This is a genomic window from Paenibacillus sp. FSL H8-0282 (assembly GCF_037963825.1).
Taxonomy (GTDB): Bacteria; Bacillota; Bacilli; order Paenibacillales; family Paenibacillaceae; genus Paenibacillus_AQ; species Paenibacillus_AQ odorifer.
This window is the reverse complement of sequence record NZ_CP150146.1, coordinates 1,787,816-1,903,158: the sequence shown is the minus strand read 5'-3', so window position 1 is coordinate 1,903,158 and position 115,343 is coordinate 1,787,816. Positions and strand designations below refer to the sequence as shown.

The following is a 115,343-nucleotide window of genomic DNA, read 5'->3' as shown; positions in this document are numbered from 1 at the left end:
TATTTCTCGGTACGGAACGTTCCTTTACCCATATCCCAGCAGCATACGACATGAGAAGGCTCAAACGTACTTACTGCATCAAAAAAATACTGCAAAAATCCATATACCGCATTCGTCGGTAAACCTTCTTTTGTCTTGCGAATATATCCTCCATAAGAGGTCGCATAAAAGGCCCGGAACAGCAGAGCCATTCCATCTACAAGCATTACCCGGCCCGTTGTATCTGTTCTCACTTATAAACCTCTCCCTTGATCGTTGTATTGATATTAAACATTAGCCCAAGTATCGGCATATTGGTCTTCTTTGAATCCCACCGTAACTTTAACTCCATCGGTGACAATCGGACGTTTGATCAACATCCCGTGGCTTGAGAGCAGTTCTAACTTCTCCTGTTCCGTAAGCTGGGGCAGCTTGTCCTTCAGACCTAATGATTTATATACTTCACCGCTTGTATTAAAAAACTTCTTCAGCTCAAGGCCGCTGTTCGCGAGCAGCTCACGCAGCTCGTCCACCGTAGGTGGCTGCTCTGCGATGTGCTGAAGCTCCAGCTCATGACCTTGTCCCTGCAACCATTTCACTGCGCTGCGGCAGGTGCTGCATTTGGGATATTGATATACTTTTAATTTGCTCATGCTGTGCTCCTTTAATAATCGGCTAATAATATCGTAACTACGGGGAATGTTTGGATTTCTGGCCGCTGTTGTCTACAGATTTCTTCAATTTCACCGTTAAACGAGGTTGAAATCCGCAGACAAGGGCGGTCGCTATCGCTCCTACAGTTCCAAGCTTCCCCTTCGCCACTCCATCGCCTGAATTATAATTTTATCACAAATCCGCTGTCGGACCTTGCTCCAATATTTTCTCCAAGTCTGCCATATCAGGTGGCAACGGGGCCTCGAAAATCATTTCTTGCAGAAGCACCGGGTGCTTGAACGTCAGACGGACTGCGTGCAGTGCCTGACGCGGTATGGAAGCATCGAGTGCTGCAACGGTCTCCAATTGCTCGCTTTGAGTTGAAGTCAATTCTGGTAGATTGTACAGCTCATGACGGTACATGCTGTCCCCAATCAGCGGACAGCCGATTGAGGTCATATGGACCCGAATTTGATGCGTACGCCCACTCTCCAGCTTTAGTTCAACTCTAGAGCCAGCTGAATACACCTGCTTAACCTCATATCGGGTTAGGGAAGGATATCCATCCGGTGTCACGATACGCCGATGTGGCTCCTCAGGATCACGATCGATAGGGCCGTCGATATCGCCGGATAACTCCGCAGGAACCCCGTGAACAAATGCAGCGTAACGCTTATCCACAGTACCGGCGATCATCTGCTCGGAAATATGCTGATGGCTGTAAGGATTTTTGGCGATCACTAACACACCGGAGGTCTCCTGATCCAGACGATGAACAGGCCGGAAACGGAAGCGTTCATTCTTCTGTGCCCAATAATAAACCACACCATTGGCAAGCGTGTCGGTGTAATGTCCATGGGTGGGATGAACTATAATTCCCGCTGCCTTGTTAACCACTAGCAGATGTTCATCTTCAAATAAAATCTCAAATGGAATCGGCTGCGGCAAAATATCATCCGAAGTCTCCGTTTCCATGCGAATCTGCACGGTATCTCCTGCCTTTACATGCACACTAATGTATACACGTTCACCGTTTAATGTAATGCCTTGCTCCGTCTGCTTCAGGCGAGAGAGCAGCTTGCGTGAGACATCCATCCGTTTGTGCAGGATGGTCTTCAGCAGGAAGTCATCCTCTTCAGGCGGTATGATATAAGTAATGGGTGAATAATAGCTTGTCATATTAGTCTCGGAACACCTTTTTACTGCGGATGTATTCTACATCAGTAATCCCTGACCGTGTATTAGCCGTTCTAGCCAAAGCAAAAAAATAATCCGACAACCGATTGAGATAAATCACCGCTTCTGGGTTAATGTCCGCAGTTCGCCCTAAGGTAACCGCCCGGCGTTCTGCACGACGGCAAACCGTGCGGCATACATGTAGAACCGAAGCCAGCTGACTACCTCCTGGCAGGATAAATTTCTCAAGTGGCGGATTCTCCTCTTGTAGAGTATCTATCCAGCCTTCCAGCCGCTGAGCCATCTCACTTGTCACCATATATTGACCACCATCAGCAAGTCTAACAAATGCTAAATCCGTGCCGCAATCAAACAGCTCATGCTGTATTTCGAGCAATTGCTCGCGGACATCGTCGAAATTATCACTTTCCATCAGGCTTCGTGCTTGCCCTACAAAACAATTCAGCTCATCGATCGTTCCGTAGGCCTCGACGCGGACATCATCCTTGCCGACCCGGCCGCCAATCACTGAGGTCTGACCTGCATCACCCGTACGTGTATAAATCGCCATGGTTTAAGCCTCCTATCCATTCTTAAAAAACATATACTGATAGTTTAAGCTTTCTGCTATAAGGAAGGCAATAAAGATAGCAAATTAAGAGTATACACAAAAACACCATCATTAGTAAGAGTGCACAACAAAAAGAGGACCCTAGGGTCCTCTCAAGAGCATTCAGCAGCACTATTTTCCAGCTGGACGCCCCTTCATATACTCATTTATTTTGAGGTCCAATAAACTGCTAATTTCAATCACATTATCCGAAGTGAATGATTTTTCCTGCAGGAAAAGCTGCTCCATCTTGCTGCGGAGTATTCTAATTTCATCTTCCAGAGAGAGTATGCGAGCAGAAGCATCACCCTTGGGGGGTATTTTCCCATTTCCAGAGAAACATTTCCCACCATAGGAAGGTAAGTAATAATCGGCGCTAAGCACAATCATCCCTCCCAAAAGTATTATTGAGCGCGTGCTGCAAAAGAGCATAAAAGTTAAATAAAGCAACTTCAAAGCAACGCCTTAGTTCCAGAGTAAATGAATCCTTTTAAGTTCTATTATAGGGGCTAATTACTCTCAAAGTAAAATAATACCATAGGATTGTATGATCGGCTATAGTTCAATTTTCACTAATCCGTTCTCTCACGTGTAAGCTTTGTGACAAAAGCACCAATGCGTTCTACTGCTTCGTTCAGTTGGGATACTGATGTGGCGTAGGAACAGCGTAAGTAACCTTCTCCACCTAATCCAAAGACACTTCCAGGCACAGCTGCAACCTTGTATTCAAGCAAAAGCCGCTGAGCAAATTGATCAGAAGTCAGCCCTGTCTTGCGCACGCTTGGAAAAGCGTAGAAGGCGCCCTGCGGCTCATGGCACTCCAGCCCCGCATCGCGTAGGCCCTTGACGATCAACCTCCGCCGTTGGTTATAGGAATCCACCATCCGGTCCTTCTCTTCCATCCCATTGGTCAGCGCTTCAAGTGCAGCCACCTGTCCCATAGAAGGAGCACACATCACAGTATACTGATGAATCTTAAGCATTGCAGCGATAAGATCCGGGTGACCACAAGCATACCCCATCCGCCATCCGGTCATTGCAAAAGCTTTGGAGAAGCCGCTAACCAGAATCGTACGGTCTATCATGCCTGGTAAAGAGGCAAAGCTGACGTGATTAATGCCATAAGACAATTCTGCATAAATCTCATCTGAAATCACTATAAGATCATGTTTCTCTACTACCTTAGCAATCGGCTCCCAATCTTCTCGGGTCATTACACTTCCCGTAGGGTTACTAGGGTAACACAAAATCAGAACCTTGGAGCGCGGAGTGATTTTGGCTTCCAAGCTTTCCGCAGTAAGTTTAAAGTTATTCTCACCAACCGTTTCAATACCTACAGGTATTCCTCCACCAATCGCGGTGATCGGCGAATAAGAGATATAACAAGGCTCAGGAATCAGAATTTCATCCCCCGGTGAAATCAGCGCACGTAGTGCCAAATCGATGGCCTCGCTTCCGCCAACGGTTGCTATAATTTGATTGGCAGGATCATATTCCACAGCAAAACGGCTGTGCAAGTAATTCGCGATCCCTTCCCGCAGTTCAGGCATCCCTGCATTGGATGTATACCCTGTAAATCCTCTTTCCAGCGAATAGACACAAGCCTCTCTGACATGCCAGGGGGTCTTGAAGTCAGGCTCTCCAACTCCCAAAGAGATGATATCCTTACTGCCTGCAGCCAGATCAAAAAACTTGCGGATACCCGAAGGTTGAATTTGCTGTACCAACGGGGCCAAATAAGAATCCATTGATTTGCTGTCTTCTCCAGTTAGCTGCGATTTATTCGTGATCATATGATTACTTCCTTTATGGAGAGATCATCAGACGGTTGTCTTCCTCATGCTCTTCGAAGATGATCCCGTCCTGTTTGTATTTTTTAAGGGTAAAATTCGTTTTGGTTGAAAGTACTGAATCAATTGGAGACAGCTTCTCAGATACAAAATTGGCCACTTCACGTAAATTCCGGCCTTCCACTTCCACCAGAAGATCATAAGCACCAGACATCAGATAAACTGATTTGACCTGTGGATACAGGTAGATTCGCTCGGCAATCCCTTCAAAACCACGCCCTCGTTCAGGCGTAATCTGCACCTCAATCAGTGCGGTTACCTTCTCATCGTCCACTTTATCCCAGTTTACAACGGCGGCATATTTTACAATGACATGATCTTTCTCCAACTGCTCAATCGCAGTCTTCACATCTTCTTCTTCCGCGCCAAGCAGCGTTGCTAAGAGTGCAGTAGATCTTCTCGCGTCTTCCTTAAGCAGTTCCAGCACTTTCCTCTTAAGCTCGTTCATTTCCTTCATGCCTTCCCTCCGGATAGTTCGCCAATGACGGTACGCTATTAATGCGTCGCCCCGCGAAAAGAGTTTAATACTAATATGACATGAAATGTGCATCTCTGCAAACAAAATAACCCCATAGGAGCTTCCATGAAAGGCAGAGTTTACATAGAACATACACAAAAAAATAGAAAAAACGCCCGTTCTACCGGATTTAACCAGTAAAAACGGGCGTTATCTCCACACACATGAAGCGATTTGCTTCATTCGCCAACCATCATGGTTACATTAAATGAGAAGGCTGATGTTGTCCGTTAGCCGGGATATGAGCATTCTGAGCGTATGCGCCAAATTGCCCGGTTTTTTGTTGAACAAATTGCCCGGTTTGCTGTTGCATTTGCTGTGCGGTTTGAAGCTGCTTGTCCACATCTTGGCGCAATGCTTTTGCAGGTGCAGGATACATATTCAGTTGAGACATATGCGTGTATAAATCACCTTGGAGTTGCAAAGTGTCCATGGTCATAGTGTTAAAAACCCTACGAACGGCTGGACATGCTGATTCTGTAGCAGCTGTAGCATATTCGCGTACGGTCCGCTTCAAATCACACAAAATGGTGTTTAGTAAATCCTCATCCGGCATAAATGCCCCAGTATTTTGCGCGTTCATTAAATAACCTCCTTAGAATTAATATTGCAATTATTGTGGGCTTGTTGGCGCGTATTGTTGATGTTGTTGGATTAACTGAGTGAGCTCTGTCATGTGTTTGGTGTGATTTTGCATATGCTGCATACAAATTTGACGAACTTGTTGATTCTGTGTTGTCGCAGCTGTTGCTGCACATTGCTTAAGAAGCAAGTCCTCATTAGAGATGGAGTCAGCGATATATTCCAATTCCTTACCACTTAGCGCTTGCATTTGCGTTGATTGCATTTGTTGTAGTCCCTCCTTGTAGTTGATTCATACAGGCTTTAGTATGCCGCCTATGCCCGCGATTTATTTGCCGAAAGGCACTAGAGAGTTATGACAGAAATAAGAACATACCGCGAATGAGACGATAAAATGCCGCCAATACTAAATCACGGCACGAATGAAGGAGCGAACAATTCATGAATTTAAATAGTGGAAATACACCTTGGTCAAGCACTTTACAGAACCCTCCAACTTACCCCTCTCTAGAAGGTACTATTCATTGTGATTGCCTGGTTGTAGGCGCCGGAATGGGTGGGGCAATGGCCGCCTATCGCTTGTCCTTAAGTGGAGCGGATGCTATTCTGATCGAAAAAAGACGGGTCGGGAGTGGCAGCTCACATGCTAACACTGGACTTTTGCAGATTTCCAACGATAAATCATTAACCTCATGTATGAACACCTTTGGGCAAAAGAACGGTTTGCTCTTTTATCAGTTATGCCAGGCTGGGGTAAGGAACATTCTGGACCTGCCGGACAAGCTCGATATCGATCCGCAGATCATTCCTCGCAGCAGTCTTTTATATGCCAGCACTCCAGAGGATGTACCTGCATTGCGGGAAGAATATGAGAATCTCGTGGCTAACGGCTTCGATTCTGAATTCTGGGAAGAGGATAAGATTGCATCTCTGTACTCTTTTTCAAAACCAGCAGGACTTTATTCACGTGGGGATGCCGAAGCGAATCCTTATCGAACGGTGCACAGCCTAATCGCCAAGGCAGCGTCGAATGGCGTCCGCGTCTTTGAACAGAGCGAAGCGAAACATTATGAGTTTACTGAGAATGGCGTGATTTGCCATACAGAAAGTGGCCGGATTATTGCCAAGGATGTTATTTTTGCAATGGGTTATGAAACACAGGAATTCAAAAAAGACCGGGGCGCTGAGCTGATCAACACGTATGCAGTGATGACCAAACCTCTAAAGGATTTTCCAAAGTGGCATGAGCGTAGCCTGCTGTGGGAGACAGCCCGCCCTTATTTATATTTTCGGACAACCCCTGAAGGCAGGATTATTGCAGGAGGTAAGGATGAGCAGCTGACAGACCCCGAACGTCGTGAGGTCCGGGTGATTTCTCAAGGTCAAAAATTGCTCGAAGAGCTTGAAGCCTTATTTCCAGAAATTAAAGGCATTGAGCTGGAGTACTCCTGGGGTGCTGTGTTCGGTTCTACTCGTGATGGACTTCCATATATCGGCCCACATCCAAAGTTCCCTCACTGTTACTTCATCGAGGGCTACGGAGGCAATGGGACGGTGTACAGTATGATCGCTGCGGAGTTGTTAACGGATACGATTGCCGGCAAACATCGGCCTGAGTTAGATTTATTCTCACTCACCCGATCAGCCAAACCCTCTCCTTCTAAGAGTTTGGACGTGATGAAACAGAACTGATTTTTGTAGAAAATAAAAACGGGGCTGTCCCTCGCAGCCGCTTCACTGCTTTTTGGACAACCCCGCTTTTTATTTTCCCTGCTTCAATCATAAATCCATCAGCCCATGGAGCTTACGGACTCAGTTGACGTTATTTACATGTTTTTAGCCTTTAAAGCAAGGTTTCGGACTCCAGTGATGCTATCCTTGGAAAGAGGCCCATATATAGGCGTTTTTCAGGCCAATAGCTGCACTAGAGTCCGATAGCATTCCAAATATCGGATAATGGTGCGATTAAGGCCGGTTGTGTCCGTTAGCGGGTTACTATGCGCATCCACAGTGATTTCATATACACACGCTTTCGACAACGGACAACGGTCAAGTAAGGTCCAAAAAAAAGAAGGGGCGCCCCCAGCAGCTATTAGCTTACGGGACCGCCCCTTTTTTTATATACTTATTCTTACGCCTGAGCGTTGCTCAAATTGCGTACGAGCTGAATCCGATCTTCCTGCGCCAGACTGTGCTGAACATGGAAGCAGGAAGGACATACGTAAACATTGAGTGAGAATGGAGCGGTTAATACCGACTTACCTAATGTAGCTGGAGCAGACGGCTCAAAGCTGCTCACAGGCTGCTTACCCGCAAGGATAGTGAGCTCATGGCATTGAGTACATTCCGGAGCTTCCTCCTGAATGGCCAGAATAGCTGAGACACTCTCTTCGTACTTGTTCAAGTCATAATCATCGCCGAATTGATTAAGCGTATTATAGATTGGAACTACGCTGTCTTTATCAGGCTCTCCCCAAAGATCATCGTCATTAACAACCTCTTGTTTGGGTTCCTCTACGACTTCCTCTACTACTTCTTCTTCGATGCCGTCAATCCCAACAGTGACCGTACGGTATCCGCTAAGCTCATTGTTACAGTGAGGACAATTCTCCTCAGGTCCAAATTCCTCGTCCCATACAATTTCAGTATGACACCAAGGGCATACAGTTGTTTCCATCTTTTTAATCTCCTTCACACTTTCACTTTTAAATTTAATTCATCATTAAATAAATAATACCGGCTGCTATAAAAGCAATCGCTGACAGAAACAGAACTCGGGTGAGAATCTTCATGATTTCCTCCTAAGATACCCCACAAAGAGTGGGACTGCTCAATTCAAAGCTTGTCCAGATCCATAATCCTTTGCAGGGTGTCCTTATAAGGACGGATTTAAAAAATAGCCGCACCTATTACATAAGACAACGATACCGAGATCAGCATGGCAATAAGTCCAACAGCACGGTTATCCGCAGCGATCTCCTCGTCAATAGAGAATACAGGGGTCAGAAATTCAAATAAAAAATAGGCAAGCAGCAGCAGCAAAAAACCGACGACGGACCACTTCATTGTCTCGTAAATTGAAACACCAGCTTCAATACTGAAACGCAGTACGTTGCAAATTCCGAAGATTTTGCCGCCTGTGGCCATTGCCACTGCCAGGTTTCCCTTACGTATTTCTTCCCAGCAATTATATTTCGTTACCATTTCAAAAAAAGACAGAAATACAACCAGCCCAAGAATCGCCACTGCAAAGTAGCCAAGCAAGGCACCTAGCGGATGACCCAGCAAAAGATCAATATCTTCTTGCACGCTTTCCCCTTCTTTCTGCCGGGAAATCCCGCTATTGCAGCTCAGCCACAGTTACGCCCGCGCCGCCTTCGTTATAATTCCCGAGCCGATAACTCTTCACATGCTTGTGCTTACGCAAATATTCCTGAATTCCTGTGCGCAGCACACCCGTTCCTTTACCGTGAATGATGGCGATTTGGCCCAGATTACCTAAAAAGGCTTCATCGATAAACCGATCTGTCTCCATGATAGCTTCCTCCAGGTTAGTCCCGCGCAAATCCAGTTCACTGCGAATGTTCTCATCACGGGAACGTTTGACGGTTGTCGCATGGCGAAGGGCCGTTGGCGCAGCTGTTGCCTTCGAGGAGAGCAATTCCAAATCATCCAGCCTTACCTTCATCTTCATAATGCCAAACTGCACCAGCGCCTCTTTAGTACCGCTTAGCTCCACCACAAAGCCCTTTTGGTTCAAGCTGTCGACTTTCACTTCATCTCCAGGACCAATTGTACGTGGAGCTTTGGTAGTCTTGCGGGTAACAGCCTTCTTGCGCGGTGATGGCTCAGCTTCATCCAGACGTCGCCGTGCTTCAATCAGCTTATGCTCTTTAACTGAAGCTCCTTCTTCCATAGCCAAGCGGCGCAAATCACTGATAATTTCCTCAGCTTCCTTACGCGCTTTGTCCAGGATCGCGCTGGCGTCCTTCTCAGCCTTCTCGAGGCGTTTCTCACGCTGGCTTTCCAGCTTCTCAAGCTCTTGCTGTTGTCTGCTGCGCAGCTCCTCCACTTCGCGGCGGATGCCCTCTGCACGTTCATGCTCCTGTTCCGCTCCCAGCCGATTCTCTTCGAGAGAAGCAATCATATGCTCCACGCGCAGATCTTCTTCCTTCACTTCGCCGCGGGCATGCTCCAGAATCGCATGAGGCAGGCCTAGACGCTCGGCAATCGCAAAGGCGTTGCTTCGTCCGGGTACGCCGATCAATAAGCGATAGGTTGGGCTAAGGGTCTGGACATCAAATTCCATACTGGCATTGATGACTCCCTTACGCTCATAAGCGTATGCTTTCAGTTCGCTATAATGTGTTGTTGCGACCATCCGGCATTCGATCCGGTGAATATGCTCCAGAATGGCAATTGCCAGCGCAGAGCCTTCTGCCGGGTCGGTTCCAGCCCCCACCTCATCAAGCAGAATAAGGCTCTTAGGAGTCATTCTACGCAGAATGGAGATAATATTAGTCATATGACTAGAGAAGGTACTCAGACTTTGCTCGATGCTCTGTTCATCGCCAATATCAGCATAAATGGCATCAAACACACACATCTGGCTGCCTTCCTCTGCTGGAATAAACAAGCCGGACATCGACATTAAGCTTAACAAGCCGATGGTTTTGAGGGTAACGGTCTTACCACCGGTATTCGGTCCGGTTACGATAATTGAGCTGTATTGATTGCCCAGCTCCACGTCCAAAGGAACCACATGCTCCGCTGGAATAAGCGGATGCCGCCCTTTGCGCAGCTTAAGATAACCGCGGTCATTCATACGCGGCTGAGTAGCCTTCATATCACGAGCAAGACGCGCTTTGGAGAAGATGAAGTCCAGTTCTCCCAGAATATCAATATCGTAGGTCATTTCTTCCGCAATGTCGGCTACAAGTGCCGTCAGCCTGTGTAAAATGATCTCGATTTCCCGTTCCTCACGCAGCCGTGTTTCACGAAGTTTATTATTCATCGCCACAATAGACTCTGGCTCGATAAATAAAGTCGCTCCTGATCCAGACTGATCATGTACGATACCACCGAAATGGGCACGGTACTCCGCTTTTACAGGAATAACAAACCGATCACCACGAATGGTTACCAGCTGATCCTGCAGCATTTTTGCTACAGAAGACGAACGAATCATCGAATCCAGCTTCTCACGAATTCTGGTCTCTCCTCCGCGCAATTCACGGCGAATGTTAGCCAGCTCAGAACTAGCTGTATCAAGTACATCAGCATTCTCGTCTATACATAAACGGATGGCATCTTCCACATGTTTTTGCTCCGATAAAACGTCACTCAGTGAGAACAGGAGCTCAATCTTTTCTTCCTCATGCATAGCTGCCAGGAAACGTTTGACTCTGCGTGCGCCGCCAATGGTATTTCCAACGGCCAGCAGCTCAGTTGTTCCCAGCATTCCGCCTATAGACGCACGTTTGAGTGCTGCTCGAATATCGCTTACCCCGCCGAACGAAGGAATGCCCTTCAGGCGATCCACATTAGCCGCTTCATCCGTGGCTTGAAGCAGCTTCTTCACACCTTCGAAATCGCCGGAGGGCCTTAGCTGCTCCGCAGCCAATCTTCCCATGGGGGTTTGCGTATATTGCATTAATTTATTTAAAATCTTGCGATATTCAAGCGTATGCAAAATTTTGTCGTCCAATTACAGTCACAGCTCCCTTCATAGATGTTTCCATTATACAGAATTCAGGTCAATTTCGCTATTTGGGTCTTATTTTTAAGCATAGAATCACGTAATAAGGTCACAATAAGAACTGCACATATCCTTAGCATGGGCCAAAGGAGGTTAGTACAGTGAATTTCTTAAGTCATGTTGGTCGTTTTGTGGTCGCAGCGCTTGTTCTGATGGTTGTGGGCTGGATTGTTCCACAGTTCACGGTTGGTGGGTTCTGGAGCGCTCTAATCCTTGCACTGGTGATTGCGCTACTCGGCTGGGTAGTCGAAGGAATCTTCGGCAAAAAAGCAACGCCTTTCGGTCGTGGTATCGTCGGCTTTATTGTCAGTGCGGTAGTAATCTGGGTCGCTCAATTCGTAGTCAGCGGAGTCAGCGTATCCATTCTGGGTGCCATCTTAGCAGCTCTTGTCATTGGGATTATCGACCTGTTTCTGCCGGTATCCACTCCATTTGAGGCCGCTAAGTAACAAAAGCTCTTCACAACACAGAACCCCCTATTCCGGTTCTTCTCCGGCAATAAGGGGTTCTGTGTTGTTTTTATGCAAAAGACACAATCTCCTCTTTATGACTCTCCGCACAGTTGACCACTCTGTTCTTGCCTTGCTTTTTAGCGGTATAGAGCGCTTTGTCTGTTTTACGAAAGAGAAGCTCTTTCCCATCCCCAAGCTGATAATCACAAATTCCAATGCTCACGGTGATCGGCTTGTTACCAGCCTGCAAATGTTCAATTTGAGCAATATTTTTCCGTAATTTCTCTACTGCTTCATAGGACTCCGAGAAACTTTTATCTGTAAAAATCACAGCGAACTCTTCCCCGCCATACCTAGCCGCAAAATCATTTAACTCAATCATGCCGCCTACCTTGTCCGCTATCACCTTAAGTACAAGGTCTCCAACCCTGTGTCCGTAGGTATCATTCACTTGCTTGAAGTTATCAATATCGAAAAGAGCCAGCTGTAGCTGAAGGTTGTTGCTTTCACATTGCTCCAATAATGAATCCAAATATTCATGAAAGGTTTTATGATTATAGAGTCCAGTGAGTGCGTCTATCTTCAGCAGCTTATCCGAAATAGCCCTCTCCACCATTAGATCTTGGCCCGCCTTGGTTAATCTTTCTAAATTAATACGCGCTTCACGAGCACGAATAATTACTGCAATAGCCATCAGCACAAATACCAAAAATACACACTCTACCATCAAGAATTCAAGCAGCGGTTTATGTAGGAATGGCCGTTCCAACCCAAAATATACCCCGGCATAAAACACAATACTAAATAACCCCATTATGTACAGGAGCTTACGATCAAAATAAATAAGAGCAACCATAATCGGCATCATAAGTGTCATCTGAGCACCGTCAACAAAAGGCTCTAATACAAAATACATAAGGTAGGACACTAAAAACCCGCAGCTAACCACCCCATATTTAGGGGACTGTTTACTATAACGCAGCCACAGCTCCGCAGTAATCATAAGGAACACAATTAGTAAATTACAGGCTATAAATAAATGCCATAGATTCGTATCCATGGTTGTTTTTATTTGGAGTCGGTCAATATTCGACAAAAACAGCAACTGTGAGATTAATAAAAGAATGACTACCATCCAATAGCCTTGTAAGATTCTACGGTGCCAAACCTCCGTACTTAGCGCATCATTAATACTTGTAATATGTATCCCCTACTTTTATACGTTAATGTAATAGCTTTCATTATAATAAATTTTAGTTATATTTTCATCATTTTTTTGCAATTTACGACAAAGTTTGAACAGTCTGCCTGTTCACATATTTTTCACATTTAATCAAAGCGCTTACTTAAATTTTAAGTTATGATGTCTACATAATTGTCACATTTTCACTATGCTTGGACTTCTTGGGAGGGGATTTAGATTATTAAAAAATTTGCAATTCTACTTTCAATGGTGTTCGTTATAGCACTTACAGCCTGTGGGAACAACAATGATAGTGCTGCTGGCAATGCTAACACATCGGAGCCGGAAATCGAGGCAGAAACAGAACTCATAATTACAGCTACAAATTACAGCTTTGATCAGGAAGAATACCATCTAAAAAAGGGTGTTCCCGTCAAAATCATTTTTAAAAATGATGACGGCAATCACGGTATCCTTATTCCAGAGTTCGAGCTGCAGCTTAATGAAAAAAAATCCTCAAAGGTGATCGTACCCGAGGAAGCTGGAACTTTCGAAATGACCTGCTCCATTATGTGTGGCTCCGGACATAGCGGAATGAGAGCTACAATCATCGTGGAATAGATTACACATAAACAGCCGATTATTAGGGATTCCCCCTGAGATCGGCTGTTTTTTTAATTTGAGCTCATTAATAAAGAGAGCTGACCCGAAATAGATCTCTCTACTCATCAGGTCAGCTCTCTTACTTGCATCCGGCACTCAACTGTCTTGCTCGATCAGTTGAATCCATTCATTATATTCATTTTGTAGCTTGGCATATTCCTCTTTAAGGTTACGATGCTCATCTGTCAGCTTGTCAAACTCTTCCTGACGCATTTCAAACTGGAGCTGCAACAAACGAAGTTGTCCTTGAACCATTTCATAGCTTTCACCAACTTCACCTAGCTGCTGAAGCACTTCGCTACGTTCACGATCAATAGCTTCCTGCTTCATTTCAGCCTCACCGGCTTCCTGCTGCCAAATGTCGATCTCCTCACGCAGCTTTGCTTCGAGATCCGTCCACTGCAGCTGCTGATCGGATAGTTCCTCGTACTTATGCTTCCAGGAAGCTCCGTACGCCTCTGCTTCCTTCAGCACTTCCTGTTGCTCAGCAACAGTAGCAGCAGCTTCACGACTAGCTTCAGATAACTCTTCTAAGCGTCGTGTTGCCTCTTCGCCTTCTTCCTGCAACAGTTGATATCTTTCCTGCAGGCGTTCTCCTTCTTGCAGTACATCGTCGTATTGAGCAATCAATTCCTCATAACGAACACGAAGCGCAGACAATTCCTTCTGAGCCTGCACACCTTGCTCCCGAAGTACCGCTGTTTCGCGTTCTGCATCTGTACGAAGCTGAACCTCCTGATCCAGCTGCTGTACTAATCCATCGGCTTGCCCACGTAGCGTGTCGATCTCTTTCTGGAGCAACACGGATTTCTCCTCAGACTCCAGCAGATTCATTTCCAGTTCACCAATATCTTCCATGCGTTTATCCGAAAGCTCCTGCCAGTTAGCCGCCTCTGCTGCTGATCCCGCAAGCTCTTCCTGAACACGGTGCAGATTTTCACTCGTCTCCTGTAGTGACGCTCTTAGCTCTGTAGCTTCATTCTGTGACTGTTGATAACGCTGGCGTAACTCTTCCAGCTCCTCATTCAACAGTGTGCCCAGCTCAGTAGCCGTGCGCAGCTCTTCACTGAGCTGTTCTTCACGTTTAACAATCGCTTCATATTGTCCAAGAAGCGTCTGTCTTGCATCTCGTTCACTCTTAAGACTGGCTTCAGCCGCACGTAATCTGGACTGAAGTTGCCCTGTCCCACCACGAAGCTCAGCCAGCTGTTTTTCCAGCTCTTGAATATTTTGCTTATGTCTATGCTCTTGAGTGCCTTGTGACTGCCGCAGTTCCTTATTCTTGGTTTGTTCCCGCTGCAGTGCTTCACGTTCTTCCGCCAGCTCTTTGCCCAACTTCGCTTTGGTACTCTCAAGCTCTTTACCTAAGGTCAACTTGGTATCTTCAAGCTCCTTACCTAACGTCAACTTGGTATCCTCAAGCTCCTTACCCAGCGTCAATCTGGTATCTTCGAGTTCTTTACCTAATGTAGACTTGGTATCCTCAAGCTCTTCCTCCAGTGTTGACTTGGTCTCGGTCAGCTCAAGCTGCAGAGCAGACAGCGTGTCTGTCTTCTCCTTGGTCAGCGTCTCCCGGATGTTCTCCAGCTCTTGCAGATGAGCAGCCTTCTGCTCCTCCAGCTGCTGCAAGCGGATGGCTTCCGCCTTCGCCAGTTCCTGCCGCTGGTGTTCACGACTAGCTGCCTGCTCTTCTTCGTAGCTTGTCCGCAGTGCTTGCAGCTCTATCTCGCGCTCAAGCAATTCTTCTTCCAGCTTCTTGCGTGCAGCTTCCACAGCTTGCACTGCCTCCTGAAGCTGTTCCGCATGTACCTTGCGTTCATTCTCCTGAATCTCCAAATGCCGCTTACGTTCTTCCTCCGCAGCAGCAATCAGTCGCCCAGCCTCTTCTTTGGCCGCAGCTTCAAGTCGCTCGAATTCTTCTTGCCGCTCCCGCTGTACCTCCAGCAGGCGAGATACTTCCAATCGCAGTTCACTGCGTTCACCTGTCATCATGTTTAGTTCATTTTTGAAGTCCTGAACCTGAATAGCCTGCTCCGCCATATGTACAGCTGCAAGCACCGCTATACGCGGTGTGTCCAGTCTGGTGTGAGATTTAGAAATCGTGCGCATATGTTCATCAACATAACGGGCCACTTGTTTCATATATTCAGTACTGCTTCCGACGAGTTTATAGGAAGTTCCGTATATCTCCACGGCGACACGTGTCCGGTCCATAGCCACAGTTGTGCCCTCCTTTGTATGTGTGCGGATTCTAAGCTAGTTTCACTTCTTCTATTGTAGCTTTTTTGGTAAGCATTTGGCAAAATCCCTAATATTCAATAGATTATGGCTGATATTCTCCGCTTTGCACTCTACCTAGAAAAAGCCGCAGCGAATCTCAGTTTCTAAATGGATTCGCTGCGGCTTTACACAATTCCTGCTACTTTCTTAATTCTGCACCAAAAGTTTGTTGAAGAGATGCTAATACCTTCTCATGCACCTCTCCTACTTCCTCATCAGTCAGTGTATGTTCACTATGACGATACAGCAGTGAGATCGCGATGCTCTTCTTTCCATTCTCCAGCTTACCACCAGTATAAACGTCAAATACCTGGACGGACTGGAGCAAAGTACCTCCGTTATCGCGGATGGAAGCTAGCAGATCGCCCGCTGGTACAGCGGAATCCACGACCACAGCAATATCCCGCTCCATTCCTGGGAAACGCGGAAGCTCATTATATTGCAAACGGCTTTGCGCACTTTCATATAACGGCTGCAATAAAATTTCTGCCGCATAAGTATCCACCAGATCCAGCTGTCTTTGCAGATCCGGATGAATCTGTCCCATCGTTCCGATCTTCACAAGACCCTCGTTTCCGAGTAAATATACCGACGCGGAACGCCCAGGATGATATCCTTCTGGACTATCTCCTACATAGACGATTTTATCGGTCAGCCCTAAATGAGCAAATACCGTTTCCAGCGCACCCTTCAAATCAAAGAAGTCCACAGGCTGTGCCGAAACATTCCATTGCTTCACTGTTAAGCTTCCGCTAAGCAGCAGCCCCAGCACCGGCAGTTCGCGTGGCTGACGAGTCAACTGTTCTTCATCCGTGAAGAAGACGTTGCCGATTTCAAACAATGCCAAGTCGCTTTGACGACGATTGGTATTGTAGCTGGCAATATCCAAGAGTTGTGGTAGAAGGCTGGTACGCAGTACGCTGCGTTCTTCACTCATCGGCATAGCCAGCTTCACCGCTACTGCTCCTTCTGATAACTCAGGGAACATTGTGCTTTGTTGCGGCTGGATGAAGGAGTAACCCATCACCTCTTGGTAACCGCCATGTGACAATAGGCGACGCAGTTCACGACGGAGCGCTTGCTTGTGAGTTAGTGCTCCTGGCGTTGTAATTCCTTCAATTAGAGTCGTTGGAATATTGTCATACCCGTACAGGCGGGCAATTTCTTCAATAAGATCAACATCATAGCTGATATCGCCACGTCTGGTTGGGACTTGAACTTCAATCAGCCCTTGTGCGGTATCTCCACATTTGAAATGTAGACGGCCAAACAATGTCTTCACTTCCAACAAGGACAAATCCGTTCCCAGATAACGATTCAGTTTCTCTAAGGACAAGGTGAGAACCTTCTCTTGAACAGCGTCAGTTCCTGCTTGCACGATGCCTTCATGGACCGATCCGCCAGCATAACGTGCAATCAGTACGGCTGCACGGTTCAATGCAGGAATAACTGCACTTGGATCCACTTCCTTCTCGAAACGAAGGGAGGCTTCCGAGCGAAGTCCCAATTGACGCGAGGTTTTACGAATCGTTCCTCCATCAAACTTAGCAGATTCCAGAACAAGGTTTACCGTCTCAGCAGTAACCTCTGTATCCCGTCCACCCATTACTCCGGCCAGACCTACAGCTTTTACTCCATCAGCGATAACGAGCATTTGCGGCTCTAGCTTACGCTCTTGACCGTCAAGTGTAACCAAAACTTCACCTTCATGGGCAAGACGAACGCCGAGTTCTCCACCTTGTACTTTATCTGCATCAAAAGCATGCAGCGGCTGTCCATATTCCAGCATCACATAATTGGTAATGTCCACAATATTATTAATTGGACGAACCCCAGCAGCCATCAGACGATTCTGAATCCACAGCGGTGATGGTGCAGGTTTAACACCTGCAATATAACGAACTGCATAATGGCTGCAGTATTCTTCATCTTCAATCTTGACGGAAATGGAATCCGCAGCAGGACCACTGATCTCAATCATTTCGCTTTTTGGATCAGGTAATTTAACTTCACGCCCAAGAATTGCACTTACTTCATAAGCAGCACCAATCATGCTGAGGCAATCTGAACGGTTCGGAGTCAGATCGAATTCCAGAATCTCGTCATCTAAGCCGAGGACCTTGGAAATATCCTGACCAATCTCTGTCCCTTCAGGCAGCACAAGAATACCTTCTTGTTGCTCTTTTGGAAGCAATTTATCATTCAGTCCCAATTCTTTGGCCGAGCAGATCATTCCTTGCGACAGGACACCGCGCAGCTTGGCTTTTTTGATATCCAGTCCTGGCAGCTTAGCGCCAACCATTGCTACAGGTACAGTTTGACCTGCAGCTACATTTTTTGCGCCGCAAACGATTTGTAGCTCCTCATCTTGGCCCACATCCACGATACATACGTTCAGCTTGTCTGCATCAGGATGTTTTTCCTTTGATTTCACATAGCCGGTTACGATGCCGGAAATGCCTTTATTGCGGCGCTCTACGCCGTCAATCTCAATGCCGGCAGCGGTAATCTTCTCCGCTAGCTGTTCGGCGGTTACTCCTTCAATCGATGTATAATCAGCCAACCATCCGGTTGATACTTTCATATCCGCTCACTTCCTTTATGTTTCAGATGTATTTATTTCACTGTCGTTCGCGCTGCTTCCTGTGGGAGAACACTCCAAAGCCATTCTCCGCCACTATCAGCCAGCGCGCCCACAAAAACTAAACGCCCTTGAATTGCTTCACAAAACTCATGTCATTACTATAGAAATGTCGGATGTCATCGATGCCGTATTTAAGCATTGCAATCCGCTCTACACCCATTCCGAAAGCGAAGCCGCTGTACTCAGCAGGATCATAGCCACCCATTTTCAGTACATTTGGATGCACCATACCTGCGCCAAGGATTTCTAACCATCCGCTTTGCTTGCATAGTCTGCAGCCATCGCCGCCACATTTGAAGCAGCTTACATCTACTTCAACACTTGGCTCAGTGAATGGGAAAAAGCTCGGACGAAGACGAATGCCTGTATTCGGTCCAAACATCTCCTGCACAAATTGTTGCAGGGTGCCCTTCAGATCACTCATTCGAATGTTACTTCCAATGACCAAACCTTCGATTTGGTGGAACTGGAAGGAATGCGTTGCATCATCATCATCACGGCGGAATACTTTACCCGGGCAGATGATTTTTACCGGAGCTTCACCGTTCATAGCCTGCATAGTACGAATCTGTACCGGCGAGGTTTGTGTGCGCATTAACAGGTCATCCGTTAAATAGAAAGAATCCTGCATATCACGTGCCGGGTGATTCTTAGGCAGATTTAGAGCTTCAAAGTTATAATAATCGGTCTCTACTTCCGGACCTTCAGCTACACGGTAGCCCATGCCGATAAAAATATCCTCAATCTCCTGTACGACTCTGCTAAGCGGGTGAATGCCCCCTTGCTGCATACGGCGACCCGGTAAGGTTACGTCTACTTTTTCAGCCTGCAGACGTTGCTGGGTTTCCTGCTCTTGAAAAGCCTCCTGCTTCGCGCCGATAATCTCCTCAATAGCACTGCGAACCTGATTCGCTACTTGCCCGATTACCGGACGTTCCTCAGCACTAAGTCCTCCCATACCGCGCAGAACCTCTGTAAGCTCACCTTTTTTACCGAGATACTTCACTCTTAGATCATTTAGTACCTGCGGATCCATAACCTCCTGCAGCTTAGCCAGCGCTTCAACCTTCAATGCTTCCAACTTCTCTTTCATGGCCGTGTACAGCCCCCTTCAATCATTGTCTAGTTCAACAAAAAAAGGCCTTTTCTCCCGGTAAGGGACGAAAAGACCGTGGTACCACCCTTGTTAGACAAGCTGATCTGTTCCCCTTAAGAGCTTCATTCCCTCTTTTGGCTGGACAGATACCTATCTCACTTTATACAGAAATAACGGTCTGTGACCGGTATCCCCTACCCTTCCCTATTAGACAGCTTAAGGAATTCAGGGAACTGCTCCGGAGTGAACTTCGACAGCTCTGCTTCTTAGAAACGCTCTCAATCCGCGGCGTCTCCTCCCTGTAAGTCAGGCACTGTGTACTCTTCTCCATCACTGCATTTCACAATTCATGCTAATTGTCAGGTATCTCTTTACTACAAGAGATATGTCTCTTTATTATATGCAAAATCTGTCGTTTTGACAAGCTGGACAAAATTAGGCTAATTTTTATCTTCTTTTAAGCTGGCTTTAAGCTTCAGAGCCATTTTTCCAACTTTTTTTCAGCTAACATTCAGCGGAGCTTGATAATTTCCATTACTAGGAAGGCTTGCTTATCCACTCGGGTGCACCTTCGCAGACTATTAACTATCCTATTGGGAGGAAATCAAATGCATGTACGGAGAATAAAAGTAGCCGCGGTGCTGCTAAGCACAGCTGTACTTAGCCAATCTGCAGCGTATGGTGCTCATACCGCTTGGGCCGGGACTACATCCACCAAAATAGCAACAACAGCTTCCGTATCCGCTCTGGATAAACTAGGCTCCATAGCCTTGAAGACTAACATCAGCGCAAAGCTGACGGATGTCAGCTTATTAACTCAGGATGGCGGAAATATTCTTACATACACACTCAGCTACTCTAATGGAAGCAACGCTAGCCTCAATCTGGTGGACTTTTTCTCCAAAGTAACTACTAGCGGCGGTACAGTTATTCAAGGAAGCCCTATTACCAGCAGTGCAACCATCAAATCCATTGCCGCGAAAAGCAGTCAATCTATCACCTACTATGTAAACATCGGCAAATCCACCTCTTTAAACGGGGTCAAAATTTCATTGTACGGATGGGACTTCAACACCACCGATTATCAAAAAAAGCTAGGGAACTTCACCGTACCAACAGGATATTCACAAGCTGTCGCCAGAGGGCAGAGTAAAAAGATCACCCTAAACAATCTCCCTGTAACCACCAAGGCAGAGAGCCTGCAAATTTATAAATATAACGGTAAGGTCTATGCCAAGGTTGGCGTTAGCTTCACTAATCAAGGAACCAAGGTACTCAGTGATACTGGACTTAAAGGATACCTCGCTTCCGCTGGAGGATCTGTATTTGAACTCGCACTTGATGACACCAGCACCAGCTATAAAGTACAGCCTCAGGAAAAGAAGACGATCTACTATTTGACGGAAATCCCTTCTTATATGAAGACAGACAACATGGCGCTGCAATTTGCCGGAGAAGATGCCTCATTAAAAATAGCTTTGCCGGTTGTCGCCTACAATCTCCCCGCTGCAACAACACCGGATCTTGTCGTAGCCAGCAATGTCACGAAGAAGCTTACAATCAGCAATAATACAGTCGAAACACAGCTGAAAACGGCTAACGTCTATGCTGACAATGGCAACGCAAAGTGGACACTACAGTTCCGCATCAAAAATAGCGGCAACAAAGCGGTGAATGTGCCTGCCTATGAACTTGCTATTAAAGCCGCTGAAGGGTATAGCTTTCCGGTGGATACGAAGGATTTTGCCAGCCTAACATTGAAACCGCTTGAAGAAAAGATTATTGAACTCAGCGCAGATGTACCACTCACACTCAATCAAGGAACATTGCAGCTGCAAATGACTGAGCCGGCTGCTGAAGGCAAGATCATTTTTCCTACCGCCTATTATCAGATCCCTTACACGCTGCAAACTAACAATTGGCAGGACACGGAATACCCCATTGAGAACAGTCACGGTACATTTGTTGTCAAAATTGCAAACATTCAAAGACTCCCTTGGTCCGACAAAGACCAGATCGTAGCTAAAATCAACATCCGCAACACTAAATCAACCTCTGTTCAGCTTCCTGCGCTTACAAGTGTCGTCAAAGCTGGAGAAAGTGACATCAGCAGCACTTCCCAGGTTGTCTCAGAAAGTACGCAAACCATCCTCGGTCCAAATGAATCGGCTGCTGTGTATGTCGTAGCCAATGTTCCTTATAGCTATACTTTCAATCAATTAAAAATCACCCTGCAAGAAACTTCAGGTGAAAGTAAGCTTAACTTCCTTTCTCTAAGTACTACCCAACTGGACAGCCGAGTACAGAGTGTTGCAGCTGAAAATTCTTTCCATCTTGAGCTTGAAGGTAAAAAAGCGGAATTACTTGTACGCCGGACCCTCGTGTACCCAGGTACAGATTCAAATCTCTTGTACACAGAACTAGAAATGAACAGTGAGGAATCGCGTAAATCCGAACAGGCTCAACTCGTAGCCTATTACAAAACACAAGACAATCAATATTATGAAGCCGAAGTCACCCAGTCCAAAACCTCCACCAGTCCTAACGGAAAAAGTCTGGTCACCCTCTGGAGTAAGCTCCCTCTCGGTATAGATCCAGCGAACCTTGTCCTATACATCGGGGAGGGTGTTTCTGAAGGCAAGCTTACCGCTCCTGGCGGTCAATCGACGGGTTATATCAATACGGTATCACTTGGACTGAACCAGCTGGGAGTGGAGCCCAAAGGCAATCTTTTGAACGTGGAAATGTTTCCTTATATCCTATCCGTTACAAATGCAGTCGCCACCGTCACCGCTGGTAAAGATACGCTCAGCACTGCACTAACCTACAACATGTCAGCCAGCACGCTTTATGAATCAGGCACCTACGAGCACAAACTGGTGTTGGAGCTGATTGACCCCTTAGGACAAAGCATGGAAAAAACATTAACACTTGGCACAGATCTACAATTAGGTAACTTCAAGTCGTACACCACAACCTTCACAAGCAGCCTGTACAAAACACTGGGTGGCGGCGCAATCCGGTTGAATATATACGACGAATTCCAAGGCCATCGAAATCTGCTGGGAACACAAATCTATGTCGTCACTTATCAGGCGGCATCAACGACTTCGAACAGCAACTCTACTTCTGGCACAGATCCAGACACCAGCAATACATCCGGCAATTAATATGATGAGCTATGGAGGATAGAAATGAAGAAGAAAAAAATAGTGTTCTGGACTCTTGGAGTAGTAGTAGTTGTAGCAACAGCAGGAATGCTGGTTTATACATTGTTACCTGATAAGAACAGTCAAGCCGCTGAAGTGCCTGTTAATACAGCTACCGTTACAAAGGGCGATATCGTAGTTAGTGTATCCGGAGCCGGCTCAGTGATTGCTACAGAAACTGGTAAAGTAAAAACGAAGGACAGCGGGACCGTAGCTGAGGTTCTTGTCAAAGAGGGCGATCTCGTGAAAAAAGGCCAGACTTTGATTACCTTTGAAGGCAATGATCTGAGTGACAATCTCAAGCAGGAACAAACTTCACTTGCCTCACTTGAGACCGATCTTGAGTACAAGCAGGAGCAATATAAGAAGCTGGCCGTATCAGGTGCAGCAGAAGATGAGCTGGCAAATGCCAAACGTTCGATTGAAAAGGCCAAAACCGACATTTCGGCGCAACAGGAAAAAATAGCTTCTGTCCAAGAAGATATGCTTCCTCCTGATCCGTTAACGGCTCCTATTGATGGAACTGTAACGACAGTTAATATTGCAAGCGGCGAAAAAGCCATGGACGGCTCTGAACTCATCGACATTACCGATTATGCTAATTTAAGTGTAGTTGTGCAGGTGGATGAGCTTGATATTCCTACTGTAAAGCTAGGGATGCCTGCCACTATTTCATTGGATGCTCTGCCTGATACGGAATTCAAGGGAACGGTTACGAAAATAGCTAATGAGGGCACCGCCTCAAACGGTGTTTCCCTCTTCGATGTTACCATAGGTCTAACAAGCTCCGAAGGTGCTCTTGTTGGAATGTCTGCGGAAGTTTCAGTAACCACTGCTGAGAAAAAGGATGTATTAACAGTACCTATTGAAGCTGTACAAGAAAGAAACGGAAAATACACAGTTTCTATTCCTCTAGCAGCGGGTTCAGCCGCAACTTCCAAAACTGCTGGCGAGGGCCAAGTACCAATGCCTAGCGGTGCCCCTGACGCTCGCGGCGGCGCTATGCCCAGCGGGGCTCCTGACGCTCGCGGCGGCGCTGCCGGTGGAAGAAATCGCGGCAATAGCTCAGGACAGATGGTCACTGTCGAAGTGGGTCTCCATGATGAGAGCAGCATTGAAATTGTCAGCGGACTCCATGAAGGGGACCAGGTGATCATCCCTACCGTAATCTCTACGAAAACCGGAACAACCAGCACGGAAACGGAAACTAGAGGTGGTATGGGCGGTATGGGTGGCGCTGGCTTCGGCGGCAGTGGCTTTAGTGGGGGTGGCGGCTTCACCGGAGGTGGCGCTGGTGGTATGGGCAGCGCACCAGGTGGTGGCGGAGGTGGCGGCAGATGAGTGCTTCAGCACCTCTGATCGAAGTTCACGACATGTCCCACGGCTACACAATGGCCGGAGAAACCATGACGGTCTTAAATAGCCTTTCCTTTACAATTGATCTGGGGGAGTTCGTAGCTATTATTGGTCCCTCCGGTTCTGGTAAATCAACACTCATGAATATGCTTGGTTGCCTCGATATCTCCGATGAAGGAAGTTATCTTCTAGATGGACAAGAGGTTCGCAAGTTATCCGACAATAAGCTCGCAACGATCCGCAATGAGAAGATCGGCTTTATCTTTCAAAATTTCAACCTGCTCCCCAAGCTGTCAGCCATTGAAAATGTGGAGCTGCCATTGATTTATCGTGGCCTCTCCCATCGGGAAAGAAGACAACTAGCACAGGAAGCACTCATTAAAGTAGGGCTGGAGGATCGGATGCATCACCGCCCTTCTGAGCTTTCGGGAGGACAGCAACAGCGGGTAGCGATTGCCCGGGCTATGGCGGGATCCCCCCCTATTCTACTTGCCGATGAACCAACCGGGGCACTGGATACACGGACGGGACAGGAAGTCATGCAAATGATACGTGAGTTAAATAAGCAAGGACATACCATCATCCTTATCACACATGATCTGGAAATAGCTAAACAAGCGGAGCGGATTATTCGTATTCAGGATGGCAACCTCGTGGAAGATCGGAGGAATGCGGGGTGAAATTGTACCAAAGCATGCGAATGGCCCTGAAGAGCATCAACAGCAGTAAGGTTAGAGCTTTTTTAACGATGCTTGGGATTATTATTGGAGTCTCTTCGGTCATCATTCTTGTTTCTGTTGGGCAAGGAACTACTTCACAGATCACAGAGCAGCTAAACGGACTAGGCACAAACCAACTCACTGTAAACATTACTGGCCGTGGGGCGACTACCTCTCTCACCTATGAGGAAGCCCTTGCTCTAGGGGATATAGAGGGTATAGCAAATGTAGCTCCTGTGATCAGCGGCAATGCTACAGCCAAGAATAAAACAGACAACGTTAGTGTAACTGTAGAAGGAATCACCCCCTCTTATGAGGAGGTAAAGGATTTTCATGTACAGGCAGGCCGCTTCTTGCTTGATATTGATAACGAATACCGGCAAAAGGTAGCGTTGATCGGTTCAGGTACGGCCGAAGATTTATTCGGTACAGACAATCCTGTAGGGCAGAAGGTCCAGTTAAACGGGATTAGCTATAAAATCGTTGGGCTTTTAGAAACAAAAGGCTCCAGTCTAAGTGGTTCCAACGACGATATCATACTAATTCCTATAAGCACGGCAGAACGCCAATTAAAAAGCAAAGGCGTACGTTCCATCACCATTAAGACAACTTCAGCAGATACTGTAGCAGCCGCAAAAGAAAAACTGGAAAGTACGCTTGATGCTAAATTCAATTATGCGGATAATGCTTTTAGCGTGTTTGACTCTCAGGAAATGCTGGAAACTGTTAATTCCACAACAGATACACTTTCCATGGCGCTTGCAGGCATAGCAGGCATCTCACTTTTTGTCGGCGGCATCGGAATCATGAACATCATGATCGTATCTGTCAATGAAAGAACACGTGAGATTGGTATCCGTAAAGCAATTGGTGCCAAAAAATTCGATATCCTCGCTCAATTCATGATTGAATCCATCGTGCTCAGCGGTTTGGGTGGGGTGCTCGGGGTTGGCATTGGTGTCGCGGGCAGTTGGCTGCTGGGTAAATACTCAGCACTTACAGTTTCGATTGCTTGGGATATGGTACTGATCTCTTTTATTTTCTCCTTACTCATCGGTGTGATTTTTGGAATGATGCCTGCGAACAAAGCCGCACGACTTCGCCCCATTCACGCACTGCGTAACGAATAATGAATGATTAGCTGTCCTATAGTCATTAAGATGACTAAGGGCAGTTTTTTCAGCAGCTGTAAAAGGTATCATTTATGCTCGAGTTGGGTAATAGGAACCATCGGTTTGAATATAGATAATTCAATAGGCCCATACACTAAACTTTAAATTTTGTCATTTTGATTATTATCTGAGTAAAGATTGCTCTATAAGCAGCACGTCCTATATACTTGATATACTAGAAACTACCATTTACTCACACGTACACTTTCCTATGTTTCTCCACAATGTATACAACACCTCTTTTATCCCAAAAGCACCTTAAAACATCAGTGAATGAATTAAATTACGCCTGACCATAGATTGCGTTCTGCAGGTTCTACTTAAGCAGCAATAGATTTTCTTAATCATCTTATACAGGGAGAAGATGACTGTGGCAGGATTCTTTGAGTTCAAGGTAACACGCAAACTATTCTATGTCTTCGCTGCAATCTCCGTCCTTCTGGTTGGGATCAGCGTCGCCTCGCTACTCTATTTAAATTACACGATTAATAGATTGTCAGATTCTCTTTATGATGATATATATCAGAACTCTAAGCTCATACTGAGCGCGGATCGTGATCTGCATCAAGCCGCTGTAGCCTTGCAAATCGCAATGGGTCCAAACCTAACAGCCGCAGAAGGTGAACAGTTCACTAAGGAGTTTACAGATAATAATCTTCAAGCGGAGGAACGAATAAGTGTAGCAAGATCAAATATCAACGCTATAAAAAAACCTTACAGTGATATGAAACAAAGTGGAATTATCCTTTCCGAATTAAAAAACGAGCTCAGCTCCTTCGAAACTACCATTATCAAATGGAAAAATTCAGGGTATACGCTAATAACAGAACGGACGAAGAGCAGCTGGAACTCAGATTCATATTCTGCGCTCACCCTAAACTCGCAATTCAATGAAGCTAGGGCACATCTCGATCAAGCAGAGGACTTGATTGGCAACTACGCCTTGCAAGTAACGGATGGATTTGGAGATAAAAAAAGCGCTTTGTTCTCTCTTTATTCACTCCTCTTATTTGTGTTTCTCCTAGTTATTATTTACCTTGGACGCAAAATCATCTGGCTCCAGAATGAAATGCTGGAAGAACAAACACTTTATCAGCTTATCGGTGAAACCATGTCTGATTTCATTATTTTGACGGATCCCAACGGGTTGATTCTATATGCTTCTCCCTCACACTCCAGTATTCTAGGCTATGTGCCTAAAAAAGGAGATCCGTTATCCAACTACATACGTGAACCGGAAATTGCCTGGGCTAAATTAAAAAGTGTTGTTCAGGGAACTCCGCGCATTTCTGAACTGCGCATGCGCGGAGCAGAAGGTCAATGGGTATGGCTTGAAACTAAGGTGTCACCTGTTCTCGGCAGCCGTAAATTTCCAGCACAATTTATGCTGTTATCTCGGGAAATTACCCAGCGAAAACAATACGAAGAACGACTACATAAGCTAGCCTTCTATGACCATTTAACAGCGATTCCTAACAGGGCTCATTTCAAAATGTATATGGAGAACCTTATCACCCAACCCGAAGGACGGAGGCAAAATATTGCGCTTGCCCTGCTGGACTGTGATAGATTCAAGCAGCTAAATGATACCTTAGGCCATCTGGCTGGAGACGAATTTCTTCAGCTGCTCTCCCGTGAACTTCAGCATACGGTTAAAGGAATAGGTCAGGCCTTCCGGATCGGCGGAGATGAGTTCGCAGTTGTACTGCATCGATTCACTTCTCCAGAGATGCTTGATGAAACACTGCAGCGGTTACTTAAACTGTTCAACAAGTCTTGGTCTGTTGATAACGGGTCCAGCTTCCATACCTCCGCGAGTATCGGAGTCGCTTTATTTCCTGAACACGGAAGCAGTATTAATGAACTGCTCCGTGCCGCCGATTTGGCGATGTATCGCTCCAAAGACCATGGTGGCAATAAAGCCAATCTCTACTACGAGCTTGTGGACGAAGGGTTAGCTAACCAGACCATTGTAAAACCATAAGAGCAAATAAAAAGCTGTCTCAGGAAAAACCAACCCTGAAACAGCTTTTTTTGTATGGCCTCTAACTGCTTAACCGAAGATGATCTTCTGAAATTTCGTCAATCTCCTGATCACGATCCCGAACTAAGACCTTGGTTAACTCTCCATTCGTAGAACAATCAATGAAACGGTCTCCGTCCCCATCTTTTTCTTCCCAATCATTAAGCCGCAAAATATATCCGATGGATTGGGTATCTGGCAGCACTTCGATGCGGGCTACTGCACGCCCGTTCTCCATATAACGGAAATCGCATTGTCCATCCTGGATTCCTGTATCCCAAACCCAAAGATTCCAGCCTTGGTAATTCTGATCTGGGCGTTCATAGTGTATTTCGATAATTTTAGAGCGTGGGGCTGGCTCACCACATTCATCATAAAGGACCATCATCGACAACCCTTCCACTTCTACCTCATTGCCTTCGATTCTGCGGATGGCTTCTATCCCGGCACGGGTATGGTCTACTACTACGTTCCAACTATCAGCAACCTCAGGAAGTGATACCGACATCCGGTCATTATTAGCATTGAAGACAACGGTAATATTGTTCCAGAGATCACCTCCTGCATGGCTTCTAAGCAGATACGATACTATTCCGCCATCACAACGCAGAAATTCTAAGGAGCGTTCAATTTCCTGGCGGCCATGCAGACGAAATGCCGGATGTGTACGCCGCAGCTCGATCAGGCCTTTATAATATTCAAATACGGGCTTAAATGCGCTTTTCATATTCCAGCGGATCGAGTTGACCGCATCACCGCTGCGGTAGCTGTTATGATCTCCAAATTTACTGCGCAGGAGCTCATCTCCTGCATGCAGGAAAGGAATCCCCTGCGAGGTCAGAATAATTCCGTTAGCAAGCATGGATCGACGTACAGTTTCATTACCGAGAATATTCTCCTGATCTACATTCACGTATGGATTGGCAAGGGCCACTGCCTCTTCCAGATCTTCGTTATCCATGTTAGCGATTACCGGAAAATCAGCTTGCTGACTCCCTCCTTGAACGATAAGCATCTTATCCCATAAATTCAAATTATCATGGGCAGTTACATAGTTCACCGATTCCACAGGCGAGTCCGTAAACTCATGAATTGCTCCTTTAATTCCGGCTGCAATAGCACCTTCTTTGCCGTATTCGCCTGTCACGAACCCTCTTCCGAAGCCATCACTATCCCCTTTGATCGCTGAACGGAAGTTATCGTTGAAGACAGCATAGCCCTTGCCCCGTTGTACACCTTTTAGCGTTTTAGTGGCCAGCGGAGAATCTCCACCCGTCCAGGGTTCACCGTAAAGCAACAGATTCGGATTCACTTCTAGCCGAAGCTCTTCGGTAATCTCCCGCATGGTAACACTGTCCATCAGTCCCATTAGATCAAACCGGAAACCATCAATATGATATTCCGAAGCCCAATAAGATAAGGAGTCCTTAATAAATTTACGGACCATCGGACGTTCTGTAGCCAGCTCATTGCCAACCCCGGAGCCATTCGACAAACGTCCCGTAAAATCGCGGCGATAGAAATAATCTGGGACAAGCGGCTCAAAGGGGCCATTCTCAACAGCATACGTATGGTTGTAAACGACATCCATAATTACCGCGATCCCGCGGCTGTGTAAGGCCTGCACCATCTCTTTAAATTCACGAATCCGCAAGCCAGGATTGGCAGGATCGGTGCTGTAAGATCCTTCAGGTACATTATAATGCTGGGGATCATACCCCCAATTGTAGTCCACATTAGCTATGGAGGAACCCCGATTGACCACCTTCAGCTCATCCACGGTCTGAAAATCAAATACCGGCATCAGATGTACATGGGTAATCCCTAATTCAGCCAGATGATCAATCCCCACTGTATTTCCTGCCGAATCCTTTAATCCAAATTCGGTAAATGCTTTGAATTTACCCTTATAATGCATACCTGAGCTCTCATGTGAGGAGAAGTCACGAACATGCAGTTCATAAATCACTGCGTCGGCTGGATGGTGTAACGGTGGCGCTACATCCTGATCCCAATGTTCTGGATTCGTATCCTGCAAATTAACGATTGCTGATCTTAAACCATTTGCTGATACGGCTGTTGCATAAGGATCTACTGCTTCCGTCACATTGCCATCTGCAAAAACAGCACGGTACATATAATATTTCCCTTTTAGATCACCTGATAACTTGGTCTGCCAGACTCCACCATTACTACGCTGCATATATACAATACGACCATTGTCCATAGCACTCTTAGGTGACTCAGTATTCAGTTGATGCCCACCTGTTTCGTACAGTACAAGGGACACAGCAAGTGCCGTAGGTGCCCAGACTTTAAATACACTGTACTCCGTTGAATACCTCAAGCCTAAATCCTTGCCCTCGTAGACTTCCATCATCAAGTCTGCATTTATATAATTTTTACTCATGAATTAACACCATCCTATGGCTCCCCACCTAACCCTGTGGGGTTGCTTATAAGTCCATATATTACCAATTCATTTCATATTAATACTTGCACAGCGCTGCAAGTCGGCAAATGGAGTATAAACTTTCTATGGATCCTTACTATTATATGTACGACATATTTATAGGTTTGGGTTCCTTATCGACTTTATGCTCATTACTAATACTATCGGTATAGACATCTGCGCAATAAAGAAAATAAACAGTGAACAGTAAATGAGGTCGAATTACAGAAAATTATAGGTTAAAAAACATAAAAAAGCCGACCTCCAGCCATCGGAAGTCGGCAATAGTAGTTGGAAAAACAGTAGAACGCTAAAACGGATTAATGCATGCGTAAAAAGTTACTTAGCGATACTTTGAACAAGCGCAGCGACTTCTTCAGCCGTGCCAAGCTGCAACGCTTTTGCAGCCAAATCCTTCATGTCGGCAGCCGACAATTTAGAAATTTGACTACGCGCTGGCAAAATGGAAGTTGCACTCATGCTGAATTCGTCGAGACCAAGACCCAGTAGCAGCGGAATAGCTGTTGCGTCACCAGCCATTTCACCACACATCCCCGTCCATTTACCTTCTGCATGGGCTGCATCAATTACATTTTTGACCAAACGCAGGATGGCTGGATTGTAAGGCTGATACAGGTAAGATACCTGTTCATTCATACGGTCCGCAGCCATTGTATATTGAATAAGATCATTCGTACCGATACTGAAGAAATCAACTTCCTTAGCAAACTGGTCAGCCAGTACAGCAGTTGATGGAATCTCAACCATTATGCCGAGCTGAATGTTGTCTGATACTTCCTTACCTTCTTCCCGAAGCTTAGCTTTTTCTTCGAGCAAAAGATCACGCGCAGCACGGAATTCACCAAGCGTAGCTATCATAGGGAACATAATGCGAAGATCCCCGTGAACACTCGCTCTTAGTAATGCGCGTAATTGAGTACGGAAAATATCCTGACGATCCAGGCATAGGCGGATCGCACGGAAACCAAGGAAAGGATTCATTTCCTTCGGAAGGTCAAGATAAGGCAGCTCTTTATCGCCACCGATATCCAGGGTACGTACGACTACCGGCTTACCCTTCATGTTCTCAAGTACAGTACGGTAGGCGTTATATTGAATTTCCTCAGAAGGCAGCTTATCGCGACCCATGTAAAGGAACTCAGTGCGGTACAGACCTACACCTTCGCCACCATTCTCAATGACACCATTCACATCATTTGGTGTACCAATATTGGCAGCTAGCTCAACATGTTTACCGTCTGCTGATACTGTAGGTTCGTCGCGAAGTTTCTTCCATTCTGCGATTTGCAAGTCGTAAGCTTCCTGCTTGCGAGTGTACTCTGCCACTTCAGCTTCGCTAGGATTGATCAGAACGTCTCCATTCAGACCATCGACAATCACCAAATCGCCAGAATTCACTTCTGACAGAACCGTTTTAGTTCCAACAACCGCTGGAATTTCCAAAGAACGTGCCATAATTGCAGAGTGAGAAGTCCGTCCACCAATGTTCGTTGTGAAGCCTTTAACGAACTTACGATTAAGCTGTGCTGTATCCGATGGTGTTAGATCTTGAGCAATCACGATTACTTCTTCACTGATTTCTGCAGGACTTACATAATGAATGCCCAGCAGGTGGTTCAGCAAGCGCTTGGTAACATCACGCATGTCAGCTGCACGTTCCTGCAGATAGGCACTCTTCATATTTTCGAACATCTCAATGAATTGCGTAGCCACTTCGTTTAGCGCATAGTCCGCGTTAACCGATTCCTCACGGATTTTATCAATTACAGGATTGATCAGCTCTGGGTCTTCAAGAATAAGCAGATGTGATTCGAAAATCTCAGCCTTCTTCTCCCCCAGCTCTGCCAAAGTACGCTCTTTAATCGTTTGCAGCTCCACTCTTGATTTGGCGAGTGCATCATTTAACTTAGCGACTTCTGCTTCAGTATCACTGATACTTGTCTTCGTAATCGTATAATCCGGATGTTTCAGGATAAAAGCACGGGCTACTGCAATCCCTGCTGAAGCCGCGATTCCTGAAATCTTATTCATGGATTTCCCCTAGCCCTTCTTTAATCATTACTTCTTGAAGAGCGTTCAAAGCTTCTGCTTCTTCGCTTCCTTCAGTAATCAAAGACAAAGTATCTCCAGCTTCAAGACCCAATGACAATACGCCAAGAATGGATTTCAAAGTTACTTTTTTACCTTTAGCTTCTGCAAATGCTTCTGTACCTTTGAATTTTGTTGCTGTATTTACCAAGGCAGTTGCTGGACGTGCGTGAATTCCATCTTCATCGACAATTCTGAATGTTTTTTGCATAATATTATCCAACTCGCTTTCTGTTATTAGAGTATTTTAAATTTATAGTGAAAGCTTCGCTTCCTTGTATGAACAAGGAAGCATCGGCCCTTGCACTTTTACTGAATCGTAATGATGTCTTGGTCTCCTATAGAAACCTTACCCGGCTTCTTCAATGTTACAGAAGAGCCTTCTGGTAAATTCGAGAAAATAACAGGTGAGATTACAGAAGGTGCATGTGCTTTTACATACTCTAAATCCACTTCCATAATCGGTTGCCCAGCCGCTACAAGATCGCCTTCTTCAACTAATACCGTGAAGCCTTGACCTTTAAGCTTAACCGTATTAACCCCAATATGAACGAGCACTTCCTTGCCTCCGTCAGACATAATACCGATGGCATGTTTGCTCGGGAACACGTTAAATACCTTACCGTAAACCGGTGAAGCAATCTTCCCATCTTCGGAAAGGAACGCGAAGCCGTCGCCCGTCATTTTTTGGGAGAATACTGGATCTGGCACCTCTGTGATATCCAACAATTCACCGTTTACTGGAGATACGATATCTTCCTTGATAATCGCTTCACCAGCTTCACCTGCCTGTTGTTCTTCTTCTGGCTCTGGAGTAACCACTACTGGAGCTGCTGAAGCCGCAGGTGTCTTTCCGTTAATCACATCTTGAATCTGCGATTTAATCGTATCTGAACGTGTGCCAAAAATCGCTTGAACGTTATTACCCACTTCCAGCACACCTGATGCACCAAGTTTCTTAAGACGGTTCTTGTCTACGCCTGCCTTATCTTTAACTTCAACACGAAGGCGGGTAATACAAGCGTCTAGATGAGTGATGTTTTCTTTACCACCTAGAGCGGACAAAATGTTCCGCGGTAGATCATCACCGGCTCTGGAGACAGACTCCGTATTCACTTCTTCTTCTTCATTCGTATCTTCTTCACGACCCGGTGTCATAAGATTGAATTTCCGAATTACAAACCGGAAGCCGAAGTAATAAATTAAGGCAAGGACCAGACCTACCGGAATGACCAGCCACCAAGCTGTACGGTTCGGGATAATACCGAAGAGCACAAAATCGATAAAGCCACCCGAGAATGTCATGCCGATTTTAACATCCAGAATATGCATAGTCATAAAGGACAGACCTGCAAACACAGCATGTACAGCGAACAGCAACGGAGCCACGAATAGGAACGAGAATTCGAGCGGCTCAGTAATCCCTGTCAAGAACGATGTCAATGCCGCGGAAATCATCAAACTTCCGACGATCTTTTTATTCTGAGGTTTAGCTTCATGATAGATAGCCAAAGCCGCTGCTGGAAGACCAAACATCATGAATGGATATTTACCTGTAGTAAATGTCCCTGCTGTGAAGTCTACTCCATCGCGAAGCTGCTGCATGAAGATCCGTTGGTCACCACGTACCAATTCTCCAGCTTTATCAACGTAGGTACCAAATTCATACCAGAATGGAGAGTAGAAAATGTGATGCAGTCCAAAAGGAATGAGCGAACGTTCGATCGTTCCGAAGATAAACGCTGCAAGCGTTTTGTTCGTATCAATCATACTTTGTGACACATAGTTCAGACCATGTTGAATAGGTGGCCATACTATTGTCAGTAACAAGCCCAAGATTAGAGCTGTTACCGCCGTCATGATCGGTACGAAACGTTTACCTGCGAAGAAACCCAGGTAAGAAGGAAGCTCAATTTTGAAGAATCGCTTGTACATGGCCGAAGCCAATATACCGACGAGTATACCTCCAAACACCCCTGTTTGCAGTGTTGGAATCCCTAATACGCTGGCATACGAGAAGTCGCCTTGGCTCAGGACGTAATCATTAACGCCAATAACTGTACCCATCGTAATGTTCATTACGAGGAAACCGATAATGGCAGCTAGACCCGCAACACCTTCACCGCCGGCTAAACCTATCGCAACCCCCACCGCGAAGAGTAAGGCTAGATTATCAAATACAATTTGTCCTGAGTTCATCAATACGTTGGCAACAGCCTGAACAACATGGTTCTCCAGTGCTGGAACATATTGCAGGAAGTCTGGGTTTACCAGCATGTTTCCTATTCCAAGAAGCAAACCTGCCGCAGGCAGAATAGCTACTGGAAGCATCAGAGCTTTACCAACTCTTTGTAAAACACCAAACAACTTTTTAAACATTTAGGTTACTCCTTTCATTAATTTCACTAAAACAGATGCCAAAAAAGGCATGAGCAACACAGTATAGGAGTTGTAATCTAACGCTATCGTTAGATTGCCCCAAGAAGGGGGTTAACAACCAAAATACTGTAATTCACTCATGCCTGATCGAATCAGTTACACGCTCGATATTCTGTTTTGTTGATGACAGTGAACATTGTAGCATCGTTTTTTTTAAGTGGCAAGCGTTTTTTTTGAAACCATGATTTGTTACAACTTTTGCACTTTAAGGAGCTTCACCATTCTTGTCCATATCTTGTTCGTCCACTTTTTTCTGGGCAATACGCTGCAGGTGAATCGTCAAATAACTTACCTCAGCTTGATACACGGGAATTCGCACACGCTGTTCGATAATTTTTGTTAATTTCCAAGCCAACGAATACATCTCAGGATACTCCCGTTTCATGAGTCCATCCAGGGTTGAGGTCTCTTGTACCGCCTCTCCACGGCGTAATCTTTCTAGAACGAATCGCAGATGGGTTACCAGTCTTGAGTAATCAAGTGAATCACGTGGGATTCGATAGTCCAGATAATTCTCGACTAACCCAACCAGCTCTCCAATCAAGAGAGAATGTTGTCTAACCTCGGAAATTTGCCTATTACTAAGTGCGCTGACAATATGAAGAGCCACAAAACCTATCTCATCCACCGGCAATTCCACGCCCATAGCCTCATTAATCCTTCCAATCGCATATTCTGCCATCTTATATTCCTCAGGATAAATCTCCTTAGTTTCATACAAAAATGGATTATGAATTGGGATATCTTGTTCGAAACGACGGATAGCAAAAGAAATATGGTCGGTAAGTGCAATGTGAATATGCTCATTAAGCGGCTGACGGCTACAATGCATAATATGTAATACTATTTCTTGAACGACCTCAATCAACTTCTCATCCACTTGGGGAAGAAGCTGTTTATATTGTTCCTGTTCCTCCTGGCTGCGAAGAATAAACATCTTCTCCACGGAGGATAGATTAATCTGATCCCGCAGCTTGCGGTTAAACCCTATCCCTTTACCGATAACTACAACCTCGGAATATTGAGGATGCTGGGCAATGATAACGTTGTTATTCAACACCTTCGCCACTGTTATGCTACTCATTTTTGACACCTCTTTTATTTCTAAACACCTAACTTCCAGCAGCATACGCAATAAGAAATCGTACGATGAATACAAGCTTTGCTACCATCATAACACCAAGAATTGCATATTAGAAGAACACTCTGTGTCCTTACTAAGCTAGTAGATCAGAGTGAACAGCCTTAAAGGCTTTTATTTTACCTGAAAAAATCTTTAAACACCAGTGAAAGCGTCGATGTCTGTATATACAATAATTCCCACGGGATGCCGATAAGCTATAAGCTTCATCAAAAATCACCTGTCAACGCAGGAGCTTTTTATCATGTTGTCTAATTTAGATCAAACATAAAGATTAAGGTATGACCAGCAGCTTTGCCAGTCATACCTTAAGTAAACTAAATCAATATAAATTGCAATAAACTATTTTTCCTTTTGTTCAGGCACAGAAGTTAAAGTCTCGCCGGCTGTACTAGATTTTACTGATGGCTGAATATAAGTTGCAGGTGTAGCTGGTGCAACAGGTGCGACTGGTGTAACTGATGCTCCTTTGCTTCCGGAAGCTTTAGTGGTCAACCCCTTGATCAGTGCCTCTACATCAATCCCTGAGACGCTCTTCAACATCTCTGGAGCGGTGGACATTAGCTGAGTCACATAATTGCTGACCCGGGCTGCACCTTCCCCGTTACCGGTATCTACAACGGTAAGTTTATCAATAGATGCCAGCGGCTTCGCAATTTGGCCAGCCAAATCAGGCAGCATTTTGACGATGATATCGAGCACCGCTGCTTCGCCGAATTTCTGGAAAGCTTCCGCCAGTTTCTCTTTGGCTTCTGCTTCCGCTAGACCGCGCAACCGGATAACCTCAGCATCCGCTGTACCTTTAGCCAGCTCTGCATCCGCCATCGCTTGACCTTCAAGACGCTTCTGCTCAGATGTCGCTTTAGCTTGTGTTTCAATACTATATTGCAAGGCATCTGCCTCACGCATTCTCTTCGCCTTATCGGCTTCCGCCGCTTGCTCTACTGCATAACGATCCGCTTCTGCTTTTTTCTTCACTTCAGCATCATACTGCTTCTCGCGGACTTGAATTTCTTTGGCTTGCAAATCGATTTCACGTTCCTTACGTACCAGCTCAACCTTCATCTGTTCTTCAACAACGGTTTGCTTTGCACGTGCCTCTTGAATATGATAAGCCTGGTCGGCTTCCGCTTTCGCTGTATCCTGATCCCGTTTAAACGCAGCCACCTTAAGCTGGTTTTCCTTGGAGGCTTCGGCGATATTCGTATCCCGCAGCAGCTCAGCTTTTTGCCCTTGCTCTTCTGCGTTTGCCTTTTGAATTCTCGCATCCCGCACTGCTTCTGCTTCAGCGATCTCTGCATCCCGCTTCACCGCAGCTATCCGCGGTTTACCTAGTGCCTCTAGATATCCATGTTTGTCTCGCACATCCTTGATGGTAAAGGAAACAATTTGCAGACCCATTTTCTTAAGATCCCGCGCCGCCACGCCTTGAACCTCTTGCGCAAAGCGGTCACGGTTACGATATACTTCCTCAACCGTCATCGAACCGAGAATGGCCCGCAGATGACCTTCAAGAACTTCTTGTGCTTCGCTCTTCAGTGCTTCAATCGGTTTGCCCATAAATTGCTCAGCAGCTGTCGCCACATCTTCCGTTGAGCTACCCACTTTAATGATCGCTACGCCGTCAGCAATAACCGGAACCCCTTGTTCGGTGTATACCTCTGGAGTCGTCACATCGAGTTTATGAGAAAGAAGCGACATAAATTCAGCCTTCTGAAAGACTGGGAGTATAAAGGCCCCGCCCCCGCGTACAATCTTTATTTTACGACCAGAACCATCGTCTGAAATATGATTTTTCCCTAAGAACGACCCCGTTACGATCATCCCTTCATCGGGTCCAACCGTTTTGTAACGTGCCCAGAATGCGATACCTAGCACAAACAAAACAGCAACGACAACAGCAGGGACTAACAAATACTCAGGAATACCGAACATTAAAGATCCACTCCTCTTCTCTTTTCGAATTCTGACACCAATGCAACGCCTTCTCTAACTTCCACTACAACAACTTTAATCCCTGCTGGAAGCAGCTCATGATCAAAGCTTGCTGCCGTATGCAGGCTATTGCCGGCGCCAAACTTTACCATAATCTCACCATAACCAGTGGCGGGAACAGGAATTGTGATTTCCCCGATCTTGCCAGGCAGATCACTCATTGAGAAACCATTGGACATTTCGCTTTTTTCCATGGGCTTAACCACCCCTAGATACATAAGTACTCCCAAAAAAGCGGCGGCTAACAAAGACAAAGCAATGATCGCCCCAGCTTCCAGAGCGCTGTACCGGGTTAGAAGAATGCCCGCTCCGCCGAACACGGTTATTCCTCCAGCCAGTACGGTGGGATTCAGAAAATCTACGGATACGAAATCAAAGACCCCATGCAAAGCATCTCCGATCACATCGCCCACCAGGACGCTGACTATGGCAAATATGACGCCTAGCGCCAAGCAGCCTAAATACAGCGTTTGCATTTTTATTTCCTCCTGTCTTCAATCAGGACTGTCATATTACATTAAACGTACAAAGTAGGTCCTTGGTTTCACAATCTTTGGATATTCACCCAAATAAGTTCCATTCAGAGGATAAGCATGCTCACATTGGCACTATTTTATTACATGTGCTGGGGCTGTCCTAAAGGCCGTCCAATAGTTGCTGAGGCGCTGATTTTTGTTGGTAACACTCTCGCGCGTATGAAGAGGCTATGCTGCTTTCGCCTCGGCCTATCGGACTCAACAGACCCTATTCGACGATTTATCCGACATTTGGTATGCTATCGGACCGCCTAGCCTCTATTGGCATTGAAACCAGCAAATATGAGGCTATTTCGAAGCAATAGTGTCTCTGGTGTCCGAAAACTTGCTCAAAAGGCTGAAAATTCGCAAATAACGTCAGCTGGGTCCGTAGGGTAGGCGTGTATTGGTAGAGGAATCAGTCGTGTGGGGATCTTACAAACCCTAGTTTGTTGGTAACACTCTCGCGCGTACGAAGAGGCTATGCTGCTTTCGCGCCTCGGCCCATCGGACTGAGCAGACCCTATTCGACGATTTATCCGACATTGGGTATGCTATCGGACCGCATAGCTCCTATTGGCATGAAAACCAGCAAATATGAGGCTATTTCGAAGCAATAGTGTCTCTGGTGTCCGAAAACTTGCTCAAAAGGCTGAAAATTCGCAAATAACGGCAGCTGGGTCCGTAGGGTAGGCGTGTATCCGTAGAGGAATCAGTCGTGAGGAGATCTTACAAACCCTAGTTGGTTAGGTAACACTCGCGCGCATATGAAGAGGCTATGCTGCTTTCGCGCCTCGGCCCATCGGACTCAACAGATCCTATTCGACGATTTATCCGACATTTGGTATGCTATCGGACCGCATAGTCTCTATTGGCATTGAAACCAGCAAATATGAGGTCATTTCGAAGTAATAGTGTCTCTGGTGTCCGAAAGCTTGCTCAAAAGGCTGAAAATTCGCATATAACGTCAGCTGGGTCCGTAAGACTCTCGAGGACGGTCGACGGATTAGATTACGGGTGCGAACAGTGATAGATGAGGTTCGCCAGCGGCAGCGGAGGTTCGCCAGCGGCAGCGACCTTGGGATGAGAACGACCGAAAAGTATAGCAAGAGGAGCTAGTCACACTAGACCATAAACACAAAGAAGCGATTCCTCCGTTATGGAGGATTCGCTTCTTTGACATTCTATTGTGGCTTCTAGAATAAAGACAAATGGTCTCTTTTCGTAGAAGAGTTACTTACAAAGCCATTTTATAAATCTCAACTACATCTTCACGCTCAAGCTTGCGGAAATTACCAAACGCTCCGAAACGAACAGCCTTGTCAGCCATACTGCCGATCTCGCTGTCATCAATATCATAATCACCGAGCGTCTTCGGCGCACCGATGGAATCCCAGAAATTACGCAGAGCCTCGATACCCTCCAGCCCGATTTCTTCATCAGTCTTGCCAGCAGGATCAATTCCGAACACATTTACCGCAAGCTTGCGGAAACGCGCAGGGTTTGTGCTGAGGTTATATTTCATCCATTGCGGGAACAGAATCGCCAAACCTCCACCATGTGGAATATCGTATACAGCCGATACTGCATGCTCGATATTATGAGTCGCCCAATCTCCGGCAAAACCCATACTGACCATTCCGTTAAGCGCCATCGTACCGCAGTACATAATGGTCTCACGCAGCTCGTAGTTATTCAGATCTTCGATAAGCTTCGGCGCGGTTTCAATTACAGTGCGCAGCAAAGTTTCACAGAACCCGTCTTGTACCGGTGTATTGCCGTCTGTATGGAAATAGTGCTCCAGTACATGTGACATGATGTCCACCATGCCATAAACGGTCTGATCACGTGGCAGAGAAAACGTGTTCTCTGGATCAAGAATCGAAAATGCCGGGTAGGCATGCACGCTGCCCCAGCCCATTTTTTCCTTAGTAACCTCGTTTGTGATTACGGAGCCGTTATTCATTTCAGATCCCGTAGCAGCCATTGTCAGCACTGTGCCCAGTGGAAGCGCGTCTTGGGCCGCTGCTTTACGCTCAACAAAGTCCCACATATCACCATCATATTTCGCTCCAACAGCAACAGCTTTTGCGCAGTCCAATACGCTTCCGCCCCCTACTGCGAGAACAAGGTCAATATCATGCTCCCGGCACAGCTCTACGCCTTTATGTACTGTGGAAAGACGTGGATTGGGTTCTACTCCAGAGAGTTCAGTCACTGTAGCGCCTATTGAACTCAGCTCAGCAACTACTTTATCGTACAAACCGCTGCGCTTGATACTGCCGCCACCGTACATCAAAAGCACATTTTTACCGTACTTAGGAACCTCCGTCTTCAAGGCTTCAAGGGTACCCTGTCCAAAAATCAGCTTGGTAGGATTATAAAATTCAAATTTACGCATATGTGTAAACCTCCAGTAGTTAATTCATAATGTCTTACTCCTTCGTATTATAAACCTCTGGTTACCCGCATTCAAATTAGGTGGCTGGATTTCGTCATTCCGAATAAAAAAAAGATGCCCCAAGCCCATAGGCTTGAGGACATCCTTAAATCCAAATTCACTTACTACAAAGCACCGAAGCTTGTTACAAAACGGCGGAAAGCCGCTTGACCTTCTGGAGTCCGTTTGTAAACGCCAGCGTGTTCAAGAATATGCGTAAACTTGATGCCAACTTCGTTCTGCACAATCTTGAGCGCTTCCTCGTGTTGCAGTGCAGTTCCGAATCGCTCCACCAGCTCCTGAATCCAAGCCGCATGCTGCGCAAGAGAATGACTAGGGTCATTCTTCACCGCTTCTAACAGCGCTTGATCTCCTGCAAGAATACCTGCGATGGAATCAAGTTCTTCCTTCAAACGGCCCGGCAGAATCGCCAGTCCCATAACTTCAATCAAGCCGATGTTTTCTTTTTTGATATGATGCATTTCCCGGTGCGGATGAAAAATCCCTTCAGGATATTGCTCATTAGTCCGGTTATTCCGCAGCACAAGATCCATCTCGAAGCTGCCGTCCTCGGCCCGGCGGACGATAGGAGTAACGGTATTATGAGGTTGTACTTCACCGTCAACCTCACTAAAGGCTAGCACTTCAGCCTCTGGATCGCTGTAGGCTTTCCAAGCTTCATAAAGCGCATTTCCGCATTCCAATAGAACCGCAGGATCTTCTCCATTTAAACGCAATACGGACATCGGCCATTTTACGATATTAATGCTGACACCCGGATAAGATGCATGTGTAAATGTATCTTCCTTAGGCGCTTTTTGAATCGGGAATGTGTGGCGTCCGCCCTGAAAATGGTCATGCGTCAGAATAGAGCCGCCAACAATCGGTAAGTCTGCATTGGAGCCAATAAAATAATGCGGGAATGATTCCACGAAGCTAAGCAGCCGCTTCAAGGTATCCTTGGTAAGCTTCATTGGCACATGATCATGATGGAATACAATACAGTGCTCATTGTAGTAAACATATGGCGAGTATTGGAAGAACCATTTTTCATTATTCAGGTTAAGCGGAATGATACGCAGGTTCTGGCGCGGCGGATGATTGATCCGTCCGGCATAACCTACATTCTCACGGCACAGCAGACATTTCGGATAGACTGGCGGCGGGAGCAGCCGAGCCATTGCGATTTCCTTCGGATTTTTCTCAGGCTTGGACAAATTGATCGTCATTTCAATGTCTCCGTACGGCGAATCCTGCAGCCAGTAGACATTCTTCGAGATCCGATCCATCCGAATATAGTTCGAATCAATGCTCAATTTATAAAAACGATCTGTAGCCGCGGAGATGCCTTTTTCAGCGGTCAGACTATAGAACTCAGCATTTACATCCGAAGGACGGGCCATGAGAAGTCCCATAATCTTGGCATCCAGCAAGTCACGGTAAGTGTCACTATTCTCTGGGATCAATCCGATTTCAAAACCATAATCAATCAGTGCATCGAGTGGAGCCTGCGGCCCTTCCAATGGACTTTGATCGATGTCACCTACATGCGGCTCACTGAAACCGAACTGTTCGAGCAGCACATTACGGCTATAATCTTCATCGGATGGAGCTATAAGCTGCTGGCGCAGTGCGAACAGAACAAGCTGCTCAATCGCATGTAATGCTTTCTGGCCAGCAGGTGTAATCTTATTCTCGTTGTGCATTTTAATTCTCCTTAAGTAGGGTCTCAAGTTCAAGATAAGCTAACCTAAAGTCCCTTATTCTCCGTATCCTTGCGGATTGGCAGAGTGCCAGTTCCATGCACTTTGAATGATATCTTCCAAATCTGCATGCTGCGGGTTCCATCCAAGGACGCTACGCGCTTTGTCGGAGGAAGCTACCAGCACAGCCGGATCGCCGGCACGGCGTTCTTGAATGACTACAGGAATTTCAAGTCCAGTAACCTTCTTCGCCGTTTCAATCACCTGTTTTACCGAGAATCCAAGTCCATTGCCCAGGTTGAAAATATTGCTGCTGCTTCCGCTGCGCAGGTAAGTTACCGCACGAACATGGGCGTCAGCCAGATCGCTGACATGGATGTAGTCGCGCACACAAGTACCGTCTTCTGTAGGATAGTCATCTCCGAAAACTGCGATACTGTCACGTTGCTTCAAGGCCGTTTGCAATACCAGCGGCACCAAATGACTTTCTGGACGATGGTCTTCACCGATTTTGCCACTGGCATGTGCGCCAGCTGCATTGAAGTAACGCAATGCTACGTATTTGATGCCCAGTACTTTATCAAACCAAGCCATCATCCGTTCCATGGTCAGCTTAGTTTCTCCATACACATTGGCTGGTTCAGTGCGGTCTGTTTCTTCAATCGGCACCTTTTCCGGTTCGCCGTAGGTTGCGGCTGTGGACGAGAATACGATCTTGTTCACGCCCGCTTTTTGCATAGCTTCTAGAAGACACTGTGTACCATATACGTTGTTGTCGTAATATTTTACAGGGTCCTTCATGCTTTCTCCGACCAAAGAGCTTGCAGCAAAATGGATAACCGCTTCAATCTCATTTTCAGCGAACAGCTTACCCAGCAGTTCTTTATCACGCAGATCACCTTCGTACAGCTTGCCACCCAGCAACGCCTCACGATGCCCTGTTAGCAGATTGTCGAGGACCACCACTTCTTCGCCACGATCCAGCAGCTCCGCTACAGTATGAGACCCAATATACCCTGCTCCACCTGTTACTAAAATCGCCATCTGATTACACTCCCTTCAATTCTTGGACACCATTACCGATGCCGCAAACGTAGAACTCGCCAACCAAACCAGATCTTGTGGTATAGGCTTCACCAACTTCACGAATAAAACGTTCTATATCATCTTCATGTACCAAAGATACTGTACAGCCTCCGAAACCCGCGCCAGTCATACGGGAACCGAGTGTACCTGGGATGCGCCCAGCTTCTTCAACCATAATATCAAGCTCTGCACAGCTAACTTCATACAAATCGCGCAAGGACGCATGCGAATCATTCATGAACTGTCCAAACTGCTTCAGATCATTGTTTTTTAATACCTCAACGGAATCTAGCACGCGTTGATTCTCTTCCACAACATGGCGAGCGCGGCGTCTTACAATTTCGTCTGTGATTTTATCTTGATGTGCTTCGAACTGTTCACGATTAAGCTGTGCCAGATAAGCTAGTGAAGGCACTTCTTTTTGCAAAATAGCCAATGCCTCATCACACTGCTGACGGCGTTCATTGTACTTGGAATCTACAAGCCCTCTGCGTTTGTTCGTGTTGCCGATAACCAATTTGTATGAACCTGTGATGAACGGTACCAAATTGTACTCAAGTGTGTCGCACATCAGCAGGATCGCATGATCGCGTTTGCCGTTAGCAACTGCGAACTGATCCATAATTCCGGAGTTTACACCTACGTACTGGTTCTCAGCACGCTGGGACAAAAGTGCAATCTCAACAGTGTCTGTATCGCCACCTTCGAGAGTCAGGAACGCATAAGCAGTAACGACTTCAAGAGAGGCCGAGGAGGACAAGCCTGCTCCATTCGGAATATCGCCATGGAACAGCAGATCGTACCCTTTGGATACTGGTGTGCTTTTCTTATCCAGCTCAACCATTACCCCAATCGGATAGTCAATCCATTCACCCGTTTTGGCCTTGCCAATTTCGCTATAATCAATAGAAGCTTCGTAAGGAAAATTAGTTGATGCAAAATTCACTTTGCTGTCACTACGTGGACGCACAATCAGCGTTGTACCGAATTCCAAAGCTGCGGGAAGTACATACCCGCCGTTATAATCCAAGTGCTCTCCGATGAGATTGACACGACCTGGTGCATAAAACACCTTAGCCTCTTCCCCGCTCACCCCATATTTTTCAATAAATTTGTTATTAAGTTCCTGTATGCTCATTAATGCCACTCCATCCTTTCGCTGCTTCAGCCAGTGGGAATTAGTAAAGCGTTCTTTATGTACTCATTATAATAGATTCATTCATCCTCTGATAATGCAATCATGTGTGTAATGTATGGATAAATGTGACTTCCCATAATATAATAATTACATTTATTACTGTTACTCTCTAAACTATAAGCCATTAAATGACATTAACACAAGAAAGGCTGTCCCAAATGGAGCATACTTATTCCGTAGGATCCAATCCAGTGTATTACGATAAACAGAACCTTCATGTACTGTTTGCCGGCCAGAGTCAGACCCTGCCCATGCATCAAGCTGGACCCAAGATCTATGATTATTATTTGCTGCATTTCATAGAATCTGGCTCGGGCGTTTTCCGTACAGAACATCATAAATATGAGTTGGGTAAAGGGGACTGCTTCTTGATCCATCCGGGACAATTAGTCAGTTACGTCTCGGATAAAGACCAGCCCTGGTGCTATCGCTGGGCAGCTTTTACTGGCAGCGAAGCTGACGATCTGGTGCTGCAGACAGGGTTCACACCACAACAGCCTGTGGTGACTACAACAGGTGAAAGCCTCATTCCAGGTGCCCTGTCCAGCATCATGCAAGCCTTCAACGCCAACAAAGAGAGTGCCCATCTGACTTCGCTTGGCTATCTCTATCTCATTGTCGGCGAAGCAGCTGATTTGCTCTCTTCCTTCTCTCGTCTTCCCGGCGCAGAATCACAGGTTAAGCGTACTGTGAAGCAAATGATCCACTACATGGCATCTCAATATGCGCACCCGGTCTCTATTGAACAAATGTGTGATACGCTGGGTTATAATCGAGCCTACCTGTCCCGTGTATTTAAGCAAGAGACCGGATTATCTCCGGTGACCTACTTGCTGAAGCTGCGGATTGAAAAGTCCAGACAACTGCTGCGTGAACGACCGGAGCTGTCCGTGGAACAGGTAGCAGCATCTGTGGGGCTCACCGATGCTTTATACTTCTCTCGCCAATTCAAACGGTTTTGTGCCCAGTCACCGACGGCTTACCGGATGACTACAACGAGACAAGCAGAGAAACCTGAACGTTAGTTTGCCCTTTAATCCATAAATCCATAAATCCACTATACAACAACAGCCCGCCTTCCTTAACGTAAGGAACCGGGCTGTTACTGTTCAATATGCTATAGTTCTGTCTTTAAAATCGTTTCAATCCGCTCTAACTCCTCCGGACTGAAATCAGGATTAGCTAAAGCAGCTATATTCTCTTCAATCTGATCCACTCTGCTTGCTCCAATCAGGGCAGAAGTAACCTTGCCACCCCGAAGTGTCCAAGCCAGTGCAAACTGAGCCAGACTCTGTCCTCGCGAAACCGCAAGCTGATTAAGTGCGCGAATCCTCCGCTGCACCTCCGGTGTAATCCGGCTCTCATTCAAGGCGGCAGACGGCTTGGCAGCTCTTGACCCTTCTGGAATACCATTCAAATATTTGTTGGTTAACAAGCCTTCAGCCAGGGGTGTAAAAGCGATGCTTCCCACACCACTATGTTCCAGTACATCCTGTAAGCCGCCCTCAATCCAACGATCGAGCATAGAATAACTAGGCTGATGGATTAAGAGCGTTGTGCCCAGGCTTTTTAGAATACTGAGGGCTTCAGCCGTCTGCTCCGCATTATAGTTGGATAGTCCTATATATAAAGCTTTGCCAGAACGTACCGCATAATCCAGCGCCTGCATGGTTTCTTCAAGCGGTGTTTCCGGGTCTGGACGATGAGAGTAATAAATATCAACATAATCTAGGCCTAGCCGCTTCAGGCTCTGATCCAGACTAGCCAGCATATATTTACGTGAACCCCATTCCCCATAAGGGCCGGGCCACATGTTATACCCTGCTTTTGTAGAGATCACTATTTCATCACGATAAGGATACATATCATTGGCAAGAACTTTACCGAACAGCTCTTCTGCTGAACCAGCTGGTGGACCATAGTTGTTGGCCAGATCAAAATGGGTAATTCCAAGATCAAAAGCACGAGTGATCATTTCTCTGCCGTTTTCGTAATTATCGATCCCACCAAAATTCTGCCATAATCCTAATGAGATTGCTGGGAGCTTGAGACCTGAGTTCCCGCAACGATTATAACGCATGTTGTCATACCGTTTATCGTCTGCTACATATACCATTGCTTATCCCTGCCTCTCATTACACGCTGTTGTGAGCCTACCTTATCTTTAAACTTCTGAGCGTAATAATAATCTGGCAAGAGAAACCAAAGGACAGCTTTTTCCTTCTAGCTTAATAGATCCTTGACACTGCCCATTACTTTTCCAATTCGATCTGTAATCAGCAGATCCGCCTGATCATCATAAGGTGTGGGATCTCCGTTCAGCAGCACCGTACGTTTGCCCCGGAAATAAGTCACCAGACTGGCCGCAGGCTGAACCGTTAGCGAGGTTCCACCAATAATAAGCATATCTGCAGAGGCAATCGCTGCTACAGAGCCCATAAGCACGGAGTGATCCAATTCTTCTTCATATAAAACCACATCCGGCTTGATAATTCCGCCACATTCCGGGCAGTGAGGAACGATCTCAGTCATTTCCAGCAGTTGATCCAGCCCGTAATACCGTGAGCAGTCCATACAATAGTTGCGATGGATCGAACCATGCAGCTCAAGGACACTACGGCTACCCGCCTGCTGGTGCAGGCCGTCAATATTTTGCGTAATCACCGCTTTCAGCTTCCCCTGCTGTTCCAACTCCGCTAGTAGCTGATGCGCACCATTCGGACGGGCCTCTGGATGAATCATTTTACTGCGGTAAAAATCAAAAAAAATGTCCGGTGAGGACATAAAAAAAGTGCGGCTCAGCATCACTTCAGGTGGATAAGGTGAATTGTGCTGAGTTTGATATAATCCAGCTGCGGAGCGGAAATCGGGAATTCCACTCTCTGTCGACGTACCCGCCCCTCCGAAAAAAACGATGTTGTCACTTTCTTTGATCCAAGAAGCAAGTGTCTGCAATTGATCCATGCTAATTAGCACATCCTTTCCTTTTATTAGCTGATCAGTAAGTGATCCTAAGCTCATTAAAACCGGAAATGATTACATCTGCATCTATTAGGTGCTCCCCATCACCACTGGCGGAAATCCCAATTGCGAGGCGAAGCCCTGCACCTTTACCTAATTGCATATCGGCATTACTGTCCCCAATAATAATCGTCTCTTCAGGCGAAAGCCCTAACTCCCGGCAGGCCAATTCAGCCATTTCAGGAGCTGGTTTTCCGTTTTTTACTCTGTCCCTAGTAACTACCGAATCAAAATAGCCTGCCACATTAAGCCATTCCAAATGCTCTCCGGTGGTCTTTGCCCCGTCGGAGGTAACCACGCCAAGCTTAAGGGATGCCGCAGAGCATTGCTCCAAAAAAGAATGAAGTCCCGCTAAAGGCTGTGCCATACGGCGTCGGCGTAATTCATACATCGCGTTTTTAGTTATGCTTTTCACACGGGTCAGCGCTTCATTCCAAGGAACTCCTGCTGCATATAGCTGCCATACGAGTACACCGTAACTTTCTTCTTCTGTAGCCATGGTAAGCGGCCCCGCCGGGTCGTACCCTATTAACTTCCCTTGCGGATCATGTTGCGTACCCAGCACCTTGCTGCGCTCTACAATAAATCCCGCTCCCATGATCGCAAGTTGATCTTCCAGTCCGCGCAGCACAAGCTCCGCCCAATTCCCCCAGGTGGCTAATAGATCGAGTAATGTCCCGTCTTTATCAAACAATATTCCGGAGCAGGGAACGCATTCATCGTTAATGTGTAATACTGGCATGAATTGTTTTCTCCCTCTGTTGAATGACCCGTAACTACCTCAGATTTCCCAGCCAATCCAACAGGGCACTTACTGTGCGACTCTGCTGCTCTTCCTCGGATATTGTGGCTTCGCCGTCCCCCTTCTGAGGCCCGTAGCTGCCAAATTGCGCATGATTGCCACCTATAATTGAACTATAAACTGTATTATCTGGCAGATAGGAGCGCCCTTTGTTGTAGCTGTCTCTGTCAATCACTTGATCCTCAGTACCCACAACCGACAACACTGACAAAGTAGTCTCTCGCAGACTGCCCTTTTCATCTGGATAAGAGGCTAAGAAAAACACACCTTCCAGCTGGTCCGTATGCTCAATTGCGTAACGTGAGGCCATGACACCCCCAAGTGAATGTCCACCCAGCACAAAAGATTGCTTCGGATGCACACGAATAATCTCTTCTGCAGCATCCCCCTTCGTTACGGCTAAATTAAACGGCATTTTGGCGATGTAGAAGGGATGCCCTGCAGCAGCGACGCTCTTCGCAAGAGGGGAGTAAGCTTCCGGTTTAACCAAAGCCCCAGGATAAAATATAATCGAGGCGCCTTTAGTAATGGAAGGTTCGAACGAAATCCAATTATCATTCTGTTCGACGGTAACTCCACCACTTGAAATCAGTGCGGTTTCGGCTTCTTGAGCCGGTGCATATGGCGTTAAATACTTCCATATCAGCAACCCGGCTACAACTAAAATAATCAACACAAAAATAGCGACGCGACGCTTAGTTATTCTTCTCTTCAACATGTTCCACTCCCAGATGTTAATGCATATAAAAATTATAGTGGAATCCCTCTATTCTAACAACCTTCAACACATCGCCACATTTCGCACACATGATAACGCTTTCTATTGTGACTTAATTCACAATTAAATCAAAGAAAATCTAGTATTTTAAAATTAAATTAATTTGCATACAGCATAATTTGGAGGCTAAATCATGGTAGGGGAAAACTCGCTGGAAACGCGCGGAGAAACCTTTTTTCTCAACCTGCGTTTTATGCTTATTATCACTGTTTTTGCCGGTAATGCAATTGAACCTCTGATTAACAAAATGAGCGGAATACACGGATTATATATGTGGATTTTCAGCTTTCACATGCCGCTGTTCGTACTGGTGACCGGCTATTTCGCCAGAAAAAGCCTTGCCGGAACTACCGGCCGCAAAATGCTGCTGCAAATTGGATTGCAATACCTCATTTTTCAAAGCTTATATTCCGCACTCGACGTTTCCCTCTTTCATGTAAGCAACATCCAGCATTCCATTTTCGCACCCTATCTGCTCCTATGGTTTCTGGCCAGTCATGCCTGCTGGCGCCTCCTGATGCTCGGTATGAGCAGATGGTCCATAACCGCTAAGCTCCTCTTCGCTGTAACAGCGGGGGTGGCTGTCGGATATCTCCAGCTGGACGGTGTATGGTTTAGCATCAGCCGTACCTTTGTATATTTGCCTTTTTTCATTATCGGCTATCATTTCTCCTTCGAAACCTTCGTCAAGCTCTATCAAAAATATATCAAAATCTTTGCAGCAGCCGCCTCCATTCTACTCCTTGCCGTCATGGCCGCATGGGGGGCAGGATTTCCCTTTGGCTGGTTATATGGCAGCATGACCTATATGCAGCTTGATGCCAATGTATGGTATGCAGGCGTATACCGTCTGGGACTGTACGGACTACAAATTGTCGCTTCACTCGCTTTCCTCGGCCTCGTACCTTACGGAACGAGCCGCATGACCGACTGGGGGCGCCGCACGTTGTATGTTTTCCTGCTTCATGGTTTTATCGTTCGTCTGGCTGCCGTTTCCGGGATTTACACCTATATTGGCAATGCTGCTGGGGCAGTAGTCCTGCTGCTCACCGCCGTATTATTCACCGTATTGCTGGCTCAGCCGTCCGTTAAACGGCTCTTTCACCCGCTGGTTGAGCCGTCCGTTGACTGGATGATCACCCTTCAGCGTGCCGCCCTACGGCGCACACTCTAGCTTTACATCCAGAACAAACAAAGCAAGGCGGTTCCTTGGATACGAAGATTCGTTTCCGAGGAACCGCCTTGCTTTGTTCATCTCCTAAGCTAAAGTTCTACTTCATCCTGATCCATGGTATATTTTACCTTCATCATAATATGTTGTTCATAATCGCCAAACTGGCGCCCGAACAGGTTAAGTCCGCCTTGATGAACTGCATCAGGGTTGATTCCAATGCGCAGCCGCAATTTGGGGCTCCGGTTAATCAGAAGATCATTTAAGGAAACATTCGACACCTTCTCCATATCAAGTGTCGTCTTTTCATGGTCAACACGCCAGGTCTTGAGAAACCCGTATTGTGTAGATCCATCCCACCACCAGTTCGGATTCAGCTTGCCCCGCCGGTCACCGAAATCACCGGGACTGGTCCACATGCCGATCTCCGATCCATTCACCCATACAGAGATGTTCGAAGGCCAGTTCTGGTCATAATTCGGAGCTTCCGAACAGATCTCCATGGATAATTCCAGCGATTCAATTTGTGCTCCGGAGGGGATATCCATAGGCAGCAAATATTCCAGAAATCCTTTGCGGAGCCAGATCAGCTGAGCGTTGACATGTTTAGGGTGATAAAAGCTCGACGGTTCATCTTCTTTGATAATAAGACCCTCGCTATTAGCCATTCCGCAAGTAGGAGATACCTCACAGTCGCTATAATGGCCGATCGGCATCTCTACTTCATAGACATGAGTTAATCCCTTTGACATCGGTTCTTTCAAATTCAAGGCAATATGAAGATCATCATAATTCCGGCTGCAAACTTTCATTGCCCCGCGTGAAGCCGGAAGCAATTCTGTATGAATTAACTCTGCTGCTTCTAATACTTTAATATTGCTTGCTACCGTCGACACTGGAAGCTTCAGCCTCTCAGCGATTTCAATAATATTTAAGTTTTTGGAGTTTAAGAGCCGAAGAATATCAACCCTAGAACGAGTTGATAAAGCATGCGTTACTGTGACTAATTTTTCCGGGTCGTTTAAGCTAAGTTCCAGCACAAATCAGCTCTCCTTGTATCCTAATAATTATCCTAATCTTACTTCTTAATGAGATGAAAAACAATTACACCTACAAGCCCTTTCACCTAGAAATGACCTCCGGAAAACCGGAAGCCATTTCATATGTCTCTTAGGTTTGTTCGATTCACAATGGCTTAATATCAATGAAATCAATTTCTCCGTAACCTTCGCCTTTGGTAAAACGAAGCTTGTTCATGCCTGCCTTCAGTTGAACCCGGGCTGTGGACAGCCCCCAATTCTCCCACCCTTTATTGGTGATATAGAATGGGCTGGCAGGTCCTGCATTGACACTAAGCTGAAAATTCGACCAATTCCCGCCAGACGTTCCATTCGCCGTTCGAGCCAAAAGAATATACTCGCCTGCGGCTGCCGCATCAACCGAAAATTCCACGTAACTGTCCGGCGTATCAATATGACCCGCCTTAAGTCCAGCCGAGCCCTTGGGACTCGAAGAGGCATAGGCATCGCCGCCAAATGTCCCTTTTTCCGCTTCGTAGCGGGTATGCATGGTTTCACCTGAAGGCAAAGTTATCGGAAGATTAGGGTCAACGGGAATACCCAGATTAGGTGTATGATCAGCATTCCAGCTGAATTTCTGCATCCGCACCTCGCGGTTCCAGCCAGCGTTATTGTATTTGGCGACATGGTACATGATCCAATCCTCTTGGCCGTCAGGAGACTTTGTAAACGAATGGTGTCCAGGTCCATAAAGTCCATTGCCTGAGGAAAAGATAGGCTGATTGCGTTTATTCCATGATGCCGGATTCAACAGATCACTGGAGATGTCTGCGGTGATCAGTCCCAGACAATAATCATTAGTCCAGCTTCCGCTTGCCGAGTAGACCAAACTAATGACTTCTCCATTTATAATCACCTGTGGTCCTTCATTCACATTTGGGGAATGATTCGTTTCCCAGCTATACGTTGGTCTTGAAATCTCTACGCGTTCGGAATCAATGGTCCAGGGATTACTCATATGCGCGATATAGAGATTCTGCCGCACATTAACATTCCCCTCCCAGCCGGACCAGATAAAATACAGCTCGCCGTTCACTTGCAGCACAGTACCGTCTATAGCCCACTTATTGCTTGAATCTGTGATCTGGCCTTTGTACTGCCAAGTTCCCTGCATCGGGTCTGCCGCTGTGTTCTCCATTACATGCATGCGGTGGTTTACGTTATCTCCGTCGTCCATCGCATAGTAGATATACCAAGCTCCGTTTATATAATGTAGCTCAGGCGCCCAGATGCCGCTACCGCCCGTGTTGACAACTTTAGTAGGCGCTGCATCAATAGTGGTCAACTGGGCTGACTTCCAGAGGGTAACATTGCCACCTGTTGTTTTGGTGAAATAATAGAAGCCATCTGTATGTTTATACACCCATGGGTCCGCCCCGTCCTGCATAACCACGTTGTAAAAGTCATTATGATCAGAGACAGCTAGGGTCACCTTCCCCATTGGAAGAATAAGAAGAACACTTAAGGCGACCAGACATTTTTGCCGGAAATTCACTTTCATAATCTATCACATTCCTTTCGAATGAATAGTTACGTAGCGCCTCTAATCTTCAATTGCAGCCTTACGCGCATTGATGCCGCGGATTCGCTCGGGGTCGAACTTCGGCTGTCTGTCATAAGTGTACAGTCCATTGACTTCCTGCTCCACATCGTACAGCTGGGTATAGCAGAATCCAAACATCAGCGGATGATCCAATAGAACATTCGTCAACCCCTCGTAGCGTTCGATAAACATTTGCTCTGAGGTCGGTCTGTCCCCATACCCCCATGATTTTTCATCTTTCTGCTGCGGGTTCCACCAAATTCCGCCATACTCGCTGATGAAGTAAGGTTGACCTTCATACGTTTGGCGATCCGGGAAGGTATTGAATACTTCTCCGCCACTTTTCATCGGTTCATATCTGTCCCGGAACGTCTGCGGATTCTGGTCATAGTCATGAAGATCGAAGATATCTGTAGCCACATGGAAGTTGCCGCTTGTATCAATTACTGGACGTGTTGGATCCATACGTTTTGTTACGTCGTAAACAATCTGGAGCACGGGGTTATGCTGTTTCGCACCGTCCCGGTCCCAGGTCTCATTAAAAGGGCACCAGCCGATCAGCGCGGGATGATTGAAATCACGCTGCATACCTTCGAGCCATTCCGGCAGGAAGTGAGTCAGGCTATCCGCTCCAGTAATATTCAGCCCCCAATTGGCATGCTCTCCCCAGACAAGATAACCTAATTGGTCAGCCCAATAAAGATAACGCGGTTCAAAGATCTTCTCGTGAAGCCTCGCGCCATTGAAGCCAAGCCCTATTGAGATTTCGATGTCTCTGCGCAGATCTTCATCAGTAGGAGCGGTATAGATTCCCTCCGGATAAAAACCTTGATCCAGAACTAACCGCTGAAATACGGATTTCCCATTGATCCGGAATGCCATCCCATCCAGTCGTACCGTGCGGAGTCCAAAATAAGAATGGACCACGTCACTCTCCCGTCCCTGACTATGCAAGGACAACTTCAGGTCATACAATCTGGCGTTTCCAACTTCCCACAAGTGAATCTCTGATAGTGGAATCGTAAGTTTTATAGAGGGTCCGGAAACGATCACACTGCTGTCCCCAACGGGTTTGCCGCCATAAAGAGCAGTGGCCCTAAGCGTGTCCCCCGCTGCGTTCCCTTGTACCTTCATTTCGAGGTGCACACAGCCATTGTCGGGATCAGCGACAACTTTCAGATTAGACAGATAGGTTTCAGGGACTTGCTCAAGCCATACCGTCTGCCAGATTCCTGTAGTGCGTGTATAATCACAGCCGTGCGAATGGAACTGTTCACTCTGCTTGCCCCGTGGCTGTCGTCCCGATCGAACGTCGTCTTCAGCATAGACAGTAATCACATTACTGCCCGCTAAAAGATTAGAAGTAATATCAAAGCTAAACGGAGTATATCCTCCGCGATGCGTACCTACGGATACGCCGTTCACCCAGACCTCCGCCATATAATCAACGGCGCCAAAATGAAGGATAACTCTGCCATTTGTCCAGCTCTCCGGCACGGTAAACTCCCTTTTATACCATACAGCAGCCATAAAATCTTTATATTCTACACCGGACAGCTTGCTTTCCGGACAGAAGGGCACAGTAATTGTCCCTGAGAGATTATGTTCGTTAACAGGGTATCCGCGTTCCTTCCCACTTTTGCCATGATCAATTTCGAATTGCCACTGGCCGTTCAGATTGATCCACTCTGGTCGAATAAAGTCAGGGCGGGGATATTCAGGACGCGGAAGCGTTGCTTGTTGTGTCATGGTGTAACTCCTTTTAGTAAATGTTATTTATTGGATATGCATCATAATGTTGCGGATCGCTTCAAGCGGAGCTTTGGGCTGTCTATCATAGGTGAGCAGTCCGTTGATTTCCTGCTCGACATCCGTCAGCTGGGTATAGCAATACCCTTGGATCACCGGGGAAGTGAACATCGGGTCAACCACAGCCTTGAGCTTCATCAGGAAATCCTCTTCATTCTCTGCCCCAGAATAACCCCAGCCCTCCCACTCACTTTTCTTGAAGGCAATTCCACCAAACTCGGATACGAGAATCGGCTGGCCTTGATACGAAGCTCCACCGACAAATATTTTGCGGTTGGCCGGCATCGCATTTACAGAAGATTCTGCCGTGGCATATCTCTCCTCCAGCACTGCCTGATGGCTCTCATAGTCATGAATAGTCACCAAATCTGTAGTCATATGCTCCCACCCATCGTTATACACAACAGGTCTCATCTCATCCAAGGATTTCGTTAAATGATACATAGCCAATCCGTGCTGCTGCTGACGTGTATCAATCTGGACATTGGGAACACCCCAGCTCTCATTAAGCGGAACCCAGGTCACGATACAAGGATGGTTATAGTCGCGCTCGATGATCTCCTGCCATTCCTTCGTGAAACGGCGGACATACTCCTCGGAATATTCGTAAGCATTGGCTGCCTCACTCCATACCAGCAGGCCGAGCTTATCACACCAATACAGGAACCGGGGATCTTCTGTCTTCTGATGTTTTCTTACCCCGTTAAAGCCCATTTCTTTCGTCAGCTGGGCATCACGTTTCAGCTCTTCGTCTGTAGGTGCGGTTAGTATCCCGTCAGGGAAGTATCCCTGATCAAGCACCAGTCTCTGGAAATATGGGCGGTTATTCAAGCATAGCTTGCCATTTTCAATCGACACCTTGCGCATGCCGAAATAACTCGCCACTTCGTCAATTACTTCCTCATTCCGAAGCAATTGAAATTGAATATCATACAAATTCGGATGCTCAGGGCTCCATAAACGTCCAAGACCATGATCCGCAAAATCACCCAAGCCGATAGTGCGCAGCTGCTCACCATTCATGACCATATATTGATCTTCCGCAATTACTTCACTGTCATACGATACCGTTATGCGCAGCTTGAGCGGATCAGCAGACTTAAATCCTTGCAGAAAGGTCCGAAGCCGGATTTCATTGCGGTCAATATCTGGTGTCATCATGGTTTTACTCAGATGCACTGCAGACAGCGGTTCAAGCCAGACACTCTGCCAGATTCCGGTTGTGCGGGTATAAAAGATGGCAGCAGACTGCTCCAGCCAATATTGCTTGCCACGCGGCAAGGTGACATCACGGCTGAAATCCTCTGCGCGCAGTATGATGGTATTCCTTCCTTTGAGCAGCGAAGGAGTGATATCGACCTGAAATGGTGTATGTCCGCCTTCATGCACGGCCACCAGCTGACCATTCACCCAGACTTTTGCCAAATAATCAACGGCGCCGAAATGGAGGACAATCCGCTTCCCATTCCAACCCTCAGGAACTTCAAAAGTTCTTCTATACCACACAACATCATGAAATGAAGGATCTTCAATCCCGCTCAGCTTGCTCTGAAACGCAAAGGGCACTTGAATAACCCGTGAAAATAAACCCTTTGTGTCCGTCCGATACCATTGTTCTTCCTCACCGACATCTTCATCATCAAACGTAAAATCCCATTCTCCATTTAGGCTAAGCCAATCCTTACGGGCAAATTGGGGTCTTGGATATTCTGGACGTGGAACGGATGTGCTGCTTGCTTCTGTCAACATGGTGTACTTCACTCCTATTAAATAATTTCTATATAAGATGAACTTGTTTTTTTGCCCGCTATCCTTTAATCGAACCTACGTAAACACCTTTAACAAAATATTTTTGCAAGAAAGGATATACCATTAATATAGGAAGCGTAGAAACGACGATCGCACAATACTTAACCAGCTCGCGGAAAGCCGTCTGGCTCTGGGCACTATCGATGACTACCCCGCCTGCACTGCCGATCGAGGTTGCGGTTGCATCATTAGCTACTAATATTTCCTTCATTAATAGCTGCAGTGGGAACAGCTGTCTGTCCTTCAACAACACCATCGCATTAAACCATGAGTTCCAGTTCCCCACTAAATAGTATAAAAAGATTACGGCCAGCGTAGCTTTGGACAGCGGAAGAATCACATTCGTTAAAATATGGGCCTGACTTGCCCCGTCTATGGTAGCCGCTTCTTCCAATTCCTGCGGAATGGCTTGAAAGCTAGTTCGTAGGATAATAATGTTCCATGTGCTTAAAGCACTTGGCAAAATCATGGCCCACAAATTATTGTACAGACCAATATCCTTCATTAATAAGAACCAAGGAATCAACCCGCCGCCAAAAAACATGGTGATTGTAATCAGGATCATGATGAAGTTTTTGAAATACAATCCTCGTCTGGATAATACATAAGCTCCCAGAATGGTCATGATCATGTTGACTAATGTGCCTAATCCTACATATATAATCGTGTTTTTATAGCCGTTGATCAGACTGTTATCTTTAAATACCAGCTTATAGCCATCCAAAGTGAATCCCAGCGGTTTCAGCAAAATGCCTTTATGAGCAATCAACATGCCGGGGTCGCTGACGGAGGCAAACAGGATGTGCAGGATCGGATAAAAACACACCAAGGTTAATGCGGTCAGCAGAGTATAAAGTGTGCCGTCAAATACTCTGTCACCGATGGATTTATGTTTTCGTCTTTTTTTCGCTTTACGCTGCAAATTATCTTTCATAGCTGTCCCTCTTTCTTACCATAAGCTGACCTCGGACCTGCGTTTGGCTATTGTATTGGTCATCCAGAGCAGTCCGAAGTTAACGATTGAGCTGACCAAGCCCACAGCCGTGGAATAACTAAGACTGGCTTCTCTTAAACCGCGACGATACACGTAAGAGGCAATAACATCCGCCGTATCATAGATCAGAGGATTGTACAGCAGGATAATCTTCTCGTACCCGGACGACATCAACCCGCCGATGGCAAAAATAAACAGAATGATGATAACTGGGCTGATCTGCGGCAGCGTAATATGCCACATTTTTTTAATCCGTCCCACTCCGTCAATTTCAGCAGCTTCATATAATGAAGTATCGATGGAACTCATCGCCGCAAGGTAGATGATGCTATCCCAGCCGATGCTCTGCCAAATGCCGGAGAAGGTATAAATCGGCCGGAAGAACGCAGAGTAGCCGAGCAGTGAAGAGTACTCTTTTCCGGTAATAAATTGCAGGATTTGCGTGATAATCCCTTCATCTGCGGCAAAGATATGAATGATCCCGCATACCACCACCAGGGAAATAAAGTGCGGCATATAGGTGATCGTTTGGACCACTTTTTTAAACTTAACCCCACGGATTTCGTTCAGCATCAAGGACAGAATAATCGGAGCTGTAAATCCAAAGGCAATCCCCCAAACATTGAGGAGAAGGGTGTTTTTAACGACCCGCCAGAAATAAGGCCCTTGGAAAAAATCAATAAAGTGCTTAAACCCTACCCACTCGCTCTGGCCAAACCCCAGCAGGGGTTTAAAATCCTTGAAGGCGATCATAACCCCCCACATCGGCCCGTAGCAGAAAATCAGGAACCACGCTACAACAGGGACAGCCAACAGATAGACAAACCAGTTCTTTTTCAAATCCTTCTTAATCACTAACTTGGTATTTTTAGGTTTGGCGTCCTGAGGAATGGGCTTTATCGCTCTGTTTTTTCGTAATATTTCCATAAAACAACCACCTATCGTTTGTTATATCGATCTAAGGCTGCCTGATGGATACTCAAAAACTCTTCCAGTCCCATACTCTGAGCTTCTTTCAAAAATTTATCATAGGCATCTACCGGCAGGTCTCCCATTATGATTTTTGCAAAATACTCTCCGCGCAGTGTCGACAGCTGGTTTCCAAGCTCGGCTTCCCGCGAAGCTTCATCTTTGGTAAAGGAAATAGGTGGCATAGCCATACTAGTATCCATATTTTCTGTCCAATTCTTGCGAATGTCTCCCGAGTAACTTCCTTTGGCAGCGATCAGCGGGTTGGAATGATGCTCATCCCGGATATCCGGCCAGTTGTGCATCCGGTATTTCCATAAGGTTGTCGATACGGGCTGACCTTCAGGGTCTTTAAAGATATAACTGTTCTCTGGATAATAAGGCATTCCCGTCTCATCAATCAGGTGGACCGTGCCATATTCACCAAAGTTAATCAATTCCCAGCCCTTTTTACTGTAATTAAAATCAAGCCAAGCCATTGCCGCTTCTACATTTTTGCTTTGCGTGGTGATTGCAGCTTCGATCCCCGCTCTTTTGAAATTTTTGTACGTGGTTGCGGACTTATCTCCTTTGTTCAGAACCGGGTTCAGTGCGCCCACAAAGTCGATACCGCTCTGCTCTTTCCAATAACTCCACATCGTATCCGGAGAGTCCATCATCATCGCGGTATCTCCCGAAATGGCGCTCGCCATTCTCTGGTTAAAGTCTGCCGTTGCCCAGTCCGGGTTCAATAATCCTTCTTTGTTCCATTGCTGCATGGTGGTCAAATATTCCTTAGCTTTCGGCTGTGCTGGCCCCCAGGCCACTTTGCCATTCTCATCAAGGAACGTCCAATCCCATACTCCATATGCGCCATTTATGATGCCGGTAAAAATCTGGCCGTAAGTAGAGCCGTAATTAAGTGGTGCTTTGTATCCGACTTCCTTTGCTTTTGTCAGGAAGGTATGCCATTCATCAATCGTATTTGGAACTTCAAGCCCTGTTTTGTCCAGCGCTTCCTGCTTAATCAATGTTCCAAACCAAGTCCACTCTGAATATGGGGCGATGCCATAGAAGCCGAGCAGCTTGCCGTCATCCGTGACCGTGGTTTTTCTTCTTGATTCATCCGAATTGCGCCACTTCGTATAGTTCGGAGCATTTTTCTCCATCAGATCTGTCAGATCGATATAAGCACCGTCATTTACGCCCGCTTCAAAACCTCCCGGATAACGTCCCGGCTCAATGATAATGTCAGGCAGTTCACCGGAGGAGATCATCAGCGTGAAGGCATCCGCTTCCTGGCCGATTGGCGGCGTGATGAAGTTTACTTTGATTCCCGTTAATTGCTCCACCTGCTTCTGGACAGCATGATTGTTCATATCCGGAATATTGGAATTCGCAGGCATCCATACATCCAGAACCACATCACCTTTAACAGGATAAGCTGAGTAATCATTTGGAATGACTTCATCGAAGACGTCGCCGAGGTATGTATCATTCAAGGAATGATTAACTTCGTCGATTTGCTCTTGCGTTGGGGCTGTATTGCCGCGTATGTCTGCGCTGATATCTGTAAACTCAACCGGGTCTTTGGCTGTGCTCTCGTTCTCTTTGTTGTTGGAGACACCCTTATCAGCCCCATTGTTTGCACTGTTGCCACTACATGCTGTTACAGTCGAAATGATCAGTATTAACACAAATAAAAGACTAAAATAACGCTTTGCATTGTTCTTCATACTTAACCTCCCACTATAAAATATTTGCCACAACGCCTTAAGCAAATCCAAAGCTTGGAACCACGCTCCTTTTTGACCTGTAGATAACTCCCCTTGATTAATACAGTTTTTCTGTATCTCAGATCGAATTATAAGCATCCAAAATTCATATGTCAACGCTTTCATACAATATTTTTGTAATCTTATGAACTTTTCTCAAACAAATATATGGCTATACCAACTACAAACCTATTAAAAAAGCGTACTAACCATCCTGTATTTTGGCGAAAACCCCTTATAAAACAGGCGTTTTTCGTCAATTATTATCGACAGCGAATAAAAATATCTGCATTACATGAAAAGGCCATTCATTACAGTTTTTCTGTAATAAACGGCCTTTTCAGTCTTGATTTTCTGTTTTATTCTTATTCTCCCGACGGTACGGTCTGAGCAAGCGTATCCCTACAAGGAACCCCAAAATCTGGTGTCCCATCCACCTTCCACCCAAATTTCTGGATACGGGTCGCGCGCAAAGACACATCCGCTCCAGCGGAAGGAAGCGCATGATAGACTATCCAATCTTCCTTGCCATCAGGAGAATGTGTGAAGCTATTGTGCCCCGTGGCAAAAATCCCGTTCTCTACACTTTTGCAAAATACAGGCGACATTGATTTTTCCCATGACAGCGGTTGCAAAGGATCTGCCGCTTCGTTCATGGTGAGCATCCCTAGTGCATAATCCTCAGACCAAGTCGTACTTGCCGAATAAACCATGAAAATACGATTGTGTCGCTGCAAAATTACCGGACCTTCGTTAATCGCCATGCCACCTTGCTTCTCCCATGACAGAGTTGGAGCGGTAAGCAGGTGATGCTCCCCTTCCAAGGTCCAAGGATTACTCATTCGCATAATGTAAATAGCCGACCCATAATCAGGAAAATGACCATATCCCGCATACAGAAAATACAGCTGATCCCGCAAAGACATTACTGTTCCATCCAACCCTGGGACAGGTGTCTGCAAAGCCCCTCTCCATACCCACTGTCCTTCCAGCGGGTTCGCTGCTTCATTCTCCAGCACACAAATCCGCCGTGAATCGTCGCCTCCTCCGTCATTCGCAGTGTAGTAAATGTACCATCTGTTGTCCAAATGATGAATTTCCGGCGCCCACAGATTGTAACTGTAGCTGCCCCCCGGTTCGGGAGACCAGATCACTTTCTTGTCGCCCTCCGCAAGGCCGGTCAAGGTTCTAGATCTCGTCAGCTCCAGACATTTAGCTTTTGTGGCCATAAAGTAATAATAGCCATCGGTATGTTTGAATACCCATGGGTCTCCTGAGCTTGCTACAATTGGATTTAAAAAAGTTGTACGCTGTGACATTCCCTTTCCCTCCTTAGCTTTTCATCCCCGTAAAACGATCCACCGCGGCGATAATAATAGACAAATCCCGATTTTCCAGCACCTCCCATAAAATAATAACTCCCATCATACTCAGCTCTCCTAAAGTTGTCTAGAGTGGTAAATAGATACATCCGAACCCTGTTCCATTTTCCAAATAAAGCACTTTCCTTTCGAAAATGAGCTTTTCCTCCACTTCCCACGCTTTGCGTCAATCGACAAACTTCACATTGTCCGGTAGAAAAAACGTGCTCTTTGTGATAGACTCACTAATAACAATGACTTCTCCGTTCATTTTAGGCGGTAACTGTTTATACCAAAACAGCGGCTTTTTTTATAGAAACGGCATCGCTTTTCTTATTGAGGAAGCAGGTCCCCGTTCTTTCTATAAACCGTATATACGCAGGTCTTTGGAGTTCATTGCGTTAATGCGACACTATATTTGATTGAAATTCATTTAGGGGGGAATGTCATTATGGCAGCCAAGAAAATGCGTTCAGACATGATTAAAAAAGGCTTTGACCGTGCTCCACACCGTAGTCTCCTGAGAGCAGCCGGAGTAAAAGAAGAAGATTTCGGAAAGCCGTTTATTGCGGTCTGCAATTCCTATATTGATATTGTTCCAGGGCATGTGCATTTGCAAGAGTTCGGTAAAATCGTTAAGGAAGCGATTCGCGAAGCTGGTGGCGTTCCTTTTGAATTCAATACGATCGGCGTAGATGACGGAATTGCTATGGGACATATCGGCATGCGTTATTCACTGCCAAGCCGCGAGATCATCGCTGACGCCTTGGAAACTGTAGTTTCCGCGCATTGGTTCGATGGCATGGTCTGCATCCCTAACTGTGATAAAATTACACCGGGCATGATGATGGGCGCACTGCGTGTTAACATCCCAACCATGTTCGTAAGCGGCGGCCCAATGAAAGCCGGCGTAGATAGTAAAGGTAACAAGCTCTCTCTGACCTCGGTATTTGAAGGCGTTGGTGCTCACCAAGTCGGCAAAATCAACGATGCAGAGTTGCTTGAATTAGAACAATTCGGTTGTCCAACCTGTGGATCTTGTTCCGGAATGTTCACTGCCAACTCCATGAACTGCCTTGCAGAAGCACTTGGACTGGCATTGCCAGGTAACGGTACAATTTTGGCTGTTGCTGATGAGCGTAGAGAATTTGTTCGCAGATCCGCAACACAACTGATGGAATTGATTAAGCTGGATCTTAAACCAAGAGATATCGTAACTAAAGAATCCCTTGATAACGCATTTGCACTGGATATGGCAATGGGTGGTTCTACTAACACAGTGCTGCACACCCTTGCATTAGCTCAAGAAGCAGGTATCGATTATCCGCTTGAACGCATTAACGAAGTTGCAAACCGTGTTCCCTATCTGGCTAAGCTGGCTCCAGCTTCTGATATCTTTATCGAAGATGTGGACCGTGCGGGCGGCGTTAGTGCTGTATTGAATGAACTGCTGAAGAAACCAGGTGCTCTGTTCGGGGAATGTATGACCGTTACCGGCAAAACATTAGCTGAGAACGTAATCGGACACGAGATCCAAGATACTTCCGTAATTCATACTATCGACAACCCTTACTCCGAAAGAGGCGGTCTTGCCGTACTTTACGGAAACTTGGCTCCAGAGGGTTCTATCATCAAGGTTGGTGCAGTTGATGCTTCAGTAGGTGGATATCATAAAGGTCCTGCGATCTGCTTTGATTCCCAAGAAGCTGCACTGGAAGGTATCGCGAACGGTAAAGTTAAAGAAGGCCATGTAGTCGTTATCCGCTATGAAGGTCCTAAGGGCGGACCAGGAATGCCGGAAATGCTGGCGCCTACTTCACAAATCGTGGGTATGGGGCTAGGTGCTAAGGTCGGTCTGATTACAGACGGTCGTTTCTCGGGGGCTTCCCGCGGAATCAGTATCGGCCATATCTCTCCAGAAGCAGCTGAAGGCGGTCCGATCGCTTTTGTTGAGGATGGAGACATCATTGAGCTGGATCTCAACAACCGGAAGATTGAATTGCTGGTTGAAGAAGAAGTATTAGCAGTTCGTCGTACGGGTTGGAAAGAATTCGAACCTAAAGTTAAAACTGGTTACCTGGCTCGTTACTCCAAAATGGTAACCAATGCAAGTAACGGCGCAGTGCTGAAGATTTAATCCCTTTAGCAAAAAAGAATATTAAAACAAGCAAGAGCAGTCCCACCTTAGTATTTCTAATGGCGGGCTGCTCTTTTTTTAATTATCCCAATAAAAAAATGTTCCACAACCCATCGCTGGATTGTAGAACATCTCTTTACATGTCCACTGTAAAATATTTATCAATAAGATCATGAATCAATTGGTTACTGTCGCACCTGGCATTTCTACATCCGCAACCGAATCATTAAGTGACAACGATTCTTCCTGTTGCGATTTGCGTTTTTTTGCAGTTTTCGGATGATGAGGCAGCTGTTGGTTCATCTTTTTGAGCAGCTCTGAGACAGGCATCAGGATAAGCTTCGGCACAAGGACCTCGCTCCGTTCTTTAAGCCTTGCCCCACCTGCTGGATGAATCACACTTAACAGGATCCTTAAGTAAAATTTGGAGGAACGTGCGAATAAGCCATCCGGCAAATCACGTACGGTAAAGCCGAATTTCTCCGGTCCCCGGTTAATCATGCTGACTCCATAAAGCGCTTTGGCTTCCGCAAGATCCACATCTTTGGCAATGATCTCAGCAAGAATGGGCAGATCCTTTTCCATTCTGCGGATCATTCGAATCGCAAGTTGAGCGGAAGAACGTGAATGAATCCCTAATTCGAACAACTGTTTATTATCGATGTGCAGCTCAATGACTTTGTCACCTTTACGCAGCAGTTCTCCGCCCTCGAGTTCAACCGGTTCGCCCTGATATTTCCGCATCCGATAATGCAGGAAAGGATCTGACGGAGTAATCGTTTGGAGATGAAAAAGAGCTTGAAATACCTGTTCCCAAGCTAACCAAAGTCCTACAAGCACCCGTTTACCAAAAGATAAGCGCCGGATAGGTGACGTCTCAGCCATCTTAATCATCTCATCAATCCGAATGCTGCGTAGTCCCCGTTTACGGGCTTCCTCCAGAGTCTGCTCAAGAGCCACAAGCATATTCCCTGGAGCATCCGCATCTGCACCCAGCGTTGTGCCGCTATCATGCAACAACATCACTTCCCCGGGATTTAGACGGGCCAGCATCTTCTCAGTGAGTTTTTCGGCGCCGAGCTTCTCACGCCAATCGCCAAACATTGCCGACCAAAGCACAATTTCAACTTGGCGTCGTTTGGAAATATCAAATAAATTGACAATACCCCAAGGTGGACGGTAATACGTACTGCGTTCGCCAATAATATTATAGATAATATCATTCGTGCGTTGAATCTGCCGGCGGACGGTTGCTGGCCGCATGAGCCAGTTCGTCTTGTGAACATAATTATGAATTCCGATGAGATGTCCCTCATCATGGATACGCTGAATAAGATCAGGATAACGTTCAGCATTAGAGCCGACTACAAAAAAGGTTGCTTTTGCATCATACCTCTTCAGTAATTCCAGCAGTAATGGTGTAAATCGAGGATCAGGTCCATCATCGAAGGTCAGTGCGAATTCATTTCGCCCAGTTCCTTTACGAAAGACACGGTAACCAAAAATCCGGCTGATCATACCAGGGATAAAAGCATAAAATGATGAGATGTAAAATAACCAGAGCAGCAAAGTCTGCATATTAATTCCCCGCTTTTCCAGAGTTGACTTTGGCTCGCCTAATGTCTGCAAGCAGAACCCGTGAAACGGCCAAGTGAAGTAGAATAAAAAAACGTTACCCCCTATTTTAACACATGTATCAAAGAAATAGACGCTTTTAAAGTAAAATCATGTACAATGTAATCAACCTGGCGTATCCACTTATAAAAAAAGGGAGTTGTTTATATCTATGCTGCCGTTATACAAAAAATATTGGCGCACATTTTTTGACATCGGATTAATTGTCCTCACGGTTTATCTAATTATGTTCTCCTTTAGTAAGCTGTATCAGTTAGCTGCACCTGTATTCCTGTCTTTTTTTGTATTTTTGCTTATCGAACCCTTGGCCCGCTTCTTGAACCGCCGTGGTCTTGGTAAACCTTTTGCCTCCGCCATTTCAGTGTTGCTCTTTCTGATTGTGCTGTTAGGTACATTATTTGGTGCCGGTCTACTGATTACGATCCAGGCCCTTCACTTCCAAGAGAACCTCCCTAAATATACATATGTGGTGCAGCAGCATTTTGTGGAGACCACGACCTACCTGCAGCAAAAAATAGATAACTTGCCACCCGATATTACGAACAAGGTCAACGGGTACTTTAAAGATGCCACGGATGTTCTAACAGGATGGCTGATTACTTTTCTAAAATACATGGCCGGTATTCTAGGCTCCTTCTCCACCTTCATGGCCAATTTCGGGATAGCCATTATTTTGGCATTTTTTCTTAGCATGGAAATCAAAGATTGGCGTAAAATCGCTCATGACAAAATGCCAAAAACCTTTAAGAACGCCTTCGCCTTTTTGCAAGGCAATGTATTCAAAGCCATCGGTTCCTATTTAAAAGCACAACTTATTCTGATCAGCATTACATTTGCCATAGTTCTAGTCGGCTTATTTATTCTGCGAACCGGCAACGAAATCACAATGGCATTAGTCTGCGCGGTATTTGATGTTTTGCCGCTTCTTGGCGTGACGACAATTTTAGTCCCTTGGATCATCTATTTGTTCATCGTGGGCAATACATCACTGGCTATTGGATTAATTATCCTCCTTGCCATTGTACTAATTGTTAGGCAGCTGCTTGAGCCGAAGATTACCGGGAATTCAATTGGCGTATCCTCAGCCTTCCTTATGCTGTCGTTCGTCATTCTGTCCACATCTGCTTTCGGTATGGCTGGTCTGATTCTGTCGCCGATTTTGCTTATTCTGATAAAAGAACTGATTCAACAAGGGTATCTTCAGAGCTGGATCTATCTCCCGCAAGAGGAATTTATCGTTTCACCCTTTGCAGCTAACGGTCCAGCTTCCAATCAGACCAGCTCTGCGCCACCACCTGAACCTCAAGCTCCAGAGGGAACCGATGATAATAAATCCAATATCTGACCGAACAGCTTAACGGCTAGATGTGAGCTGTCCGGAGCGACGTTCTCCACCGCTACCGACACAGCATATCTGGGATGATCCAGCGGCCCATAGCCGATAAACCATTGATTGTTACGCGGCATACCCTTAACAAGGGTTTGTGCCGTACCTGATTTCCCGGCAACCGGCCATTTCGTGCTCTGCAGACTTGTGCCGGTTCCATCCGTAACTACTTTACGCATCCAGGACAGCAGCTGGCGGGCTGTAGATTCTGAGATCCTCCCGGCAGTTGAAGGGGAAAGATGACCCGGCAGATCCTCTAGCTTTTGCCCATTTGCAAAGGTTACACGCTGGAGAATTCTTGGCGCTCTCACTTCCCCGCCATGCAGTAACGTCACCACCAGGTTCGCTGCCTGAAGTGGAGTCACTTGCACATCTCGCTGCCCAATGGCCGTCTGCACTCTGGCGCCTGGATCATCCGGCAGCAAAGAAGTAAAGATCGTCCCCTTCTGCTCACCGGACAGTGGCTTAAGAACTGGAAAACCAAGCGTATTCTCCGCTTGCCAGCTAATATCTCTTCCGAGCCCCAGCGCGAGTGCTGTCGCTTGAAGCTGCGCCCCACTCAAACGTTCTGCCAGCGCAGCAAATACAGTATTACAGGACACGGCGAACCCTTGCGCCAGCGTGAGGGGACCGTGTCCTTTTCCTTTTAGACAAGACAATCCATATTTCTCATATTGCCCTGAACAATAGAAAAGCTCATCCGCTGTGGTGACCCCGGCTTCTAGTGCTGCTGCTGCTGTGACGATTTTGAAAATTGACCCAGGTACGGCAGCCTGCAACGCCCGGTTATTCCACTCTCCCCCTTCAGGGGATATCTTCTCTGGGTCGTAAAAAGGTAAAGATACCATGGCTTCAATATCTCCCGTTCCGGTGTCTAACACCACCACGGCTCCTTCCTTCATTCCAGCTTTGACAGCTAACTCCTCTATTTGTTCCTGAAGCTTTTTATCAATCGTTGTATATAAAGACAGCGGATAATACGGATTACCCGGGGCTCGTACTTGAATGGGACTGCCCGGGACACGTTGCCCGCGCGCATCAACCTGAGCATATGCCTCAGTATGCCCTACACCTCGAAGCAACGGCTCCAGGGTCTTTTCTAACCCGTCCGTTCCTTTCATCGGAATTCTCAGCCCCGATGGGGAAGCCTTCCCACCAGTGTTTGGTACCGCTTCCGATAAATATCCAAGCCACTGCCGACCAGTTGCTTTCCCATCATATCTGCGAGCAAAAGGAAGCACGCCTACGCCGTCGATCCCCAATGCACTCACTTCTTCCGCTTGTGCGGATGTAAGTGCGAGCGGTCCTTTTCCCACTGAGGATGGCCAAAGCAATGGTTCTTTAAGGGAAGAGCGCTTGTTTAGCAATTGCTCATAACTCACTCCAAGGATAGCTGCCAACCGGTGCATGGACTCAGCTTCTTCGTATACGACCTGCGTCACGGTATTCCTAGCCTTCGCCTCTTGAGGAAAAAACGCAGCCGTCCAAATGGTTTCCCCGGCAAGGGGTTCACTCTTTCGGTCATACAGACGCCCCCGCCCAGAGTCCAATACCGTCTCCCGTTCGCTTTGAATTTCTGCCATCTTTGCAAGTGTATATTTCGTTCCAGGGACCGTCTGTTCCTTCATAAACAGTTGAATCCACGCCAGCCTAAGGACCAACACGGCTACTACTGAACATAAAATAATCAGTCCGCCGAGTATACGTCTGTGGACATTATTGTGCAATCCCATTCCTCCTGACTGACGTTCATAGCCTTTATTATGTCCCACCCGCTGGATTATTTACACTCATGCTTAGTTAGCTAATTTATAGCCTTTTGAATAGCACAAAGACCAGTCCCAAATAATGGGAGACTGGTCTTTGTAGTTAAAAATATTTACTTAGGTTATGCAAAGTTACAAATTAAATTTGGACAGTTTTTCTTGCAACTGCCGGGACGCATGCTCAAGCTGCTCAGACAGCTCCACTAAATGATCACTCACACTTTGTTGCTCCCCGCTAAGCGAAGCCACTTCTTGAGAAGCTGCTGATGATTCTTCTGCAATGGAGCTGATATTGCCCATCGAATTTGACAGCACCTTCTGGGATTGGCTCAAGCTATCCATCGATAAAGCAACAGATTCCAAGCGTGTAATAAAATGACGCATCTGATCCTGTACAGATACGAAGATATCGCTAGTGCTCTCAACTGAAGTAACCTGCTGATTAAAAAGAGGGGCTACTTCCGAGAGAACACCTACGGTCTCGTTCATATCCTTCATAATGGTGTCTGTTATATTAGCCACCACAGCAATGGATTCTTTGGACTGATCTGCAAGCTGGCGTATTTCATCGGCCACTACCATAAATCCCCGGCCGGACTCCCCTGCCCTTGCCGCTTCTATCGTTGCATTTAGAGACAAAATATTCGTCTGCTGTGTAATATTCTGCATAACATCAAGCACCTTCATCACTGATGATGTGGTGTCTTGCAGCTCATTCACTTTCAGCACAAGCTTATTCGTCATATCGCCCGTCTTATTGGTCTTGCCAAGCAGCTCTTTTAACTCATTAAAACCTTCTTCACTAAGCACGCCGATACTATGTGCGGTATGATCCATCTCATGCGTAGCTGAGTTCACTTTGTTCATTTGCACCGAAATTTGCCCCGTAAGCTCGTTACCCTGGTCCGCCTCCAAAGCTAGGCTGCCTGAACCTCCGGCAATTTCTTCTGTTGCTGCGGCAATCTCTTTGGCTGCCATCGCTGTCTTACGCGATACTCTACTAAGTTCATCGGCAGTTTCCATTACCTTCCTCGCGGTTTCATTAGTATGGATTACCAGTTCTGTGATCCGTTCCATCATCCTATTAAAGGAACCCGATAACTGACCAATTTCATCTCGTGAGGTAATATCCGTACGTACTCCAAGATTTCCATCTGCCCCTTGAGACATTAGATCCTTAAGTCGGGTCAAGGGCTTAGATACCATTCTGTACATCCAGTAACCAATTAGAATGGCGACAATAGCAGCCACCGCAACAATAATATATGTAGTTTTTAGAATACGAAGTGCGTCTTTCGTAAGATTCTCAGCCGGAACAACACCAAGCAATCTCCAGCTGGAGCTTTCCATCGTCCCGTACACAGCCAGAATGGATTTTCCTTTCTCATCCTTCGTTGGCAATGACCCAGCCTCATGCTCCAAACCATGAAGAAGAGTCCCTCCCAGACTGAGATAAGTATCTGTTCCCACTTGCTGGGACGATGCGATCAATTCATCCTTATCCGTCAGCAATTGCATGTAAGAGCTGGGTCCGAGATCAACTTTACGAAGCTGATTTTCTAATTCACTAATTCTAATGTCACAGATAATTATGTATCCCGGGCTTTGTGTATCCCCAGCTATCGATTGTGCCAAATGAAACATACCCGAAGTATTTCCGGCTTGCCCCTGTTCTGTTCGGGGAATCCACAATGTTTGTGGTTGCTCCTCAAGCTGCTTGAACCATGAGGACTCTCTGAATTCTTTGATAAAAGCGCTGTCTTTTGATCCCGCTGACGAAGTAGGGACTTCCTGATTCATCGGGATGAGGTATACAGCTTCTACCCCCTTTGATGCGGTCAGCCAGGCATTTAGCTCGGCGCTAATCTGGTTGGACTGCAAATTACGATCCTCATTACTTGTAGTGGGATTATTCCCTTGTTTGAGTGCATCCTGAATCTCATTGTTGTAAAGAATTCTTCCTAGGCCATCCTCATAACGCAATAATTCAACATCAAACTTCTCTGCAGCTTGGACGACTGTCTGTTGATTGGCTGACAGCGCGTTATTCTCGATCGTTTGCTCAGCTACGGAATAGGAAATGTAGCCAAGTGAGAGAACGAGCACCATTGTTGAGATGAAGAAGATGAGAAAAAGCCGCACCCCAATCGATTTGGCAGGGTGCAGCTGGAAATGCGCCTTTTCTTTTTTTACTTGCGACTTCATCAATTGTTCACCACCGTTGTCTTCAGTTATGCCTGCTGGCTTATCTCTTACAAGGTCATGAACAATTCCAACGCCCGATCGGCAAGATATGGTAAATACTCATGACCGTACTCATAATAAACCATAAGCTCTTTGGACGCTAGTATTTTATTGTATGCGGCGAATTGAGTTGAAGGTGGACAAATCGTATCGGATAACCCGGTAACCCACAGTACTTTGGCCTGTATTCTTTCGGCAAGATTCTGAATATCGATATAACCGAGCCTATTAAAAATCTCATCCTCACGCAAATGATGGGGATCAAAAAACCGGAAATAATAGTTGATCTCCTCATAAGCTGAAGTGGTAATATCCAGCTCCCAAGCACGTTTATAATCTGAAAGGAAGGGATATACAGGCAGGGCTATTTTTATGCGAGGCTCTAATGCTGCACAAGCCACAGTCAGCGCTCCACCTTGAGATAGTCCAAAGGCACCTACACGTTCAGGATCAACTTCATCCATAGACATCAGAACTCGGGCAGTCTGTGCCGTATCCAAGAACACATTGCGATAATAAAGGTTATCAGGATTAGGATCATCCATCCCTCGAATGATATGTCCGCGTATCGTAGTCCCTTTTACGGTAAGGTTATCTTCGGAGAGGCCACCCTGGCCGCGACAATCCATCGCCAGGACGCTAATCCCGTGAGCAGCATATGCCACCTTCTCCATCCAATCCCCGCTGTCACAGGAGTATCCATGGAACATCACTACACCGGGACCTTTTTTATGTACGCTGTTCTTCGGTCTTACATATTTGCAATGGATTCTTGCACCGCCAACTCCGGTAAAATACAAATGAAAACATTCCGCAAGTTCACTGACAAACTCCGCTGGTTCCAGTTCATAATCCAGCGCCTGTGCATCCAGATCACGCAATGCCCGCTCCCAAAATTGCTCGAAATCATCCGGTTTTGGACTACTTCCGTTATATTCCTTTAACTGTGACAAATTCATGTCGCTTCCCAAAATATTGTTCCTCCTTAAGTTATGTAACGATATTGTTCGCTTGCTGTTCGTAACCGCGAAGCAACGTTAGAGTTACTATGCTAGATAGAAACGGAAAACCCCATATGGGTTTTCCGTTGATGTATGGATAGTTGCGATGGGATAGTGGGATGGGATAGTTGGGATGGAAAAGTTGCGATGGAGTGGGATGCAATAGTTGCGTTTTCTGCGACTGGATAGTTTAGTCGCAGCTCCGAGGCTGGATAGTTGCACTTTGTGCAGCTATATTTCAGCTGAATATGTGTGTTTTCCTCTTAGTTGCACTTTGTACAACTAAAAAACAGTAAAAGGAGCTTTTGGTGGTTACTTGGCTGATATAGTTGCACGAAGTGCAATTATATCGCCTAGTAACCAAAGAAATGTTAGTTTAAGTGCACAGAGTGCAACTATTTACGTCAGAGCCATAGAGTATCTTAGCAACAGACTGACTGAGGTCGCCAACTGAGCCACATTCACCACTCACTCGCTGCTTGCCTATTACCTCCACAACTAATCATATTCCACGTACCTACTACCTTCTTATTACCTCTACAACCACTCACATTCCACTTATCCGCTATCTTCTTATTGCCTTCACAACTAATCACACTCCACGTACCTACTACCTTCTTATTACCTCTACAACCACTCACATTCCACTTATCCGCTACCTTCCTATTGCCTTCACAACACCCACATTTCCATCTCGCCTATTAACTTCTTTATAATCGGCACAGTAACAGCTTCTGGCTGGATAGTTGTACTTTGTGCAGCTATATTTCAGCTGAATATGTGTGTTTTCCTCTTAGTTGCACTTTGTACAACTAAAAAACAGCAAAAGGAGCTTTTGGTGGTTACTTGGCTGATATAGTTGCACGAAGTGCAATTATATCGCTTAGCACCTTAGGTATAGTTAGTTTAAGTGCACATAGTGCAACTATTTACGTCAGAGCCATAGAGTTGCACTTTGTGCAGCTATTACAGCTGAAATATATTTGTTTCTAATCTTAGTTGCACTTTGTACAACTAAAAAACGGCAAAAGGAGCTTTTGGTGGTTACTTCGCTGATATAGTTGCACGAAGTGCAACTATATCGCCTAGTGACCAAAGAAATGTTAGTTTAAATGCACAAAGTGCAACTATTTACGTCAGAGCCATGGAGTATCTAAGCCACAGAGTAACTAAACAACAGAGTGATCAGAATCGCCAACAGAGTTGAATTTCCTCCTAGCCTGCTACTTATCTATTACAGGCGATAATGTGTCGTTCTGTTGTACATTCTGCAACAGAACACGGAGGTCGCACAAGGCAACCTCCGCACTGAGCACACCCAACAACATTCAACACACCAAACCCAAAACACTTCTTGCAAACTCTACGCTACGCAATTCTCCGGAACTCTAGCAAGCTCACTGAAAATATAGGTCATTAAGTCCAATTTAGATTTTGCCTAAACCTGCATCATCACCAACCTCTTCATGGGTTTCGATGACATAGTTGACGATTTCATTAACCGTTGTATAAGCAACGCCTACATAAGTATCAGCCGCGCCATAATAGATGGCGATACGGCCGGTTTCTGCATCATGCAGAGTAGCACAAGGGAATAGGACGTTATTCACAAAACCTCTTTCCTCGTACCATTCTTCTGGCGTTAATACAAAGTTCTTCGAGCGATATTTTACTTTCGAGGGCTCATTGATGTCCAAAATAACCGCTCCCATACTATACACAAGACCATTGCACGTTCCAGTTACGCCATGGTAGAACATCAACCAGCCTTCAGTAGTTTCAATCGGCGCTGGTCCGCCACCAATTTTGACACTTTGCCACCAGCCTTGACCACCCTTGGTCATTACATGGCGGTGTTTTCCCCAATATACGAAGTCAGGGCTCTCACTAAGGAATACATCACCAAATGGCGTATGGCCACTGTCACTTGGACGGGACAACATCACGAAGTTGTTGTTGATTTTTCTAGGGAACAGTACACCGTTCCGGTTGAATGGCAGGAACGGGTTTTCCAAGCTGATAAATGTTTTGAAATCTTGTGTTTTTGCTACCCCAATAGCTGCTCCGTAGAAATCTGTACACCAGATAATATAAAATGTATCTTCAACCTTCACCAGACGCGGATCGTAAGCATAACGCGGCTGATAAGGATTACCTTCTTCATCTATAAATCGGATCGGCTCATCATCGATTTTCCAATCTAAACCATCCACACTATGTCCCATACGCAGATGCGGACGAGTAGTGTTATCTTCTACACGAAATACACCAATAAAACTGCCTTCATACGCAGCAACCGCACTATTGAAAATACGGGCTACACCTTTTGCAGGATTTCTTTTGATAACCGGGTTATCATTATGTCTCCAAATCGGATTCTCGTAGCCAGCAGGCTTTTCTTGCCAAGGCATGTTCGGGATGTTAATTGCACTTGCTCCAACCAATTTTACTTCACTCATTAGTTTTCCCTCCAAATGTATGCAACTTTTCAGTATGCTATTTTATCTAGTACTGTTATTAGATTTACTGTTGAGCTCACTTTACAGAACCTTGTGAAAAACCATTGTAGATATATTTTTGCAAGGCGGTAAACACAACCAATGTAGGTATAATTGCGATCATAATCGCCGCACATATTACTTCCCACTGCGATCCATATGGACCTTTAAACTTAAAGAGTGCTGTGGAGATCGTTTGCAGATCTGTTTTCGGCATATAAAGGAAAGGGGTATAAAAATCGTTATAAATATTAACACCCTTCACGATCACTACAGTTACAATCGCCGGCTTCAACAGTGGCAAAATAATTCTCCAATAAATTGTCCAATACGAAGCTCCGTCCAGCATCGCGGATTCATCCAGTGACTCGGAGATCGAATCCAAAAACTGCATGAAGATATAAACAGCGATAATATCCGTGCCCAAGTACATAACGATTGGTGCCCATCTGGTATTAAATAATCCCAAGTGATTGATGATTTGGAAAGTAGCCACTTGTGTAGTTACACCTGGAATCAGGGTGGCAATCAGGAACATACTAATTAGGATCTTACTGCCTTTAAATTTGAAGCGCGATAAAATATAAGCCATCATCGAACCCGTCAACGTAGCACCCGCAATAGAAATCACAACGATAATGACAGTATTTTTAAAACCGAGCAGCATTTTTCCGTCTACAAAAGCCTTAGTGTAGTTGGAGAAATTCAACCAATTCTCTGGCAGCGTTAACGGTCCGGTAGAAGCATATTCGGCTCCGGTTTTTAATGAAGCGAAAAACACGACCACGATAGGTATCAAAGCTACAAGTGCTCCCAAAATCAAGGTGAGATATTTGAATATACTAGCAGTGGTATATTTTACAGAATGCATAGTTTATTTCTCCTCCTTGATCAGAACGCGCTGCAAAATAGTAACGATGATAACAATACCCAGCAATACCACGGCCATCGCCGATGCCAAACCAACCTTGCTGTATTTGAAAGCTACATCGACCGTCTGAATTACGAATGTACTACTTCCGTTAGATCCGCCTGTCATGACGTATGGAATTTCGAATACCCCAATGGCGCCACTAACCGCAAGAATCAAGTTCAATTGCAGAATACGTTTAATGCTTGGCAAAATAATATGCATAAACTGATGCCATCTGTTTGCACCGTCAATTTCAGCGGCCTCATAGATATCCTTACCAATAGAAGAAATAGCTCCGAGGAAAATCAGGAAGTTCATTCCCATGTATCTCCACAGTGACGCACCTGCGAGCGAGAAGTTGATCAAGTTAGGATTCAGAAGCCATTTCTGCTGCAGACTGCCAAGCCCAATCAGATTAAGAATCGTATCTAACGTTCCATCTGGTTTGAAAAAGAACAGGAAGATAAAACCGATTGCTACACCGTTTAGCAAGGTTGGGAAGAACAAAATCCCTTTAAACAAGTTTTTCATGCGAACACTAAAGCTCAAGATGGTTGCAAAATACAAGGCAAGTGCCATCTGAATAAAGGTGGTAAAGAAATAATACAAGCTGACCTTAAACACAGAAAAATACTCAGGTTTCGTAAAAATGGTCTTGTAGTTTTCTAAACCGACATATTCCATATTTTTGCTCAATCCATTCCAACTGGTGAAGCTGTACCGAAACATACTGATGACTGGATAATAAGCGAATGTGAGCAGCAACAATATCGGCACTAATGAGAATAAGATGATGATAGCGATTCTTTGATTTTTATAGCTCAAATTTGAAAACTTAAACACCCGATACACCTCCAGAAAAAGCATCCTCATTTATTTAAGACTCGTTTAAATGTGAAGGGGGAAATGCTTGTTAGCATATCCCCTCCCACATTCACTACCGCCTATAGCATCTAAGAAGCTTATAGTTGTTACTGTGCTGTGACTTTAGCGCGAGCGGCTTTCCACTTGTCGTTCAGGTCTTTCATGATGTCATCATAGGATTCTTTTCTGTTGCCAATCGCTGCTTCAATAATCCGTTTCTTGAAGTCTGGCTGCCAAGCACCGATCTCAGCTTGTTTGTCGATTTCATCAGACCAGCCTTCTTCGCCAGCTTTAGCAGGAGCAAGAGTATCAAAGGTTACATCTGTACCTTCATATTGTTTCAGGATTTCTGGAAGCTCTGCACCGATAGCCGGGCTCATACCGCCGCCTTCAGTTGTAGGGTAGTTAGATTCGTTGATGAACCAATCCACCCAAGCTCTAGCAGCTTCTTTGTTTTTACTGTGCACGCTGACACCCAGATTGTAGTCCCCAGCAAGCGGCACAAGGATTTTATCCGCATTGGTTGGGAAAGGCATAAATCCAACATCGTCTGGATTTGTAGCCAGGCCTTTGATTTGGCCAATTGCCCAAGATCCAAGCACCATAGTCCCAATTTTTCCGTTGGCCAGATCAGCTTTGGAAGATTCCCAGTCTGTTGTAGTTGGATCTTCTTCAATCAAACCTTTTTGTGCTGCATCGTACAAAATTTTGTACAATTCATAGTGTGGTTGACCCGCTACATAGTTGTCGTCGCTAGCCACTTGAGCAATGTTTACATAATCACGATCACCAGCTACTGTAGCCAGATCCGCTTCCCATTGTGTCAATGTCCAGCCTGCTGCGTAATTTGTGTAAAGAGGAACAGCTTGTGTTTTGTCTTTAATAGTCTGCAGGGCAGTCAAGAATTGTTCAGGGGTTTTGGGAACCTCTGTAATTCCGGCATCTTTGAAGACTTGTTTGTTATAGATAATCCCGTTAAAGTTGATGGTCATCGGAATACCATAGGCAACTCCGTCTACTGCACGTTCTTCCAGCCCTGTGTATTGTTTGCTCATTTCTTCAAGCTTGCCAAGGGGTTCGAAGAAATCAGGAATATCTTTTACAGCTATGCTAGTAGGTAACAAAAGAACGTCGCCATAATCACTAGTGCTCATACGAATTTTAATTTGATCTTCGTAAGTAGCGAGCGCTTCAAAGTTCACCTTTACATCAGGATATTTCTCATTGAATTTAGCCGCATACTCTTTGAATACGGTATCAACAATATCTGTTCTTTGCGTTATGACTGTGATATCCCCTTTGATATCCTTAGCTGCTGTACCATCAGCTGGAGCAGTTGCCTCTGCTGAAGAACCATTGTTTCCTGTGTTTTTAGCAGCTTCATTGTTAGTGTTGTTGTTTGAGGAACAACCGCTAAACAATCCCGCCACAAGTGTTAGTGCCATCAAGCCCATCATTGTTTTGCCTTTTTTCATGCTGTTACGACCCCTCTCTTCAATTCAACTCTAGTTTTAGGTAAATAACAAAAATAATAACTTTTATCATCACTCATAACTTGAAAGAGTAGCCATTAATACCGGATTATCTGAATTACTCTTGAAAACAAGTGATGATATCGCTTACAAATCCATTATAAATCTATTTTCGACGCAAAACGATGGTTTCAATTGCTTTTTCTGGTCTTGTATTTGTTATTTTTGTTTTACTTATAATAATTTTGTTATCTAATTTATAAAAACATCCACAAAAAAAGAGAGCTTTTCGCCCTCCTAATAAATAACTTCCTATATATGCCTAAAACTCACGTTCAATTTTCGGGAATTTACAGCCGCTTTTATAATCCTTAGGTGTCATACCACACATTTTCTTGAACAATTTATTAAAATATACCGGATCGCTATAACCCACCTTCTCGGCAATTTCATAATTTTTCAGGTCAGGATGCTCCATTAGCAGTTCCTTTGCTTTAGAAATTCTAATCCGAATCAGATAGTCTGTGATCGTCTGCCCCGTCTTTAATTTGAACAAACGGCTGAGATAACTCGCATTCATGCCCACCATCTCCGCTAGACGTTCAAGCTCGAAGTTCTGATCATACTCTCTCTCCAGAATACTTTTTGTCTGCTCAACTACATAATGTTCTCCACCATCCGCAGCTTGTGAGAAAATCTCCTCATGCTCCGTCACGGTCTTTTTCTTTACATCCTCTACTCTCTTAAGCAGTTCATATAGCTGAGTCTTATCAATCGGTTTAAGCAAATAATCCATCACCCCATGACGGATCGCTCGACGGGCATATTCAAATTCACTAAAACCGCTAAGGACAGCAATAGGGATATCCTCCATATGGTCTCTAGCCTGTTCAATCAGCTTAAAACCATCCATTCTAGGCATTTTGATATCTGTAATAAGCAGATCTATATCCTCCCGGGATAACTTTTCTAAATGTTCCCAGGCTTCCAACCCGTTGCCGTAAGATCCAATTACATGTACGTCTATTTCCATTCTGGATGTGATTTTTTCGAGCCCCCTGCGAATGACTTCCTCGTCGTCCGCAATCATAACATTTATCATTTGAGTAATTCCCTCCAGTTGTATCCGCCAGTTATTATGATTGCGCTATCATCACGAATAGTATCTCCCCATGTATTACGTCAATGTACGATTGCGCCCTTTTATAGTCTTATATTTACTATAACTAAAGTTATTCAAATTTCCCAGCTTCAACTACAAATTGTCCTTGAAATCATCTGCGAAAAAGTATATAACTAAATTAAGTTGTTATTATAAACTAACAAAACAATAATAACTATCTAACAAAATGAAGATTGCTAATTTTTCTATTTTTGTGTGTAAAGTGAGGATTCTCGATGATGTTAAACAACGAATACATTGCAGGCGTAACCTGGGGTTTCTCGGGTAGACGTGGTTCATGGACAACAGAAGAAGCTGAGTGTTCGCTGGAATTAATGTCCTCTGTCACCGGAGCGAACTGGACGGCCATTGCGCTCAGCGCGCTTCAAGCTACCGCTCATTCTACGGAAATTCCCTACTGGGAGGCTCCAACCGTTAGCGACGAAGAAGTGAAATGGGCTATCAGCAAAGCGAAGTCACTGCAGCTAAAAGTATGCCTGAAGCCGATTGTTAATTGTGCTGACGGAACTTGGCGTGCCCATATTAACTTTTTTGATAAGGATGTCCCTTGCGAGCCTAAATGGTCTGAGTGGTTCAGCTCTTATACTAAATTTATTCTGCACTATGCCGCTATCGCTGAGGAAACAGGCTGTGAAATGTTCTGTATTGGCTGTGAGCTTGTACAGACGGATAGACGCGAAGCCGAATGGCGTTCGCTTATTGCTGAGGTGCGGAAGGTCTACTCAGGTATTCTTACTTATAATTGCGATAAGTATCAGGAGGATAACGTAACCTGGTGGGATGCGCTCGATGTGATTTCTTCAAGTGGGTATTATCCAGCTAGTGATTGGGAGGCTCAGCTCGACCGGATTGAGCAAGTGGTGCACTCACAGAATAAGCCGTTCTTTTTCATGGAAGCGGGTTGCCCAAGCCGGAGCGGAAGCGCCGCGATTCCCAATGATTGGACCTTAAAGGGCGAACCAAGTCAAGAAGAACAAAGTAAATTCTATCAGGCAATGTTTCAAGGCTGTGAGCACAGAGATTGGGTTCAGGGCTTTATGCTCTGGGATTGGCCTACTCATCTTTATCCAATTGAAGAAGCAGTACAGAATGATGATTACTGTATGTACGGTAAGCAAGCCGCTGGGATCATCAACGAATATTTCACCTCAAAAATCACCAAATAATGTGAGGAGTGACTGATTACAATGATTAATTCACCAGAATTATGGTTGACCCAACTTGAGGATGAGCTGCAGGATAATATTCTTAGTTTTTGGATGAAACAGACGAAGGACGAAGTGAACGGCGGTTTTATAGGTGAAATCGACAATCAGCTGAACATTACTCCTAACGCAGAGAAAAGCCTTGTGCTTAATGCCCGGATCCTTTGGTCCTTTGCGAGCGCTTACCGGATCTACGGTAAACCGGAATATCTGGCGATGGCAGAACGTGCTTATACCTACCTGATGGAACACTTCATTGATAAAGAGTATGGCGGATTATACTGGATGGTGGATGCTGAGGGCAGACCTTCTCAAGAGAAAAAGCAGATCTATGGCCAATCCTTTGCTATCTACTCACTGGCTGAATTCTACCATGCGACCGGACGTCCAGAAGTCTTAGAGGATGCGATTCAATTATTCCAGCTAGTTGAAAAATACGGCTATGATTCTATTTATAAAGGTTATGTCGAAGCTTTATCACGGGAATGGCAAATTACTGATAACCTCAGTCTCAGCAGCAAGGATATGAATGAAAAAAAATCTATGAATACCCATCTGCATGTTCTGGAAGCGTATACCGGTCTCTATCGAGTATGGAAGTCGGAGGAACTAAAGAGCACGCTAACTGAGCTAATCGAAACGATGCTGGATCATATCATTGATCAGGAAGGCCAGCATTTTCATCTTTTCTTAGATGAAGCATGGAATGTGAAATCAGATATTATCTCCTACGGACATGACATCGAAGGAAGCTGGCTGCTGGTGGAAGCTGCTGAAACCCTTGGAGAAGAGCAGCTGCTGCAGCGTGTGCGAACAGTAGCTGTCTCCATGGCAGAAGCCGTTCTTGCGGAAGGTATTGATAGCGATGGAGGGATATGGAATGAAGCTGACCCAAGCGGGCTGCTGAGCAAAGATAAAGATTGGTGGCCGCAAGCTGAGGCGGTTGTTGGATTCTATAATGCTTATCAGCTGACTGGTGACAGCAAATTTAATGAGGCTGCCCAAGCCTCCTGGACTTTTATCGATAAATACATGGTGGATCACAAGCTGGGTGAATGGTACTGGGGCGTGGACGAGAACCTTCAGCCCCTGCCTCACGGATCAAAGGTTAGCGCCTGGAAATGTCCTTATCATAACAGCAGAGCCTGCTTCGAAATGATCACACGACTGAAATCAACTATAAAGGAGACTGTCTAATGTCATCATTATTCCAAGAACGCAAACAACAATTAACAGAACGTTATGAAGCCCTGATCGCTCGCAAGAACGAAAAGCTTCCTTATGGAAACGGCATTTATGACCGATATGCTCATCCACTGCTAACTGCTGAGCATGCGCCCTTAATCTGGCGTTATGATTTTAACCCAGATACCAACCCTTATTTTGCCGAAAGAATTGGCGTCAACGGCGTCTTCAACCCGGGTGCTATTGCACTGAATGGCAAATTCTATCTTGTTGCTCGCGTGGAAGGCAATGACCGCAAATCTTTTTTCGCTGTAGCAGAAAGCGACAATGGCGTGGACGGTTTCCGCTTCTGGGATCATCCAGTTGTGCTGCCGGAGACAGAAGTTCCTGATATCAACGTCTACGACATGCGCCTCGTTAGCCATGAAGATGGCTGGATCTACGGCCTCTTCTGTACAGAACGCAAAGATCCAGAAGCTCCACATGGTGACCTTTCTAGCGCAGTAGCACAGTGTGGTATTGTTCGCACCAAAGATCTGAAGACCTGGGAACGTCTGGCGGATCTCAAAACAGGCTCTGCTCAGCAGCGTAATGTCGTGCTACACCCTGAATTTGTAGATGGAAAATACGCTTTCTACACTCGCCCACAAGATGGCTTTATCGATGCAGGTTCCGGTGGCGGTATTGGCTGGGGACTCTCGGATACAATTGAAGATGCCGTAATTACCAGCGAGACTATCATGGACGAACGCTACTACCATACCATCAAGGAAGTTAAAAATGGCCAAGGTCCAGCTCCAATCAAAACTGCAAAAGGCTGGCTGCATATTGCTCATGGTGTACGCAACACAGCTGCTGGACTCCGATACGTGCTATATGCTTTCTTGTCTGACCTGGATGAGCCAAACAAAGTTACTCATTCACCTGGTGGTCATTTCATCGCACCAGACGGTGAAGAACGTGTCGGCGATGTCTCCAATGTCGTGTTCTGTAATGGCGTGATTGCACTTGATAACGGTGAAATCTATATTTACTACGCCTCCTCCGACACTCGTATCCATGTGGCTACAACTACCGTTGACCAAATGTTAGATTATGTGCTGAACACTCCAGAGGATCCCCTTCGCTCTTATGCTTGTGTACAGCAACGTATTGCTCTTATTGATCGTAATTTAGCATTGTAAAAAAAGTTCATAAACCCTAAAAATCAACAGAGCAGCGATTCTCCTATATTAGGAGGATCGCTGCTCTGCGTTTTGATCATTCACTGTTTGCTTCAAGCGAATATCAATCATCCAGAGTAACTTAAGGACTCAGATGACGCTATTCACATGTATTTAGCCTTCAAAGTAAGTTTTCGGACTCCAGGGGCGCTATTCCCTGAAAAGAGTCCCATTTGGGGCGTTTTCTAGGCCGATAGCTGCGCTGGAGTCCGTTAGCATTGTAAATATCGGATAATACTGCATATAGGGTCTGCTGTGTCCGTTAGCAGGTTAATATGCGTATTTGATTGCGTATTTGATTGTGGTTTTAATTGCGTATTTGATAGTATTTGCCGTTTGCCTTTTCGACACAAAAAGCCTTTTACATGACGCACATCCATACTTTTCAGCCCATTCATGAGTAATTCCTATAGATTAAGCTCAAAATAGGTCAGTAACCCCTAACTCCAAGGAGGCTGAGATATTAATGTTCAAACGTATGGATGAAATCATGATTGAGATTCCTGAAGTTGAGAAGCCCGATCCCAATGCTGCTGCCGCTGTTCAGGAATTACTTGGCGGAAAGTTCGGAGAAATGTCGACCCTTAACAATTACCTCTTTCAATCCTTTAATTTCCGTTCAAAAGACAAGCTGAAGCCTTTTTATGATTTGGTGATGAGCATAACAGCGGAAGAGCTTGGCCATGTCGAGCTGGTTTCGCATGCCATCAACAAATGTCTTCGAGGGTCAACAAGTTATAAAGAGCCCGATTCCACCCCTCTAGGGTCCGCAAAAGATGCGCGTCTATCCTATCACTTTCTGGCTGGTGCACAAGGGGCTATGCCTTTTGATTCAACGGGGAACCCGTGGACCGGAGCAAACGTCTTTAATAGCGGCAACCTAGTGGAAGATCTGCTACATAACTTCTTCCTCGAATGCGGAGCCAGAACACATAAAATGAAGGTCTACGAAATGACAGACCATCCAGCTGCACGCGCTGTAGTCGGATTCCTTTTAGTCCGTGGTGGTGTCCACGTGGTCGCTTATGCCAAAGCCATCGAAGTGGCAACAGGTGTTAATGTAACTAAGCTCGTACCGATTCCTTCGTTAAATAATAAATCATTCAGTGAAGCAAAAAAATATGAAGAAAAAGGCGTGCATACCAAGCTATACACCTGGAGTGAAAGTGACTTCGGCGCCATCGATCAGATTTGGAAGGGAACCCACCCAGAGGATAATCTTCCGCTTGAAGTTATTCAAGGATCCCCTAAAGGCTTTCCGATCCCCGTTGCTCCGGCAGTCGAAGAGGAATTCGCTCCCGGAATCTCCCCCGAAGACTTTAAAGAAATTGCCAAACGCCTCAAAATGGCTGGAAATATTACAGACTAATATTCATAGTGAATCTGGTGAGGAAGTTACCTACAATCTTCCTTACCCTAGATTCACTTTTTTTAATTGTACAAACTGCGGAACTCCTCTTCAAGCATGGACATCAGAATCATGTTATGAAACTCTCCGTCTACATAAAGAGCATCCCGCTCCACACCGTCGCGTTGAAAACCAAGCTTCTCATAGACATGAACGGCTCTGGGGTTAAAAGTATATACGCCGAGATGGATGCGATGCAGCTTCAAAGTTTCAAAGCCATATCGCAGCATTTGAGTCATAGCTTCAGTACCGTAACCCTTACCCCGATGTTCTTGTCCACAAATGCCGATCCGGATATTTGCACTACGATTGTCCGGATCTATTTCATTTAGTACCACTTCTCCAATGAGCTCACCCGTGTCCTTTACTATAATCATAAGATCCACACGATCCTCGGCTGGAACACTAATCTTACGAATCCAAGCTGCCGTCTGCTCACGGGAGAAATCTTCTTGCGATCCTGTTAATTGCCCCATCTCAACATCAAGCAAAAATTTATAATAAGCCTCCAGATCGGATGCTTGCACACCGCGTAGTTGAATCTGTTCGCCTTCAATCTTTGGCATGGCAACTGATTCTGTCATAACTAAACTCCCCCTTACTCAAGCAAAACTAGATTCCATGGCTTTTATATACTTTTTAGATCAACATAGTTCTAGTCTCGCGGCTTATCCACGGAATCACGATGTACAATATCCGCTGCAATAAGAATTTTCTCAAGCGGTGCAGAAGGATTATGAATACGGCTCAGAAGTTTCTCCACTGCGGCTCGGCCCATCGCTTCTTTAGGAACATGAACAGTTGTAAGCGGTGGAACGCCTCTTAAGGCATCCTCAATATTATCAAAGCCAGTAACCGAGATATCCTCCGGAATATTAAACCCTTCTTCCTTGAGGATGTCACTGACCGAAAGGGCTGTGGAGTCGTTAGCGCAAACCAAGGCTGTCGGGAGTGTTTTGGCTTTTTTACGCTTATTCACCCAGTTTTTAAAATCCTCCTGAAATAAGTCTTCCTCCACCCCTTCCAGAAAAAGATTCGCATCATCTTCCAAAGGCAGTCTTATTCCGCTCTCCTCCAGCGCACTCCGGAAGCCAATCCACCGGTCGCGGAAACTGCGTGAGAATCCAATATTGCCGATAAAATGCATTTGGGTATGGCCTGTGCCCATCAAATGATTTGTAAGCCGAGCCATAGAATCCACATTATTCGCAAACACGGTATCACTTGGAATTAGCGGATCTTCATGGTCAATCAACACCATCGGCAAACCAATACGGTGTACCTCAAGCAGCAAGGAAGTAGAGATTTGGCCCACACCTATCAAACCAAGGATTCCATTGGGATTCAAAATATTAACGAAATTATCCGCACGGTTCTCGGAGATAATGACCATCCCAAGCCCTTCCTGATCCAGCGCAATCGCAATACCATCCACAATTTTTCCCCAATACAAGGAATCCTGCGTCTGAGAACGAATATTCGGCATTAACACCAGCACGGATTGCTTATTCCGATCCCCGCCACCTACCGGAGGCGTGCGTTTTATACCTTGGACAAAAGCATTTTTTTGCGTAAAATAACCCAGCTGCGATGCCGCTTGAATCACTCGCTCTCTTGTCGTCTCATTAACGCCGCCTTTACCCGAAAGTGACTTGGAGACAACGAATTTGGATACGCCGAGATGATCAGCGATTTTTTGCATGGTAACCTTTTTAGCCATATATAACCCTCCAGAGAATGTCATCAAATTTATGTAGTACTAACTTTAAGGCTGAGAAGTTTGTGGCGCTCCTGCCCGCGCTTCCTTCCATTTTGCATTTAATTCGTCAAAAGCCTTTTGTAAATCAGGCGCAGCCAGTAACTCCTGAATATAATCCCCGGACCAAAAGGACATTTTGGCTCTATTCGCCAGCTCGATGAACGCATCACTTTGTACAGTAGCATCGAGTAGCTTAGGCTTATAAGATAAAAACTCACGATACTGCGACATAGAGGGATTCAAGCTTCCATCTGCCGGAAGAAATCCCCAATCATCTCGATAGGAAGTCTCCTTCACAAAAAAATTCAACCACGCCATAGCAAGCTCTTTGTTCTTGGTGTATTTACTAACCCCCATGAACCAATCTGGATTAATCGGCGCATAATGAGCGCTGCCATTATCATACGGAAACGGGAAGAATCCAATATCATCCGGGGCAGCCCCCACATCAAGAACTTGTCCAATCGTCCAATTTCCCAGTAAATACATCCCTGCTTGACCTTTAGCTAGCTTAGTCTTCGATATCTCCCAATTGTTCGAGAATAGTTCATCTTCAACATAGCCTTTACCAATTAAGGTTCGAGCAATGGAAATTGATTTCCCCCACTCATTATCAAGCTGCCACGGGCTATCCTCATTTACCATATTATTTAGATACTCTGGATTACCTGTCATATAGTTAACCAAACTGTTTCCCCATTCACGTAAAGGCCAAACGGCTCCATAATTCATATATAGGGGGATAATACCCGCTTGTTTTAATTTCGCACAAGCTTCGTAGAATTCATCCAGCGTCTTAGGAACAGTAGCTATTCCTGCTTTTTCGAATGCCTTTTTATTATAGACAATCCCAACCGTAGTAGTCCCCGTGGACAGCCCATAACGTTTCCCGTTATACGTAGCAAAAGAGGTGAAACGCTCACTAGCGGCGGTTTCTTCATCCAGCGGTTCGAAAAAATAATCCAGCTCCTTTGACGGAAGATTCACCGGAAGCAACAGTACATCACCGGCATCTTTCGTGGACAGCCGTACCAGAATATCCGTTGCATAATTGGACAAGCCTTCAAATTCCACATTGGCTTCGGGGTATCTCTGTTTAAATTGGTCCGCGTATCCTTGAAAAGTTCCGTTCTCAATCAGATCTATTCGATTGGTCATCATGACTATGGTGCCGGACAAGTCAGACTTCACCTCGTCTCCAACTGGAGGCGGAGTGGATTCCGTCTGCTTATTGTTATTGGCACAGCTACTACTCAATAACACTAAGAGAAGTAACAGTATGGTCCGCATAGTCCATTCTAATTTCATCCCCTTCAACGGACAGCCCCCTCTTATTTCGTTACTCAGGTAAGCCAATTAATTCCTGTTCCAGTAATGGCAGCGACAAAATAACATCGGTCCCTCGTCCAAGCTCACTATATACCTGGATCCCAAATGCCGCTCCATAATGAAGACGCACTCGCTGCTGTACATTTTTCATGCCTATCCCCCCGTTAATGCTTTTCTTAGGAGGACTTTCGTTCTGCAGCCCATCATTCAATTTCTCCAAAGTCTTTTCATCCATTCCGATCCCGTCGTCTTTAATATGAAACAACAGCATTTGCTCTGTAATCTCGCAGCGGATGCTTAAATGCATTTGCGGCTTATTATCATCTAAGCCATGGTAAGCTGCATTCTCAATGATAGGCTGGAAGACCAGCTTGATAATAGAGTAATTATCTAACGACTTCGGCACATCGATATCCAGTAAAAAACGGTTAGGATAACGATAGTTCAGCAGCTCGACGTAATTACGCACATACCCAAGCTCTTGCTTCAATGTCGTATTACCACTCAGATCACTTGTACTGTACCGTAGCAGTTTGCCCAGAATAGAGATCATATCCGCAGCTTCGACATCATCATTCAGCTCGGCGGTCATTCGGATGGACTCCAGTGTGTTATAGATAAAATGAGGATTGATTTGACTCTGCAGCGCATGAAGCTCTGCTTCCTTTTTCTGTTCTTCTATGCGGTAAATATCCTGAATTAGCTGCCTGATTCGGGCTAACATACGATTAAATTGATGCCCTAGCAGACCAATTTCGTCACGCCGTTTAACTCTGAACATCACATCCAGATCGCCGCCCTGAACTTTTTTCATCAATTGAATCATTTGAGTCAGCGATTTAGTAAGGGCAACGGAAAGAATAATCGAAATAATTAACGCCAGTACTATGATACTTAATGTAGCAGCAAGTGTTGTATTACGGGTCAGCTTCACATCACGCATCAGTACATCAACAGGAATAGAGATAATTACCTTCCAATTGGTTTTGGTAGAGCCAGAGTAAATATTCAACCGCTCTTTTCCGTTGACTGTATCATAAAAGCTTCCAGAAATGCCTCCAACTCTTTTGAACAAGTCTGAATCAGAAATATCTGTGGCCAGCAGCTTCTTGTCGCTGTCGTAGATGACCATTCCCTTCTCATCCACAATCAACGACTTCCCATGGGTGACTTTATCCAGCTCCGTAACTTGATTCTCCAAATTGCTAATATTCGCTTCAACCGCAATCAGCCCGATTGGATTTAACAAGCCATCCACGATTTTGCGAACAACGGTAAAAGCATATCGGGTGCTCTGCAGATTACTTGTATACGCTTGAGTACCGAACAATAATGCTTCTCCGCTGGAATCCTTAGTCTGCTGGCTCCAGTATTTATAGCTTTGCTCGAGATCAAGTCGTACGCCACCATCCTTCGCAGAATAATAACCATTTCCGTAAGCGTCAAAAATATAAACCGAGTTCGCACCTCGCTTAATATTGTTAATAAACGAAATGTTGCCCTCTATCCCCCGTTGAATGGACAACAGAAGATCAAAATCACCGGGCGACAAAGCAGCACTCCCAGTTGCGCCTCCCATAATCTTTTTCTGCTCATGGTAGTTGTTCGAACGTATTAAATTCTGTTTGATATCATTCACATAGGCGGGCATAGATGAAATACGCTTCATATCTTCGATATAATCGTCTACTCCATCCATCATTTGATCGATTAATTTCTCAGAATAAGCAATGGTGTTCCCCTGAATAGATTCTGAGTAGCTCTTGAAGGTAAATACACTGATGAAGGATAGCGGGAGGGTAATGATAATTAAAAAGACGAGGAGCAGCTTGCGTTCCATGCTCATGTCCCCGATAACGGACCACCAGCCAGAGATGCGTCTACCTTTCATTTGGTCCTTCTCCTTAATACTTTTTACCTAACTTGTTATTAAATTATAACAAATACCTAACAAAGTTATTATACGGTGTAGTTCTTCATTACACAACAACAAACCGCCTCTTCATGTTGAAGAAGCGGTTTTGTTAGGTAAACAATTTAGAAATTAGTGATGAATCCACTCATTTTATAGTGAATAATGACAGCTTGTCCTTCAATTGACCTGAAGCACTTTCCAGCTTGCCAGATAATGAAACGAGTTGATCACTTACATTTTGCTGTTCATTACTGAGTGAAGCTACTTCTTGGGAAGTTGCTGAAGATTGCTCAGCTACAGCGCTAACGTTCCCCATAGCCTCTGACAACACACCTTGCGAATGATTCAGACTGCTGATCGCTGTCGTCACCGATTCCAGGCTTGTTATGAATTCATCCATCTGTCCTTTTACGGACAGGAAGATATCACTTGTACTCTTCACGGAGCTTACTTGTTCTTTAAACAGTGGTGCTACTTCGGATAATACAGCTTCCGTTTCGTTCATTTCCGCCATGATCTTATCCGTAATTCCAGCAACAAGGGCAATAGATTGTTTCGATTGGTCAGCAAGCTGCCGCACTTCACCCGCAACTACCATGAAGCCCTTACCAGCTTCTCCTGCACGAGCGGCTTCTATTGTTGCATTTAACGATAAGATATTCGTCTGTTGTGTGATACTCTTCATCACATCCAACACCTTAATTACGGAGAATACTGTCTCCTTCAGGTGGTTGACACGTTCGACAAGTGCACTTGTTTTTTCTCCAGTGCGGCTAGTCTGATCCAGCAGGTCAGTTAATTGCTTAGCGCCTTGAGCACTAGCTTCACCAACCCCACGTGCTGCTTCATCCATCTCAGTGTTGGCATATATTACAGTCTGCATTTGCGTAGCAATCACATCTGTTAGCTCATTACCTCGTTCAGCTTCAAGCGCCAGACTGCCTGCCCCACCGGCAATTTCTTCCGTGGCGGCTGCGATTTCCTTCGCAGAAATAGCTGTCTTCCGTGAGGCTTCACCAAGCTCACCAGCGGTCTCCAGCACATCCCGAGCGGTTTCTGTCGTTTGCGATACAAGCTCAGTAATACGCTCCATCATCACGTTAAAGGAAGCTGATAGCTGGCCAATTTCATCTTTAGAGACATATTCTGTACGTACACTTAGATCACCACCTGCACCTTGTACCATAAGATCCTTCAAGCGTGCTAGAGGGCGAGCAATCATACGCACCATCCAGATCCCGATTACTATGGCTAGCAGAGCCGCACCAGCAGCCGCAATAAAAGTAGTCAACAGAATCGGACGTGCTTCTTTTACTAGCTCATCTGTTGGGACTACTCCTGCCAACTTCCAATCCGCCCGGATCATTGGATTAAAGACAGCAAGGATTTCTTTCCCGTTTGTATCCTTCTCATCCAAGCTTTTGTTATCCTTTTTACTTGCCTGAATAAAAGCGAACTCTGAAGGTTTACCATCGTCTTTTGAATCCGAAGAAGCTACTACGGTTCCATCAGGAGTGACAAGTTGAATTCGAGAGCCATCTCCCAGCTGTACACTTGCGAATGATTCCTCCAGCAATGTATTCTTCAACACAAGGATGACTATGTATCCTGTACCTGAGCCCAGGGTTTTGAGAGATCTTGCCATAGCAATATTTTTGTCTCCATCACCTTGAACAGCTGTCGAGAACCATATGTTCTTGGCTGCATCACCATCACCTTTAGAATAGTAGGATTCATAAGATGCAGTGTTGTCGACAATCTTCTTATACCATTCTTGTTCTCTTATGTTATCTAACTTAATGCCGCCACTGCCACTTGTAACAATATCTTGATCAGGCGACTCCGGGATCAAAGAAACACTAAGAATATTAGAATCCGTTGTAATCTGACTGGATAACTTTTTACTTACTGCGCTTGTAGCTTCAAATTTCTCATAGGAAGATTGTGCAGTCACTAAAGACTTCAAATCTTCTTGCATCTGCGCATCAAAATAAAGCTGTAAAGCCAAGTTCTCGTACTGTTTCAAAGTAATATCTAACTTTTCTGAGGTCTGAATAATAGTCTGACGGTAGGCTTCCGATACGTTGTTCTTAATTGTCTTCTTGGCTTTTGAATAAGATAGCAGTCCAAGTGCCATTACCACAATTACAATTGCACACAAAAATATCAGGAATATCTTCACGCCAACAGATTCCATAGGATTAACTCTTTTGATCTGTCCCCGCAAATCTATCCCATTCTTCAAATTAAACTTAGGTGTCTTAACTGCCCCTTCAATCTTGCTTGTTTCCTTGTTTCCTGTGATCGCCGATTTCTTATTCTTTTTATTCATGCTAAACCTTCTCTCATTATGCTTTTCACTAATACTATCTTGATCAGGATCCCCCATCTTGATCACCTACCCGCTAATATTAGAATACGCATGAAAGCGTTAACCAATATATATATCGGCGTATTAGGTCTTTTTCCTTAGCTTTACGAGACTTTTTTTACAACTTTTAACCTATGTATGTTTAAACATAATAAATAGCTTGCTGCACCTCCTCTCTTGGAGATATTTGTTAATCCCTAATATATATAACTTATTGTTTGCTTTGTCAAAAAGAAAAACAGGGAGGCTCTTGGATGACCAAAGGCTTCCCTGTTTTTTATTAAAACTTCTTCTTACGCATCATATCAAAGTATGCAACCGGTTGATCTACCTTCATACGAATAGGTTGCAGTGGATGACGGGCAGCATCAAGCGAATTGCCTTTCTCATCCCATATTTCGCCAACCGTTTGCTTGAAGAACGTATCGTTAGGTCCAAAGAATTCTACTTCCTGACCTGGCTTAAAGTGATTGCGCTGTTGAACTAGTGCCGTACCACTTTCAGCATCATATTCAATTACAAGTCCGGCAAAATCATACGGAGCTGCTTTTTCTTCAGGCTCATAGATATGATCTTCATGATCCGGAGTATCATAGAAGAATCCTGTGTTTAGCGGACGGTTAGCCGCTTTGTTAAGCTCATCCAGCCATTCCTGCTTCAATTCATACCCTTCCGGATCTGCCATATAAGCATCAATGGCTTTACGATATGCATTAACGACAGTAGCCACATAGTGGATTGACTTCATTCGTCCTTCGATCTTGAAGCTGTCGATACCCACTTCAATCAGTTCAGGTATACTTTCCAGCATACACAAATCCTTAGAGCCCATGGAGAAGGGATTATCTCCTTGCTGATGCAGTGGAATCTGAGTTACCCCGGGAAGCAAAGGAGCTGGAGATTTCGCTTCAGCCTGCTCTTCCTCAGACACCCAAGTCCCTTCCGGACGTGCATCCTCAAACAAATCATATTTCCAGCGGCAAGACTGGCAACAGCCCCCGCGATTGGAATCACGGTCGGTGAAATGGTTGGACAATACACAACGACCCGAATACGAGGAACACATTGCACCATGGATGAAGCTTTCGATTTCAATGTCGACATGTTTTTTAATCTCAGCGATCTCTTCCAGGCTTGTCTCACGGCCCAAAACAACACGCGGAAGCCCCTCTTCCTTCCAGAAGGACACCGCTTGCCAGTTCAACGTAGACTGCTGTGTACTCAAATGCACTTCAAGACCAGGCACTAACCGGCGTGCTGTATCTACAATGATTGGATCAGCTACGATAATAGCAGCAATCCCAGCTTCATATAAGTTACGCAGGTATTCTTCAATTCCCGCGACATCTTCATTGTGAGCATAAATGTTTGTTGCAACAAATACCTTAGCGCCATATTTCTTGGCGAATTCAACACCTTCGCGCATTTCCTCGAAGCTGAAATTATCTGCGCCGGAACGCAAGCCGTATTGTTGTCCTCCGATATAAACAGCATCCGCACCATAGTGTACTGCGAACTTCAATTTTTCCAAATTACCAGCCGGAGCGAGGAGCTCCGGTTTGTCCAGACGGTAACGTTTGCCCTTATATTGCGGCTTTGTCATGGTTCCCATTCCTGTTCTCCCCTCCATCGCCCACAAAGCTAAGTCACATGCTATAAATGCTGTACCTAATCTTCGTGGGGACCTATAACCTCTTTATTTTTATCAAACTTAATATACTTGCTCTTTATAGAAAAATCCGAAGCTTAACTCCCGTTCAGGGTCCTGCACCGTTCTGATTACATCCATCCATTCCTCATTGAAGGCATAACCTTCCGGATCAGCCGCATAAAGATCTATAGCTTTACGATAAGTCTTCACAACCGTTACATTATACGCTATCGATTTCAAGAGTCCCTCAATCTTAAGGCTGTGTATACCTGCAGCCATCAGAATATGCAGATCCTCCAAAATACAAATATCATCCGAGCTCATAATATGAGTGCCGTTCTCGTCTTCATAAATCGGGAATTTCTGGTCATCTCGTTCTTCCTCAATCAGAAATAGTCCGCGTTCCTTCCCGAGACTTCCTCCATCACTAGGACGGCCTTGATGTGACATATAGCTTTCAACAAGCTTCCGCTTGGAATGGTATATATTGGTCATTCCATGAACCTGCACCTGTGCCTCAATCTCCAAAAGCGGAACCATTTCCGTCATTTCATCCATATTCAGCTCACGGGCCAGCACAACGCGAGAAGCCCCCTTGCGTCCCCAATAATTCGCTGTCGCATAGTTTGTGGAAGTCATTTCCGCATTCCAGTGCAGCTTCATTGCTGGCGCTTCTTTCTTCACAGTGGTTAACACTGCTGGATCCCCGAATTCAACACCATCAATGCCAAGCTCACCTAAAGCCTTCACATAGGCAGGAAGCTCATCCAGCAGACGGTTGGACATCAGCCCACCCAAGCTTGCATACACTTTGCAGCCTCGCGAATGTGCCATTTCTACGACAGTCGCTGTATCCTCCAGAGAGAAATGTCCAGCAAGCCGCATCCCGAAACGGTCATCCCCAATGAGCAACGCATCTGCTCCGGCATCCAGCAGAGCAGCAGCTTCCTCCAAGGACGCTGCCGTCACCAGCAATTCCGGTTTGTTAGTCATGTTGTACCTCCTACTTGTACAGTTATTTCAACCGCACCACTCTTCATTTTAATAGTTTATTTCGATTCTTGCTTACTTTTTTCGATATTGGCTAAATGTTCCTTGTAGGTCTTAGCAAATAAATGGCCCTGTGTACCATCTTTTTTGGTCACATAGAAGTAATATTCAGAAGCTTCTGGTTCGAGTGCCGCTTGAATGGACTCCAGCCCCGGATTACTAATAGGTCCCGGAGGAAGTCCAATATTCTTATACGTATTATATGGACTATCAACTTCCAAATCTTTATACAAAAGTCTTTCCTTCTGCTTATTGAGTAAATATTGAACGGTAGCGTCGATCTCCAGCTTCTGCTCTTTCTTTAGGCGGTTATAAATAACACCAGCCACAAGCGGACGTTCACTATCCACCACAACTTCCCGCTCAACCAGCGAGGCTACGGTCAACAGTTCATGCAGAGACAATCCACGCGTTTCTAGCTTTTGCTGCCAGTTAGGAATCGTATCTAGCTTCTTCTGGAACTGATCCAAAAGCGCTTCTACAACTTCCTGGGGCGTGCTATCTTTGGCCAGTTCATAGGTTTCGGGGAATAAATATCCTTCAAGACGGTGGCGTAGATTCTTATCCTGCGGGATACCCAGAATATCAATCCCCTTCAAACCTGCACCAGTATCCATAATTTCAAGAAAAGTAGCCGCATCCTGATTCCAGGCTTCAGCGAGCTTCTTAGCGATCTGCTCAGCAGTATATCCTTCGGGGATAGTAAAGACCACAGTTTCTTCCTTAACTACATCACCTGCATTTAATCTTGCAATGAGTTCATCATAGCTGTCACCGGGCTTAGCGATATAAGTACCTGCTTTGAAGCTAGAGCCTTCTTTAGTCCATTTCAAATATCCCTTAAAAAAAAGACTCTTACGGATAATGCCATTTTGCTCAAGCAGATCAGCAATCTCCGCACTTCCCATGCCCTTCTCTATCGTAAATGTTACAGCAGGACCTGCAGGCTCTACCGGCTGCATCCCGTTCCAAATGTACCATGCGCCCCCACCTCCTGCTGCTACCAGCAAAAGAATAATGATTAACACAGTACGGATTGCGGATTTCAAGTCTGGTTCCTCACTTTCCGACTATAAAGTATAAAAGTGTATTGCCTAAAATTCAATATATATTTCCTTAGATTGATGTATATAGGATATTGCTCGCATTTCAAGCAAAAAGAGCGCGGAATTCTCCGCCCTCTTCCGTGCCCATCATAAATGTAACGTACATGTTTAAGTTTTATTCAGCGCCATCTGCTGGAAAAGTCATCTCATCGTATAGCTCAGAGATGTCTTCCCACTCTTCATCGTCCATAATGCTCTCCAATTCCGGAAGTCCGTCAGAAGAGACAACGATACGCAGGATTTCATACTCCACGTCTTTGCCAGAGCCTTTCAGCACTGCATATCCGCGATCACCGACTTCAAATTCGGCGATAATATCGTAAATGGAAGATTTGCCTTGCTCATCTTCCAGTTCTACAGTTTCTCCGTAGGCTTCTTTAAGCCGTGAAGTCCATACCGCTTGATCAGCGGATATCTCAGTCATTCTCCGATCCTCCGTCCAACTCGTCGACCAGTGTGTTGAAAGTCTCTTCGACAATCGCCCACTCCTCGTCATTATCGATCATGAACAATTGAAGATCGTCGCCTTCTTCCACATAACGGAACGCGTATACCTCATCGGTTTCCTCGTCCTCGGAGTCTAGCGGAACCACCATCATATACTTAGCGTCCGAGCCATCAACCTCAAACTTCATAATGACCTCGAATTCCTCTTCATTACCTTCCTCATCGGGAATATAGATAATTTCCGGTTCTTCCTCTTGGCCAATCTGTTCGTTTGTCATATCCTCGCACCCCTCACCTTTTACTGTTAGCATCCAAAAAATTTTGCAAAATCAGGGCTGCAGCCATTTTATCCACAATCCCCTTGCGTTTCTTCCGGCTGACGTCCCCTTCAATCAGCACCCGCTCTGCGGATACCGTCGTCAGACGCTCATCCCAAAGGTGTACGGGCATTTCTAACTCTTCCCGTAGCTTATCAGCGAACTCTATACAGATTTCGCCCCGGGGTCCTACTGAGCCGTTCATATTCTTCGGTAGACCAACTACAATCTCTCCAATTTCGTGCTCTGCAACAAGTTCACGAATGCGTTCGAACTCATTACCCGTACCTCGGCGCTCAATCGTTTCAAGAGCTTGTGCCGTCCAGCCAAAAACATCACTTGTGGCTACACCGATTCTACGGTCGCCGTAATCTAAACCTAACTTCTTCTTCATTTCGGATTGTCCACCCTGTGATTGACGAGATAGAATCTAACCAGCTCTTCAATCAGCTCATCACGTTCTTTTCTCCGGACCAAACTTCTCGCATTGTTATGGCGCGGAATGTAAGCCGGATCTCCGGAAAGAAGATACCCTACGATCTGATTGATCGGATGATACTCTTTCTCCACCAGTGCATCGTATACTGCTAGCAATATTTCCTGGGGAGAAGCTTCCTTTTCGTCGCCCTTCACATTGAATTTGACCGTTTTGTCCATGGAGTCCATTTGTGACACCTTCCTTCTGCAAAATCGCCTTTTGGGACGGCTTCGCAAAGTTGCTACTGTGCAGCTCGCTTGCTTCCTTTATCATAACATATTCATGCCCCAACGAGGAAATCCTGCCCGTTATTAACGCTTTTTTTGGCATTTTCTCTACAAAAATTATGATATTTTTGGCTTTTAAGCTATTGTCAAGCACAATTATTCATGAATATCTAACATCCTGCTAATAAAGAGTAGCGGTACTGATATCAAACTCTCAGTACCGCTATGTTTTCTCGTAATACGTTTAGTTAGAGAAATGGTTTCGTAATTTTAACTTAGGCTAAGGAAGCTACCAATTCTTCAGCCTTTGCCAATGCTTCGTTTAGCTTAGAAGCATCTTTACCGCCGGCTTGCGCCATATCTGGACGCCCGCCGCCACCACCGCCGCAAACCGCTGCAATTTCTTTAACGAGTTTACCAGCGTGGAAACCTTTCTTCACCAGGTCTTGCGGTACAGATACTACAAAGTTTACCTTATCATCCATCGCTGCACCTAATACAAGCACTGCATCCGGAAGCTTGGATTTCAATTCATCCGCTGTGGAACGCAAAGCATCCATATTGCCTGCTTGAACAGCAACAGCCAGGAGCTGCGTACCTGCGCCAACTGTCTTCACACTGCTTGTAAGTTCAGCAGCAAAAGTAGCACTCAGCTTGGATTGCAAGGACTCATTCTCACGCGAAAGCTCACGCACCTGGTTATGCAGCGCTTCGATCCGTTTCGGAACGTCATTCAGAGAAGACTTAAGAAGGCCTGCTGATTGTTTGAGCAAATCTAGCTGACTTTCAGTGAACTGGTAAGCGTAACGTCCGGTAACCGCTTCGATGCGGCGCACTCCGGAACCAATGCCACTTTCGCTAAGCAGCTTGAAAATTCCGATTTGCGACGTGTTGGATACATGACAACCACCGCAAAGCTCAAGGCTGTAATCACCCACTTGAACGACACGGACGATATTACCGTATTTTTCACCAAAGAGTGCCATTGCTCCCATTGCTTTAGCTTCATCAATCGGCTTGTTCTCAATCACTACATCTAGACCGCGCCAGATTTGTGCATTTACGCGATGTTCGATATCGCTCAATTCTTCTGGAGTAATCGCTCCAAAATGGGAGAAGTCAAACCGCAAACGAGCACCTTCCACTAAAGATCCCGCTTGATTAACATGCCCGCCAAGAACTTCTTTAAGCGCTTTGTGCAATAAATGGGTAGCTGTGTGGTTCTTCACGATATCTTCACGCTCCGCACGATCCACTTCCGCGCGAACGGATTCGCCCACTTTCAATTCTCCCGCTTCCACAGTTACCAAATGTACGTGTTGGCCGTGTGGAGCTTTAAAGAGTCCTTTTACCTTAGCTGTAACTGAACCCCCAGTAAGCACACCCGTGTCACTTACTTGTCCGCCGCTCTCAGCATAGAACGGTGTTGTATCAAGAATAACTTGGCATTCTGCGCCTTCACCGGCGACATCTACCAATTCATCACCCACAACAATAGCCAGGATTTTCGACTCTGTTACCGAGTCATTATATCCAACAAATTCACTTTTAACCGTCAGGTCTGCTAGTGCGCCTCCCTGGATCTTCATGCTGCCGCCATCATGACGTGCAGCTCTCGCACGGTCACGTTGCTCCTGCATAGCCGCATCAAAACCTTCTCGGTCTACAGTTAAACCTTGCTCCGCTGCGAAATCTTCGGTCAGGTCAAATGGGAACCCATAAGTATCATATAACTTAAATGCATCGGCTCCAGCAATATTGCTGAGACCCTCTGCTTTTGCTTTAGCACTGATCTCACCCAAAATAGCCAATCCGTCAGACAATGTTTCGTGGAAACGTTCTTCTTCAGTACGAATAATCTTTGCGATATATTCGCGGTTGTCCACAACGGATGGATAGTAGACACCCATAATTTCGCCAACGGTTTCAGTCAGCTCATACAGGAATGGACGATCCAGACCCAAGGTCTTTCCGTACCGAACAGCACGGCGAAGCAAACGGCGGATAATATAACCGCGTCCTTCATTAGAAGGAAGTACTCCATCCCCTACTGCAAAAGTAACGGTACGCACATGGTCAGCGATTACTTTAAGCGCGATATCCTGCTCAACGTTATCTTTATAAGTTACACCCGCGAGCTGTGCTGTCTTTTGAATAATAGGTTGGAATAAATCAGTGTCGAAGTTGGAATCTACATCCTGTAGAATGGATGCAAAACGCTCCAAGCCAGCCCCTGTATCAATGTTTTTATTCGGAAGCGGCGTATAGCTGCCATCCTTGTTATGGTTGAATTGTGAGAACACCAGGTTCCATACTTCTAACCAGCGTTCATTTTCTCCACCTGGATACATTTCCGGATCGCTCATATCACTGCCGTAAGCTTCACCACGGTCATAAAAGATTTCCGAGCAAGGACCGCATGGGCCTTCGCCAATATCCCAGAAATTATCGTCGCCCAGCTTAATGATGCGTTCAGCAGGCAGGCCAACCTTTTCATTCCACAGCTTAAATGCCTCTTCATCCTCTGCGTACACCGTTACGGAAATACGTTCCGGGTCAAAGCCGATCCACTCTTTGCCGGTTAGGAACTCCCAAGCCCATGTGATAGCTTCTTCTTTGAAATAATCGCCGATGGAGAAGTTACCCAGCATCTCGAAAAATGTATGGTGACGGCGTGTCTTACCCACATTCTCGATATCATTGGTACGAATACATTTTTGTGAGTTAGTCAGGCGCGGATTTTCTGGAACCTCCCGGCCATCGAAGTACACTTTCAAAGGTGCCATACCCGCATTGATCCACAGAAGCGAAGGATCGTTGTGAGGAACGAGGGACGCACTTGGTTCAATCTTGTGACCTTTACTTTCAAAAAATTTAAGCCATTTGGAACGAATTTCACTTGCTTTCATCATTTACAGCTCCCGTCTCATCTTTTTACTTCGGCATTTACACCGGAAATTACAAAATACCTAAAAAATAAAAACAAAAAAACGCCCCTGAATAATTCAGGGACGATTAATATCGCGGTACCACCCTGGTTATCGCCTTGACCCCACTAATGGGACAATTGCAGACGATCGCCTTGTCGCGGCTGATAACGGGCGCCCCCGGTGAGCATTGATCTCACACTCCGAAATTAGCTTTCCACCGGCCTGTCTTCAAGGTTCTCACAGCCATTACGAAACGTTTCGTAAAGGAACCTTTTCTCTGATCAAGCCATCCTCCGGTGTACTTCATTTTCATCAACGATTTGTCCGATTTGCATTTTAACATTTCAAGTATAGCCAGTGCCCTTGCTTCTGTCAATCTGGGGATGGGCGAATGTGAAGAATAACACATGATTTTTGTAACAGTAAACTTGGACTCAAAAAGGATATAGTGAAATCTAAGGTTAATTTGGAATATTTTGTATCAGGAGGACTGCCGTCGATGCTTCACTCCAAGGAGTTCAATCTATCATCGATTTTTGAAGCAAAGCCTACACACTACCTTTTTATAGCGAGCCTCATTTTTATTCATATTATCTTTACTCTTGCGGTTAATCTCATCCTTTTTGAGCATGGATATTTAAGTTTTATTGCCAAAAACACAAACCACTGGATCAATGAAACGTTAGCCGCCAATCTAGTTGGGCTTCTCTTAGAAGTAATTATTTTTTTGATTCTGATAGCTAAAGTTTCGCCCCGGGATTTTGGGTTAAAAATAGAAAAATTAAGAGCCGGACTGCTGGGTACCTTTCTGTTTTGGCTCGCTATAAATATAGTAGATTTGTGTATGGTACACCTGAATCACTCAGAGCTAACACTTAACAATGCTATCTTCAGCCATTCAAATTTAGTTTTCGGTGAAATTCTAGGTCAAGTCTTGGGAAATGCTTTATTGGAAGAAATCTTATTTCGCGGCTTCCTGCTCGTTCAAATCTATCTATGCTTAAAAAAAATCAACAACAAAACTACACGGATGATCTCTGCAATGCTAATTTCACAATCGATCTTTGCCGCCATACATATCCCAAACCGGATTTACTCAGGATTAGTTGGAATGGAGTTTGTTTATGATTTTATCATGCTTCTAATTCTAGGAATTATATTCGCTCTACTCTATATCTTAACCCGAAATTTATTTTTCGTGATCGGCGTTCACTCATTAATGAATATTCAGATAGTGTTTTGGAACAGCAATTTCACATATACGGCAACTTTATTATGTGTCTTATTACTGACTTGTCTTTTGCTTTGTATAAAAAGGAAAACATTTCGTGCGCAGCAACGGGCGGATATGGGGCTCTGATAATTAGAACTTTTCACAAAAAGAAGTTCCCCCTTTAAGCAGGAGGAACTTCTATCACTATTACTATAATGTCTCTATTAATTCGCACCCTCTGCAATAGCTTTATAAGCAGCTAAATCCGTATAAACTTCCTCTTTAAGCGGATTGCGTTTATGCTTGATGATTTTATAGAAATGATAACCAAACACTGCAATATTAGCAGCTAAAGATAATGCACTTACTATCCACAGAGCGGTTTCACTATGAGAGGATTGTACAGAGAACTTTGACTCACCAACAAACGCCGGGAACGACATCGTAAACATCATCCAAATCGCCAAAGTCTGTGCACGATGCTGCAGCCATGCCCCTTTTTTAAAGAAGAACGCCGGGATGGTACAAGAGATCAACAATGCTGCACCTGCATAGAAGGAATGGTCAGAAACTGCATTATATACATAGGCAAAGTTCCAAATGTCATAAGCAATGATCCAGAACCAAAGCTGGTCAGGCCACAACATATCTTTACTCTTATCTTTACTGATCACAATACCCATCCAACCAGAAATCGTAATAATGTTCAGAATACCTGCGATCCCGTTCATAATGTTCCAAGGACCACCTACCATCATTACGCCATCCACCATACCTTGCAAGCTGTACACTTGGAAATCACGAATAACTGCTTCAAGAATGTTAACTGCAAGGATAATAGCCGGGAACATTAATATATATTTATTTTTGTCCCATCCTTTAACATAACGGATAGCCATAAACCCTATACATCCTGCCAAAGCAGAATATACTTTTACCCAGTGAAACCATGTTCCAGTACTGGAGCCTTCTCCTGCCGTATTTGGCCAAACCGCTATGGTAAGAACAATAGGGACAACTATAAACAGAATGATTGAGAACCACTTGCTCTTCCGTGCGATTTCATTTACAAACATTAATCCTGCTAGTACTACTAACCACATTAGCGCAGAGTACCAGGGAATCGATTCGAATAAAAACATGTTTTACTCCTCCTTGTAGGTTGGTGTATGTAATCTGTGTCTCAGGTCCAATATAGCCCATCCCTCTTTAAACGATCAAATCGCTTAAAACGTTGATTTATCAGTGTTTTTTTAGTTTCATTTCAAGTTGAGTTTACACAACCCCAGCACTAGAATTCGCCAAACTTTCTACCTTTCTTCTGAGAGATCTATTAGAATACATGTCTATAGAACTATATACTGCAAACCTAACTTGAATGTAAAAAAACCTTGTCGACAAATTTCTTTGTGGACAAGGTTCCTCTTTAATGTTATTCAAAAGAATCGTTCAACCAAGTGTTTCGCGTATATAATACAATTCTCAAGTGTAGGGAAGTTCATGATTTCTCCAGCTAAATAGATATTGTTTTTCCCCTGCATCTGATCAACCCGTTCATAAAATCCCTCATGTAGCGCATTAGAATCCACATGTGGGAAATGCCTCCAACGCTTCATCATATATAGTCGAATGCTCTCTCCGCCCAGCTCGCGAAGTTTATTTTCTACCGTCTCTCGCATTTCCAGATCAGTCATAGCTTCATTCTCTGCTACATAAACCGTAACTAGATCCGTAGTTCCCATATCTGCCCACCGATAGTACCATGCCATCATATGCCCTTTACGTTCAGGGTACATATTCCGGGGGATATAGCCAGAAAGCTCCGGCAACCCCTTCACTCTATACGCATATACCCTAAACCATTCATAGGTTATATTCGCTAATAAAGTTTTGTCCTCACTTGACAGGCTAACTGTATCGCCCATTTGCTCTAAAGCTGCTGTATAAATGACCTTGTCAAAATAAAAGATGTCCTGACTCGTCTCTACTCGAACCTGCCCATCTTGTTCTTGCTCCATAAAAAGCACTTCACAAGTCAGGCGTAGATCGTTTACTTGGTCGGCCATTCGTCTAATCAGCTCAGTAACACCCTTAGGCCAGGTTATCATATGAGTAATTTCAATAAACGACAACAGATTATCATAGCTTAGAAATTTCAGCACATATGCAGCGGGCACATTATGGATACCACCGAATCCAAAAGTATTAAAATAATGCATGTAGACCTGCTCAAGGACAGACAGCTTATTCTCTACACACCACTGCGAAAATGGCTGACATAAATCTGGCGGTAAGTGGAGAAAACCCGGTTCTTGGAGAGACTCATAGCGTTTTAGAATATCCGGCAATCGTTTGAATTCTTGTGTAAACGCCTCTATCTGCTCCATGGGAATTTGTGAAGTTTTTCTCCCATTATTATCAAAAAATCCACGTTCTAACAATGGTCCCCTATCCATAAGATCAAAATCTCTCATAAAATCCATCGTATGTTTATAGGTAGGCAGGCCGATTAGCGTCCCCATTTCATAACTTTTTCCTTTGTACTCAATAGAATGACACTTTCCTCCTACTCTATCCGACTTCTCCATGAGGGTAATGTTGGTATATCCTTTTTTCGCTAATTCATAAGCAGCCGTAACCCCAGAAATCCCTGCACCGATGATTCCAATTCGGTCTTTATTCTTTGTGTTTGTCATCATCCGTTATCTCCTTGTAAATAACCATAATGGCAAAGTTTCTCGTTGTCCCGTATAGGCAAGTGCGACATCCGATGGTATTTTACCTTGATTAGGTCCGTCTGTAATTTGCCTGTTGAAGTTGTAGGTTCTCAAGTATTCATGTAAGCGCTTTTCTAAAATTTCAAAGGAATCTATCGTATCATCTACCCAAGCCTGCTGGTAGAATTCTTTGGTCAACACCGCCGCAAATTGCTGCAAGGGCTGAAATATCTCTGTTTGGTCTACCGTTATAGCGACTTGATTAATATTGTTCTTATGTAAAAATTCACTATATTTATGTTTTCCTCTGTCCCAGTTCGTAATGAATTCACGGCTTTTGTTCGTAACCAGATTATCGATATGAAAATCTAATGTCTTCATCAATGGGAGAACTTTCAGATGCATAAAATCTATAAAATGAATGGTAGATTTCCGATTGTATAGCTTAACTAGACCTAGTCTGGAGTAGGCATCATAAATTACATATTGATATACCTTTCCGACCCTCGGGAAAACTCCCAAATAGCTAATACTCTGCTGACACATATACCCGGGATGAGCATTTATCGGATTCTTCATCTTATAATCTAGTATTTTCCGTTTCTCTTTAAATCCTTTAGTGTGAGTGGATTGTGCGCCATTCCTCTTCTTTGCTTTGATTTGATTGGCGTAAGCTTCACGTTCTATTCGTTTATTTAGTCCGTTTCGACGTAGTACATTATAAATACCGGATTCCCCGATTTGCATACCTTCATCTTGCAGTTCATAAAAGATGCGTTTAGGCCCATCCTCAGGAAATCTGGCGACGTACTCCAAGATCAATCTTTCCGTTCTCTTATCTACTTTATTAGGCATTACCGGCTTTCTTTTCTTCTCCCCAAGTCCATCCATTCCATGTTGTTGATAAGCTTTAGACCACTTATAATAGATCGTCCGGGAAATGCCAAACTCCTTACAGGTTTCGCTCACATTCTTGCTGATGGCCCCTTGCATGAGGATATGATATTTGTTGTTCGCATTCACCTATTTGCACCCCTCCTATCTTTATTTTATACATAGTTAACGTTTAATTCATTACTATTCTAAAAAAAATGGGAGAACGCTCAAAGCGTCTCACCATTCCGAACAAAATGCGTTATGTATTTCCCTGCGGAAATCTCCAAGCAATTTAGTCGTTTGCCATATGCACAGCCGCCATCTATCCCAATTTTATCTCCCAGTGGACTAAACCAGATTTCTTCTGAATCATGCAGATCCATCGTCGAAGTATGACCGAAAACAACCGTTTTGTTAGTGCTAACTACCGGATTCTTATAAAAGGGGTCTCTAATCCAGATAAAATCATAAGGGTCCTGCTGTTTCCAATCCTCTATTAATGGATTAATGCCTGCATGAACAAAAATATGTTCTTCCGTCTCATGATAAAGCGGCAATGTGCTCAGAAAGTCTATATGATGTCTATAGTCCCGCCTAATTTTTTCTTTTAGCTGCATATAATCCTTCCAGCCAAAATCCTTCTGCAAACCTTCGTAGCCCGCCTCGCAATAACTCATCAGTGTATGAAATCCGCCGTTAGTTAGCCAATGGGTATCCAATTTATCATCTTCGCTGGTGAGCGCATCGCAAGCCATTTTATCGTGATTTCCTTTGAGAACTATCGCTCCACATTCTTGCTGCAGAGTCATCACTTGCTCCACAATTCCTTTACTGTCCAGACCTCTATCCACATAATCTCCCATTAAAATAAGCTTATCCTCCGCCGGGCGATAATTCACTTTTGATAATAGGGCATTGAATTCTACATAACTTCCGTGAATGTCACTAATTGCTAATATTCTGATGATAATCACTCCTTGCTCTAAGATGCAAAAAAAGATGTTCCCGCAGGTCTGCAGGAATATCTTTTGATGTTGGGCTTTCTATACTGAATCTATAACTAATGGCTCCTCATCCGACTGTGGAAAAAAATGACGGCTTCTGACCTCATGCACCGCTTCTTGAAAACGATCGCACAAAAAGATCAGCTGGTCGATCTCTTCCTTACCGACCTTTTGCGTGATTTCACTCAAAATGCCGGAATAGGATGCCATCTGCCTGCTATAAATCTGCTCTCCAAGCTCACTCAGACAGATATATACGACCCGACGATCTGTATCGGATGTTGTACGCACTACGTAACCTTTTTCCTCCAACGTATTTGCCATTTGCGTGGCAGTAGGTCTACTTATCTGGAGCAGGTCACTTAATTTAGAAATCATAACTCCCCGGTGCTGTTTGTCACCTTCAGTGGCTTTCTTTTGCTTCATTACAGTGTGAATGACGTACATCATAACAAACTCTCTATACGATACTACATCAATCGAGTAGGGGCGAGCAGTCAGACGCTTTATATTTTCAAGGGCTATGATCAGCTTCTGCTCTTGATTGTCATGGGTATCCATAGGGCACCTCCAATATACCTCAATCTAATTAGATTACTTACCTATTCCCAAAAAATCAAGTCAAATTCAAATTCTCTTTAAATTAAAATTTAATAATTAACCTGTTGTGCTAATTGATGAATTTGTGTATTATACATAAATGATAGTTTGGCTACCTAATTATTACGACATGAATTCCCAAACTACAATATATAGAAGTTAAAGGAGAGGAACTGCTCTGGAGCATCTCACTCAGAAAAAGAAAGTTACAATTATGATTGCTTTAATGGCGGCTATGTTTTTCGCAGCAATCAACCAGACGATTGTGGGCACAGCAATGCCCCGAATTATTGCGATGCTTGGAGGTATTGAACATTATACCTGGGTAATTACCATCTATATGCTCACCTCAACCATTGCTACCGTACTTGTCGGTAAGTTATCCGATATTTACGGAAGAAAGCCCTTCCTGTTATCAGGGATTGTCATTTTTATTATAGGTGCTTTCCTATCCGGATTGTCGACCAACATTTTTCAAATGATCACTTATCGCGGGATACAAGGTCTAGGCGGCGGGATTCTAATGTCGGCTACCGTAACCGCTGTAGGTGATTTGTTCGCTCCAAGAGAGAGAGCCAAGTGGACTGGAATTATGATGGCGATATTTGGTTTCTCCAGCGTAATTGGTCCTACCCTTGGCGGATTCATGGTAGATCACATGGCTTGGAAATGGATCTTCTGGATCTTCTTACCTTTCGGGATCGTGGCCTTCTTTATGATTTTGAAAATGTTCCCTAAAACCACGCGTTCTACATCTGAGTCCATCGACTACTTAGGCTCCATTTTCCTTTCCCTGACCATTGTTGCGCTCTTGCTCGGCTTTTCATGGGCAGGAACAAAATATGACTGGGGTTCTCCGGAGATTCTCGGCTTGTTTGGGGCTTCCATTCTGGGTCTGATTATCCTGATTCTGATTGAACGTAAAGCTAAAAGCCCAGTATTGCCATTATCCTTATTTAAAAATTCCATCGTATCCATCTCAATGATTGTCGGCTTCCTGATGAATGCCGGTATGATGGGCGCAATGATCTACCTGCCTTTCTTCGTGCAAGGGGTAGAGGGCGTCTCCCCAACTAAATCTGGTTTTATCAATATGCCAATGTCACTTACTATGATTGTACTAAGTACTTTAGTGGGAAGATGGATCTCCAAAACAGGAAAATATAAACGTTATGCTCTAATGGGGATGCCATTCATGGTTGTAGCCATGATATTAATGGCCTTTATGAGTAACATTGCTACGGCTGTAGTCAGCATGATTATCTTCGGGGTTGGGTTAGGACTATCGATGCCTGTATTTACACTAACCGTACAAAATGCTGTAGCGCCTTCAATGCTAGGTGTTGCTACTGCTACAAATACTTTATTCCGTAATTTAGGTGGAACCATAGGTATTGCCATCATGGGTACCATTATGAACTCCTCATTAACGAAAAAATTAGAGGCAGCGGTGTCCTCTGGCAAAGGTCCGGATTTATCCAAACTTGATCCTGAATCCGCTAAACAGCTTTCTGCCTTTATGAATCCTCAAATGCTGCTAGATCAGCCTAAGCTTAAAGAATTGCATGCAACACTGCCAGAGCAAATTCAGCCGCTCTTCAATCAATTGATTGAGATGCTGCGGAACGCACTAAGCGATTCCCTGACAGTTGTGTTCTTAAGTGGTACGGCGCTGTTAGTTATCGCAGCACTGCTCGTTCTGTTCCTTAAAGAGATTCCATTACGTAGTGGAGAGAAAAAAATGGAGACACACGCAGAGGATAAAAACGGGAGTAAAAAACTCGAAAAATCTGTGCCTGCTGCACATTAATCACAAATAACCTTACATTAGAGATGTCCGTAAACAGCTTAGGCTGTGCGGCATCTCTTTTTTTATAGGAAGGGCTAGGATTCGTTTGGTTGATCGTTCAATTCTTCGAAGTAAACATAGACTCCGTTTAACAGCTCCATTAACGTATCCGTCTGTTCTTTGCCCATGTAATCGATCATACCTTTAAAGGTATTCCGGGATTTCGTTACAGCCATCTCAGCCAGATGCTCCCCTTTTTCCGTAAGCGTGATCTCACTAACTCGGCGATCCTGTGCATCAGAAGTACGCACCACATATCCTTGTGCAATCAGACTATTGAGCATTTGGGTAACCGTAGGAGAGGTGACTTTCAGAAACTTGCTAATCTCCGAAACCGTCTGTCCCTTCTTCCCTTCCCGTTCTTTACCAAGCTTTAAAGAAACCAACATCCGGACCTCACTTGGCTTCAAGCCCCAAATCGTGGTTTTACGCCAGTTCATTCTAGCGAATTGTTGGAAAGCCTCCATTAAACCATCCACATTCTGATATTTCTCTTCGTTCATCAGTACACCCCATAAAATCATTTAACACTAAGTATAGCCTAATATGACGTAAAAAAGAATTGATAGATGTCAGATTACCCATTTTCAAAAAATAACTAATGGGATGTATAATATAATAATCATCCTAAATTGAAAGTGGGTATCTAATTTGTCCTTTTCTTACTCTACCTATGACGCTCTAGGACTTGCTTCACTTGTCAAAGCACGTGAAATTTCACCTTGTGAGCTGGTCGAAGCCGCCTTTGCTCGGTTAGATGAGGTCAATCCAGTCATAAATGCGGTGGTGCGCACCCGTCGTGAAGCTGCTCTTAGAGAAGCCGACGAGATGCCTGTTCAGGATAACACTCGGCCGTTTGCTGGCGTTCCGTTTCTATTAAAAGATATTTCCCAATCTATCGCTGGCGAGCCCATCACTTGTGGGGCTATGCTGATGAAGAACAATGTCGCACGGTGGGATTCAAATTATGTTGCACGGATTAGGAAAGCCGGCTTTATTCCACTTGGACATACGAATACACCCGAGTTCGGCTTAAAAAACATTACAGAGAATGTCCTCCATGGCCCTGCTCGTAATCCTTGGAATCTCGAATATTCTCCTGGAGGTTCAAGTGGCGGAGCCGCGGCGGCTGTAGCTTCTGGTATTGTTCCAGTAGCGGGAGCCAGTGATGGTGGTGGGTCCATCCGTATTCCCGCCTCATTCACAGGCCTATTCGGACTTAAACCCACGCGCGGGCGCACACCAGTAGGACCCGGAGTCGGCCGTCAATGGCAAGGGGCTTCTATTGATTTTGCCTTAACCCGGTCCGTTCGCGATAGCGCTGCTATGTTAGATCTGCTGCAGGTTGTGCAGCCGGAAGCCGCCTTCCAGACCCCGTTATACCCGGGCGTATATCTGGATGATCTGTTTAAGCCTACGCAACGTAAACTACGAATTGGATTTACGACGGCTTCCCCAGTAGGTACGCCTGTCTCTGAAGAGGCCGTAAATGCTGTTCTCAAAACCGTGAAATGGCTCGAAGCTGAAGGACATGCGGTTGAAGAAATAGAAAGTCCTGTGAATGGCACAAGACTGATGGAGAACTACTATACGATGAATGCCGGAGAGGTAGCAGCGATGTTCGTCTCCCTGGAGAGAAATATGGGACGTTCCATAACTGCTGACGATGTCGATATCATTACGTGGGTCCTTGGTGAGACCGGAAAAAATGTTTCAGCGGCCGAATTCGTACATAGTCTGGATGAATGGGACGTTGCAGCCGCCCAAATGGCGGAACTGTTTAATCATTACGACTTATATATAACACCTACGAATGCAAACTCTGCTCCCAAAATTGGTGAATTAACGCATAAACCTGCAGAGATAGCAAAGCTGCTGCACGTAAACGAATTGCCAAAAGAAGAACAGAGCCGCTTAATTTACGAGATGTTTGAGTCAAGCCTAACCTATACACCGTTCACACAGCTCGCAAATCTGACAGGCCAGCCTGCAATGAGCGTGCCCGTCCATAAGTCAGCAAATGGCCTTCCGCTAGGCGTTCAAGTCATGGCGAACAAAGGCCGTGAAGATTTATTGCTTCAGCTTGCTGCCCAGCTTGAACAATCCGCTCTTTGGGTCGGCATGACTGGAAATCCGCTGTTCACCTGATCAATTAAGGGTGATGCTCTCGCAGCTCAAGCTCCCCTTACTCTTTCCCGCAAATGCCATAGAAGAAAATATGGATGGCTTCCTCGATGAAGGCATCCATATCTTCCTGTTTGCTAGCTTCGTCTAGAAGTTCACCCGCATTACGCATATACATCCCCATTAGTGAAAGTATCCCTTTGGTGGATACTTTATTTGAGATTTCTCCCCGCGCTTTCCCATCCTCGACCATCTTCACCAGCACCGGCAAAATGTCATTCGCATATCGTTCCTCAATATAATGGAACATTTCTTGATCCTCAACCATAAGCTCCTTCACAGTTGCGGGAGATAAACCGCTGTAAGTTTCCCTCTCCATGGTTAGAATGTAACCAATAATCTCCTTTAGAGAATGCTCTTGATAAATGTAATCTTCAAATTCCTGAATTTCCTTCTGAACAAAGTCCTTAAAAGACTCACTAAGCAGCGCTTCCTTACTGCCAAAATAATTATAAATCGTCACCTGAGAGACCCCTGCTTCTTTCGCAATATCAGCGATCCGTAGACGTTTCGGTTCCCAGTTCTTGAGCATCTCCATGGTAGTTTTCATAATTTTGAGTTTAATCTGTGCTGCTCTCTTCTCAAATCCATTCATAGCTTCCACCCTAACTTCGTTATTAAGTATGCATATTCAAATTTAATGAAATATTCCATTTCAATTATTTCATAATTATATTGACTTCATTAACCACTAGGAATAATATAACATATGAAATATCTGATTCATAATAGTTCATTATTTTGCGGCGGGGGTGGCAGCATGCTGGTAGTAGAAGGCTTAACTAAACGATTTTCGAATGGCAAAGGAATCGAAGATGTAACATTTACCGTAAATAAAGGCGAGGTTTTTGGATTTCTAGGTCCTAACGGTGCGGGTAAATCGACGACCATACGGCATATCATGGGTTTTATGAAACCAGATCAAGGGCTTGCGAGTATCCATGGGCTTGATGTATGGAAGGCACAAGGGACAGTCCAGAAGCATATCGGCTACTTACCCGGTGAAATCAACTTTTTTGATGGGATGACGGGTCTTTCTTTCCTTAAATTTATCTCAGCCATGCAGGGAATCAAAAATACTACCAAACGCGAGCAGCTGATTGAACGTTTGCAATTTGATGCCACCACTCCGATCCGAAAAATGTCAAAGGGAATGAAGCAAAAGGTCGGAATCGTCGCTGCTTTTATGCACAGTCCTGACGTTATTATTCTGGATGAACCTACCTCGGGTCTCGACCCGCTCATGCAAAAGGTATTTATTGATCTGGTACTGGAGGAAAAATCAGCCGGAACTACCTTTCTCATGTCCTCACACAGCTTTCAAGAAATTGAACGCACCTGTGACCGCGCCGCAATTATCAAAGACGGACGGATTATCACCGTAAAAAATATTCATGAACTGCAATCGATGCAACGGAAGCTGTTTGAGGTCATTTTTGCGAATAGTGAAGATGCAGTGAATTTTGCCGCCTCCGGCCTACAAGTGGAAGCTCACGAGGGAAATAGGGTCCGCATAGCTGTGCAGGGCAATTATGACCGATTCATCCGGGAAACTGGAAAATACAATGTCCGCAGCATCGACGTATTCACGCAGAATCTGGAGGACATCTTCATGGACTATTATGACCGCAAGGGGGCAGTGCAATGAATCTTCCGCTCTATAAGGAAATGATGCGAGTGAACCTGAAAGGAATATTGAATTACGCCTTTGGTTCTGCCTTCTATATTCTGTTTATGATCTGGCTTTATCCTGGGATTGCGGGGAGCACACAAGCAATTGATGACCTTATTAAGGCGATGCCAGAGGGTGTGGGTAAAGCCTTTGGATTAAATAGCGGATTTACCAGTGCTGAAGCTTTTATCTCCGGAGAATATTATGGACTTATACTAGTTCTGATTCTATCCATAGTTTGTGTGCAAATGTCAACGCAGCTTATGGCTCGACTCGTGGATCACGGCTCCATGGCCTATCTGCTCATAGCCCCAACTACACGGAGAAAAGTCGCTACCACGCAGGCACTTGTTCTCACTACAGCATTACTCTTAATTATGGGTGTAACCACCCTCGCCGGATTATTAGGTAAAGCATGGTTCCTTGGCAGTGAATATGACTTTAACAGTGGTCGCTTCGCTCAGCTGAATACCGTGGCGTTTTTATTGTTTTTTGCGGTAGGCGGCCTTACCTTTCTCGTGTCCTCTGTATGTAATGACGAGAAAAAAGCGCTCGGAATTTCCGGCGCCATCGCCTTCGGATTTTTCACTCTGGATCTACTCGGTAAAATAAGCGACAAACTGGAAGGACTGCGTTTCCTAACCTTATTCTCCTTCTATCAACCCGGGGAAATCGTTCAGGGCAACGTGGAGATTATTCAGGTCTCCAGTTGGCTGCTGTTGATCGGAGTGTTCACCTTTTCCTTGGGAGTAGAGCTGTTCAGAAGACGGGATCTTCCATTATAAGAGTACCTCATTTGATCATCTTGCTTTTACGCGTTCCCGAAGCAACTATCGGACAGCGTTGACCTTAAATGCAACTTTATCACAAATTTGTGTACCTAACGGACCCTAAAGTCGTTATTGGCTTGAAGAACAGCAAAAATGAACCTTTTCTAAAGGAATAGCTGCACTGGGGTCCGCAACCTTGCTCAAATGTCCAAAAATTTGCAAATAGCGTCTGCTGAGTCCTTAAGCCTCAGGAGGGTTATAACTATGACTCTTATAAAAAACAACAGAGCAGTGTTTCTCCACCTCTGGGAGAATCATTGCTCTGTTGTTTTATGCGACAAATCCCTTTTTATTTCGTATCCGGTCTAGGTACACCAAAGTTTGGCGTTCCGTCTTCATTCCACTGGATTACTTGCACACGTGCGTGACGATTCGGATCGTAAAGCGGATCACCGACAATTTCCTTATAGCTTCTAGCATGGAAAACAAGGATATCCTGTGTGCCATCCTCAGAGACAGTGAAGCTATTATGTCCCGGACCATATTGGCCGTTTTCCTCAGAAGTCGTAAACACAGGTTCAGGTGTCTTGACCCATGATTTTGGATCCATCAAATCACTATTCTCATCAGCAGTCAACAATCCCATACAATAGTTGTGATCTGTTGCACTAGCTGAGAAAGTCATGAAAATGCGTCCATTACGCTTAAGGATTGCCGCGCCTTCATTCACCAAAAATCCGATTTTTTCCCAATCGTATTCAGGAGTGGTGATGCACACCTGCTCGCCTTTTAGTGTCCAAGGGTTCTCCATTTCGGAAATATAAATATTTGAATTGCCAGGGATAGCAGGATCTTTTTGTGCCCAAACGTAATATCTAACTCCTTTATGCTCAAAAGTTGTTGCATCCAAGGCAAAAGATTCCCATTTTGTTTTTATTTGACCCTTTTCCACCCATTCACCCTCTAAAGGATTTGCGGATGAGTTTTCTAGTGCAAACATGCGATGATCAAATAAACCATCTTTCGTATCAGAGGTATGTGCAGCTGCATAATACACGTACCATTTTCCATCAATATAATGAATCTCTGGCGCCCAGATATTAGCACTCATCAAGCCCGTTTCATGCTTAACCCAAATGGTCTTCCCTTCAGCCTCAGCTAATCCTTGAATGGATTCAGAACGGCGAAGCTCAATTCTATCGAACTCTGGAACTGAAGCTATGAAATAGTAGTACCCGTCAGTATGTTTATAGATCCAAGGATCTGCTCGTTGCTCAACTAGTGGATTTTTCACATTAAATTCTCTCACAATGACAACTCCTATATTTATCTCTTTTTTTATATTTGCAGGTCACCAAAACACACCCTTCCTTATAAGAAGTCAAGGTGTATTTAAGTTTAAGTTCATTCGATCTAACCTTTGATACCCGAATTCAGGTTGATGGATTGAACAAAGTATTTTTGTGCAAAAACGAATAGCAGCAATGTTGGAATAATCGCCATGATTGCCGAGCCCATTAATTGTCCGATCATACGATAGTTTCCGTAGATGTCTTGCAATAAGAGCAATCCAGCGGTAATTGGCATTTTGTCTACATCTGTGTACACAATAACCGGCCAGAGGAAGTCATTCCAAGATCCAGTAAAGGAGAACAATCCGCAAACAATCAATATTGGTTTAACTAACGGCAATATAATTTGCGCGAAAATTCTAAAGTCACTAGCACCATCAACTTTAGCCGATTCATCTAATTCTTTTGGGATACCGTTCATAAACTGTCTGACCAAGAAGATATTACCCATACCCGCAAGACCAGGGATAATCATAGCCCAGGAAGTATTCACCCAACCAAAGGAGTCAATGATTTTATAAGAAGGAATCAAGTTAACAACACCCGGAAAGAAGGAGATCCCCAGCAAAGTGAAGAACAATGTGTCTCTTCCTTTAAACTTAATACGGGTGTAACCAAAACCTGTAATCGAAATAACAATAACAACCAGAATGGTGTGAGATGTGGCAATAAACAATGAGTTACCTAACCAACGTAGAATTGGAGCTGTAGAAGTATTGTTTAGGATCGTAACGTAGTTCTCAAAGACCCACTCTTTAGGAAATAGTCTAAAGCCCGAGGATACTACTTCCGTTTGTGATCTAAATGAGGTGGAAATCCCGAATATAACAGGAATGATCCAAATCACACATAGGATACCTAGAAATATATAGGAAATATATTTTGAAATACTTACACTGGAGGAGCCTTTTATTTTGCCTGTTGTATTTACAACTGGATTTACTGCCTGGTTTGACATTTTAGTACACCTACCTTTTCCATTTCCTTGTTAGTCAATTAGTTTCTGCGAACCTATGAAGCATTTCGGTTCATTACAAAATATTGCAGCGCTGAGATCACCAAAATAACTAATCCCAGTAAAACTGCCATAGCTGATGCCATCCCGGCGATGGACTCACCGTTACCGAAAGCTAATTGACGAATATACATCATTAGAACGTGTGTACTTTGTCGAGGTCCGCCATCGGTCATCATTAACGGTTGGCCGAATACATTAAAGGCACCCGCAGTTGTCATAACAAAGGTATAAATTAATGGAAAACGAATAGATGGCAAGGTAATACTAGTGAATTTTTTAATAGAACCCGCACCATC

At 45.1% G+C, this 115,343-nt stretch carries 93 protein-coding genes and 1 other annotated feature (2 of these 94 running past the window's edge); of the genes, 21 read left to right on the top strand and 72 right to left on the bottom strand.

Annotated features, from left to right (window positions below):
* From NST94_RS08180 to NST94_RS08140, 9 genes are all read right to left on the bottom strand, one after another.
* On the bottom strand, positions 1 to 206 hold the 5' end (the start) of the coding sequence (locus NST94_RS08180) for a 5'-3' exonuclease H3TH domain-containing protein (RefSeq protein ID WP_076126491.1). Its footprint begins 694 nt before the window's first position; 206 of the gene's 900 nt are visible here — the first part of the coding sequence; its start codon is at positions 204 to 206; the stop codon falls past the left edge of the window.
* 60 nt (positions 207 to 266) lie between these two features.
* Positions 267 to 632, bottom strand: coding sequence for an arsenate reductase family protein (locus tag NST94_RS08175; RefSeq protein WP_076126405.1), 366 nt, complete (start codon positions 630 to 632; stop codon positions 267 to 269).
* A 193-nt stretch (positions 633 to 825) separates the two neighbouring features.
* Positions 826 to 1,812 (bottom strand): RluA family pseudouridine synthase, encoded by a 987-nt coding sequence (locus NST94_RS08170; RefSeq protein WP_076206337.1) that lies wholly within the window; start codon positions 1,810 to 1,812, stop codon positions 826 to 828.
* A gap of 1 nt (position 1,813) precedes the next feature.
* On the bottom strand, positions 1,814 to 2,380 hold the full coding sequence (locus NST94_RS08165; RefSeq protein WP_076126402.1) for a cob(I)yrinic acid a,c-diamide adenosyltransferase: 567 nt from the start codon (positions 2,378 to 2,380) through the stop codon (positions 1,814 to 1,816).
* A gap of 171 nt (positions 2,381 to 2,551) precedes the next feature.
* Complete coding sequence (locus NST94_RS08160) at positions 2,552 to 2,740, bottom strand: aspartyl-phosphate phosphatase Spo0E family protein (RefSeq protein ID WP_232061510.1); 189 nt, start codon at positions 2,738 to 2,740, stop codon at positions 2,552 to 2,554.
* A 251-nt stretch (positions 2,741 to 2,991) separates the two neighbouring features.
* The gene (locus NST94_RS08155) at positions 2,992 to 4,212 is read right to left on the bottom strand and encodes an aminotransferase class I/II-fold pyridoxal phosphate-dependent enzyme (protein ID WP_036683526.1); all 1,221 of its coding nucleotides are present in this window, start codon (positions 4,210 to 4,212) and stop codon (positions 2,992 to 2,994) included.
* 13 nt (positions 4,213 to 4,225) lie between these two features.
* Entirely contained in the window at positions 4,226 to 4,726 is a 501-nt protein-coding gene (locus NST94_RS08150) for an Lrp/AsnC family transcriptional regulator (RefSeq protein WP_036683529.1), read from the bottom strand.
* A 259-nt stretch (positions 4,727 to 4,985) separates the two neighbouring features.
* Entirely contained in the window at positions 4,986 to 5,369 is a 384-nt protein-coding gene (locus NST94_RS08145; protein WP_076126401.1) for a spore coat protein, read from the bottom strand.
* A gap of 30 nt (positions 5,370 to 5,399) precedes the next feature.
* Positions 5,400 to 5,633: a spore coat protein gene (locus tag NST94_RS08140; protein WP_036683535.1), complete on the bottom strand. Its 234-nt coding sequence runs from the start codon at positions 5,631 to 5,633 to the stop codon at positions 5,400 to 5,402.
* Positions 5,634 to 5,809: 176 nt separating this feature from the next.
* On the opposite strand from NST94_RS08140, the gene NST94_RS08135 reads away from it, so the two are divergent.
* A complete protein-coding gene (locus NST94_RS08135) occupies positions 5,810 to 7,060 on the top strand; it encodes an FAD-dependent oxidoreductase (protein WP_339281865.1) in 1,251 nt (416 codons plus the stop codon).
* 439 nt (positions 7,061 to 7,499) lie between these two features.
* Here NST94_RS08135 and NST94_RS08130 read toward each other — a convergent pair whose 3' ends face one another.
* The 3 genes from NST94_RS08130 to NST94_RS08120 form a co-directional block, all read right to left on the bottom strand.
* A complete protein-coding gene (locus tag NST94_RS08130) occupies positions 7,500 to 8,045 on the bottom strand; it encodes a hypothetical protein (RefSeq protein ID WP_076301359.1) in 546 nt (181 codons plus the stop codon).
* A gap of 212 nt (positions 8,046 to 8,257) precedes the next feature.
* Positions 8,258 to 8,677 (bottom strand): DUF350 domain-containing protein, encoded by a 420-nt coding sequence (locus tag NST94_RS08125; RefSeq protein ID WP_036683543.1) that lies wholly within the window; start codon positions 8,675 to 8,677, stop codon positions 8,258 to 8,260.
* Positions 8,678 to 8,708: 31 nt separating this feature from the next.
* Positions 8,709 to 11,075 carry an endonuclease MutS2 gene (locus NST94_RS08120; RefSeq protein ID WP_076126396.1) on the bottom strand — a complete coding sequence of 789 codons (2,367 nt, stop codon included), beginning with the start codon at positions 11,073 to 11,075 and terminating at the stop codon, positions 8,709 to 8,711.
* A gap of 152 nt (positions 11,076 to 11,227) precedes the next feature.
* On the opposite strand from NST94_RS08120, the gene NST94_RS08115 reads away from it, so the two are divergent.
* On the top strand, positions 11,228 to 11,575 hold the full coding sequence (locus NST94_RS08115) for a phage holin family protein (RefSeq protein ID WP_036683548.1): 348 nt from the start codon (positions 11,228 to 11,230) through the stop codon (positions 11,573 to 11,575).
* 70 nt (positions 11,576 to 11,645) lie between these two features.
* On the opposite strand, the gene NST94_RS08110 is transcribed toward NST94_RS08115, so the two are convergent.
* On the bottom strand, positions 11,646 to 12,713 hold the full coding sequence (locus NST94_RS08110; protein ID WP_076126393.1) for a GGDEF domain-containing protein: 1,068 nt from the start codon (positions 12,711 to 12,713) through the stop codon (positions 11,646 to 11,648).
* 315 nt (positions 12,714 to 13,028) lie between these two features.
* On the opposite strand from NST94_RS08110, the gene NST94_RS08105 reads away from it, so the two are divergent.
* Positions 13,029 to 13,382: a cupredoxin domain-containing protein gene (locus NST94_RS08105; RefSeq protein ID WP_256715140.1), complete on the top strand. Its 354-nt coding sequence runs from the start codon at positions 13,029 to 13,031 to the stop codon at positions 13,380 to 13,382.
* Positions 13,383 to 13,520: 138 nt separating this feature from the next.
* Here NST94_RS08105 and NST94_RS08100 read toward each other — a convergent pair whose 3' ends face one another.
* The 3 genes from NST94_RS08100 to pheS form a co-directional block, all read right to left on the bottom strand.
* Entirely contained in the window at positions 13,521 to 15,644 is a 2,124-nt protein-coding gene (locus NST94_RS08100; RefSeq protein ID WP_339281864.1) for a hypothetical protein, read from the bottom strand.
* Between the two features lie 199 nt (positions 15,645 to 15,843).
* On the bottom strand, positions 15,844 to 18,288 hold the full coding sequence (gene pheT, locus NST94_RS08095; RefSeq protein WP_339281863.1) for a phenylalanine--tRNA ligase subunit beta: 2,445 nt from the start codon (positions 18,286 to 18,288) through the stop codon (positions 15,844 to 15,846).
* 118 nt (positions 18,289 to 18,406) lie between these two features.
* Positions 18,407 to 19,441, bottom strand: a complete 1,035-nt coding sequence (gene pheS, locus NST94_RS08090) for a phenylalanine--tRNA ligase subunit alpha (RefSeq protein WP_076126387.1) — start codon at positions 19,439 to 19,441, stop codon at positions 18,407 to 18,409.
* Between the two features lie 60 nt (positions 19,442 to 19,501).
* Positions 19,502 to 19,787 (bottom strand) — a binding site (T-box leader).
* Positions 19,788 to 20,052: 265 nt separating this feature from the next.
* Between pheS and NST94_RS08085 the strand changes: the two genes are divergently transcribed.
* The 5 genes from NST94_RS08085 to NST94_RS08065 all read left to right on the top strand — a co-directional run bounded on the left by NST94_RS08085 (position 20,053) and on the right by NST94_RS08065 (position 27,884).
* On the top strand, positions 20,053 to 22,614 hold the full coding sequence (locus NST94_RS08085; protein ID WP_339281862.1) for a hypothetical protein: 2,562 nt from the start codon (positions 20,053 to 20,055) through the stop codon (positions 22,612 to 22,614).
* A 24-nt stretch (positions 22,615 to 22,638) separates the two neighbouring features.
* Entirely contained in the window at positions 22,639 to 23,994 is a 1,356-nt protein-coding gene (locus tag NST94_RS08080; protein WP_339281861.1) for an efflux RND transporter periplasmic adaptor subunit, read from the top strand.
* Entirely contained in the window at positions 23,991 to 24,689 is a 699-nt protein-coding gene (locus NST94_RS08075; protein ID WP_076126381.1) for an ABC transporter ATP-binding protein, read from the top strand. Before NST94_RS08080 ends, NST94_RS08075 begins: the two co-directional genes overlap by 4 nt.
* A complete protein-coding gene (locus tag NST94_RS08070; RefSeq protein WP_139329884.1) occupies positions 24,686 to 25,858 on the top strand; it encodes an ABC transporter permease in 1,173 nt (390 codons plus the stop codon). Before NST94_RS08075 ends, NST94_RS08070 begins: the two co-directional genes overlap by 4 nt.
* Before the next feature lie 412 nt (positions 25,859 to 26,270).
* Positions 26,271 to 27,884, top strand: a complete 1,614-nt coding sequence (locus tag NST94_RS08065) for a sensor domain-containing diguanylate cyclase (protein WP_339281860.1) — start codon at positions 26,271 to 26,273, stop codon at positions 27,882 to 27,884.
* Positions 27,885 to 27,945: 61 nt separating this feature from the next.
* Here the strand turns inward: NST94_RS08065 and pulA are convergent, their stop codons facing one another.
* From pulA to NST94_RS08010, 11 genes are all read right to left on the bottom strand, one after another.
* Positions 27,946 to 30,333: a type I pullulanase gene (pulA, locus tag NST94_RS08060; RefSeq protein ID WP_076301364.1), complete on the bottom strand. Its 2,388-nt coding sequence runs from the start codon at positions 30,331 to 30,333 to the stop codon at positions 27,946 to 27,948.
* A gap of 381 nt (positions 30,334 to 30,714) precedes the next feature.
* Positions 30,715 to 32,427, bottom strand: coding sequence for a phosphoenolpyruvate--protein phosphotransferase (gene ptsP / locus NST94_RS08055; protein WP_076301365.1), 1,713 nt, complete (start codon positions 32,425 to 32,427; stop codon positions 30,715 to 30,717).
* Positions 32,420 to 32,695, bottom strand: coding sequence for an HPr family phosphocarrier protein (locus tag NST94_RS08050; protein ID WP_036683569.1), 276 nt, complete (start codon positions 32,693 to 32,695; stop codon positions 32,420 to 32,422). The genes ptsP and NST94_RS08050 overlap by 8 nt, the downstream gene beginning before the upstream one ends.
* A 98-nt stretch (positions 32,696 to 32,793) precedes the next feature.
* Entirely contained in the window at positions 32,794 to 34,863 is a 2,070-nt protein-coding gene (gene ptsG, locus NST94_RS08045) for a glucose-specific PTS transporter subunit IIBC (RefSeq protein WP_076135917.1), read from the bottom strand.
* A gap of 265 nt (positions 34,864 to 35,128) precedes the next feature.
* A complete protein-coding gene (locus NST94_RS08040) occupies positions 35,129 to 36,007 on the bottom strand; it encodes a PRD domain-containing protein (RefSeq protein ID WP_076126370.1) in 879 nt (292 codons plus the stop codon).
* A gap of 399 nt (positions 36,008 to 36,406) precedes the next feature.
* Positions 36,407 to 37,999, bottom strand: a complete 1,593-nt coding sequence (locus tag NST94_RS08035; RefSeq protein WP_076301366.1) for a flotillin family protein — start codon at positions 37,997 to 37,999, stop codon at positions 36,407 to 36,409.
* Positions 37,999 to 38,535 (bottom strand): hypothetical protein, encoded by a 537-nt coding sequence (locus NST94_RS08030; RefSeq protein ID WP_042186148.1) that lies wholly within the window; start codon positions 38,533 to 38,535, stop codon positions 37,999 to 38,001. The genes NST94_RS08035 and NST94_RS08030 overlap by 1 nt, the downstream gene beginning before the upstream one ends.
* Positions 38,536 to 39,811: 1,276 nt before the next feature.
* On the bottom strand, positions 39,812 to 40,975 hold the full coding sequence (locus tag NST94_RS08025) for an iron-containing alcohol dehydrogenase (RefSeq protein WP_076303405.1): 1,164 nt from the start codon (positions 40,973 to 40,975) through the stop codon (positions 39,812 to 39,814).
* A gap of 164 nt (positions 40,976 to 41,139) precedes the next feature.
* Positions 41,140 to 42,720, bottom strand: coding sequence for a UDP-glucose--hexose-1-phosphate uridylyltransferase (locus tag NST94_RS08020; RefSeq protein ID WP_076192848.1), 1,581 nt, complete (start codon positions 42,718 to 42,720; stop codon positions 41,140 to 41,142).
* A 54-nt stretch (positions 42,721 to 42,774) separates the two neighbouring features.
* Entirely contained in the window at positions 42,775 to 43,761 is a 987-nt protein-coding gene (gene galE, locus NST94_RS08015; protein WP_076126362.1) for a UDP-glucose 4-epimerase GalE, read from the bottom strand.
* A gap of 4 nt (positions 43,762 to 43,765) precedes the next feature.
* Positions 43,766 to 44,941, bottom strand: coding sequence for a galactokinase (locus NST94_RS08010; RefSeq protein ID WP_076126360.1), 1,176 nt, complete (start codon positions 44,939 to 44,941; stop codon positions 43,766 to 43,768).
* A 218-nt stretch (positions 44,942 to 45,159) separates the two neighbouring features.
* Between NST94_RS08010 and NST94_RS08005 the strand changes: the two genes are divergently transcribed.
* Complete coding sequence (locus tag NST94_RS08005; RefSeq protein ID WP_076126358.1) at positions 45,160 to 46,026, top strand: AraC family transcriptional regulator; 867 nt, start codon at positions 45,160 to 45,162, stop codon at positions 46,024 to 46,026.
* Positions 46,027 to 46,118: 92 nt separating this feature from the next.
* On the opposite strand, the gene mgrA is transcribed toward NST94_RS08005, so the two are convergent.
* The 4 genes from mgrA to NST94_RS07985 all read right to left on the bottom strand — a co-directional run bounded on the left by mgrA (position 46,119) and on the right by NST94_RS07985 (position 49,542).
* Positions 46,119 to 47,117, bottom strand: coding sequence for an L-glyceraldehyde 3-phosphate reductase (mgrA, locus tag NST94_RS08000; protein WP_339281859.1), 999 nt, complete (start codon positions 47,115 to 47,117; stop codon positions 46,119 to 46,121).
* Between the two features lie 107 nt (positions 47,118 to 47,224).
* Positions 47,225 to 47,965, bottom strand: coding sequence for an NAD-dependent protein deacylase (locus NST94_RS07995; RefSeq protein WP_076192851.1), 741 nt, complete (start codon positions 47,963 to 47,965; stop codon positions 47,225 to 47,227).
* A gap of 34 nt (positions 47,966 to 47,999) precedes the next feature.
* Positions 48,000 to 48,764, bottom strand: coding sequence for an HAD-IA family hydrolase (locus tag NST94_RS07990; RefSeq protein WP_339281858.1), 765 nt, complete (start codon positions 48,762 to 48,764; stop codon positions 48,000 to 48,002).
* 34 nt (positions 48,765 to 48,798) lie between these two features.
* Positions 48,799 to 49,542 (bottom strand): alpha/beta hydrolase, encoded by a 744-nt coding sequence (locus NST94_RS07985; RefSeq protein WP_076126350.1) that lies wholly within the window; start codon positions 49,540 to 49,542, stop codon positions 48,799 to 48,801.
* A 193-nt stretch (positions 49,543 to 49,735) separates the two neighbouring features.
* Here NST94_RS07985 and NST94_RS07980 point away from each other — a divergent pair, with 193 nt between their 5' ends.
* Positions 49,736 to 50,776 (top strand): fucose 4-O-acetylase, encoded by a 1,041-nt coding sequence (locus NST94_RS07980; RefSeq protein ID WP_339281857.1) that lies wholly within the window; start codon positions 49,736 to 49,738, stop codon positions 50,774 to 50,776.
* A gap of 89 nt (positions 50,777 to 50,865) precedes the next feature.
* On the opposite strand, the gene NST94_RS07975 is transcribed toward NST94_RS07980, so the two are convergent.
* The 8 genes from NST94_RS07975 to NST94_RS07940 form a co-directional block, all read right to left on the bottom strand.
* Positions 50,866 to 51,813 (bottom strand): ArsR family transcriptional regulator, encoded by a 948-nt coding sequence (locus NST94_RS07975; protein ID WP_076126345.1) that lies wholly within the window; start codon positions 51,811 to 51,813, stop codon positions 50,866 to 50,868.
* A 145-nt stretch (positions 51,814 to 51,958) separates the two neighbouring features.
* Complete coding sequence (locus NST94_RS07970; RefSeq protein ID WP_339281856.1) at positions 51,959 to 53,353, bottom strand: family 43 glycosylhydrolase; 1,395 nt, start codon at positions 53,351 to 53,353, stop codon at positions 51,959 to 51,961.
* A gap of 42 nt (positions 53,354 to 53,395) precedes the next feature.
* Entirely contained in the window at positions 53,396 to 55,144 is a 1,749-nt protein-coding gene (locus NST94_RS07965; protein WP_076308700.1) for a sugar-binding domain-containing protein, read from the bottom strand.
* A 27-nt stretch (positions 55,145 to 55,171) separates the two neighbouring features.
* Positions 55,172 to 56,953, bottom strand: coding sequence for a glycoside hydrolase family 2 (locus NST94_RS07960; protein WP_076279754.1), 1,782 nt, complete (start codon positions 56,951 to 56,953; stop codon positions 55,172 to 55,174).
* A gap of 58 nt (positions 56,954 to 57,011) precedes the next feature.
* Positions 57,012 to 57,947: a carbohydrate ABC transporter permease gene (locus tag NST94_RS07955; protein ID WP_076126337.1), complete on the bottom strand. Its 936-nt coding sequence runs from the start codon at positions 57,945 to 57,947 to the stop codon at positions 57,012 to 57,014.
* Positions 57,948 to 57,962: 15 nt separating this feature from the next.
* A complete protein-coding gene (locus NST94_RS07950) occupies positions 57,963 to 58,934 on the bottom strand; it encodes an ABC transporter permease subunit (RefSeq protein WP_076141368.1) in 972 nt (323 codons plus the stop codon).
* Between the two features lie 11 nt (positions 58,935 to 58,945).
* Positions 58,946 to 60,691, bottom strand: coding sequence for an extracellular solute-binding protein (locus NST94_RS07945; protein ID WP_076126335.1), 1,746 nt, complete (start codon positions 60,689 to 60,691; stop codon positions 58,946 to 58,948).
* Between the two features lie 404 nt (positions 60,692 to 61,095).
* A complete protein-coding gene (locus NST94_RS07940; RefSeq protein WP_076279756.1) occupies positions 61,096 to 62,049 on the bottom strand; it encodes a glycoside hydrolase family 43 protein in 954 nt (317 codons plus the stop codon).
* 493 nt (positions 62,050 to 62,542) lie between these two features.
* Between NST94_RS07940 and ilvD the strand changes: the two genes are divergently transcribed.
* Positions 62,543 to 64,228, top strand: coding sequence for a dihydroxy-acid dehydratase (gene ilvD / locus NST94_RS07935; RefSeq protein WP_036680967.1), 1,686 nt, complete (start codon positions 62,543 to 62,545; stop codon positions 64,226 to 64,228).
* 177 nt (positions 64,229 to 64,405) lie between these two features.
* Here the strand turns inward: ilvD and NST94_RS07930 are convergent, their stop codons facing one another.
* The gene (locus NST94_RS07930) at positions 64,406 to 65,806 is read right to left on the bottom strand and encodes a polysaccharide deacetylase family protein (protein WP_076192865.1); all 1,401 of its coding nucleotides are present in this window, start codon (positions 65,804 to 65,806) and stop codon (positions 64,406 to 64,408) included.
* A 208-nt stretch (positions 65,807 to 66,014) separates the two neighbouring features.
* Here NST94_RS07930 and NST94_RS07925 point away from each other — a divergent pair, with 208 nt between their 5' ends.
* Positions 66,015 to 67,208: an AI-2E family transporter gene (locus NST94_RS07925; RefSeq protein ID WP_076184708.1), complete on the top strand. Its 1,194-nt coding sequence runs from the start codon at positions 66,015 to 66,017 to the stop codon at positions 67,206 to 67,208.
* Here NST94_RS07925 and NST94_RS07920 read toward each other — a convergent pair.
* The 8 genes from NST94_RS07920 to NST94_RS07885 form a co-directional block, all read right to left on the bottom strand.
* A complete protein-coding gene (locus NST94_RS07920; RefSeq protein WP_076192870.1) occupies positions 67,166 to 68,983 on the bottom strand; it encodes a penicillin-binding protein 2 in 1,818 nt (605 codons plus the stop codon). The genes NST94_RS07925 and NST94_RS07920 overlap by 43 nt on opposite strands.
* A 165-nt stretch (positions 68,984 to 69,148) precedes the next feature.
* Positions 69,149 to 71,221, bottom strand: coding sequence for a methyl-accepting chemotaxis protein (locus tag NST94_RS07915; protein WP_081387869.1), 2,073 nt, complete (start codon positions 71,219 to 71,221; stop codon positions 69,149 to 69,151).
* Positions 71,222 to 71,268: 47 nt separating this feature from the next.
* Complete coding sequence (locus tag NST94_RS07910; protein WP_143762377.1) at positions 71,269 to 72,231, bottom strand: alpha/beta fold hydrolase; 963 nt, start codon at positions 72,229 to 72,231, stop codon at positions 71,269 to 71,271.
* Positions 72,232 to 73,688: 1,457 nt separating this feature from the next.
* Positions 73,689 to 74,720 carry a glycoside hydrolase family 130 protein gene (locus tag NST94_RS07905; RefSeq protein ID WP_036675546.1) on the bottom strand — a complete coding sequence of 344 codons (1,032 nt, stop codon included), beginning with the start codon at positions 74,718 to 74,720 and terminating at the stop codon, positions 73,689 to 73,691.
* A 76-nt stretch (positions 74,721 to 74,796) separates the two neighbouring features.
* Entirely contained in the window at positions 74,797 to 75,630 is an 834-nt protein-coding gene (locus NST94_RS07900) for a carbohydrate ABC transporter permease (protein WP_076126321.1), read from the bottom strand.
* Between the two features lie 3 nt (positions 75,631 to 75,633).
* Positions 75,634 to 76,515 carry a sugar ABC transporter permease gene (locus tag NST94_RS07895; protein ID WP_036675555.1) on the bottom strand — a complete coding sequence of 294 codons (882 nt, stop codon included), beginning with the start codon at positions 76,513 to 76,515 and terminating at the stop codon, positions 75,634 to 75,636.
* Positions 76,516 to 76,643: 128 nt separating this feature from the next.
* A complete protein-coding gene (locus tag NST94_RS07890) occupies positions 76,644 to 78,011 on the bottom strand; it encodes an extracellular solute-binding protein (RefSeq protein ID WP_076134055.1) in 1,368 nt (455 codons plus the stop codon).
* Positions 78,012 to 78,330: 319 nt separating this feature from the next.
* Positions 78,331 to 79,110 (bottom strand): response regulator, encoded by a 780-nt coding sequence (locus NST94_RS07885; RefSeq protein ID WP_076126317.1) that lies wholly within the window; start codon positions 79,108 to 79,110, stop codon positions 78,331 to 78,333.
* Between the two features lie 296 nt (positions 79,111 to 79,406).
* Between NST94_RS07885 and NST94_RS07880 the strand changes: the two genes are divergently transcribed.
* The 4 genes from NST94_RS07880 to NST94_RS07865 all read left to right on the top strand — a co-directional run bounded on the left by NST94_RS07880 (position 79,407) and on the right by NST94_RS07865 (position 84,173).
* The gene (locus NST94_RS07880; RefSeq protein WP_076281104.1) at positions 79,407 to 80,357 is read left to right on the top strand and encodes a 1,4-beta-xylanase; all 951 of its coding nucleotides are present in this window, start codon (positions 79,407 to 79,409) and stop codon (positions 80,355 to 80,357) included.
* Between the two features lie 21 nt (positions 80,358 to 80,378).
* Complete coding sequence (locus tag NST94_RS07875; protein WP_248547693.1) at positions 80,379 to 81,593, top strand: AGE family epimerase/isomerase; 1,215 nt, start codon at positions 80,379 to 80,381, stop codon at positions 81,591 to 81,593.
* On the top strand, positions 81,593 to 82,765 hold the full coding sequence (locus NST94_RS07870; RefSeq protein WP_076279759.1) for a glycosidase: 1,173 nt from the start codon (positions 81,593 to 81,595) through the stop codon (positions 82,763 to 82,765). The genes NST94_RS07875 and NST94_RS07870 overlap by 1 nt, the downstream gene beginning before the upstream one ends.
* A gap of 505 nt (positions 82,766 to 83,270) precedes the next feature.
* Positions 83,271 to 84,173, top strand: a complete 903-nt coding sequence (locus NST94_RS07865) for a manganese catalase family protein (RefSeq protein ID WP_076126309.1) — start codon at positions 83,271 to 83,273, stop codon at positions 84,171 to 84,173.
* A gap of 62 nt (positions 84,174 to 84,235) precedes the next feature.
* On the opposite strand, the gene NST94_RS07860 is transcribed toward NST94_RS07865, so the two are convergent.
* The 14 genes from NST94_RS07860 to NST94_RS07795 all read right to left on the bottom strand — a co-directional run bounded on the left by NST94_RS07860 (position 84,236) and on the right by NST94_RS07795 (position 100,135).
* Positions 84,236 to 84,796, bottom strand: coding sequence for a GNAT family protein (locus NST94_RS07860; RefSeq protein ID WP_076281107.1), 561 nt, complete (start codon positions 84,794 to 84,796; stop codon positions 84,236 to 84,238).
* A 71-nt stretch (positions 84,797 to 84,867) separates the two neighbouring features.
* Positions 84,868 to 85,932, bottom strand: coding sequence for a LacI family DNA-binding transcriptional regulator (locus NST94_RS07855; RefSeq protein ID WP_076126305.1), 1,065 nt, complete (start codon positions 85,930 to 85,932; stop codon positions 84,868 to 84,870).
* A gap of 45 nt (positions 85,933 to 85,977) precedes the next feature.
* Positions 85,978 to 87,279, bottom strand: a complete 1,302-nt coding sequence (locus NST94_RS07850; RefSeq protein ID WP_076281179.1) for an ABC transporter substrate-binding protein — start codon at positions 87,277 to 87,279, stop codon at positions 85,978 to 85,980.
* 31 nt (positions 87,280 to 87,310) lie between these two features.
* Positions 87,311 to 89,191 carry a sensor histidine kinase gene (locus tag NST94_RS07845; RefSeq protein ID WP_076277086.1) on the bottom strand — a complete coding sequence of 627 codons (1,881 nt, stop codon included), beginning with the start codon at positions 89,189 to 89,191 and terminating at the stop codon, positions 87,311 to 87,313.
* A 169-nt stretch (positions 89,192 to 89,360) separates the two neighbouring features.
* Positions 89,361 to 91,547 carry a methyl-accepting chemotaxis protein gene (locus tag NST94_RS07840; RefSeq protein WP_248547696.1) on the bottom strand — a complete coding sequence of 729 codons (2,187 nt, stop codon included), beginning with the start codon at positions 91,545 to 91,547 and terminating at the stop codon, positions 89,361 to 89,363.
* Positions 91,548 to 91,866: 319 nt separating this feature from the next.
* Complete coding sequence (locus tag NST94_RS07835; RefSeq protein ID WP_036675585.1) at positions 91,867 to 93,198, bottom strand: U32 family peptidase; 1,332 nt, start codon at positions 93,196 to 93,198, stop codon at positions 91,867 to 91,869.
* Between the two features lie 99 nt (positions 93,199 to 93,297).
* Positions 93,298 to 94,230: a peptidase U32 family protein gene (locus NST94_RS07830; protein ID WP_076126299.1), complete on the bottom strand. Its 933-nt coding sequence runs from the start codon at positions 94,228 to 94,230 to the stop codon at positions 93,298 to 93,300.
* 56 nt (positions 94,231 to 94,286) lie between these two features.
* Positions 94,287 to 95,336, bottom strand: a complete 1,050-nt coding sequence (mltG, locus tag NST94_RS07825; RefSeq protein ID WP_248547697.1) for an endolytic transglycosylase MltG — start codon at positions 95,334 to 95,336, stop codon at positions 94,287 to 94,289.
* Between the two features lie 172 nt (positions 95,337 to 95,508).
* Positions 95,509 to 95,817: a DUF1292 domain-containing protein gene (locus tag NST94_RS07820; protein WP_076104918.1), complete on the bottom strand. Its 309-nt coding sequence runs from the start codon at positions 95,815 to 95,817 to the stop codon at positions 95,509 to 95,511.
* Entirely contained in the window at positions 95,810 to 96,118 is a 309-nt protein-coding gene (locus NST94_RS07815; RefSeq protein ID WP_038569507.1) for a DUF1292 domain-containing protein, read from the bottom strand. Before NST94_RS07815 ends, NST94_RS07820 begins: the two co-directional genes overlap by 8 nt.
* Positions 96,119 to 96,131: 13 nt before the next feature.
* Positions 96,132 to 96,551, bottom strand: a complete 420-nt coding sequence (ruvX, locus tag NST94_RS07810) for a Holliday junction resolvase RuvX (RefSeq protein WP_036675598.1) — start codon at positions 96,549 to 96,551, stop codon at positions 96,132 to 96,134.
* Positions 96,548 to 96,823 carry an IreB family regulatory phosphoprotein gene (locus NST94_RS07805; protein ID WP_036675601.1) on the bottom strand — a complete coding sequence of 92 codons (276 nt, stop codon included), beginning with the start codon at positions 96,821 to 96,823 and terminating at the stop codon, positions 96,548 to 96,550. The genes ruvX and NST94_RS07805 overlap by 4 nt, the downstream gene beginning before the upstream one ends.
* Positions 96,824 to 97,137: 314 nt before the next feature.
* Positions 97,138 to 99,771, bottom strand: coding sequence for an alanine--tRNA ligase (gene alaS / locus NST94_RS07800; protein ID WP_076126297.1), 2,634 nt, complete (start codon positions 99,769 to 99,771; stop codon positions 97,138 to 97,140).
* Positions 99,772 to 99,985: 214 nt separating this feature from the next.
* A complete protein-coding gene (locus NST94_RS07795) occupies positions 99,986 to 100,135 on the bottom strand; it encodes a hypothetical protein (RefSeq protein ID WP_179088335.1) in 150 nt (49 codons plus the stop codon).
* 156 nt (positions 100,136 to 100,291) lie between these two features.
* On the opposite strand from NST94_RS07795, the gene NST94_RS07790 reads away from it, so the two are divergent.
* Positions 100,292 to 101,152, top strand: coding sequence for a type II CAAX endopeptidase family protein (locus NST94_RS07790; protein ID WP_339281855.1), 861 nt, complete (start codon positions 100,292 to 100,294; stop codon positions 101,150 to 101,152).
* 77 nt (positions 101,153 to 101,229) lie between these two features.
* Here the strand turns inward: NST94_RS07790 and NST94_RS07785 are convergent, their stop codons facing one another.
* The 5 genes from NST94_RS07785 to NST94_RS07765 form a co-directional block, all read right to left on the bottom strand.
* On the bottom strand, positions 101,230 to 102,147 hold the full coding sequence (locus NST94_RS07785; RefSeq protein WP_076134042.1) for a DUF5692 family protein: 918 nt from the start codon (positions 102,145 to 102,147) through the stop codon (positions 101,230 to 101,232).
* A gap of 294 nt (positions 102,148 to 102,441) precedes the next feature.
* Positions 102,442 to 103,704, bottom strand: a complete 1,263-nt coding sequence (locus NST94_RS07780; protein ID WP_076184718.1) for an FAD-dependent oxidoreductase — start codon at positions 103,702 to 103,704, stop codon at positions 102,442 to 102,444.
* Between the two features lie 3 nt (positions 103,705 to 103,707).
* Positions 103,708 to 104,745 carry a helix-turn-helix domain-containing protein gene (locus NST94_RS07775; RefSeq protein WP_076126290.1) on the bottom strand — a complete coding sequence of 346 codons (1,038 nt, stop codon included), beginning with the start codon at positions 104,743 to 104,745 and terminating at the stop codon, positions 103,708 to 103,710.
* An 80-nt stretch (positions 104,746 to 104,825) separates the two neighbouring features.
* Positions 104,826 to 105,572, bottom strand: a complete 747-nt coding sequence (locus NST94_RS07770; protein ID WP_339281854.1) for a metallophosphoesterase family protein — start codon at positions 105,570 to 105,572, stop codon at positions 104,826 to 104,828.
* A 69-nt stretch (positions 105,573 to 105,641) separates the two neighbouring features.
* Positions 105,642 to 106,163, bottom strand: a complete 522-nt coding sequence (locus tag NST94_RS07765) for a MarR family transcriptional regulator (RefSeq protein WP_076126288.1) — start codon at positions 106,161 to 106,163, stop codon at positions 105,642 to 105,644.
* Between the two features lie 217 nt (positions 106,164 to 106,380).
* Here NST94_RS07765 and NST94_RS07760 point away from each other — a divergent pair, with 217 nt between their 5' ends.
* The gene (locus tag NST94_RS07760; protein ID WP_076192880.1) at positions 106,381 to 108,012 is read left to right on the top strand and encodes an MDR family MFS transporter; all 1,632 of its coding nucleotides are present in this window, start codon (positions 106,381 to 106,383) and stop codon (positions 108,010 to 108,012) included.
* Between the two features lie 74 nt (positions 108,013 to 108,086).
* On the opposite strand, the gene NST94_RS07755 is transcribed toward NST94_RS07760, so the two are convergent.
* Positions 108,087 to 108,554 carry a MarR family transcriptional regulator gene (locus NST94_RS07755; RefSeq protein WP_076126284.1) on the bottom strand — a complete coding sequence of 156 codons (468 nt, stop codon included), beginning with the start codon at positions 108,552 to 108,554 and terminating at the stop codon, positions 108,087 to 108,089.
* A 148-nt stretch (positions 108,555 to 108,702) separates the two neighbouring features.
* Between NST94_RS07755 and NST94_RS07750 the strand changes: the two genes are divergently transcribed.
* Positions 108,703 to 110,199, top strand: coding sequence for an amidase (locus NST94_RS07750; RefSeq protein WP_076281114.1), 1,497 nt, complete (start codon positions 108,703 to 108,705; stop codon positions 110,197 to 110,199).
* A gap of 37 nt (positions 110,200 to 110,236) precedes the next feature.
* On the opposite strand, the gene NST94_RS07745 is transcribed toward NST94_RS07750, so the two are convergent.
* The gene (locus tag NST94_RS07745) at positions 110,237 to 110,830 is read right to left on the bottom strand and encodes a TetR/AcrR family transcriptional regulator (RefSeq protein ID WP_076126280.1); all 594 of its coding nucleotides are present in this window, start codon (positions 110,828 to 110,830) and stop codon (positions 110,237 to 110,239) included.
* 165 nt (positions 110,831 to 110,995) lie between these two features.
* Here NST94_RS07745 and NST94_RS07740 point away from each other — a divergent pair, with 165 nt between their 5' ends.
* Both NST94_RS07740 and NST94_RS07735 read left to right on the top strand, forming a co-directional pair.
* A complete protein-coding gene (locus tag NST94_RS07740) occupies positions 110,996 to 111,883 on the top strand; it encodes an ABC transporter ATP-binding protein (protein WP_339282134.1) in 888 nt (295 codons plus the stop codon).
* On the top strand, positions 111,880 to 112,692 hold the full coding sequence (locus tag NST94_RS07735; protein ID WP_076281115.1) for an ABC transporter permease subunit: 813 nt from the start codon (positions 111,880 to 111,882) through the stop codon (positions 112,690 to 112,692). The genes NST94_RS07740 and NST94_RS07735 overlap by 4 nt, the downstream gene beginning before the upstream one ends.
* Positions 112,693 to 113,026: 334 nt before the next feature.
* Here the strand turns inward: NST94_RS07735 and NST94_RS07730 are convergent, their stop codons facing one another.
* The 3 genes from NST94_RS07730 to NST94_RS07720 all read right to left on the bottom strand — a co-directional run.
* Positions 113,027 to 113,986, bottom strand: coding sequence for a family 43 glycosylhydrolase (locus tag NST94_RS07730; protein ID WP_076184723.1), 960 nt, complete (start codon positions 113,984 to 113,986; stop codon positions 113,027 to 113,029).
* Positions 113,987 to 114,090: 104 nt separating this feature from the next.
* Entirely contained in the window at positions 114,091 to 114,987 is an 897-nt protein-coding gene (locus NST94_RS07725) for a carbohydrate ABC transporter permease (protein WP_036675639.1), read from the bottom strand.
* 53 nt (positions 114,988 to 115,040) lie between these two features.
* Positions 115,041 to 115,343 carry the end of a sugar ABC transporter permease gene (locus NST94_RS07720; protein ID WP_076138280.1) on the bottom strand. It continues 576 nt past the right edge of the window, so 303 of the gene's 879 nt are visible here — the last part of the coding sequence; the start codon falls outside the window, past its right edge — the gene reads right to left on this strand; its stop codon occupies positions 115,041 to 115,043.

Coding starts and splice junctions, on each gene's coding strand:
- NST94_RS08130 (WP_076301359.1), bottom strand. CDS start 8,045: ATGGAAACAACTGTATGCCCTTGGTGTCATACTGAAATTGTATGGGAC.
- NST94_RS08105 (WP_256715140.1), top strand. CDS start 13,029: ATGGTGTTCGTTATAGCACTTACAGCCTGTGGGAACAACAATGATAGT.
- NST94_RS07945 (WP_076126335.1), bottom strand. CDS start 60,691: ATGAAGAACAATGCAAAGCGTTATTTTAGTCTTTTATTTGTGTTAATA.
- NST94_RS08025 (WP_076303405.1), bottom strand. CDS start 40,975: ATGCGTAAATTTGAATTTTATAATCCTACCAAGCTGATTTTTGGACAG.
- ptsP (WP_076301365.1), bottom strand. CDS start 32,427: ATGAATAAGATTTCAGGAATCGCGGCTTCAGCAGGGATTGCAGTAGCC.
- NST94_RS08155 (WP_036683526.1), bottom strand. CDS start 4,212: ATGATCACGAATAAATCGCAGCTAACTGGAGAAGACAGCAAATCAATG.
- NST94_RS08005 (WP_076126358.1), top strand. CDS start 45,160: ATGGAGCATACTTATTCCGTAGGATCCAATCCAGTGTATTACGATAAA.
- NST94_RS07880 (WP_076281104.1), top strand. CDS start 79,407: ATGATGTTAAACAACGAATACATTGCAGGCGTAACCTGGGGTTTCTCG.
- NST94_RS07860 (WP_076281107.1), bottom strand. CDS start 84,796: ATGACAGAATCAGTTGCCATGCCAAAGATTGAAGGCGAACAGATTCAA.
- NST94_RS07900 (WP_076126321.1), bottom strand. CDS start 75,630: ATGCATTCTGTAAAATATACCACTGCTAGTATATTCAAATATCTCACC.
- NST94_RS08050 (WP_036683569.1), bottom strand. CDS start 32,695: ATGCAAAAAACATTCAGAATTGTCGATGAAGATGGAATTCACGCACGT.
- NST94_RS07850 (WP_076281179.1), bottom strand. CDS start 87,279: ATGAAATTAGAATGGACTATGCGGACCATACTGTTACTTCTCTTAGTG.
- NST94_RS08140 (WP_036683535.1), bottom strand. CDS start 5,633: ATGCAATCAACGCAAATGCAAGCGCTAAGTGGTAAGGAATTGGAATAT.
- ptsG (WP_076135917.1), bottom strand. CDS start 34,863: ATGTTTAAAAAGTTGTTTGGTGTTTTACAAAGAGTTGGTAAAGCTCTG.
- NST94_RS07985 (WP_076126350.1), bottom strand. CDS start 49,542: ATGTTGAAGAGAAGAATAACTAAGCGTCGCGTCGCTATTTTTGTGTTG.
- ilvD (WP_036680967.1), top strand. CDS start 62,543: ATGGCAGCCAAGAAAATGCGTTCAGACATGATTAAAAAAGGCTTTGAC.
- NST94_RS07820 (WP_076104918.1), bottom strand. CDS start 95,817: ATGACTGAGATATCCGCTGATCAAGCGGTATGGACTTCACGGCTTAAA.
- NST94_RS07725 (WP_036675639.1), bottom strand. CDS start 114,987: ATGTCAAACCAGGCAGTAAATCCAGTTGTAAATACAACAGGCAAAATA.
- NST94_RS08035 (WP_076301366.1), bottom strand. CDS start 37,999: ATGTTCGGTATTCCTGAGTATTTGTTAGTCCCTGCTGTTGTCGTTGCT.
- NST94_RS07845 (WP_076277086.1), bottom strand. CDS start 89,191: ATGAAAGGTAGACGCATCTCTGGCTGGTGGTCCGTTATCGGGGACATG.
- NST94_RS07745 (WP_076126280.1), bottom strand. CDS start 110,830: ATGAATGGATTTGAGAAGAGAGCAGCACAGATTAAACTCAAAATTATG.
- NST94_RS08085 (WP_339281862.1), top strand. CDS start 20,053: ATGCATGTACGGAGAATAAAAGTAGCCGCGGTGCTGCTAAGCACAGCT.
- NST94_RS07805 (WP_036675601.1), bottom strand. CDS start 96,823: ATGGACTCCATGGACAAAACGGTCAAATTCAATGTGAAGGGCGACGAA.
- NST94_RS07785 (WP_076134042.1), bottom strand. CDS start 102,147: ATGTTTTTATTCGAATCGATTCCCTGGTACTCTGCGCTAATGTGGTTA.
- NST94_RS07955 (WP_076126337.1), bottom strand. CDS start 57,947: ATGAAAGATAATTTGCAGCGTAAAGCGAAAAAAAGACGAAAACATAAA.
- pheS (WP_076126387.1), bottom strand. CDS start 19,441: ATGAAAGAGAAGTTGGAAGCATTGAAGGTTGAAGCGCTGGCTAAGCTG.
- NST94_RS07855 (WP_076126305.1), bottom strand. CDS start 85,932: ATGGCTAAAAAGGTTACCATGCAAAAAATCGCTGATCATCTCGGCGTA.
- pheT (WP_339281863.1), bottom strand. CDS start 18,288: ATGAAAGTATCAACCGGATGGTTGGCTGATTATACATCGATTGAAGGA.
- NST94_RS07995 (WP_076192851.1), bottom strand. CDS start 47,965: ATGGATCAATTGCAGACACTTGCTTCTTGGATCAAAGAAAGTGACAAC.
- NST94_RS08165 (WP_076126402.1), bottom strand. CDS start 2,380: ATGGCGATTTATACACGTACGGGTGATGCAGGTCAGACCTCAGTGATT.
- NST94_RS08020 (WP_076192848.1), bottom strand. CDS start 42,720: ATGCACAACGAGAATAAGATTACACCTGCTGGCCAGAAAGCATTACAT.
- NST94_RS07740 (WP_339282134.1), top strand. CDS start 110,996: ATGCTGGTAGTAGAAGGCTTAACTAAACGATTTTCGAATGGCAAAGGA.
- NST94_RS07875 (WP_248547693.1), top strand. CDS start 80,379: ATGATTAATTCACCAGAATTATGGTTGACCCAACTTGAGGATGAGCTG.
- NST94_RS07980 (WP_339281857.1), top strand. CDS start 49,736: ATGGTAGGGGAAAACTCGCTGGAAACGCGCGGAGAAACCTTTTTTCTC.
- NST94_RS07870 (WP_076279759.1), top strand. CDS start 81,593: ATGTCATCATTATTCCAAGAACGCAAACAACAATTAACAGAACGTTAT.
- NST94_RS07940 (WP_076279756.1), bottom strand. CDS start 62,049: ATGTCACAGCGTACAACTTTTTTAAATCCAATTGTAGCAAGCTCAGGA.
- NST94_RS08170 (WP_076206337.1), bottom strand. CDS start 1,812: ATGACAAGCTATTATTCACCCATTACTTATATCATACCGCCTGAAGAG.
- NST94_RS07890 (WP_076134055.1), bottom strand. CDS start 78,011: ATGAAAAAAGGCAAAACAATGATGGGCTTGATGGCACTAACACTTGTG.
- NST94_RS08110 (WP_076126393.1), bottom strand. CDS start 12,713: ATGGTAGTCATTCTTTTATTAATCTCACAGTTGCTGTTTTTGTCGAAT.
- NST94_RS07970 (WP_339281856.1), bottom strand. CDS start 53,353: ATGAAAGTGAATTTCCGGCAAAAATGTCTGGTCGCCTTAAGTGTTCTT.
- NST94_RS07795 (WP_179088335.1), bottom strand. CDS start 100,135: ATGTTAAAATGCAAATCGGACAAATCGTTGATGAAAATGAAGTACACC.
- NST94_RS07905 (WP_036675546.1), bottom strand. CDS start 74,720: ATGAGTGAAGTAAAATTGGTTGGAGCAAGTGCAATTAACATCCCGAAC.
- NST94_RS08040 (WP_076126370.1), bottom strand. CDS start 36,007: ATGAGTAGCATAACAGTGGCGAAGGTGTTGAATAACAACGTTATCATT.
- NST94_RS07915 (WP_081387869.1), bottom strand. CDS start 71,221: ATGAAGTCGCAAGTAAAAAAAGAAAAGGCGCATTTCCAGCTGCACCCT.
- NST94_RS08030 (WP_042186148.1), bottom strand. CDS start 38,535: ATGCAAACGCTGTATTTAGGCTGCTTGGCGCTAGGCGTCATATTTGCC.
- NST94_RS07830 (WP_076126299.1), bottom strand. CDS start 94,230: ATGACTAACAAACCGGAATTGCTGGTGACGGCAGCGTCCTTGGAGGAA.
- NST94_RS07755 (WP_076126284.1), bottom strand. CDS start 108,554: ATGAACGAAGAGAAATATCAGAATGTGGATGGTTTAATGGAGGCTTTC.
- NST94_RS08010 (WP_076126360.1), bottom strand. CDS start 44,941: ATGAGCATACAGGAACTTAATAACAAATTTATTGAAAAATATGGGGTG.
- NST94_RS07930 (WP_076192865.1), bottom strand. CDS start 65,806: ATGCAGACTTTGCTGCTCTGGTTATTTTACATCTCATCATTTTATGCT.
- NST94_RS07960 (WP_076279754.1), bottom strand. CDS start 56,953: ATGTTGACAGAAGCAAGCAGCACATCCGTTCCACGTCCAGAATATCCA.
- NST94_RS07790 (WP_339281855.1), top strand. CDS start 100,292: ATGCTTCACTCCAAGGAGTTCAATCTATCATCGATTTTTGAAGCAAAG.
- NST94_RS07865 (WP_076126309.1), top strand. CDS start 83,271: ATGTTCAAACGTATGGATGAAATCATGATTGAGATTCCTGAAGTTGAG.
- NST94_RS07840 (WP_248547696.1), bottom strand. CDS start 91,547: ATGAATAAAAAGAATAAGAAATCGGCGATCACAGGAAACAAGGAAACA.
- NST94_RS07990 (WP_339281858.1), bottom strand. CDS start 48,764: ATGCCAGTATTACACATTAACGATGAATGCGTTCCCTGCTCCGGAATA.
- NST94_RS08080 (WP_339281861.1), top strand. CDS start 22,639: ATGAAGAAGAAAAAAATAGTGTTCTGGACTCTTGGAGTAGTAGTAGTT.
- NST94_RS07765 (WP_076126288.1), bottom strand. CDS start 106,163: ATGGATACCCATGACAATCAAGAGCAGAAGCTGATCATAGCCCTTGAA.
- NST94_RS07950 (WP_076141368.1), bottom strand. CDS start 58,934: ATGGAAATATTACGAAAAAACAGAGCGATAAAGCCCATTCCTCAGGAC.
- NST94_RS08135 (WP_339281865.1), top strand. CDS start 5,810: ATGAATTTAAATAGTGGAAATACACCTTGGTCAAGCACTTTACAGAAC.
- NST94_RS07815 (WP_038569507.1), bottom strand. CDS start 96,118: ATGACAAACGAACAGATTGGCCAAGAGGAAGAACCGGAAATTATCTAT.
- galE (WP_076126362.1), bottom strand. CDS start 43,761: ATGGCGATTTTAGTAACAGGTGGAGCAGGGTATATTGGGTCTCATACT.
- NST94_RS08175 (WP_076126405.1), bottom strand. CDS start 632: ATGAGCAAATTAAAAGTATATCAATATCCCAAATGCAGCACCTGCCGC.
- NST94_RS07925 (WP_076184708.1), top strand. CDS start 66,015: ATGCTGCCGTTATACAAAAAATATTGGCGCACATTTTTTGACATCGGA.
- NST94_RS08075 (WP_076126381.1), top strand. CDS start 23,991: ATGAGTGCTTCAGCACCTCTGATCGAAGTTCACGACATGTCCCACGGC.
- pulA (WP_076301364.1), bottom strand. CDS start 30,333: ATGAGTAAAAATTATATAAATGCAGACTTGATGATGGAAGTCTACGAG.
- NST94_RS07780 (WP_076184718.1), bottom strand. CDS start 103,704: ATGATGACAAACACAAAGAATAAAGACCGAATTGGAATCATCGGTGCA.
- NST94_RS07965 (WP_076308700.1), bottom strand. CDS start 55,144: ATGACACAACAAGCAACGCTTCCGCGTCCTGAATATCCCCGCCCTGAC.
- NST94_RS07835 (WP_036675585.1), bottom strand. CDS start 93,198: ATGGGAACCATGACAAAGCCGCAATATAAGGGCAAACGTTACCGTCTG.
- mgrA (WP_339281859.1), bottom strand. CDS start 47,117: ATGGTATATGTAGCAGACGATAAACGGTATGACAACATGCGTTATAAT.
- NST94_RS07735 (WP_076281115.1), top strand. CDS start 111,880: ATGAATCTTCCGCTCTATAAGGAAATGATGCGAGTGAACCTGAAAGGA.
- NST94_RS08150 (WP_036683529.1), bottom strand. CDS start 4,726: ATGAAGGAAATGAACGAGCTTAAGAGGAAAGTGCTGGAACTGCTTAAG.
- ruvX (WP_036675598.1), bottom strand. CDS start 96,551: ATGAAGAAGAAGTTAGGTTTAGATTACGGCGACCGTAGAATCGGTGTA.
- NST94_RS07885 (WP_076126317.1), bottom strand. CDS start 79,110: ATGATAAATGTTATGATTGCGGACGACGAGGAAGTCATTCGCAGGGGG.
- alaS (WP_076126297.1), bottom strand. CDS start 99,771: ATGAAAGCAAGTGAAATTCGTTCCAAATGGCTTAAATTTTTTGAAAGT.
- NST94_RS07920 (WP_076192870.1), bottom strand. CDS start 68,983: ATGGGATTGCACAATAATGTCCACAGACGTATACTCGGCGGACTGATT.
- NST94_RS08145 (WP_076126401.1), bottom strand. CDS start 5,369: ATGAACGCGCAAAATACTGGGGCATTTATGCCGGATGAGGATTTACTA.